100 protein-coding genes and 1 other RNA gene are annotated in these 115,343 nt (G+C 35.3%); 39 read left to right on the forward strand and 62 right to left on the reverse strand.

Translation table 11 applies throughout. The features are described 5' to 3' along the window. The 7 genes from FEDK69T_RS08840 to FEDK69T_RS08870 all read right to left on the reverse strand — a co-directional run. On the reverse strand, nucleotides 1-2,465 hold a 2,465-nt coding region (locus FEDK69T_RS08840; RefSeq protein ID WP_155959278.1), incomplete at its 3' end, for a hypothetical protein. A 316-nt stretch (nucleotides 2,466-2,781) separates the two neighbouring features. Next, nucleotides 2,782-3,825, reverse strand: coding sequence for an o-succinylbenzoate synthase (locus FEDK69T_RS08845; protein WP_035630636.1), 1,044 nt, complete (start codon nucleotides 3,823-3,825; stop codon nucleotides 2,782-2,784). 118 nt (nucleotides 3,826-3,943) lie between these two features. Continuing rightward, entirely contained in the window at nucleotides 3,944-4,621 is a 678-nt protein-coding gene (locus FEDK69T_RS08850) for a metal-dependent hydrolase (protein ID WP_023573810.1), read from the reverse strand. 17 nt (nucleotides 4,622-4,638) lie between these two features. Further along, complete coding sequence (gene menA / locus FEDK69T_RS08855; protein ID WP_023573811.1) at nucleotides 4,639-5,532, reverse strand: 1,4-dihydroxy-2-naphthoate octaprenyltransferase; 894 nt, start codon at nucleotides 5,530-5,532, stop codon at nucleotides 4,639-4,641. A 41-nt stretch (nucleotides 5,533-5,573) separates the two neighbouring features. After that, nucleotides 5,574-7,088 (reverse strand): PH domain-containing protein, encoded by a 1,515-nt coding sequence (locus FEDK69T_RS08860; protein WP_035630588.1) that lies wholly within the window; start codon nucleotides 7,086-7,088, stop codon nucleotides 5,574-5,576. Next, nucleotides 7,081-7,617 (reverse strand): PH domain-containing protein, encoded by a 537-nt coding sequence (locus FEDK69T_RS08865; RefSeq protein ID WP_023573813.1) that lies wholly within the window; start codon nucleotides 7,615-7,617, stop codon nucleotides 7,081-7,083. The genes FEDK69T_RS08860 and FEDK69T_RS08865 overlap by 8 nt, the downstream gene beginning before the upstream one ends. A gap of 174 nt (nucleotides 7,618-7,791) precedes the next feature. Next, complete coding sequence (locus FEDK69T_RS08870; RefSeq protein ID WP_023573815.1) at nucleotides 7,792-8,631, reverse strand: 1,4-dihydroxy-2-naphthoyl-CoA synthase; 840 nt, start codon at nucleotides 8,629-8,631, stop codon at nucleotides 7,792-7,794. Between the two features lie 70 nt (nucleotides 8,632-8,701). Between FEDK69T_RS08870 and FEDK69T_RS08875 the strand changes: the two genes are divergently transcribed. From FEDK69T_RS08875 to FEDK69T_RS08885, 3 genes are all read left to right on the forward strand, one after another. After that, nucleotides 8,702-9,820: a C1 family peptidase gene (locus FEDK69T_RS08875; protein WP_035630586.1), complete on the forward strand. Its 1,119-nt coding sequence runs from the start codon at nucleotides 8,702-8,704 to the stop codon at nucleotides 9,818-9,820. A 112-nt stretch (nucleotides 9,821-9,932) separates the two neighbouring features. Beyond that, nucleotides 9,933-10,130, forward strand: coding sequence for a hypothetical protein (locus FEDK69T_RS08880; protein ID WP_023573816.1), 198 nt, complete (start codon nucleotides 9,933-9,935; stop codon nucleotides 10,128-10,130). A gap of 329 nt (nucleotides 10,131-10,459) precedes the next feature. Further along, complete coding sequence (locus FEDK69T_RS08885) at nucleotides 10,460-11,644, forward strand: serine hydrolase domain-containing protein (RefSeq protein WP_023573817.1); 1,185 nt, start codon at nucleotides 10,460-10,462, stop codon at nucleotides 11,642-11,644. A 68-nt stretch (nucleotides 11,645-11,712) separates the two neighbouring features. Here FEDK69T_RS08885 and ygiD read toward each other — a convergent pair whose 3' ends face one another. Both ygiD and FEDK69T_RS08895 read right to left on the reverse strand, forming a co-directional pair. Beyond that, the gene (ygiD, locus tag FEDK69T_RS08890; RefSeq protein WP_205622833.1) at nucleotides 11,713-12,546 is read right to left on the reverse strand and encodes a 4,5-DOPA-extradiol-dioxygenase; all 834 of its coding nucleotides are present in this window, start codon (nucleotides 12,544-12,546) and stop codon (nucleotides 11,713-11,715) included. Nucleotides 12,547-12,677: 131 nt separating this feature from the next. Beyond that, nucleotides 12,678-13,505 carry a CvfB family protein gene (locus FEDK69T_RS08895; protein WP_023573819.1) on the reverse strand — a complete coding sequence of 276 codons (828 nt, stop codon included), beginning with the start codon at nucleotides 13,503-13,505 and terminating at the stop codon, nucleotides 12,678-12,680. Nucleotides 13,506-13,615: 110 nt separating this feature from the next. Here FEDK69T_RS08895 and FEDK69T_RS08900 point away from each other — a divergent pair, with 110 nt between their 5' ends. Next, entirely contained in the window at nucleotides 13,616-15,148 is a 1,533-nt protein-coding gene (locus FEDK69T_RS08900) for a radical SAM protein (protein WP_023573820.1), read from the forward strand. Nucleotides 15,149-15,175: 27 nt separating this feature from the next. Here FEDK69T_RS08900 and menD read toward each other — a convergent pair whose 3' ends face one another. The 3 genes from menD to FEDK69T_RS08915 all read right to left on the reverse strand — a co-directional run bounded on the left by menD (nucleotide 15,176) and on the right by FEDK69T_RS08915 (nucleotide 18,389). Continuing rightward, nucleotides 15,176-16,846 (reverse strand): 2-succinyl-5-enolpyruvyl-6-hydroxy-3-cyclohexene-1-carboxylic-acid synthase, encoded by a 1,671-nt coding sequence (gene menD, locus FEDK69T_RS08905; protein WP_023573821.1) that lies wholly within the window; start codon nucleotides 16,844-16,846, stop codon nucleotides 15,176-15,178. A 62-nt stretch (nucleotides 16,847-16,908) separates the two neighbouring features. Then, nucleotides 16,909-17,580: a hypothetical protein gene (locus FEDK69T_RS08910; RefSeq protein ID WP_035630584.1), complete on the reverse strand. Its 672-nt coding sequence runs from the start codon at nucleotides 17,578-17,580 to the stop codon at nucleotides 16,909-16,911. Nucleotides 17,581-17,690: 110 nt separating this feature from the next. Continuing rightward, nucleotides 17,691-18,389, reverse strand: a complete 699-nt coding sequence (locus FEDK69T_RS08915; RefSeq protein ID WP_035630582.1) for a hypothetical protein — start codon at nucleotides 18,387-18,389, stop codon at nucleotides 17,691-17,693. 144 nt (nucleotides 18,390-18,533) lie between these two features. Here FEDK69T_RS08915 and FEDK69T_RS08920 point away from each other — a divergent pair, with 144 nt between their 5' ends. Further along, nucleotides 18,534-19,028, forward strand: coding sequence for a GNAT family N-acetyltransferase (locus FEDK69T_RS08920; protein ID WP_035630580.1), 495 nt, complete (start codon nucleotides 18,534-18,536; stop codon nucleotides 19,026-19,028). Between the two features lie 99 nt (nucleotides 19,029-19,127). On the opposite strand, the gene FEDK69T_RS08925 is transcribed toward FEDK69T_RS08920, so the two are convergent. Both FEDK69T_RS08925 and ccsA read right to left on the reverse strand, forming a co-directional pair. Further along, on the reverse strand, nucleotides 19,128-19,712 hold the full coding sequence (locus FEDK69T_RS08925; protein WP_023573825.1) for a glutathione peroxidase: 585 nt from the start codon (nucleotides 19,710-19,712) through the stop codon (nucleotides 19,128-19,130). Nucleotides 19,713-19,821: 109 nt separating this feature from the next. Beyond that, on the reverse strand, nucleotides 19,822-22,968 hold the full coding sequence (gene ccsA, locus FEDK69T_RS08930; protein ID WP_035630579.1) for a cytochrome c biogenesis protein CcsA: 3,147 nt from the start codon (nucleotides 22,966-22,968) through the stop codon (nucleotides 19,822-19,824). 285 nt (nucleotides 22,969-23,253) lie between these two features. Here ccsA and prmA point away from each other — a divergent pair, with 285 nt between their 5' ends. Both prmA and FEDK69T_RS08940 read left to right on the forward strand, forming a co-directional pair. Next, entirely contained in the window at nucleotides 23,254-24,090 is an 837-nt protein-coding gene (gene prmA, locus FEDK69T_RS08935) for a 50S ribosomal protein L11 methyltransferase (protein ID WP_023573828.1), read from the forward strand. Nucleotides 24,091-24,118: 28 nt separating this feature from the next. Then, complete coding sequence (locus FEDK69T_RS08940) at nucleotides 24,119-24,394, forward strand: ATP-dependent Clp protease adaptor ClpS (RefSeq protein WP_023573829.1); 276 nt, start codon at nucleotides 24,119-24,121, stop codon at nucleotides 24,392-24,394. A gap of 55 nt (nucleotides 24,395-24,449) precedes the next feature. Here FEDK69T_RS08940 and FEDK69T_RS08945 read toward each other — a convergent pair whose 3' ends face one another. From FEDK69T_RS08945 to FEDK69T_RS08955, 3 genes are all read right to left on the reverse strand, one after another. Then, complete coding sequence (locus FEDK69T_RS08945; RefSeq protein WP_023573830.1) at nucleotides 24,450-24,884, reverse strand: lipocalin-like domain-containing protein; 435 nt, start codon at nucleotides 24,882-24,884, stop codon at nucleotides 24,450-24,452. A gap of 125 nt (nucleotides 24,885-25,009) precedes the next feature. Beyond that, on the reverse strand, nucleotides 25,010-25,432 hold the full coding sequence (locus tag FEDK69T_RS08950) for a DUF6691 family protein (RefSeq protein ID WP_023573831.1): 423 nt from the start codon (nucleotides 25,430-25,432) through the stop codon (nucleotides 25,010-25,012). An 8-nt stretch (nucleotides 25,433-25,440) separates the two neighbouring features. Continuing rightward, a complete protein-coding gene (locus FEDK69T_RS08955) occupies nucleotides 25,441-25,998 on the reverse strand; it encodes a YeeE/YedE family protein (RefSeq protein WP_023573832.1) in 558 nt (185 codons plus the stop codon). A gap of 117 nt (nucleotides 25,999-26,115) precedes the next feature. Here FEDK69T_RS08955 and FEDK69T_RS08960 point away from each other — a divergent pair, with 117 nt between their 5' ends. From FEDK69T_RS08960 to creD, 6 genes are all read left to right on the forward strand, one after another. Beyond that, nucleotides 26,116-26,592, forward strand: a complete 477-nt coding sequence (locus FEDK69T_RS08960) for a DUF4199 domain-containing protein (RefSeq protein ID WP_023573833.1) — start codon at nucleotides 26,116-26,118, stop codon at nucleotides 26,590-26,592. Between the two features lie 2 nt (nucleotides 26,593-26,594). Then, the gene (locus FEDK69T_RS08965; protein WP_023573834.1) at nucleotides 26,595-27,059 is read left to right on the forward strand and encodes a hypothetical protein; all 465 of its coding nucleotides are present in this window, start codon (nucleotides 26,595-26,597) and stop codon (nucleotides 27,057-27,059) included. Nucleotides 27,060-27,153: 94 nt separating this feature from the next. Further along, entirely contained in the window at nucleotides 27,154-27,972 is an 819-nt protein-coding gene (gene kdsA / locus FEDK69T_RS08970; RefSeq protein ID WP_023573835.1) for a 3-deoxy-8-phosphooctulonate synthase, read from the forward strand. 128 nt (nucleotides 27,973-28,100) lie between these two features. Further along, nucleotides 28,101-28,709 (forward strand): hypothetical protein, encoded by a 609-nt coding sequence (locus FEDK69T_RS08975; RefSeq protein WP_023573836.1) that lies wholly within the window; start codon nucleotides 28,101-28,103, stop codon nucleotides 28,707-28,709. 2 nt (nucleotides 28,710-28,711) lie between these two features. Next, nucleotides 28,712-29,008 (forward strand): winged helix-turn-helix domain-containing protein, encoded by a 297-nt coding sequence (locus FEDK69T_RS08980; protein WP_023573837.1) that lies wholly within the window; start codon nucleotides 28,712-28,714, stop codon nucleotides 29,006-29,008. A 100-nt stretch (nucleotides 29,009-29,108) separates the two neighbouring features. Continuing rightward, a complete protein-coding gene (creD, locus tag FEDK69T_RS08985) occupies nucleotides 29,109-30,470 on the forward strand; it encodes a cell envelope integrity protein CreD (RefSeq protein WP_394330681.1) in 1,362 nt (453 codons plus the stop codon). Nucleotides 30,471-30,532: 62 nt separating this feature from the next. Here creD and FEDK69T_RS08990 read toward each other — a convergent pair whose 3' ends face one another. Further along, the gene (locus FEDK69T_RS08990) at nucleotides 30,533-31,735 is read right to left on the reverse strand and encodes an NAD(P)-dependent oxidoreductase (RefSeq protein ID WP_023573839.1); all 1,203 of its coding nucleotides are present in this window, start codon (nucleotides 31,733-31,735) and stop codon (nucleotides 30,533-30,535) included. A gap of 204 nt (nucleotides 31,736-31,939) precedes the next feature. On the opposite strand from FEDK69T_RS08990, the gene ssrA reads away from it, so the two are divergent. Further along, nucleotides 31,940-32,336, forward strand: a transfer-messenger RNA (tmRNA) gene (gene ssrA / locus FEDK69T_RS15700). Nucleotides 32,337-32,565: 229 nt separating this feature from the next. On the opposite strand, the gene FEDK69T_RS08995 is transcribed toward ssrA, so the two are convergent. Continuing rightward, nucleotides 32,566-33,003 carry a hypothetical protein gene (locus FEDK69T_RS08995; RefSeq protein ID WP_023573840.1) on the reverse strand — a complete coding sequence of 146 codons (438 nt, stop codon included), beginning with the start codon at nucleotides 33,001-33,003 and terminating at the stop codon, nucleotides 32,566-32,568. 430 nt (nucleotides 33,004-33,433) lie between these two features. Here FEDK69T_RS08995 and dndC point away from each other — a divergent pair, with 430 nt between their 5' ends. Genes dndC through FEDK69T_RS09020 form a run of 5 tightly spaced genes read left to right on the forward strand, consistent with a single transcriptional unit; the run spans nucleotide 33,434 to nucleotide 39,417 of the window. Next, complete coding sequence (dndC, locus tag FEDK69T_RS09000) at nucleotides 33,434-34,798, forward strand: DNA phosphorothioation system sulfurtransferase DndC (RefSeq protein WP_023573841.1); 1,365 nt, start codon at nucleotides 33,434-33,436, stop codon at nucleotides 34,796-34,798. Next, a complete protein-coding gene (dndD, locus tag FEDK69T_RS09005) occupies nucleotides 34,795-36,894 on the forward strand; it encodes a DNA sulfur modification protein DndD (RefSeq protein WP_051385109.1) in 2,100 nt (699 codons plus the stop codon). The genes dndC and dndD overlap by 4 nt, the downstream gene beginning before the upstream one ends. Next, nucleotides 36,878-37,273 carry a DndE family protein gene (locus tag FEDK69T_RS09010; RefSeq protein ID WP_035630576.1) on the forward strand — a complete coding sequence of 132 codons (396 nt, stop codon included), beginning with the start codon at nucleotides 36,878-36,880 and terminating at the stop codon, nucleotides 37,271-37,273. Before dndD ends, FEDK69T_RS09010 begins: the two co-directional genes overlap by 17 nt. Before the next feature lies 1 nt (nucleotide 37,274). Next, entirely contained in the window at nucleotides 37,275-38,948 is a 1,674-nt protein-coding gene (locus FEDK69T_RS09015; protein WP_023573843.1) for an ATP-binding protein, read from the forward strand. Next, nucleotides 38,938-39,417 (forward strand): hypothetical protein, encoded by a 480-nt coding sequence (locus tag FEDK69T_RS09020; RefSeq protein WP_035630574.1) that lies wholly within the window; start codon nucleotides 38,938-38,940, stop codon nucleotides 39,415-39,417. The genes FEDK69T_RS09015 and FEDK69T_RS09020 overlap by 11 nt, the downstream gene beginning before the upstream one ends. Before the next feature lie 52 nt (nucleotides 39,418-39,469). On the opposite strand, the gene FEDK69T_RS09025 is transcribed toward FEDK69T_RS09020, so the two are convergent. The 20 genes from FEDK69T_RS09025 to FEDK69T_RS09125 form a co-directional block, all read right to left on the reverse strand. Continuing rightward, nucleotides 39,470-40,156, reverse strand: coding sequence for a hypothetical protein (locus tag FEDK69T_RS09025; RefSeq protein ID WP_023573844.1), 687 nt, complete (start codon nucleotides 40,154-40,156; stop codon nucleotides 39,470-39,472). 26 nt (nucleotides 40,157-40,182) lie between these two features. Continuing rightward, the gene (dptH, locus tag FEDK69T_RS09030) at nucleotides 40,183-45,381 is read right to left on the reverse strand and encodes a DNA phosphorothioation-dependent restriction protein DptH (RefSeq protein ID WP_023573845.1); all 5,199 of its coding nucleotides are present in this window, start codon (nucleotides 45,379-45,381) and stop codon (nucleotides 40,183-40,185) included. After that, complete coding sequence (gene dptG / locus FEDK69T_RS09035; protein WP_035630572.1) at nucleotides 45,353-46,825, reverse strand: DNA phosphorothioation-dependent restriction protein DptG; 1,473 nt, start codon at nucleotides 46,823-46,825, stop codon at nucleotides 45,353-45,355. The genes dptH and dptG overlap by 29 nt, the downstream gene beginning before the upstream one ends. Further along, entirely contained in the window at nucleotides 46,822-48,564 is a 1,743-nt protein-coding gene (dptF, locus tag FEDK69T_RS09040) for a DNA phosphorothioation-dependent restriction protein DptF (RefSeq protein ID WP_023573846.1), read from the reverse strand. The genes dptG and dptF overlap by 4 nt, the downstream gene beginning before the upstream one ends. A 14-nt stretch (nucleotides 48,565-48,578) precedes the next feature. Beyond that, nucleotides 48,579-48,791 (reverse strand): helix-turn-helix domain-containing protein, encoded by a 213-nt coding sequence (locus tag FEDK69T_RS09045; RefSeq protein ID WP_023573847.1) that lies wholly within the window; start codon nucleotides 48,789-48,791, stop codon nucleotides 48,579-48,581. A 712-nt stretch (nucleotides 48,792-49,503) separates the two neighbouring features. Then, on the reverse strand, nucleotides 49,504-49,836 hold the full coding sequence (locus FEDK69T_RS09055) for a hypothetical protein (RefSeq protein ID WP_035630571.1): 333 nt from the start codon (nucleotides 49,834-49,836) through the stop codon (nucleotides 49,504-49,506). Nucleotides 49,837-50,080: 244 nt separating this feature from the next. After that, entirely contained in the window at nucleotides 50,081-50,485 is a 405-nt protein-coding gene (locus FEDK69T_RS09060) for a hypothetical protein (RefSeq protein ID WP_035630570.1), read from the reverse strand. A gap of 47 nt (nucleotides 50,486-50,532) precedes the next feature. After that, nucleotides 50,533-51,189, reverse strand: coding sequence for a hypothetical protein (locus FEDK69T_RS09065; RefSeq protein ID WP_023573850.1), 657 nt, complete (start codon nucleotides 51,187-51,189; stop codon nucleotides 50,533-50,535). Nucleotides 51,190-51,683: 494 nt separating this feature from the next. Then, a complete protein-coding gene (locus tag FEDK69T_RS09070) occupies nucleotides 51,684-52,118 on the reverse strand; it encodes a hypothetical protein (RefSeq protein WP_035630569.1) in 435 nt (144 codons plus the stop codon). A 63-nt stretch (nucleotides 52,119-52,181) separates the two neighbouring features. Then, nucleotides 52,182-52,985 (reverse strand): endonuclease/exonuclease/phosphatase family protein, encoded by an 804-nt coding sequence (locus tag FEDK69T_RS09075; protein WP_023573852.1) that lies wholly within the window; start codon nucleotides 52,983-52,985, stop codon nucleotides 52,182-52,184. Between the two features lie 49 nt (nucleotides 52,986-53,034). After that, the gene (locus FEDK69T_RS09080; RefSeq protein ID WP_023573853.1) at nucleotides 53,035-55,107 is read right to left on the reverse strand and encodes an Lcl domain-containing protein; all 2,073 of its coding nucleotides are present in this window, start codon (nucleotides 55,105-55,107) and stop codon (nucleotides 53,035-53,037) included. Nucleotides 55,108-55,139: 32 nt separating this feature from the next. Further along, the gene (locus tag FEDK69T_RS09085; protein WP_023573854.1) at nucleotides 55,140-56,573 is read right to left on the reverse strand and encodes a BACON domain-containing protein; all 1,434 of its coding nucleotides are present in this window, start codon (nucleotides 56,571-56,573) and stop codon (nucleotides 55,140-55,142) included. A 6-nt stretch (nucleotides 56,574-56,579) separates the two neighbouring features. Next, nucleotides 56,580-57,497: a hypothetical protein gene (locus tag FEDK69T_RS09090; protein ID WP_023573855.1), complete on the reverse strand. Its 918-nt coding sequence runs from the start codon at nucleotides 57,495-57,497 to the stop codon at nucleotides 56,580-56,582. Between the two features lie 22 nt (nucleotides 57,498-57,519). Then, nucleotides 57,520-58,464, reverse strand: coding sequence for a hypothetical protein (locus tag FEDK69T_RS09095; RefSeq protein WP_035630568.1), 945 nt, complete (start codon nucleotides 58,462-58,464; stop codon nucleotides 57,520-57,522). Next, nucleotides 58,461-61,058: a hypothetical protein gene (locus FEDK69T_RS09100; protein WP_035630567.1), complete on the reverse strand. Its 2,598-nt coding sequence runs from the start codon at nucleotides 61,056-61,058 to the stop codon at nucleotides 58,461-58,463. The genes FEDK69T_RS09095 and FEDK69T_RS09100 overlap by 4 nt, the downstream gene beginning before the upstream one ends. A 6-nt stretch (nucleotides 61,059-61,064) precedes the next feature. After that, entirely contained in the window at nucleotides 61,065-62,420 is a 1,356-nt protein-coding gene (locus FEDK69T_RS09105) for a hypothetical protein (protein WP_023573858.1), read from the reverse strand. Between the two features lie 24 nt (nucleotides 62,421-62,444). After that, nucleotides 62,445-63,380: a hypothetical protein gene (locus FEDK69T_RS09110; RefSeq protein ID WP_023573859.1), complete on the reverse strand. Its 936-nt coding sequence runs from the start codon at nucleotides 63,378-63,380 to the stop codon at nucleotides 62,445-62,447. Nucleotides 63,381-63,406: 26 nt separating this feature from the next. Beyond that, the gene (locus FEDK69T_RS09115; protein ID WP_023573860.1) at nucleotides 63,407-66,277 is read right to left on the reverse strand and encodes a S8 family peptidase; all 2,871 of its coding nucleotides are present in this window, start codon (nucleotides 66,275-66,277) and stop codon (nucleotides 63,407-63,409) included. A gap of 13 nt (nucleotides 66,278-66,290) precedes the next feature. Continuing rightward, complete coding sequence (locus tag FEDK69T_RS09120; RefSeq protein ID WP_023573861.1) at nucleotides 66,291-69,128, reverse strand: virulence factor SrfC family protein; 2,838 nt, start codon at nucleotides 69,126-69,128, stop codon at nucleotides 66,291-66,293. A gap of 13 nt (nucleotides 69,129-69,141) precedes the next feature. After that, complete coding sequence (locus tag FEDK69T_RS09125; protein ID WP_023573862.1) at nucleotides 69,142-72,273, reverse strand: virulence factor SrfB; 3,132 nt, start codon at nucleotides 72,271-72,273, stop codon at nucleotides 69,142-69,144. Between the two features lie 1,871 nt (nucleotides 72,274-74,144). Here FEDK69T_RS09125 and FEDK69T_RS09130 point away from each other — a divergent pair. Further along, nucleotides 74,145-74,567: a DUF6943 family protein gene (locus FEDK69T_RS09130; protein ID WP_035630629.1), complete on the forward strand. Its 423-nt coding sequence runs from the start codon at nucleotides 74,145-74,147 to the stop codon at nucleotides 74,565-74,567. Between the two features lie 86 nt (nucleotides 74,568-74,653). Here FEDK69T_RS09130 and FEDK69T_RS16025 read toward each other — a convergent pair whose 3' ends face one another. Genes FEDK69T_RS16025 through FEDK69T_RS09140 form a run of 3 tightly spaced genes read right to left on the reverse strand, consistent with a single transcriptional unit; the run spans nucleotide 74,654 to nucleotide 75,878 of the window. Next, nucleotides 74,654-74,830: a hypothetical protein gene (locus tag FEDK69T_RS16025; protein WP_165571686.1), complete on the reverse strand. Its 177-nt coding sequence runs from the start codon at nucleotides 74,828-74,830 to the stop codon at nucleotides 74,654-74,656. Then, nucleotides 74,817-75,095, reverse strand: a complete 279-nt coding sequence (locus FEDK69T_RS09135) for a TRIC cation channel family protein (RefSeq protein WP_023573867.1) — start codon at nucleotides 75,093-75,095, stop codon at nucleotides 74,817-74,819. The genes FEDK69T_RS16025 and FEDK69T_RS09135 overlap by 14 nt, the downstream gene beginning before the upstream one ends. 27 nt (nucleotides 75,096-75,122) lie before the next feature. After that, complete coding sequence (locus tag FEDK69T_RS09140) at nucleotides 75,123-75,878, reverse strand: hypothetical protein (RefSeq protein WP_035630561.1); 756 nt, start codon at nucleotides 75,876-75,878, stop codon at nucleotides 75,123-75,125. A 383-nt stretch (nucleotides 75,879-76,261) separates the two neighbouring features. Here FEDK69T_RS09140 and FEDK69T_RS09145 point away from each other — a divergent pair, with 383 nt between their 5' ends. The 3 genes from FEDK69T_RS09145 to FEDK69T_RS09155 are packed head-to-tail and all read left to right on the forward strand — an operon-like array spanning nucleotide 76,262 to nucleotide 77,767. Beyond that, a complete protein-coding gene (locus FEDK69T_RS09145; protein WP_023573870.1) occupies nucleotides 76,262-76,480 on the forward strand; it encodes a helix-turn-helix domain-containing protein in 219 nt (72 codons plus the stop codon). 5 nt (nucleotides 76,481-76,485) lie between these two features. Beyond that, entirely contained in the window at nucleotides 76,486-76,818 is a 333-nt protein-coding gene (locus FEDK69T_RS09150) for a HipA N-terminal domain-containing protein (RefSeq protein ID WP_035630559.1), read from the forward strand. Further along, the gene (locus tag FEDK69T_RS09155) at nucleotides 76,811-77,767 is read left to right on the forward strand and encodes a HipA domain-containing protein (RefSeq protein ID WP_035630627.1); all 957 of its coding nucleotides are present in this window, start codon (nucleotides 76,811-76,813) and stop codon (nucleotides 77,765-77,767) included. Before FEDK69T_RS09150 ends, FEDK69T_RS09155 begins: the two co-directional genes overlap by 8 nt. A gap of 1,045 nt (nucleotides 77,768-78,812) precedes the next feature. Here FEDK69T_RS09155 and FEDK69T_RS09160 read toward each other — a convergent pair. The 8 genes from FEDK69T_RS09160 to FEDK69T_RS09195 form a co-directional block, all read right to left on the reverse strand. Further along, nucleotides 78,813-79,523, reverse strand: coding sequence for a methyltransferase domain-containing protein (locus FEDK69T_RS09160; RefSeq protein WP_023573874.1), 711 nt, complete (start codon nucleotides 79,521-79,523; stop codon nucleotides 78,813-78,815). 111 nt (nucleotides 79,524-79,634) lie between these two features. Next, a complete protein-coding gene (locus tag FEDK69T_RS15475; protein WP_051385110.1) occupies nucleotides 79,635-80,273 on the reverse strand; it encodes a methyltransferase family protein in 639 nt (212 codons plus the stop codon). Further along, nucleotides 80,242-81,564 (reverse strand): cytochrome P450, encoded by a 1,323-nt coding sequence (locus FEDK69T_RS09170; protein WP_023573876.1) that lies wholly within the window; start codon nucleotides 81,562-81,564, stop codon nucleotides 80,242-80,244. The genes FEDK69T_RS15475 and FEDK69T_RS09170 overlap by 32 nt, the downstream gene beginning before the upstream one ends. Before the next feature lie 129 nt (nucleotides 81,565-81,693). After that, nucleotides 81,694-82,848, reverse strand: a complete 1,155-nt coding sequence (locus tag FEDK69T_RS09175; RefSeq protein ID WP_023573877.1) for a GNAT family N-acetyltransferase — start codon at nucleotides 82,846-82,848, stop codon at nucleotides 81,694-81,696. A gap of 43 nt (nucleotides 82,849-82,891) precedes the next feature. After that, a complete protein-coding gene (locus tag FEDK69T_RS09180; RefSeq protein ID WP_035630557.1) occupies nucleotides 82,892-85,816 on the reverse strand; it encodes an aminotransferase class III-fold pyridoxal phosphate-dependent enzyme in 2,925 nt (974 codons plus the stop codon). After that, nucleotides 85,803-86,795, reverse strand: coding sequence for a hypothetical protein (locus FEDK69T_RS09185; protein ID WP_023573879.1), 993 nt, complete (start codon nucleotides 86,793-86,795; stop codon nucleotides 85,803-85,805). The genes FEDK69T_RS09180 and FEDK69T_RS09185 overlap by 14 nt, the downstream gene beginning before the upstream one ends. A 31-nt stretch (nucleotides 86,796-86,826) precedes the next feature. Further along, on the reverse strand, nucleotides 86,827-88,362 hold the full coding sequence (locus tag FEDK69T_RS09190; RefSeq protein ID WP_051385111.1) for a B12-binding domain-containing radical SAM protein: 1,536 nt from the start codon (nucleotides 88,360-88,362) through the stop codon (nucleotides 86,827-86,829). A gap of 135 nt (nucleotides 88,363-88,497) precedes the next feature. After that, complete coding sequence (locus FEDK69T_RS09195; protein ID WP_035630555.1) at nucleotides 88,498-89,829, reverse strand: B12-binding domain-containing radical SAM protein; 1,332 nt, start codon at nucleotides 89,827-89,829, stop codon at nucleotides 88,498-88,500. Between the two features lie 752 nt (nucleotides 89,830-90,581). Between FEDK69T_RS09195 and FEDK69T_RS09200 the strand changes: the two genes are divergently transcribed. The 5 genes from FEDK69T_RS09200 (at nucleotide 90,582) to FEDK69T_RS09220 (ending at nucleotide 94,998) form a co-directional block, all read left to right on the forward strand. After that, nucleotides 90,582-91,673, forward strand: coding sequence for a class I SAM-dependent methyltransferase (locus FEDK69T_RS09200; protein ID WP_023573884.1), 1,092 nt, complete (start codon nucleotides 90,582-90,584; stop codon nucleotides 91,671-91,673). Nucleotides 91,674-91,894: 221 nt separating this feature from the next. Then, nucleotides 91,895-92,440 (forward strand): DUF4468 domain-containing protein, encoded by a 546-nt coding sequence (locus tag FEDK69T_RS09205; RefSeq protein ID WP_023573885.1) that lies wholly within the window; start codon nucleotides 91,895-91,897, stop codon nucleotides 92,438-92,440. 117 nt (nucleotides 92,441-92,557) lie between these two features. Continuing rightward, nucleotides 92,558-93,805: a peptidase T gene (gene pepT / locus FEDK69T_RS09210; protein WP_023573886.1), complete on the forward strand. Its 1,248-nt coding sequence runs from the start codon at nucleotides 92,558-92,560 to the stop codon at nucleotides 93,803-93,805. A gap of 136 nt (nucleotides 93,806-93,941) precedes the next feature. Beyond that, a complete protein-coding gene (locus FEDK69T_RS09215) occupies nucleotides 93,942-94,409 on the forward strand; it encodes a GNAT family N-acetyltransferase (RefSeq protein ID WP_023573887.1) in 468 nt (155 codons plus the stop codon). Between the two features lie 7 nt (nucleotides 94,410-94,416). Beyond that, on the forward strand, nucleotides 94,417-94,998 hold the full coding sequence (locus FEDK69T_RS09220) for a YdeI/OmpD-associated family protein (protein ID WP_023573888.1): 582 nt from the start codon (nucleotides 94,417-94,419) through the stop codon (nucleotides 94,996-94,998). 48 nt (nucleotides 94,999-95,046) lie between these two features. Here FEDK69T_RS09220 and yajC read toward each other — a convergent pair whose 3' ends face one another. The 4 genes from yajC to FEDK69T_RS09240 all read right to left on the reverse strand — a co-directional run bounded on the left by yajC (nucleotide 95,047) and on the right by FEDK69T_RS09240 (nucleotide 97,964). Beyond that, complete coding sequence (gene yajC, locus FEDK69T_RS09225) at nucleotides 95,047-95,322, reverse strand: preprotein translocase subunit YajC (protein WP_023573889.1); 276 nt, start codon at nucleotides 95,320-95,322, stop codon at nucleotides 95,047-95,049. A gap of 28 nt (nucleotides 95,323-95,350) precedes the next feature. Further along, nucleotides 95,351-95,812: a DUF1573 domain-containing protein gene (locus FEDK69T_RS09230; protein WP_023573890.1), complete on the reverse strand. Its 462-nt coding sequence runs from the start codon at nucleotides 95,810-95,812 to the stop codon at nucleotides 95,351-95,353. A gap of 17 nt (nucleotides 95,813-95,829) precedes the next feature. Further along, a complete protein-coding gene (gene nusB / locus FEDK69T_RS09235; RefSeq protein WP_023573891.1) occupies nucleotides 95,830-96,774 on the reverse strand; it encodes a transcription antitermination factor NusB in 945 nt (314 codons plus the stop codon). A gap of 83 nt (nucleotides 96,775-96,857) precedes the next feature. Then, a complete protein-coding gene (locus tag FEDK69T_RS09240; protein ID WP_035630552.1) occupies nucleotides 96,858-97,964 on the reverse strand; it encodes a Glu/Leu/Phe/Val dehydrogenase dimerization domain-containing protein in 1,107 nt (368 codons plus the stop codon). 200 nt (nucleotides 97,965-98,164) lie between these two features. On the opposite strand from FEDK69T_RS09240, the gene FEDK69T_RS09245 reads away from it, so the two are divergent. Together FEDK69T_RS09245 and FEDK69T_RS09250 are read left to right on the forward strand one after the other, a co-directional pair. Further along, on the forward strand, nucleotides 98,165-99,913 hold the full coding sequence (locus tag FEDK69T_RS09245) for an ABC transporter ATP-binding protein (RefSeq protein ID WP_023573893.1): 1,749 nt from the start codon (nucleotides 98,165-98,167) through the stop codon (nucleotides 99,911-99,913). A 74-nt stretch (nucleotides 99,914-99,987) separates the two neighbouring features. Further along, nucleotides 99,988-100,374, forward strand: coding sequence for a PUR family DNA/RNA-binding protein (locus tag FEDK69T_RS09250; RefSeq protein ID WP_023573894.1), 387 nt, complete (start codon nucleotides 99,988-99,990; stop codon nucleotides 100,372-100,374). 139 nt (nucleotides 100,375-100,513) lie between these two features. Here FEDK69T_RS09250 and FEDK69T_RS09255 read toward each other — a convergent pair whose 3' ends face one another. Both FEDK69T_RS09255 and FEDK69T_RS09260 read right to left on the reverse strand, forming a co-directional pair. Then, nucleotides 100,514-100,846 carry a tRNA-binding protein gene (locus FEDK69T_RS09255; RefSeq protein WP_205622831.1) on the reverse strand — a complete coding sequence of 111 codons (333 nt, stop codon included), beginning with the start codon at nucleotides 100,844-100,846 and terminating at the stop codon, nucleotides 100,514-100,516. Next, nucleotides 100,846-101,319 (reverse strand): Mpo1 family 2-hydroxy fatty acid dioxygenase, encoded by a 474-nt coding sequence (locus FEDK69T_RS09260; protein ID WP_023573896.1) that lies wholly within the window; start codon nucleotides 101,317-101,319, stop codon nucleotides 100,846-100,848. Before FEDK69T_RS09260 ends, FEDK69T_RS09255 begins: the two co-directional genes overlap by 1 nt. 85 nt (nucleotides 101,320-101,404) lie before the next feature. On the opposite strand from FEDK69T_RS09260, the gene FEDK69T_RS09265 reads away from it, so the two are divergent. The 3 genes from FEDK69T_RS09265 to FEDK69T_RS09275 all read left to right on the forward strand — a co-directional run bounded on the left by FEDK69T_RS09265 (nucleotide 101,405) and on the right by FEDK69T_RS09275 (nucleotide 104,194). Beyond that, nucleotides 101,405-101,959 (forward strand): thioredoxin family protein, encoded by a 555-nt coding sequence (locus FEDK69T_RS09265; RefSeq protein WP_023573897.1) that lies wholly within the window; start codon nucleotides 101,405-101,407, stop codon nucleotides 101,957-101,959. A gap of 276 nt (nucleotides 101,960-102,235) precedes the next feature. Then, nucleotides 102,236-103,798, forward strand: a complete 1,563-nt coding sequence (locus tag FEDK69T_RS09270) for an FMN-binding glutamate synthase family protein (RefSeq protein ID WP_051385112.1) — start codon at nucleotides 102,236-102,238, stop codon at nucleotides 103,796-103,798. A gap of 6 nt (nucleotides 103,799-103,804) precedes the next feature. Then, nucleotides 103,805-104,194, forward strand: a complete 390-nt coding sequence (locus tag FEDK69T_RS09275; protein ID WP_023573900.1) for a GreA/GreB family elongation factor — start codon at nucleotides 103,805-103,807, stop codon at nucleotides 104,192-104,194. 40 nt (nucleotides 104,195-104,234) lie between these two features. Here FEDK69T_RS09275 and FEDK69T_RS09280 read toward each other — a convergent pair whose 3' ends face one another. The 6 genes from FEDK69T_RS09280 to FEDK69T_RS09305 form a co-directional block, all read right to left on the reverse strand. Next, complete coding sequence (locus FEDK69T_RS09280; RefSeq protein ID WP_023573901.1) at nucleotides 104,235-104,756, reverse strand: hypothetical protein; 522 nt, start codon at nucleotides 104,754-104,756, stop codon at nucleotides 104,235-104,237. A gap of 102 nt (nucleotides 104,757-104,858) precedes the next feature. Then, nucleotides 104,859-105,197 carry a hypothetical protein gene (locus tag FEDK69T_RS09285; protein WP_023573902.1) on the reverse strand — a complete coding sequence of 113 codons (339 nt, stop codon included), beginning with the start codon at nucleotides 105,195-105,197 and terminating at the stop codon, nucleotides 104,859-104,861. A gap of 460 nt (nucleotides 105,198-105,657) precedes the next feature. Next, entirely contained in the window at nucleotides 105,658-106,371 is a 714-nt protein-coding gene (locus FEDK69T_RS09290; RefSeq protein WP_023573903.1) for a hypothetical protein, read from the reverse strand. Between the two features lie 469 nt (nucleotides 106,372-106,840). After that, nucleotides 106,841-107,857: a hypothetical protein gene (locus FEDK69T_RS09295; protein WP_035630550.1), complete on the reverse strand. Its 1,017-nt coding sequence runs from the start codon at nucleotides 107,855-107,857 to the stop codon at nucleotides 106,841-106,843. Between the two features lie 129 nt (nucleotides 107,858-107,986). After that, nucleotides 107,987-108,919 carry a peptidylprolyl isomerase gene (locus FEDK69T_RS09300; RefSeq protein WP_023573905.1) on the reverse strand — a complete coding sequence of 311 codons (933 nt, stop codon included), beginning with the start codon at nucleotides 108,917-108,919 and terminating at the stop codon, nucleotides 107,987-107,989. 37 nt (nucleotides 108,920-108,956) lie between these two features. Continuing rightward, nucleotides 108,957-110,150 carry an MFS transporter gene (locus tag FEDK69T_RS09305; protein WP_051385113.1) on the reverse strand — a complete coding sequence of 398 codons (1,194 nt, stop codon included), beginning with the start codon at nucleotides 110,148-110,150 and terminating at the stop codon, nucleotides 108,957-108,959. 116 nt (nucleotides 110,151-110,266) lie between these two features. Here FEDK69T_RS09305 and FEDK69T_RS09310 point away from each other — a divergent pair, with 116 nt between their 5' ends. The 6 genes from FEDK69T_RS09310 to trmD all read left to right on the forward strand — a co-directional run bounded on the left by FEDK69T_RS09310 (nucleotide 110,267) and on the right by trmD (nucleotide 115,131). Continuing rightward, nucleotides 110,267-110,725, forward strand: a complete 459-nt coding sequence (locus FEDK69T_RS09310; protein WP_023573907.1) for a GNAT family N-acetyltransferase — start codon at nucleotides 110,267-110,269, stop codon at nucleotides 110,723-110,725. A gap of 17 nt (nucleotides 110,726-110,742) precedes the next feature. Next, nucleotides 110,743-111,543, forward strand: a complete 801-nt coding sequence (locus FEDK69T_RS09315; protein WP_023573908.1) for a class I SAM-dependent methyltransferase — start codon at nucleotides 110,743-110,745, stop codon at nucleotides 111,541-111,543. A gap of 264 nt (nucleotides 111,544-111,807) precedes the next feature. Next, nucleotides 111,808-113,205, forward strand: coding sequence for an MBL fold metallo-hydrolase RNA specificity domain-containing protein (locus tag FEDK69T_RS09320; RefSeq protein WP_023573909.1), 1,398 nt, complete (start codon nucleotides 111,808-111,810; stop codon nucleotides 113,203-113,205). 4 nt (nucleotides 113,206-113,209) lie between these two features. Next, on the forward strand, nucleotides 113,210-113,881 hold the full coding sequence (locus FEDK69T_RS09325; protein WP_023573910.1) for an LOG family protein: 672 nt from the start codon (nucleotides 113,210-113,212) through the stop codon (nucleotides 113,879-113,881). A 4-nt stretch (nucleotides 113,882-113,885) separates the two neighbouring features. Continuing rightward, nucleotides 113,886-114,332: a DUF1569 domain-containing protein gene (locus tag FEDK69T_RS09330; protein WP_023573911.1), complete on the forward strand. Its 447-nt coding sequence runs from the start codon at nucleotides 113,886-113,888 to the stop codon at nucleotides 114,330-114,332. 121 nt (nucleotides 114,333-114,453) lie between these two features. After that, the gene (gene trmD / locus FEDK69T_RS09335; protein WP_023573912.1) at nucleotides 114,454-115,131 is read left to right on the forward strand and encodes a tRNA (guanosine(37)-N1)-methyltransferase TrmD; all 678 of its coding nucleotides are present in this window, start codon (nucleotides 114,454-114,456) and stop codon (nucleotides 115,129-115,131) included. Nucleotides 115,132-115,343 lie beyond the last annotated feature (212 nt).

Raw genomic sequence — 115,343 nt, forward strand, 5'->3', positions numbered from 1 at the left:
CTGGTACATGATCCAGTATTGGCAGCCGTACTTCCACATAATGCATCATTGCTCCAACGCATCGATACTGTATAGCAGCCCGGCGTTGTTCCTGATGAATTGCTGGTACCCCATGTTGTTCCGCCATCAAAACTATACTCAAGCGTAAAGCCTGTTGCAGATGATGGTGAATTGGTCACCGTTATTGCAGCACCGCAGGTGCTTGCTGATGATAATGTCGGGGTTGGTGGTGTCGACGGATAAACGATTCCTGTTGCTGACCCGCTGGTACATGATCCAATATTGGCAGCCGTACTTCCACATAACGCATCATTGCTCCAACGCATCGATACTGTATAGCAGCCCGGAGTTGTTCCTGATGAATTGCTGGTACCCCATGTTGCTCCTCCATCAAAACTATACTCAAGCGTAAAGCCTGTTGCAGATGATGCTGAGTTGGTCACCGTTATTGCAGCACCGCAGGTACTTGCTGATGATAATATCGGGGTTTGTGGTGTCGACGGATAAATGATTCCTGTTGCTGATCCACTGGTACATGATCCAGTATTTGCAGCCGTACTTCCACATAATGCATCATTGCTCCAACGCATCGATACTGTATAACAGCCTGGCGTTGTTCCTGACGAATTGCTGGTACCCCATGTTGTCCCGCCATCAAAACTATACTCAAGCGTAAAGCCTGTTGCAGATGATGGTGAATTGGTCACCGCTATTGCAGCACCGCAGGTACTTGTTGATGATAATATCGGGGTTTGTGGTGTCGACGGATAGATCAATGCATTACTTGCATCCGATGCTCCACATGGAGCTTCAGCACCTGCTAACGTTCCGCCACAATTTGCCGTCAGTACATATCTTGCCTTCATCGTATAACAGCCAACTGTTGTGATTGATGTATTCAATGTCCCCCAAGTTCCGCCATTATCAAAACTATACTGACGGGTAAAGCCTGCTACATCCGTTAAGGCCGGTATCGTTAAGGCTGCATTGCAAGTATTCGTTACTACGGGAGCGGATGGCTTCGAAGGGAAGACTACAAAACTCTTTGTATCACTACAACCACCGGTGGGTGTTGTATATGTTACGGTAAAACAACCAGCAGTAGATGGAGTAAATAAGCCACTAGTCGCATTAATTGAACCACCTCCGCTAACCGACCATGTGCCACCTGTGTTTCCACCGGTTTGGATGAATGTAACATCACCTCCGCCAATACATGCGTTAACAGTAATTATTGTAGGTGTTGTACAAGATACAGGAATTGGATTCACAGTAAAAAAATCACTTACAGCCGAAGCCAAAGCTGGCGTACCACCACTTACTGAAGCCGTTAACTGCTTAATTCCGGCTGTGCTTATTTGTAAATTACTATATGTTACCACTCCGTCTCCGCCTCCGCCATTATTACCTATGTTCAAGGATGTAGTTCCAGACAAAGTTCCATCACCTGAAGTTTTGGTAATAACAACATCTCTATTGTTCCCTAAACCACTTGTCACCGGATGTCCAAACTGATCCTGAGTTTCTACTACTGGCTGTTGAGCAAAAGGAGAGCCGGCTGTTGCCCCTCCCGGTTGGGTTGTAAAAACCAACTTAGAGGCGGTCCCAAGTGTTTGTGTTAGTGAAATAATATTTACAGGAGATGTTAAAGTCTCAATTGTACCAGTAAACCCTAAGGTAACAATTCCAGAATTTGGAAGAGTTGCTCCATTTGTTGAAATGATTTGAACACCAACAATTGTAATTTCATCACTACTAATAGTACCACCTACTGTAACTGGTATCGTTATAACTGTAGGAGATAAACTTACTGTACCAAACCCAGTTATATCATCTGCTCCACCACTTGTTTCACTAACAGTAACAGTACCCGCAGTAGTTCTGAATTGCCAGCCACTTGGTGCAGTTAAAGTAATTTGATTAAAAGAGGTTTGAAAATCATTATTACCACTTGAATTATTATTCTCACGTAATACAATATTACCAACATTTGTAAATGTTGGTGTAGCTGCATTTTGTGCATTATCAGCTGAAATACTTTGTAAAACTGGCAAAACCCCAGCTCCACCTACTGTAATAGATGCATCATCCGTAAAAAACACTTCATAACTAAAACCGGATTCCATACCATTGGCGATCAGCAAAAGTGATGCTCCTAATTCGTACTGAGTAACAAACCATGAAGCATTGAAATTGCCAGAGTTGTCCGCTGTAATAGTCCAAGGAAGATGGGGGTTGGGAGTTCCGTGATCGGGTATGGGTTCCGTCAGGTGATCCACTCTTAAGTTAATTACTTCATTTGGTTGCCAACCAGTTCCAGTAATATAAACTGTTTCCCCTGGCGCATAATCCAAATCGGCTTGATCAAGCGTTACGGTCTGCCCAAAAGTGAGCGTCGAAAACAACAGACTCGTGAGTAATATCAAACTACTCCAATACCCTTTTGTACGTAATAATGTTTCCATAGTTGTGGTATTTATTAAACAATAAACTCTATTTAAGACCATAACGAAATTGTTACGGTTTAGTCGTAAGTAAGACTTGCAAGGAATAGCGACAAAAATATCCGTCCGATCCCTAAAATCGATAAATGGGGTAAACTTGTAGAGGTTTAAGTGCCCGTTGTGGTATTTGAGCACTTTTAAACCAATTGCAGTAAAAATTCGATAATTTGAACTCTAATTTAGAATTATGTTTTGTAAGAATCTTAACAAGACGTTAAGTTTTCGATAAAAGGAATAAAAAAAACTGCATAACGCAGTTTTATAAGTTCAGGTTCTATTAAAAATTTAATTTTGATGTATCCCAATTTTTATGCTTTTCATACCAGAGTTGTCCGCTTTTGACTTCCAGCGGGCAATCAAAATTATTGGTATAAAGTGCGCCGGTTCCTAAGCCCTGTGGCATTGGATTTTGGAGGGTGTAGGTCCATTGCGCGATGGCATTTAATCCTATGTTGCTTTCCAGAGCCGAAGTTATCCACCAACCGATTTTATATTTTTCGGTTAAGGCAATCCACTCTTGTGTACCACGGAATCCTCCCACTAGACTCGGCTTTAGAATGATGTATTGTGGTTTGATTTTTTTGAGTAATGCTTCTTTTTCTTCTAGGGAAAACACGCCTATTAACTCTTCATCCAAGGCGATAGGAAAAGGCGTCGATTTGCATAGCTCTGCCATCGTGTCAGTATTATTTTTAGCAATAGGCTGCTCTATGCTATGTAATTCAAACCCAGCCAACTGATTCAATTTATCTAAAGCGTCATCTGAAGAAAAAGCACCATTCGCATCGACTCTGACTTCAATGGTTTGGGCATCATAATTACTTCGGATGAAACGTAATAAATCCAGTTCTTTCTGAAAATCTATGGCTCCGATTTTGAGTTTTATGCACTTGAATCCGCCGGCTAATTTTTCGTCGATTTGATGTTTCATGAACACCTCATCGCCCATCCAAACCAAGCCGTTTATAGCAATACTTTCTTTGCTTTCTGTAAAGGCAGACGGAAACAACAAAAACGGATTTTCAGCCTCCAGCGACAAAAAAGCCTGTTCGATTCCGAATTGAATGGAAGGGAATTCCATCATGGCTTCCCAAAGTTTGTCTTTTCCCAAATGGATGTTCTGGCAAACCCATTTTAGTTTTTCTTCATAATCCGGTCGATCGTCACAACTTAATGTTCGCAGAATTCCGCACTCGCCTATTCCCTTTTTTCCATCCTTTTCCAGAATGATAAACCAGGTTTCTTTTTCGGTTAAAACACCACGGGAGGTTCCCGAGGGACGTTTGAAATTGAGTAGGTATTTTTGGTAGGTTGCTTTAATCATTAACTTTACAAATATGAAAATGGTTTCTCCTTTAGCCCCGATTGCAGTGGCACGAAGTAAAACGGAAAGCGGGAATATGGTCTGCAAACTAGCACAGACCATCCGCTCCTAAAAATTATAATTCTATTGAAGCTCCTATTTCCAAAAGCATCAGGTCTTTGCCTTTGTCGAAGAACTTTTTGATAGCTTCCTCGTGGTTGATTACGATAAATCCGAATGTGTCATAATGATATCCTAAAACCTTATCACATTCAAGAAAATCGGAAGCGATGATGGCATCATCAACATTCATAGTGAAATTATCTCCGATTGGCAGAATGGCCAAATCAAGTTTGGTGCGCATCGGGATAAGTTTCATGTCCATCGTTAAAGCCGTATCGCCAGCGATGTAAATATTTTTGTGTTCGCCTTCGATTACGAATCCGCCCGGCTGACCACCGTAACTTCCGTCGGCAAAAGAACTAGTGTGGATAGCGTTTACATATTTTACGGTTCCGAAATCGAATTTCCAGCTTCCGCCGTGGTTCATCGGGTGGTAATTCAAACCTTTGTGACCGAAATGCGTAGCGATTTCATAATTGGAAACGATCGTAGCCTTGGTTCTTTTTGCAATGGCTTCCACATCGAGAACGTGATCCTGATGCGCGTGCGTTACCAGGATATAATCCGCTTTTAAAGTATTGATATCGATATGAGACGCTTTTGGATTTCCTGTGATGAACGGATCGACTAAGATGTGTCTGCCGCTTACTTCAATTCCAATACAGGCGTGACCGTAAAATGTAATTTTCATGATCTTATTTTTTTTGATTAGTAGAAGAATACCAAAGTTAATGAAAGGAGAATTGCCAAAGCAAATGTTCCCAAGGCGACTTTTTTCAGTTCAGGATCGAAATCGGTGTACGTTTTTGCCTTCTGAACCGTTTTCAGATGTCGGAACATAAGAACTGCGATAAATAAAGCGGCGAAATAGTTTATTCCCACCAAAAAAGAAAAAACAACAGTTGCTAAAACTGCTATAACTACTATTGTGTAATGATAGTATTTCGCAGTCTGCAAGCCCATTTTTACCACTATTGTGTTCTTGCCCGAATTTCTGTCGTTTTCGATGTCACGCATGTTGTTCAGGTTTAAAACGGCAACACTCAGTAAACCTACAGCAACAGCCGGTAAAACAAGAATCCAATCAAACTGTTTTGTAAAGAGGAAATTAGAACCCAAAACACTTACCAGTCCGAAGAAAATAAAAACAAAAACATCGCCGAACCCACTGTAACCGTAAGCACCTTTTCCAACTGTATATTTAATGGCTGCGATTATTGAAGCGATCCCCAAGAAGAAAAAAAGCAACGAATAACCGAAGTTTTCTTTTCCGAAGGAAATGTAAATCAGCGTCACAGCTGAAATCAGCGATAAAACTGCTGTAATAATGATTGCCTTTTTCATTTGATCCACGGAAATGGCTCCGCTTTGAATTGCACGTTGTGGCCCTACCCTATTTTCATTATCTGTTCCTTTTACACCATCTCCGTAATCATTGGCAAAATTGGAAAGCACCTGAAATCCTAAAGTTGTTAATAAGGCAAAAACGATAATCAGTGAATTTTCAAACCCCTGAAAATAAGCATAAGCACTTCCTACAATTATTCCCGAAACCGATAACGGTAACGTTCTCAGCCTTGCGGCTTGTATCCATTTTTTCATTTATAATAATTCAAATTCTTTATTGTGTATTTAAAACAACATCACATCCAGTTTTTCTTTGTGGTTTCCACCTGATACAACCACATATTAACCAGTTCTTTTATCTTGGTATAATTCCCCAGATGAAAGGATAAATCCCCTCCTGCCGTAGTTATCGTGACACTTCCGACATTGGCTCGTTTATGCCAGAAAAACTGACTGACTTTTATCGCCTGGATCTTGTGAGGTTCGATGATTTCGTTGTCGATATCCCAAGCGCCGCTTTGTCTGATAATGTACTGTTGATTCACAAACAAACGGTAGTTCCTGAATCCGAAGTAAAGCAGCAATCCAACAAAAACCAGATAAAAAGGCAGGATTAAGATATAATCAAACACTTTATCGTCTGTTGTAAATCCGTATCCAAAAACTATGGAAACCGGCAGGATAATCAAAAAGAAGGACGGAAATAATAATTTTCTGAAATTAGGTTTGAGCTTCACTCCTTTTTCCGGAATCTGTCCGAACAAAAGTTTAAGGATAGCTTCTTTTTCAACCTCATCACAGCCCGGAATTTCTATAGCTGATTTTTTATTTTCTTTCTCTGATTCACTTCCCGATGCCTGTTTGATTTTGAAGTTCAGCACATCCATTTTCTTTTGCAGCCAGTTCTGACTCAAAGCAACAATCTGCACCTTATTAGGTTTGATGATTGTACTTTTGGTAGTCAGTAACCCGTATGAAAGCAACAACGAATTGTTTTGCTTTGTCATTTTGAAATCAAAATATCTAATAACTGTACGAAACAGGTTTATCGTCAAAATCAGAAAAAATACAACGGCAATTAAAATCATAGCCGAATATAGCGCCATATTCTGATTGATATAGTTTTCGATTTCAGCATCTACTTTATCCATGGTATGAGAATTTTGAGCCAGATTCTGGATATTCTCAAATACCGTGAAGAAAAATGCGAGCAATAAACCGAAACTGCGAACATAATTGGAAGTGATTCCGATTTTTACCAGACTTAAAAAACTAATAGCTATAAAAGGTTTTTCAGTTTCTGTCTGTGTAACATCTAAAGGTTGTTCGTGTTGTGAAGCCTTTCTTGATTCTGCCAGTAACTTATCTTTCAAAGCAATAGCCAAATCATGGGAAATGGCGCGAATGGAAACTTCCTTTTTTGAACTCCCTGCCGTATCAATGTCCAATGCGTGAACACCGATAACTTTTTGAATCAGCGACTGATTGATGTTTACCTGCTGGATTTTATGCAGTTGGATCGCAATTTTCGATTTATTCAAAACCCCTTCATGAATAATGAATTCGTCGTTTTCTTCATCGATGTGGAAAGTAAAATTGAGGTACTGAAGATAAGCAATAATTCCGACTACCAAAACGACTCCGATAACCCCCAAGCCCAGATACAGCTTGTTCATTTCGTTGAACTTAAACAACCAAACTACCAAAAGAGGCCACAAACCGCGAACAATCTTTCGGAGTGTATCGGCAAACATTACCAAAACACCAATCAGGGATTGCCGTTGGGGAAGTGTAAAATCGGAACTACTCATTCTCAACATCAGTATTAGTCATATCAGAGGTTAACTTTGACATCAGTAATTGCTTGATGTTTTGCGCTTTGTCTTTTTCAATTCCGGGAATTTCGATATCGCTGTCACCTCCTCCGGCTGTAAAAATCTGTATTGAAGTCAGTCCGAACTGTCTTGCTATGAAACCTTCATGCAAAGCAACGTGCTGTACGCGGCTGTAAGGAATAATCGTTGTCGTTTCGGCAATTACTCCGCTTTTATACAATACATCATGCTGACGAAAAGCGAAGCCTCGTTTTTTAAAACTAAGTTTTCCGAATCCGACAGAAAGTAAAAACAAAAGAAAGGCAGCTGCATAAAACAAATACCAGTATCCCCGGGCTTCTTCATTAAAAAACAAAAAGATTCCCAGCCCCAGGCTCATCATCGAAAGGAAAATAAAATTACCAATAAGGATGATTTTCCAATAATCTTTATGCAACGGTAAAAACGAAACTTCCTCAAACTTGGGAAGTTCCGTGATATTTATGGTTTCGTTGGTAAAATTCAATTTTGATCTTTTTTTAAATCACAGGGGATGAGTTGTGAGGGATAAGCTTTAAGGGATAAGCAGGATAGTATATAAGTTTTTCCTTTTCCTTTTCCTTTTCCTTTTCCTTTTCCTTTTTCTTTTCCTTTTTCTCTTTTCTCTTTTCCTTTTTCTCTTTTCTCCCTTATCTATCTATTAAGGAATGTATTTCTTCTCAAAATTAGGTTTGCGTTTTTCAAGGAATGCATTACGACCTTCGATTGCTTCATCCGACATATACGCTAAACGAGTAGCTTCACCGGCGAAAACCTGCTGACCTACCATACCGTCGTCGGTAAGGTTCATGGCAAATTTCAGCATTTTGATAGAAATAGGCGATTTTTCAAGGATTTCCTGCGCCCATTGATACGCTGTATCTTCTAATTCGGCGTGAGGAATAACTGCATTTACCATTCCCATTTCGTAAGCGTCCTGAGCAGAATAATTTCTGCCTAAAAAGAAAATTTCACGGGCTTTTTTCTGTCCGACCATTTTTGCAAGATAAGCCGAACCGTATCCTCCGTCGAAACTCGTTACATCAGCATCTGTTTGTTTGAAAATTGCGTGTTCCTTGCTTGCCAACGTTAAATCGCAAACCACATGTAAACTGTGTCCGCCTCCAACAGCCCATCCCGGAACAACAGCAATAACCACTTTCGGCATAAAACGGATCAGTCGCTGTACTTCCAGAATGTTTAACCTGTGATAACCATCATCTCCAACATACCCTTGGTAACCGCGTGCTTTTTGATCACCACCGCTACAGAATGACCATATTCCGTCTTTAGAAGAAGGCCCTTCAGCCGAAAGCAAAACCACTCCAATTGAAGTATCTTCGTGCGCATCGTGGAATGCCTCTAAAAGTTCTTTCGTCGTTTTTGGTCGGAACGCATTGCGGATATCCGGGCGATTAAAAGCAATTCTTGCCACCCCGTCGCATTTCTTATAAGTTATATCTTCAAATTCTTTTACTGTTTTCCAGTTAATTGCACTCATGTTTTCAAATTTAAAACGTAAAAATAAACCATTTTTTGCATTATATTGCGCTTTCAAAAAATTAAAAACAATGAAAAAAATATTTGTTTCAGCCGCTTTGCTAGGTTTGATTTTCACTGCAAATGCTCAAAAATATGAATTCCAAACGGTTAGCGATTTAGAATCGTTACCGGTTATCAGTCAGGGACAAACAGGAACCTGCTGGAGTTTTTCGACCACTTCATTTTTAGAATCGGAAATCATCCGTCTTACGGGTAAAAAAATCGATCTTTCGGAAATGTATCAGGTACGAAACACCTATCCGAAAAAGGCGGAAAATTATGTAATGCGTCAGGGGAAATCGCAATTTGGCGAAGGCGGATTGGCGCATGATGTCATTAATTCGGCAGCGGATTATGGTTTGGTACCCAATTCGGTTTACAGCGGTTTGAATGGCATGTCCGAGAACCACAACCACACTGAAATGGTTGCCGTTATTGAAAGTATGCTGAAAACTTACGTAGATAATCCGGCAAAAAAACTTTCAACTACCTGGAAAAAAGCAATCGATGCGATGTTGGATGTGTACATCGGAAAAAACCCGTCGGAATTTACTTTTGAAGGAAAGAAATACACGCCGCAAAGTTTCATGGCGATGGCAAAAATCAATCCGAAGGATTATGTAACGGTTACTTCGTTTACCCATGTTCCTAATTACAAATCATTCATTTTAAATATTCCGGACAATTTTTCAAATGGAAGTTTTTACAATCTTCCGTTAAATGAATTTATGGCGACTATTGATAACGCTTTGGCAAACGGTTATTCGGTTGAATTGGATTGCGACGTTAGCGAGCCTACTTTTTCCGGAAAAAGCGGTGTAGCTGTTATCCCTGCCAGTGATGAGGATGCTAAAACTATTTTAACCGAAATCAAGCCTGAAAAGAACATCACGCCTGAATTCCGTCAGCAGGAATTTGAAAATTTAACTACTACCGATGATCATTTGATGCATATCGTAGGAAAAATGAAAGACCAAAAAGGGAACATATACTATAAAGTAAAAAACTCCTGGGGAACGGATGAAAAACGAGTGGCAAACGGCGGTTACGTATATATGAGCGTCGCTTACATGAAATTGAAAGCAATTTCTGTCTTGGTACACAAGGATGCTTTACAGAAAAACACTGCAAAAAATTTAGGTGTTTAAGTGCAAAAAAAAGAAGCTGATTTTTAAAGAAGATAATTATAAATTTCGTAATTTTAAGTACTTCTTTCACAAGAAGTTAGTTCACTGATTTATTAATTAAAAAAGTTATTCTTTGAAAAAATCTGTAATTTTTGTCGCTCTTTTATCTGTAGTATTATTTACAAGTTGTAAAAAAGATTCTGAAGTTAAACCTGAGGAAACAACTGAAGCAGTCATGGAAGAGCAGGTAGATTCGGTTGCAACTGACAGCATTAAAACTGACGAAGTAGCACCTGTGGAAGTGGCGGGAGATACATTGACTAAAAAATAAGTCAAAGACTTTAGAAGACATTTTCATAAAACCACAGGTAATGACGTGAATGTTGGATTAATGTGATGATGAAGTTTCAACACTCTGCTTAAAGACAAAGAAATTTTAAAACAATTGAGGTTCAGCGCTATTTTTCAGCTGATGCAATTGTTAGAATTTATTTTTAATAAAACAATGAGGCTAACCCAAAAGGTTAGCCTTTTTGTTATATCGGAATCAGTGTCCCTTCTGCGACTTTTAACAAATTGTGACTTTTAACAAATTTAATTCGTTTTGGGATTTTGTAAATAGCTTGGGTTATTTATATTTGCCCTTTACCAATAATTACAATGAAGATTTCAAGATATATCCCTATACTTTCACTTTTTATATTTTTCAGCTGCAATGGAAAAGACGGAAAAAACGGCAACAATCAAAACGACACTGTCCTTTTAGCCGAAAAATACGAAGTCAGCTTTCCAAAACTGGATTCAAGATACACTGAAAAAGAAAGAGCCTTTGTAGAAAACTTCTACAACAAACACTACAATCCCAAGGATTTCAGTGGTGGATTTTTAGTTGCCAAAAACGGACAGATCATCTACGAAAACTACAGCGGTTATGCTTATAAAGAAAAAAGCGACAAAATTAACGCTGATAAACCTATTCACATTGCTTCGGTAAGTAAAACGCTGACGGCCGTTTGTGTATTAAAACTGGTTGACGAAGGCAAAATCAAGCTGGACAACAGTGTAAAAAACTATCTTCCGAGTTTCCCTCACAAGGAAACAACTGTCCGTATGTTATTAAACCACCGAAGCGGATTACGTAACTATGCTTACTTTACAGATGACAAAGGCGTTTGGAACAAAAAACAAACATTGACCAATCAGGATGTTTTGAACCTTTTGGCTACAAAACCAATCGGATTGGAATCAAGACCCGGAACCCGTTTTGGCTACTGTAACACTAATTACGCTTTATTGGCATTAATCATTGAAAAGGCAACAGGTAAAAAATACTCAGCTGCAATGAACGAAATGATTTTCAAACCACTGGGAATGAAAAACACTTTTGTTTTTGATGATTTAAAAAAGAAAGACGAGGTTAGCCAATCGTATAAAAACAATTATTTACGACTAGCCTTTGAGTTTTTGGATCAGGTATACGGAGATAAAAATATTTACTCTACGCCGAGAGACTTGCTGAAATTTGAAACAGCTACGTATTCCGATGCTTTCTTAAGCAAGAAAATGAAAGCCGAAATGTTCAAAGGATACAGTTATGAAACCAAAGGACAACGCAATTACGGACTTGGAATCCGTATGCTGGAATTTGAAACTGGACAGAAATATTTCTTTCACAATGGTTGGTGGCACGGTAACACTTCTTCTTTAGTGACTTTAAGAAAAGAAAATGTGACTATCATTTCGCTTTCAAACAAATACACGCACAAAACATATCAGACCAAAAAACTGGCTGCTCATTTTGGTGATTATCCTTTTAAATTTAAAGAGGATATCGGTGCAGAATAATCATCAGAGTAGGAAACAAATACTATTAAAAAACAGGGATCAAAAATGTTCCCTGTTTTTTTTTATAATTAACCTATTTTTACTGAAGTCATCGTCAACGAACCACCAACGGCTTTATCGTTGAAGAAACTGATTTCATCTTTTTTATCCTGTAACGCTAAAGAATACAGCATCGGATAATAATGATCTGGAGTTGGAATCGCCAATTTTGCCGCTTTGTCCAGAGTCTCATAATCGATTAAGGCTTTGTGATTTCCGTCGGCAATTTTACTTTTGAAAATCGAATTAATTTCAGTTGCCCAGTCAAAACCATATTCGGGTTCGTTCAACTTATCCCAAGCCACCATTCTCAGATTATGTACCATATTTCCGCTGCCTATGATCAAAACCCCTTTTTTGCGAAGCGATGCCAGTTGTTTTGCCAATTCATAATGATATTCCGCCGGTTTACTATAATCAATACTTAACTGCAATACCGGAATATCCGCTTCGGGATACATATGACGAACTACGGTCCATGTCCCGTGGTCTAACCCCCAGTCGTGATCTAAGCCAACATCAGTCTTTGTAATTAATTGTTTTGTTGCCAGGGCCAGTTCCGGATTTCCCGGCGCCGGATATTGTACTTCGAAAAGTTCCTGCGGAAAGCCTCCGAAATCATGAATCGTCTTCGGCTGGTTCATAGCAGTAATATGAGTCCCTCTGGTTAACCAATGGGCGGAAATCACCAGAACTGCTTTCGGTTTCTCAATTTTCTGTCCCATTGCTCTCCAGGTTTGCGAAAACTGATTGTCTTCGATTCCGTTCATCGGAGAACCGTGACCAATAAACAAAACCGGAAGTTTTGTATCTTCTTCGCTTAACTCTTTTGTCCAGTTATAAAATGGTTGTAACGTTGCCATAACCGCTCCTCCTATTATCGTTTTAATAAATTCTTCTCTTTTCATTACTATACAATAATTGTATATACAAATGTAATAATAAAAACAAACTGAAACTAGTTTTTAAGCAATTTTAACAATAAGCAATTGATTTACAACAGGTAGATCCCGTCGTCTTTAATATCAATGAGTTTTTGTTTGTAAAGCGTTCCGATGGCTTTTTTAAACGTTTTCTTACTCATTTGAAGTACGGTTTTAATATCTTCAGGATGTGAATCATCATTTAAACGAAGAAAACCGCGGCTGGCTTTCAATTCATCCAGAATGGCCTGAGCAGAAGCATCAATACGCTCCATACCGAAAGGCTGGCGGGATACGTCGATTTTACCGTCAGGGCGGATAGTTTTAATGAATCCGACAATTCGGTCTCCGGTACGCAAATCTTCGAAAACTTCGTTCTTATACAAAAGTCCTTTATGTTTTTCGTTGATGATTACATTGATTCCGACTTCCGTGATATGAGAGACAATCAAATCAACCTCATCCCCTACGTTAACGGTAATATTTTTATTGTCCAGGAATTGATTGGTTTTACTGGAACCTACTAAACGCTTGGTCTTTTCGTCCAGATACATGTAGACCAAATAGCGTTTCCCCTGCTCCATCGGACGTGCCTGCTCTTTGAACGGTACGAACAAATCCTTTTCCATTCCCCAATTCATGAAGGCTCCGAATTTGTTGGTGTAATTCACCCTAAGCAAAGCGAATTCATTAAGAAAAATATACGGTTCCAATGTAGTGGCAACAGGACGTTCCTCATGATCGAGGTATACAAAAACGGCAATTTCATCACCAATTTTAAAATCTTCGGAAACGTATTTGTTTGGCAATAAAACATCATCGGTCCCGTCAGTTAGATATAAACCAACTTTAGTATCTCGGGCAATTTTAAGCGTATTGTATTTTCCTATTTCGATCATTTCTCTAATATATCTGGTTTGCAAAGATACAAACTAGTTTTAACATCTGATTTCAGGAAACAATAAACGTCAATATATTTAGTTTAGAAGAAAAATAGTACTTTTATACGATGAAAAAAATAAGTTTGTTTATAGTTATAATTTTGCTCAACAGCTGCTCCAGTTCGATCAGCCCTTATTTTGAATCGAACAAATACATCAACGAAGATAACTGGGTAATAAATGACAACCTCCAATTTTCGCATGAATCCTATGGGGATGTAAATTTCCTCAAAGACAAATCTTCCTTAAAAAGACATTTAAAAACAGCTAAATTTCACTATGACAATATCTTGGTTTATGGCAAAACCTGGATAGACCCAATTTATGAATACTATATTCTGGTTGATTCCAAAAAAACTCTGAATAAGAGCGCTGATTATTTCCAGAAAGACACTTTAATCAATAATCACAAATTTACTTTCATAGGAATTCCTTTAGATAAACATAATCCGGCTGATGACTTCAACAAGTTATCCAAAAAAATTACCTCCGGAACCGATTACACAAAAAAACTCCCATCCCTTTTTGACATTATCCGTTCCAATAAATCATCCAATCAGTTTTTGAAAGGCTTAACCGAATTCAACAATTATCCTTCTCATACAAAAGCGGAAAACTGGAACAAATTACAGATGCAGCTTACTTTTGCTTCTTTTTTAGGGCAAAACAACACTTATAATAAACTCATAAAACAATGGAGTCCAAACAAAACCAATGACACAATTGCTGCGCTTATAAAACAAAAATCCATCAACGGATTACAAGATGTCGAAAGAGAAATTCTGGAAATTGCAAAGGATGAAAAAATAATCATGTTTAATGAAAATCATTTTTATCCGAACCACAGAATTCTTGTAACCCAACTGCTGCCGGATCTAAAAAAAGCAGGTTTCAACTATATTGCACTGGAAACCTTGGCTGAAAAACAGGACAGCATTTTAAACAATGGTGGCAAGCTAGATATGGAAAGTGGTTTTTATACTCGTGAACAACATTTTGCTGAACTCATCCGAACGGCTCAAGAATTGGGTTTTCACTTTGTAACTTATGAGAATTTTGAGAAGGTAAAAGACAGGGAAACCAGCCAAGCTGACAACCTTTACAACGCCACTTTTGCAAAAGACAGTAATGCCAGAGTATTAGTATTGGCAGGGATTTCACATATCATGGAAGAACCTGATTCTAATGAAAAAAAATGGATGGCAGCCCTTTTTAAAGAGAAATATGGAATAAACACTATTACTTTCTCGCAAACCGATTTAAATTCTTATTCAAATTTAACGGAATCTGTAACTCTATTAAAAAGCGTTGACTTGGACAAAAAATACCAAACCACGGATTATAAAATCATCAACAACCTTCCATTTAAAGAAAACAAAGGCAATTTCAGCTATAAGAACAACCATTCCAAAAATGTTCAGGCAACATTGTATTTCGATGAAGAATTGCTAAAATCAACAGATTATTCCAAAAAAGTACCATACAGATGTTATTTATTGGAAAAAAACGAAACGTTTTCCATGACATTGTCCAATTCAAAAATGAGACTGATGGTCTTTGACGAAGACGGAAAAATGCTTGAAAACAAAATTGTAAACTAACACTAATACATCTTTAATTTTCCGGCATTACTTATAAATTTCTTCCGTCACTAAATTTTTAAAATAATTCAACAACACTTGGTTGTTAATTTCAGTTGGAGTGAAAATTTCAATTATCGACGGTTTTTCGGCTGCCGAAAACATTTTCATTTCAACGTTCAATTCTGATTCATTACCGCATTTGAAATAGTCGAAACCGTACATTTTTGCCAGATGTTCTGCGGTTAATGCATGTGATGTTTCAAAGAAAGTATTGAAAACAGCTGTTTCCTGGTGTCCGGGCAAAATCCTGAAAATTCCCCCTCCATGATTGTTAATAAGGATGATTTTGAAATTTTGCGTAATATAACTGTTCCAAAGCGCATTGCTGTCGTAAAAGAAACTCACATCACCGGTAATCATGACCGTAGGTTTTCCGGACGCCAAAGCCGCTCCAATCGCTGTAGTTGTACTTCCGTCAATACCACTCGTTCCTCGGTTACAAAAAACTTCTATGCTTGGATGAATATCAAACAGCTGGGCATAACGAATTGGCGAACTGTTGCTTATTTGCAGCTGACTGTTCTCTGGCAGCATCGGAAGAATTTTTTCAAATACCTTCATATCCGAAAACGGAATCGTTTTAAGATACTTATTGTGCATTTGTTTTCGCATCGCTTTTAAATCCATTGCCATCTGTCGGTAATCACTTTCCGTTGGATTCACCTTGGAAAGAAATTCATTGAAAAACACATTCGGACTCACTTCAAAATGCTGTGTCAGACAACCGAAAGTATCATAAGCCCTGTGCGTATCAACATGCCAATGTTCATTGGGCTTGTACTTCCGAATAAATGCTTTGATTCGTTTTGAAACTATCATTCCGCCAATTGAAACCAGAATTTCAGGCTGAAAAGCTTTGAAATCTTCATCGGTAAAAGGCGTGATAATGGTATCTATGTTGGGGATAAAATCCGGATGATGCACATTCGAAGTCACTTCGGTCATAACTACAACTGAAGGATCATTTGCCAACTGATTTAAAACCGCTACATCGATTTCATTTGGATTATTTACACCGATAAGAATCAGTTTCTTTTTAGCAGTATTCCATTGATTTACGAAAACGTCCAGATTTGACAATTGCTTTTCGTCTTTTTGACAATCAACAACAACCGGTTGTACCGAAAGCTCTCTGACCGTTTCGTATAAAGGCTCTTCAAAAGGTGCATTAATATGAACCGGACCTTTTTGAATTATTGCTTCATTAATGGCTTGATTGATTTTCAGATCGTTTTCTTCTGAAGCTTCTTCACTTAAATTGGCACTGAAAAGAATATGGTTTTGAAATACATTTTCCTGACGAATGGTTTGTCCGTCACCAATGTCGATTTTACTTTTAGGACGGTCGGCGGAAATCACAACCAATGGAATCTGACTGTAAAACGCTTCCGCTACGGCCGGGTAATAATTAAGCAATGCAGATCCAGACGTACAGACTAGAGCCACCGGTTTTTGCTTTTGCTGTGCCATTCCCATTGCGAAAAAAGCGGCACAACGTTCGTCGGCAATACTATAACAATTAAATTCGGGATTACTGGCAAACCCAATGGTTAACGGGGCGTTTCTGGATCCTGGTGAAATTACAACATCGTGAAGATCTTTAGCTTTGCAGATTTCGATTAAACTTTGAGCTAAAGGTATTTTTGGGTAAATCATTTTTAAGACTGCTAAGTCACAAAGATACAAATATTAAGATGCTGGAAAAACACAAAGTCTTCTTATCTGGAAAGCAGTTTTTCTTCTTCATGCATCATCATGAATTTATAGAAAGTATAATGTGAAATACCGTAAGACAAAATCACCATTTGATAAATCCCTTCGTTTTTAATATAAAATTTATTGATGAAAAATGCAGCTATCTGAATGATAAACAAAATGGAACTAATGAGCAGCCAGAAGTTTTTTCGCCCCGAATTATTTACATAGTTGATAATGGCAACTCCTCCGATAAACGAAGTCAAAAAAGCATTTAAAATCCATATATAATAAGTATCGCCCAGAAATGATACAACAATTTCGATTATATAGAGATAGATAACAAAGAAAGGAATAAAAGCTATACTTACGGCTTTATAGTTTTCTCGGGTAACCAGGCCTAAAATCAGCAAAACCATAGACAATTTAAAAAGCATGGATGAAAAAGTCGCATAAATAAAAGCCTGAGGCGTATCAAAATAAAAAAAAACGGACGCGGATTGATACAAAGCCAATCCAATGATATAAAGAGGGTTTCTTTTTACAGAAGTTACCAAGTACAGAATTAATAAAATCGGAATCCTGATAAACCAAAAAACTTCTGTCATTTCCTCAATGCTCATCAAAGAAAACAAGCTGAACAGGAAAAGATTCAGAAAATAAATAAACAGTAATATTTTAGTAATGTTTTTCAAATTCCGCTTCCTTTAGCATTTTTACATTAAAAATAGCGATTAAATGTTAAATATTCTTACATCTATACTATTTTTGTCACAAAACATCCTTACCCAAGTATTTAATATTTTTATTTTGATTGGTTGTTGGTTGAATTTTCTTTTTCTTCATGCATAATCATGAATTTGTAAAATGTGTAGTGTGAAATACCATAAAAAAGAATGATCAGTTGCAGAAACACCTGCTGCTTCAAATAAAACTTATTGATAAAAAAAAGACCCGTCTGTACTACAAACAATAATGCGCTTATCAACAGCCAAAAACTCTTTTTACTCGCTGTAGTAATAAAATCAGACACAGCTAAACCTCCCAAGAATGCTGTTAGAAATCCATTCATCACCCAAGGATAATGCCCATCCCCAAGTGAATCTTTTACTAAGTCAATCAGATACAGGTACACAAACAAAATAGGCAATGCTGTGATGATAATTATTGTCCATTTTTTTTCATCGACAGCCTTATAAACCAAAACAAAAAGCAAAAATTTAAAGACAACGGAAGCCAAAACCCCATACAACAAACTTGCTTCAGAATTAATTCTGAAAGAAACCACCGAGACCTGAAAAAAAAGCAAAGCAAAAAAATATATATAATTCCATTCTTTAGAAGAATAAAAATAAAGAACTATAAGAATCGGAATTCTAAAAAATCCAATGATCTCCTTAAATGTCTGAAAATCTAAATAAACACAAACGCTGTAAATTGCAATCACAGCAAAATACAGAATACTTAACCAATTGATTACATTATTTTTAGTTTGAAAAGTCATACATAAAGTTACGTTTTTTTTAAAAACATTTCCATTTCTATTCTTTCGAAAACAACTCCACTTCCTACCAGTACCCACATATAATCTTCTTTCTTTTGAGTTGTACATTATTATCGTTAAATTTGATAAGTAAAACCAATCAAAATGAGCATTAGCATCCGTCCCGCAACTGTTGAAGACATGGCTTCCGTTTTGGAGATTGTCAATCATGAGATTTTGAATTCAACTTCAATTTATGACTACGAACCCAGAACTCTGGGACAACAGGTAGCTGTTTTCAAAGACAAAAACGACCATAATTTTCCTTTTATTGTTGCCGAAAAAAATGACAAGATTGTTGGTTTCGGAACCTATGGCCCATTCCGGTTTAAGGAAGCTTATAAATTTACTGTTGAACATTCTGTATATGTCCATAAGGATTATACCGGAAATGGCATTGGCTCAACCCTTCTGAAAGAATTAATCGAAATGGCGAGATTGCAGAAAATGCATGCGATGATTGGCGTTATTGATTCCGAAAACACCGGGAGTATTTCTTTTCATGAACGACAAGGTTTTAAAAGAGCAGGACAGCTTAAAGAAACCGGTTTTAAATTTGACCGTTGGCTGGATTCCGTATTTGTGGAACTTATTTTATGATATATTACTTGGCCGAAATTTAAATCGGCACTACAATAAAAAAGCCAAAACTGACTATTCAATTTTGGCTTTTTTCATTCTTATCGTCTTATTAAGACATTATCCTTTTATCCAATCGACTATTTCCTGATTATCCGGTAACACTCTTGGACTGATTACATTTACAAGTTCGCCTTTTTCGTCAATCAGGTATTTTTGGAAGTTCCATTCCACCTGACTGTCTTCCAAACCGTTTTTAGCTTTCTCGGTCAAAAAATGGTACAACGGATGCATATCGTCTCCCTTAACCGAAATTTTTGCCATCATTGGGAAAGTGACTCCATAATTCTTGGTACAGAATGATTTAATCTCTTTGTTGTTTCCCGGTTCCTGGGCACCAAAATTATTGGCCGGAAAACCAACAATTTCAAAACCAAGGGCTTTATATGTTGAATATATTTTCTGCAATTGCTCATACTGTGGTGTCAGTCCACATTCGGAAGCGGTATTGACCACCATGATTTTCTTTCCTTTTAAGGTAGCGAAATCAAAGGTATTTCCTTCGATATCCTCTACTTTAAACTGATAAATATTCTGTTTCATGATTTTGTTTTTTTCTGCTTTTTCTGTTGTTTTATTAGTTTGTTTTTGTCCATAACAAACCGGAATAAACAACAAGCCGATAGCTATAATTAAGTTTTTCATTTGTTCTATTTTTTATAAAATTAATCAAATTGACGGTTTTCAAATACTTTACAGCTGTAAATTTTTGTTAACAAAAAACCCACAATCTTTTGATCATGGGTTTTCCATTTTATTTCTTGTAGTATTTCCTGAACTGAAAATACGAAGCAATTCCGAGCAATGAAACAAGTACAATTGAAACATAAACAAAATTCGGTGTCACCACTTTATCTCCTTTTGCATAAGAATGCAGTCCTGTTAAATAGAAATTCACTCCGAAATACGTCATCATAATCGAATAAAAAGCAAAAACACTAATTAGGTTGAAAATCCACTTCCCTCTTAATGCCGGAACGAATCGCATGTGAATTACAAAAGCATATACCATGATACTGATCAGGGCCCATGTTTCTTTCGGATCCCAACCCCAGTAACGCCCCCAACTTTCGTTAGCCCACTGACCGCCTAAGAAGTTACCGATTGTCAGCATCACCAAACCTACCGTCAATGCCATTTCGTTGATAATGGTAATCTCCCTGATATTAAGATCCATTTTTTCTTTGTTCTTTTTATTGGTCAGCAAGATCAGTAGCAATGAAACGATTCCTAAAATCATTCCCAGGGTAAACGGCCCATAACTCGCTACAATAACAGCCACGTGAATCATTAACCAGTATGAATTCAGTACCGGCTGCAGGTTTGCAATGGCCGGATCCATCCAGTTCCAGTGAGCGATCATTAAAATCATCGCTGCTACGAATGCTGTTGAAGCTACTGTCAGTTCCGATTTTCTTCCGAAGACCAAACCGAAAAGCATGGTTGCCCATCCTACATAAATCATCGATTCGTATGCATCACTCCATGGTGCGTGACCGGAAATATACCAACGTGCAATTAACCCGATGGTGTGCAATAAGAAAAATATTGCGATAAGGACGTGGCTCACTTTTACCAAAGTATTGATGACTCTTCCCGAATTAAAAATCTTGATAATCACAAACAGGAACATCAAAACGCCGGCGATCATATACCACGAATACAATTTCTTAAAAATATCGTACTTATTGTACATGATTTCCGAATCGATTTTCTCCTCACTCGGATAAACCTCTTTTCCGTATTTCTGCTGAAACTTGATTAATCCATCCAGGAAAATCTCGGCAGCTTTGTAATCTTTTTTAACCGGAACTTCATCCAATGAATTCAAATACAACGGAATTACATTTTTGGTAAACAAAGAATCAATTCCTGTTAATTTCGCTTCGTTGAGTTCCAAGTGTGAGACCCATTTGTTGTTTTTGTCGAATGGAATAGGAAATACTTTTAAAATCTGTCCGCTTAAAGCCGAATACAGTAAATTTACCTTTCTATCCGTTTCCATGAAATCCTTCTGAAATTGATTAGGAACTGGTGCCTTATAAGCTTCATCCAAATATGGGGATAATTTATAATTTCCTCTGTCATCAAAGAATTTCATCAAGGAAACATATTTTGCCCCTTTTTCAGCACCAATCAAATTATGAATACTGTCGTTTCCTTTTTTTATAAATATGATCGGTACATTATACCAAACCTGTGGAAACTGCGTCATAGAAAGGAAAACCTGATCGGAATTCATTCCCTTATAGGTATCGCTTTTGCTCACTTTACGCAACAATTCCGATGAAAACGTATTGAGAGGTTTCATACGTCCTCCCTGATCCTGAACAATCAACCTGCCGAATTTAGCCGCATGTTCATCCGAAACTTTGTATCTTAAAATCAGTGAATCGATTTGTTTTTCGTTCGGCATCTTCTGCTCGTTCTGATGTTGTGCCATCATTCCCGTGCTGAAAACCAACGCGATAATCGTTGTTAAAGCCGCTTTTTTATCTTTAACCTTTTTAAGTTTATCCTTTAAATCACCGAAGCGGGAATCTTTGGTAAACAGGATTCCGAGTAATCCGGCAAACAACAGGAAATAACCAACATAAGTTATCCAGGTTCCCCAGAAATCGTGGTTTACAGAAAGAACGGTTCCTTTTTCATCCGGGTCAAAAGACGCCTGGAAGAAACGATATCCTCTATAATCCAAAATATTGTTCATAAAAATACGAGCATCAAATTTATTTTTTTGTTCCGCATCGTCTACCGTTACCTTACTTTCGAAAGCTGAATAACTTTTCTCTGTTCCCGGATATTTGGACGCAACGAAATCATTCAGTTTAATCTTAAAAGGGGTTTCATAGACTTTACTTCCATAGATCAGGGTATATTCCAGGTTACCTAATTTAAACGACTGCGGCTCTCCCATTTTTCCTTTGGATCCCAAAAGCGTAACCTCTTTCTCTTTTCCTTCGTTTTTAATGGTCACTACCAAAGCGTCATCGGTCTTCTGGTCTTTATAATCGCCGTTTGATTCCATCACCATTTTCCCTTTTATGGCCGGTTGCGGAATAACAAACTGTGTTCCGCCCATGTTGTATAGCGAGCGTAACATTAAAGCCTCCACTTTGTTTGCCACCACTTTCCCCTGAAACTTGTCAGCCATTCGCATAAAGTTTCCTTCGAAAGGAGCCTGAATCGTGTAGGCCTCACTTATTTTTGTAATATTTATGGCGCCTTCCGTGAATTTATTGAATGCAAAAAGTACGTTATGGATATTTTGCACTTCGCCTTCTTTGATAAAATGTTCGTGACGTGTTCCATCCCCCGATTCCACAATCTTTAAGTACAAAACGCCTTGCGGATCTTCCTTAATCTCTTCTTTCGCCCCCATTATGAAATCCTTGTACTCAATTTCAAAAGGAATTTCGTCAAAATTTTCAGCGATTGAAAAATGGTTATCGGTGATTGGCGACATCAATAATTGTTTCTCGAATGTCCGGCGCTTCAACTCTCCTTGATAATTTCCGTCCACAAAAACATTCAGATATACTCTGTCGGAAAAAATCTGGTTGGACGCTTCCCCTTCCCGAATTGGCATCATGCCTTCAAAACTTATATAACGGGTGATAAAGGCCCCTACTATAATCAGGATAAAAGACAAATGCAGCAATAATGAAGCCCATTTTTTCCATTGAAGCAACTGATATCTCTTAATATTCCCAATAAAATTAATCACAAAAAACACCATGATTACTTCAAACCATTTGGAATTGTACACTAATATACGGGCAGTATCGGTATTGTATTCACTTTCGATGAAGGTTCCGGCTGCCATTGCTGTAGCAAAAGCGATGAACAAAACAGCCATTAAACGGGTTGAAAAAAGGAAGGAAAATATTTTTTTATCCATGACGGAAATCGGTTTTTACAAATTGTCGCGAAGATACTTAAAAACAAAGTTTTGAAACCCCATTTTAACGAATTTTAAGAAATATAATATTGAGCTAAAAACTTACTTTATTAGTAAGAATCATAACACGAGGTATACTAATACAAACTTAAGCAGATTTCCAGGAACATCAACTGACAATTATCATCCCCCCTTTTCCCTTCCAAACATAAAAAAACGACAGGAAACAAACACCGCTATATATTGCCGACTGCTCGGAATTACTAACTTTGCAAAAAAAATATCATGGAAAACGCATATATCGGGTACCATTTTACAGTGGAGCCTAAAGAACTGGGTTCGGAAATTTTAGTGGCCGAATTGGGTGAAACAGCATTTGAGAGCTTCATAGAAACCGAAAACGGAATTTCGGCTTACGTACAAAAAGCGCTTTGGAACGAGCATATTTTGGATGATATTCAGATTTTACATTCGGATGAATTTAAGATTGAATACACATTTGAAGAAATAGAGCAGGTGAACTGGAATGAAGAATGGGAAAAGAATTTTGATCCGATCGATGTTGACGGAGTTTGTCATGTTCGCGCTCCATTCCATGAAAAAACCGATGCTAAATATGATATCGTCATTGAGCCAAAAATGAGTTTTGGTACCGGGCATCATGAAACTACACACATGATGATCCAGCATCTTCTGGAAATGGATGTGACGGATATGAAAACGTTGGACATGGGCTGCGGAACTGCGATTTTAGCGATTTTAGCCGAAATGAAAGGTGCCAAACCGATTGACGCGATTGACATTGACAACTGGTGTTATCTGAATTCGATTGAAAATGCGGAAAGAAACAACTGCCAGCATATTTCGGTTTATGAAGGCGACGCTTCACTGTTGAATCAGGGACAAAAATATGATTTGATCATTGCCAATATCAACAGAAATATTTTGCTGAACGATATGCAAACGTATGTAAACTGTCTTAACAAAGGCGGATTTTTATTGCTGAGCGGATTTTACAACGAAGACATTCCGGTTATCGATGCCTCTTGCACTGAGAAAGGTTTGACTTATGTTAAAAAGTTCCAAAAGAATAATTGGGTTGCTTTAAAATATGTAATTTAGTAGTTAATTTCAATCTAACAATTAGATTATGAGTGTAAAAGAAAAAGTACTGGAAAAGGTTTCGATTGAAGAATTGCTTTCTTCTAATTACGAAATTATTCTGTTTAATGATGATGTTAATACATTCGATCATGTGATTGATACACTGATAGATGTATGTGATCATGAACCTTTACAAGCAGAACAATGTGCGATTTTGGTTCATTATACCGGTAAATGCGGTGTAAAATCAGGCTCTTATAAAGAATTGGAACCGCAGTGCAGCAAACTGCTTGACGCCGGCCTTAGTGCTGAGATACAATAAAAAAGTCCCGAATTTTATTCGGGACTTTTCATTTATATATGTGCGTAAATTCAAATTATCCTCTGTTAAAAACAGCAACCAATGTCATTTGAGTTTCGGCATCTATAAATTTAACTTTCAAATTTGTCTCATTTAAAGTTACGATCTGAGCTGTAAAAGGATCTTCTCCCTCAAAAGAGATTGTTACATTATTTCCGTTTTTTGACCATGATCCATTTGTAATATCTGCTGTACAGTCTTCAGGGTAATATACATCTTTTATGATTCCCCCGCTTTTTAACTCCATGAAGTCCTTTTTAGTAGAACATTCATTTTGATGATTAGTTAGAGATTCCTGTCCATCCATGACCATTCCTTGTTTGGCAATAATCCATTTTCCTTCAAGTGAAGGAGTTGAAGAAGAAGAACCACCATTATCATCATTATTACAAGATGCGAATGACAAGCCTAAAGTTAAGGCAGAAACGAATAAAATGTTAATTTTTTTCATATTTTATTTTTTAAGGTTAAGCAACAAATATAACAAAACACCCTTAAAAAACAATTTTTTCCTACAATTTGGATAAATTAAGGATTATCGCAACATATTTCTCCTAAAAAAAGTAAATCTCAATATTAATGAGGGAGCTTATCCTTGAAAACGCCATACAGATAAGTTCCTAATAGAGCTCCTGCCAAAACGATTATGATACCGTAAAAACCTGCACCAAGGAGAATGAAAATTGGCCCAGGACATGACCCAACCAGTGCCCATCCCAAACCAAACAAAATTCCGCCCACAACATAACGAACGAATCCTCTTTCCTTATCGGTTATTACAATAGGAAGTCCTTTAATATCCTTAAGATTATTTCTTTTTATAGCCTGAACACCCACTACACCAGTAACTACGGCTACACCAATAATCCCGAACATGTGAAACGACTGGAAGTGGAACATTTCATAGATTCTGTACCATGAAACGGCCTCTGCTTTAGTCAATACGATTCCGAAAACGAAACCTACTAAAACAAACTTGATTAAATTGAAAAATTTCATATGATTTCTTAGAAAATTAATGGTAAAATGAAATGTGCCATAACCAACCCTCCAATAAAGAATCCGATAACAGCAATTAAAGACGGTTTCTGAAGGTTACTTAACCCGGTAATAGCGTGACCGGAAGTACAACCACCGGCATAGCGGGTACCAAAACCTATCAACAAGCCACCAAAGAAGAGAATAGCAAGCATTTTAGGATTTTGCAACGCTTCCCAGCTAAATAAAGTATCAGGACCAAGTTTTCCGTTAGGCGCCTCGATATGCATAGCAGCCAATTGCTCAATGGTTTTTGGATTTAGTTGCACGCCGCTTCCGTCGCTTAAAAAGTGAACTGCAAAAAAGCCTCCCAGAATTGCTCCGAAAACCACGGCTAAATTCCATTTTTGCTCGCGCCAGTCAAATTTGAAAAAATCCACATTTTTACCGGCTCCCGCCATAGTACAAAGTGTTCTTAAATTGGAAGACATTCCAAAAGACTTTCCGAAGAATATTAAGGTGAGCATTACTGCCCCTATCAAAAACCCTGAAATATACCAAGGCCACGTTCCGTAAAATGAATACATAGTTAATTTATTTTTGGCAAAAGTAATTATTGCTTAAAAATTTTGTGTAACAAACATTACATATTTTTCGTTACAATGAAATAAACCTTTAATTTTGGACTATTAAAAAACTAGCGAATGAAGAATTACCGTATTGAAATTAAATGGGCAATCGTTTATGTAATAGTATCCTTTATATGGATATTCATTCAGAAAGCGTTAGGCTTTTTTGATAGCAATATTTCAAGACATGTCTTTTTTTCAGTTCTGATTGTTTTGGTTTTGATACCGCTCTTTTATTTCGAACAAACGGATAAAAAAAAGAATTTCCTCAATAATAAAATGATGTGGAAACAAGGATTCATCTCTGGATGTCTCGTAATTGTCCTGGCTACTTTATTTGTTCCTGTATTGAGTTATGTGACTTATGAACTTATAGCGCCTGACTTTTTCAAAAAAGCGATTGCTTTATACACAGAAAGCGGAAAATTAAATCCAATTGATGCTGCAGCACGATTCAATTTAAGAAGCTCTATGCTTCAAGGAGTTTCAGACAATTTATCATTCGGAATTAGTTTTTCGGCAATTATGGCATTTTTTACAAAATCACAATAATTATGTTCAAAAAAGTCTTTTTACTAAACCTGCTTTTTATTGGTCTGACGGCATGTATCAGCACGAAATCGACCATACAAAACATTGACAATAATGCTATTAAACCAGCTGTTAAAGATGGTGCCTTTCAGTTAAAAGAATATGCCGATTCAAAAAAATACGCTTATAACCAAGACTATCCGATTAATATAGGCGTTATCCAGGAAAAAAGTGAAGAGCAGTATCTTGGTTATTTTTTCAATGGAATCACCGGTCCGAAAGGAGAAAAAGTAACCTACGAAAAAGTAGAAACCTGTTGCCCTTTTCCAACAAAATACAACAAAATAGGCGGAGGACTGTTATCGATTTATGAAGTTAAATGGGAAGGTCAGAACAAACCGGTTCGTTTGTATTTTAATATTTACGAAAGAGGCAAAATAATGTGCCCGGTTGGTTTCAAGATTAAAGATTTTCAGAATAAACAATAAAAACTTTAAGATTTTTATAAGATTTCACACCTTCTAACGACTTCATTAGAAGGTTTTTTTATTATATCTTTGTACAACTTTTTTAGATACAATCATGAATTTACAGAACATACCACAGATCAAACATACAGACAGCGGAAATTTTTTCTTGTTGGCGGGTCCCTGCGCCATTGAAGGAGAAGAAATGGCAATGCGAATTGCAGAAAGAGCGGTTTCCGTAACCGACAGACTTAAAATCCCTTATGTTTTTAAAGGGTCGTTTAAAAAAGCTAACCGCTCCAGAATAGACAGCTTCACTGGTATTGGTGACGAAAAGGCGCTAAAAATCCTTCAGAAAGTATCCAAAGAATTCGGTGTACCGACCGTAACCGATATCCATACCAATGAAGATGCAGCTATGGCTGCCGAATATGTGGATGTACTTCAGATTCCGGCTTTTTTGGTACGCCAGACCGATTTGGTTGTAGCTGCCGCAAATACCGGAAAAACCGTAAATCTTAAGAAAGGACAATTCATGAGTCCAGAAAGCATGAAACACGCAGTACAGAAAGTAATCGACTGCAACAATCAGAACGTTATGGTAACCGACAGAGGAACCATGTTCGGATATCAGGATATGATTGTGGATTACCGCGGGATTCCGACAATGCAGCAATTTGCTACTACCGTTCTGGATGTTACCCATTCATTACAACAGCCTAACCAAATGGTTGGTGTAACCGGAGGACGCCCTGAAATGATTGAAACGGTTGCCAAAGCTGGTATCGCTGTGGGTGTGGACGGAATTTTCATTGAAACCCATTTTGATCCGGCAAATGCAAAAAGTGACGGAGCCAACATGCTTCACCTGGATTTATTTGAAGGCCTGATGGACAAACTGGTTGCAATCAGACAAACAATCAACAAATTTTAATAAAATTTAAACCGGCTCTAGCCGGTTTTTTTTATAATACCATCTAAAAATTTCACTCATCAAAAACATTAAAAAAAACTTGTCCAATTCAATTATTATAACTTACTTTGTTTTTCAAAGTACTTTATATGAACACTCAAGATTATTTGCAGGATATTAAGGAAATAAAAGATTTGATGAACAAATCAACACAGTTTATTTCTTTAAGTGGTTTGTCTGGCGTTTTGGCCGGAATCTACGCTTTGGTCGGAGCTGGCTATGTTTATTATCTGATTGAAAACCATACGGAAAACTATATTACCCTTGAAAGCAGCACTTTCAAACTGATTCTGCTGACAGCCATGATAGTACTTCTCGCCTCTTTATTCACTTCCTATGTACTCACAGTAAAAAAAGCCAAAAAGATGGGCGAAGAAGTATGGAATGCCTCTTCAAAAAGATTATTAATCAATTTTTTCATTCCACTGATTACCGGAGGTATTTTTGCCATACTGTTGCTGCGAAATGGTTATTACGGACTGGTGGCTCCTATTACACTTATTTTTTATGGTTTGGCTTGCGTTAATGCCAGCAAATACACATTAAGAGACGTTCGCTATTTAGGTATAACCGAAGTGATTTTAGGGCTTATGGCCGTTGAATTTTCAGGATATGGCCTATATTTCTGGGTTATCGGATTTGGGATTTGTCATATTATTTACGGATCAGTCATGTACTTTAAATACGACAGAAAATAACCGTGAAAAATATTATTCAAAATATCAACAAAGCTTTTGATCACCGTATCCGACTGGGAATCATGTCGGTATTGATGGTCAATGAATCGGCAGATTTCTCTACTCTCAAAGAATTATTGGGAGTAACTGACGGGAATTTAGCGAGCCATACCAAAGCACTTGAGTCTGAAAATTACATCGTTGTAGAAAAACAATTCATTGGAAAAAAGCCCAATACAAGTTACAAGGCAACTCCTGAAGGCCGAAAGGCGTTTCGCGATCACATTGAAGCTCTTGAAAAATTGATACAGAAGAGCTAAGATATTTTTTTAATCTTAAACTTTGAAATTCAAAGTACTTTAAAATAAAGAAAATCATCAATATAAAACCAAAAATCTAAACACAATGGAAAATCAAAGCATCAATCAGAACAAAGGATCATTCCTTGGATCATTCCTACAGTCAACAACCATCAAAATGATAATGGTTGGTATGCTGACATTGGTATTACTGATTCCGCTCGCATTTGTAAATGACTTGATCCACGAACGATCCGAACGAAAAAAGGAAGTCGTAAATGAAGTCTCCCAATTATGGGGAAAAGACGTGTTTTTTTATGGACCAATACTAAAAGTTCCTTACAAAAGTTACACTGAAACTGCCGTAGTTGACTCTAAAACGAATCAAACCAGCATTGAAAGAAAAACCAGTGTTGAATATGCTTATTTCTTTCCGGATAAAATCAGCAATATTTCGGATATCAAAAAAAACACCTCATTAAAGAGAGGTATTTACAGCAATGTGGTCTATACGGCCGACATGAAATTTGACGGGCACTTCGGAAAGCTGAATTTTGAAAAACTAGATTTAACAGACGAAGATTTAGAATGGGACAAGGCATCATTGGTAGTCAAAACAACTAATCTGAAAAGCATTAAAAGTGATTTGGCCGTTAAACTCAATCAACAGAATTTCAACTTTGAATCAAAAGAATCCGACGATAATTTTTATGGTATGCTTGAAACAGGAACTTTCGACTATAGAACATTGGCACCAAACGGAAAACTGGATTTCAGTTTTGCGATGAAATACAACGGAAGCAATAGCATAAAATTCATCCCGATTGGAAAAACGACGCAGATCAACCTAAATTCAGACTGGGATTCACCAAGTTTTGAAGGCATGTTTGCAGCAAACGATGCAACCAAATCAATCAGCAAAAAAGGATTCCATGCCGACTGGAAAATAATGGATGTAAATCGTTCATTTTCGCAACAATACACAAAAAAACTTCCGAATCTCAATGAATATTCCTTTGGCGTAAAACTGATTGAAACAGTAGACGAATATCAGCAGAATGACCGTGCTTCGAAATATGGATTCCTAGTAATCGGACTCACCTTCTTAGTTTACTTTTTAATTCAGCTGATCAATAAAATAAACATTCACATTTTTCAGTACACCATGTTAGGCCTGGCACTTATTATGTTTTATACACTACTGATAGCCATAACCGAACATTCGAGTTTCTCTCTAGCCTATCTGATTGCATCGGTCGCTGTAATCGGGATGATTGTTTTATACTCCATTACCTTTTTAAAAACCAAGAAGTTCCCTTTATTTATCGGAACGGCCCTGAGTGGCATTTACGCGTTCATCTATGTGATAATACAATTAGAGAATTATGCGCTTCTTGTTGGAAGCATCGGTCTGTTTATCATCTTAGGCCTGGTAATGTACTTCTCGAGAAAAATTGATTGGAACAACTCCAATAATCAATAATTTAAAAACTTTCATTTTTTCAAAAAACAATAAAAAAAGTCCCGATTTGATCGGGACTTTTTTTATTTACCATCTACATAATCCTGTAGATATTTAAATCTTTCGGTTAGCTTACCATTCTCGGTAATTTTTGCACGCTCCAAAATACCGTCTTTATCATTGTTGTAAAACGCGGGGATAACATGCTCCAGGAACATTTGTCCAAAACCTTCGCTGGCGTCTTTTGGCAATTCGCACGGCAAATTATCTACAGCCATCACAACAATTGCTCCGGGATGGTTAACATCTACTTCCCTGCCCTCGCTTGGATAATATCCGTAAAAAGGTTCTGCAATTGTGGAAGAACGCAAAGTACATTCAATAGGCCCCTCAATATCACAAGAAATATCAGCGACCACTTTAATTTTATTGTGCGGAGAGTTTAACATGTCTCTGGTTAAAATAACTGGTGCACCATTACCATAGAAATGTCCGGCAATGTAAATATCGGAAACTTTAGTAAAACGCTCGAAATCGGATACATACTCCTGCGGATTTTGATAAAAATCTTCTTTTGACACAACAGTTCCGTCTTTGCGTTTGTTGTAATCCAAAACATCAATTTGGGTGTATACTGGCTTGTCGTAGGTTTTAGTTAAATAATCTTCAACAGAAACCTGTTTTATTTTCATGGCGTCCAAAATTTCCTTGGCTCCCATCCCTACTTTTCCGTATCCGGTCAAAACAATTTTTATTGGCGGCAACATTGGACGACGTAAACGTTCAATCAATGCAACTTTATCTGCCAGAGTTTCTGCTTTAGGAAGATTGAACAATTCGTATTTTATCCCGAATGCTCTGAATCCGTTATAAGCGCCAACTATTCCGGCATAACGCCCAAATCCGATCAAACGGTGGTTGGATTCGTTCACTATGGTTTCGTGATCAAGCAAACGGATGTTTTTTTCCAGGCAGGCAACAAGTAAATTTTTGTTATGGGGCTGTTTTTTAATTGTATGGGAAAAGAAAAAATATTTTTTATTGGGCAGTAATGCATCAATGGGAACCTCTTTTACCCCAAGTAATACGTCACAATCCGAAAGGTCATCGGTTACATCAAATCCTAATTTTCTATATTCTTCATCAGAAAAAATACGTATATCGGAAGATTCCACTTTAATTTCTGCCTGCGGAAACTGTTCTTTTAATTTAACCAATTCTGAAGGTGTAAAAACCACACGTCTGTCGGGCGGATTTTTTCTTTCTCTAATAATTCCAAATTTCATCATTCTGCAATCTTTCAACAATTATCAATAAAATATCACAAAAAGTGACAATTATTTAATTTTTATAGGTTAGTTTTGTCTGTTTTTATTTATTTTCGACCAAATGTAGCATTTAAAGAATAGTGGCGCAATAATTTTCAATTGAATTTTAAATACTTTAACTTTGCATTATGATTTATTGCTATAATCATAACAATTACCATTGGGGTCGACTGGTTTTGACAGCGGGTGGAATTGGAAAGTAAGCACGCCGAGAACTGGGACAATTCTCGTTAATAAAAGGTTTCAAAATTTTACACGGCGAAAATAATTACGCTTTAGCTGCTTAATCTGAATCATAGTAAGATTTGCCTCGTTCCTACCAGGTAGGAAAGCTGGATTCTCCTCGAAAGCCTTGGTTTATGGCGTTCGGCTTAGGGGAACCGTAAAAGTAAACCTAGGAAGGGTAACGCTTTAAATCCCTTCTGACATTTAAAAAGCTAAGCAAAAAGTGGCGGTTTCCGGCCTTGCTTTTTGTCGAAAACCCAATCGGAAACTAAGCGTGTAGAAAGCTCTTCGATTGCTCGTTTGGACGAGAGTTCGATTCTCTCCGACTCCACATTAAAAAACCGTAAATAGACTATTTTTAGATATTTACGGTTTTATTATTTTTATAATTGTACGATTATTGTACGGTAAATTTATTTTTCAGATTAAAACCTTATTTTTTGAGAGAATAAAATTGTTTTTTTTATGCTTCATTTCGCGCATTTATCGCACTTCCAATCAGCGCAATTTCATAATAAGCCTTTATTTATTAGAATGTCCTGTCCGAAATTAGAGTAAATTCACTAAGTCTCAAAAATATTATCGATAAGTGGGTTTTGGGGAAATATCGGGGATATCCCAGCCATAATAACATCGGATTTAATCGAAGCTTTCCAGTCTTCTATTTCAACAATTGCTCTGATTGCGTTGATTTTGTCACTGTCCCTCTTGCCGTTTATCACAATTTCTTGTAATTTTATGAGCGCTTCTTCTTTCGTCATTAAAGCCATTTTGAGGTGTTTTTTTGCCTGTAACTTACTATCTTCTTTCAGTTCCATTTGGATGGCTTGACGCTCTTCTCTATATCGTAGGTTGGCCTCGTTCCAATACTTATCAAATGTTCTTCTACCCATCGGCATTTTTGCGCTGATTTGCGCAAAACTTTCTAAATAGGTTGTGTTTGCGTACAACAAATACAATATATCGGATACTATATTTTCTTTATTTGCTTTAATAGTCATAACTATGGTACTTATTTCTGCATTTTACTGCAATTCATAAAATAATTCTATTCTTTCATTGAAGTTAATCATTTATTTCTATAAAAACAAAAACCAAACCATATTTATCTGTATTTCAGTTGTTTATATTCAAAAACTTATAATTTCACACAACTGACACATCTACAAACCTATCTACATTTGAAATAAAAGCCTGTCAAGAAAATCATCTTTCTTCCAGGATGCGACTTATGTTTAATCTTAATAAGGTTTGATCCTTAGCTAAAACACAAACGTAATCCTTTTAAAACAGAAAGATTTATCAAAAAAAAACAAGTTTTTAATAATCAAAAACGGTTCAAAACATATTAATAAGTTTTGTATAAATATGATTTAATTTTACACAAAATAAATAATAAAAATATATTTTTATATCAAATAAAAAACTGGAATGACCTCCATAAAAAACAAAAAAATAGAAGGCATAATTACCGAAATAATAGATCAGTATGCATATGCAGATCAATCAGATAGACCCTGGATTATTGGTTTTAGTGGCGGTAAAGATTCAACAGTTTTGTTGATGCTTGTTTGGATTGCCCTTGAAAGAATCAGACAAGATTTGCCATTTCCTTTCCAATTAAAAAGAAAGGTTTATGTAGTTTGTAATGATACTATGGTTGAAAACCCTATCATCGCAAACTATGTAGAAGATGTGTTAGCTAAAATTAGCGAAGCAGCAAGAGACCAAGATTTACCAATTTTTGTTCAAAAAACAACTCCTAAATTAGAAGAAACCTTTTGGATTAATGTTATTGGAAAAGGATATCCGGTTCCAAACAGTGCTTTCAGATGGTGTACCGATAAACTCAAAATTCGGCCTACTTCCAACTTCTTGGTAGAACAAGTCGACCAAATGGGTGAAGCTATCGTTTTGTTAGGGACCCGATATGATGAAAGTGCTACTCGTGAAAGATCCATCCGCCGTCATGAAGTAACAGGTAAACGTTTATCCAAACACCAAACTTCGGTGAATACCTATACCTATGCTCCCATAAAAGAAATGTTTTTGGAGGAAGTTTGGTATTTAATCAATACAGTGAAATCGCCGTGGGGCTTTGACAATTCCATTTTATTTCAAATTTATGCTGATGCCAGTGCAGACGATTACGAGTGTCCTACTGTTGTCGTAAACAAAGAACACAATTCTTGTGGACAAAGCCGTTTTGGTTGTTGGACGTGTACTGTCGTGAAAAACGATAAATCTATGACTTCTTTGGTCAATAATGGTCAAAACTGGATGCAGCCTCTATTAGACTTTAGAAACCGATTGGTGGAAGGAAGAAATATTTCTGAAAACCGCTCGGATACTCGTAGAAATGGTCAAGAAGCAGTACGTGAAGATGGGACCAATAATGGAAATTATACAGCTGAATACCGATACCAAATTTTAAAAGACTTATTACAAGTTCAAAAGGAAATTCAGAAAGAAAGACCGCATATTACCTTAATCAATAATCAGGAGTTAATTGCTATTCAAGTAACGTGGAATCGCGATGGCTATTTCGATCATACTGTGGGGGATTTATATAAAGAAATTTACAACAAAGACATCAGCACCAACAACATTAAGTCATTAGACGATACCGAACGTAGAATTTTACGAGACGTTTGTGTTGAAGATCCAGAGTACTACCACTTGATTGATAATTTAATCGCTTTGCAAGAAACCAAAACATTAATGATTACCAAATACGGTTTGCATAACGATGTAGAAAAGAGAATTGAAAATTTTGTAAATGATAATGGGCTATGAAAATTAACAAAATAAAATTCCAAAACTTCAGAATTTATAAGGGCGAAAACGAGATTTTATTATCTCCAAATAATACCAAAAACATCAATATCATTGCCGGTAAAAACGGTTTTGGAAAAACTACTTTTTTGACATCATTGATCTGGGTATTCTACGGTAAGATGATGAGTGAGGTTGAGGACAAGTATAAAAAAGACATCAAAAATGCAGGTGGTTACGAAAAGTTCATCAAATCTCTAATCAATCGTGATATAAAGTCCGATTTTGAAAATGGGGTAACAAGTAACGCCATATTCTCTATTGAAATCGAATTAAAAGATATTCTGATTCCTTCGATACCATGTAAGTCTGTGGTTATTAAACGTGCTTATGATTTAAAATCCGATACGGAAGATTTAACGATAAAGATTGATGGAATTGAAAACGAATTAACTAAAGAAGTAGGTTTAGAGGTATTCATCAATGATTTCATCCTACCACGTGAAATAGCAAAATTTTTCTTCTTTGATGCCGAGAAAATTGTTTCATTGGCTGAGGCAAAATCGAAATCAGAATTAAAAAACTTGAGCAAAGCCTATTCAGAAGTTTTAGGAATTAAAAAGTACGAAGATTTAAAAAAGAATCTCGAAACTTTATTGACCAAACTTCGTAGAAACGGTGCTACCCAAGTAGAGCAAACCAAATTGTTTGAACTTACTGATACCGAAACCGAGCTTACTGAATTCATCGAACTAAACCTTGAAAAACAAGCCAATATTGATCGCGATATTGCCAATCAAAAAATCATTAGCGACAACCTTCAGGAAAAATTGATTCGTGAAGGAAATGGGATTACGTTGGAAGAACTTCAAAAAATGAAGTTGGATCGCGAGCGTTTAAAAGCCGAATCAGCTGAAATTAAAAACAAGTTGAAAAAGCTAATGGACATTGCGCCATTAGTAATGGCCGGTAAAAAACTAACGCAATTACGAGAACAATTACTTTTTGAGCAAAAGACTTCTTCAAAATCTATTGATCAATCAGTATTAAGCAAAGAATTAAACGCCTTTTCAGTAGCATTACTAAAGAATATCGAAGCCTTAAGTTTAGATAATGGATCAAAATCAAAAGTGGTTGAAGCTTTAAATAAAACGATAGCTGAAAAAGAGGTTAAGAAAAGTGATTCAAATTCGGGGAATATCCTTTTAGATTATTCTGATGAGCAATTCCGTAATTTCGAAGCCATATTCAACAATATAAAAGGAGCCTTTTCAAGTCAGTTTTCTGCAGTGGTACAGGAAGAAAAGAACAACAGAATGTACCTTTCAAAAGTGTACAACCAAATCAAACAAGCCGAAGCTAGAAAGGACAATCCATTAGCACAAAAACTGCGTCAAGATAAAAAGGAAGCAGATGACAAAATCACGTTGCTGGCACAAAACAAAGGAACGTTAATCAATGAATTGGACAATTACTATACACGGTTAGCATCCGTTAAAAAAGTCCTTTCAGAATACGAAAAGAATTTCAAATTGGTCGAAACCGACCGTAAGAAGTACGAAGTAACCGAGAAGTTATTGGCTAAAATCAGTACCATTATTCAAAAGATTAAAGAAGATAAAAAGTACTCTTTACAAAAATCGATTATGCTTGGGTTGAAAAAAATCATGCATAAAAACGATTTCATTCACAACATTCGCGTCAATGTGGTTGATGACGTAATGGATATCGATTTGTTAGATAAAAACGATAATGTGATTGATAAAGATTCTTTATCTAAAGGAGAGCAACAATTGTATGCTACAGCCTTATTAAAAGCTTTGGTAGACGAATCCGGAATCAAATTCCCGGTTTTTATCGATAGCCCATTGCAAAAGTTTGACAAATACCATTCTAAAAATATCATTAAAGAGTTTTACCCAGCGATTTCAGAGCAAGTGGTATTGTTCCCATTGTTAGAAAAAGAGCTATCAGAGTTGGAATACGATTACTTAAAACCTAACGTGAATAAAGTATTCGTTATCGAAAATAACAACAACAGTTCCAGCTTCAAACCTTTTGCAGTAGACCAATTATTCACCCACTTAAAACAAGAGCAAGATGTTTACGCAAATTAAAACCAGTAAAGAAAATAAAGAGGTCGTTGCGGTATTGACTCGTAAACTGGGTTTAGGTACCGAAAATATTATTGCTCGAATGGCTTTTTCGTATTCGTTATCTCAGGATAGAAAATTGGATTTAAATGATATTTTGGATGCCGGTGGTAAAGAATATTCCAAGTCAGTCCTGTTTGGTGATAATTACGATATATACTTAGGGATACTTTGTGTACACTACGGCCTATACAAAACCGATAAAGACATTGGACGTTATATCAAAATGCATGTAGATGATGGTTTACAATTGTTAAACGAAGAAGTTAACAATCTGGCCAATATGGATGGGTTTGATTTTTTGAGTGAGAAGATTGATTTAGGTCTTAAAAATATATTTTAAAATGAGTAATTTCAAATCGTTACCTATTAATGCAGATAGAATCTGTGAAGCAATTTCTAAAATAGGTTATAATCCAAGCTCAGCAATAATGGATATCATTGATAATTCTTTTATGGCTAGTGCAAAAAACATCTTAATTAAGATTTATCTTAAAGAAGGTATGAATATCAATAACATAAAAAATATAGAAAAAATTTATGTTATTGATGATGGAAATGGAATGGATGAAAGCGGTATAAAAAAAGCTTTAGAATTAGGTTCTGATGTTAAATACGGTAATAATAGTCTTTCAAAATATGGTCTTGGCCTCAAGTCGGCAGGTTTTTCTTTAGGAAAAAGAATTGAGGTTACAAGTAAAATAGTTGATAATGCTATTTCTGAAAAATATTTTCTAGATAGAGATTTAATCAAATCTTCTGGTGAATTTGGCTATGGTGTTGAATCAACAGATGAATTAGTAACATCTTTTCTTCAAGAGTATGCTTCGGGTACTGTTATTTCTTTTCACAATCTAATTTATACTAGTAGAATTAGCGCACAAAAATTAAGTGAAGATTTATCAAATAAAGCTGGTGTTTTCTATTCGGAATTTCTTGAAAAAGATGGTGTTAGTTTTAAATTGCAAATATTTGATTCTGGAAATAAGGAAATAAGAAATAAAGAAATTTCTCCAAAAGACTTACTCTTTTGGTCAGACGCTCTTGATAGCTTTGAGAAGGAAGATTACGATTGTAAAAAGCCATGTAAAGTATTAGATAAAGATTTTGAAAACCCAATAGATCCATCTGGAGAGAAAATAAAAATTCAAGCTACAATTTTCCCAAAAGATGGAATGAAAAACTTTGTTGGATTCACAGATGAAGAAAGAGCAAAGATTAAAGAGTATGATGTATCATTAAAAAATAGTGGTTTTTACTTTTATAGAAATGGAAGATTAATTAAATGGGGTGAAAAATTATTCCTAAATAGAGAATTTGGAATACGCATAAAAGTATCTTTTCAAACAGAACATGATGAATTGTTTGATGTAGATGTTTCTAAACAACATTTAACCATTTCAGAAGAGGTTGAAACTACATTAAATCGATTAATCACTGTACCTAGAAATCAATCAAAAGAATTATTTGAACTTTGTGATTTAAAAATAAAAGATTCTAAAAAACATGAGAATGAAGGTGCAGAGTTCAATAATACAAATTCTGCACTTGAGGAAGATGAAGATGAGTCAAATCCTGTAAATCCCGAAGAAAGTAAAAAGCGAAAAGAATTATTAGAAAATAGTTCTAAAGATTTTGAAGAAGAATCCCAGCCTAAATATGAAGATGATGAAAGCCAGGATACTTTTAGACGAGTTCGATATTGGAATGGTAATAGAGATAGGGCATTATGGGAAGCGGGTTATGATACTACTGAAGGTACTTATGTTTTAATTGATAAAAATCATCCTTATTACGATTTAGTTATAAGTAAAAAAGAACCTGAATCTCCATACAGACAAGCATTAGAGGCTATTTTTCATTCTTTGGCTGTGGGACAAAACCAGACAATTGAAAAATTTTACGAGGCTGAAAGTGAATTAGTATTAAAAATATTTAAAAAATTTCTGAGATCAACCTCACATCAATTGGATAATTGGGTAAACAATAACTGGGATTTATTTGATAATGAAAATTAAGAGTTCAATTAAAGAAGATTTAGAAGGCTCTTTTGTTTATTTAATTTTTTCAAGAGAATTACTTTACATTGGAGAAACCCAAAAAATTACTTTTTCAAGGTGGATTCAGCATTTTTACTACAAGGGGACTTTTTATAAAAAAATTGAAAATAAAGGTCTGAAAATTAGTGAATATCTAAATGATTTAAACTTAATTTCCGTTGAGTTAACTGAAGTTAGAAATGATTATAGTGAAAATAGGTGGAAAGTTATTACTCAAGCTGTCGAACATGCAATACATGAAGAATTGTCTTGTTATCGAACTAATTTAATGAAAAATTATTATGAAAAGTATTATCCTTATACCGATTCTTTTGAAATCATTTCAGATACTTCAAGAACTTGCCCCAAATCAATACCAAATAAAGATTGGGATTATGCCCGAAATTATGCTAGTAAAATTCTGATTGAAATTTATAACTACTTATAAAAAGAGGGGTTTGCAAACTCCTCTTTTTATACTTACACAAATAGTTAAGTTACTAACTTAATAAATTTTCATTTACGATTTTTGATAATTCACTTTGTTCTGTTTCAATTATAAAATACTCAATAAAAAGCATTAAAACTCTTTTTAATTCATCAAGATTTATTTGATAACACTCTTCAGTTGATTTATCGTCACATTCAAAAATTGTATCAAAATCAGCAATTTTATAATCCAATATATTTTGATTTGATATCCCTAAAAAGTAACAATCATACTCCAATATAACTTTTAATCGACTAATTTCTGCTAATTTTATTTTGATATCTTGAATGAATTCTAATAGGTTGTTTATTGTACTTATCTTATTGTCGTAAAGCTTTTGTTCTGCTTTTGACTCAATTCTTTTTTTACCCGTAATTTGATCCATCTTTTTATTCTGGATTGTTATTACACTATTTGGCGTAACATAAATTACATCGGAAATATTATTTAAGTTTTCAGCTACAATAGCAAGCTCCTTATCAATTTTCGCTTTTCTGAAGAATTTCAACGTTGGTAGACCTAATGATTTTATTAATTCATAATTTTTGATATTTCCATTAATTTTGTATTCACTTATCTTATCATTAGTTTTTATAATTACTGGATCATCTGTTTCATTCAATAAATTTCCTTCATAAACTTTCCAATTGCCACCACTGCCAATTAATTCTCGATCAGTTATTTTTATTACTTCCACTATATCTTTTTATAACTATTAAAAAATTATGTTAACTCCCAAAAAGCCTTATCCTTAATCAAAATCGGCTCAGAGCCGGCTAGGTTCACGATGCTTTGGTGTTTTTCCAAACCTTTAATGGTTCGGATTAGGTTTTCATTTTGTTGCTTTGTTTCTAACGAAAATAATGAATCGACCTCTTTGGTTTTAATTTCATTCACTCTGTGAATAACCCAAGTCAAAATATAATTGGAGTATTCATTTTCACTGGTGGCAAAATGGTTCAAAAACTGTGTCGAAAGTATGGTCCCAACACCAAATTCACGTCCTTCTTTTAAAATCTTACGAATAGAAGTAAAGTTTTTACTTAAAAAGTTATCGGCTTCATCTACCAATATCATTTTCTTAATTTCACGCATTTGCCCATTAATCGTACTATGACCATGGCGTTGCATTTGGGTATAAAAGGCATCCAAGGTAATTGCTACAATCAAGTTTTGTATCGATTCATCATAACCCGATAAATTAATAACCACAACACCTTCAATCAAAAAATACAATGATTGGGTTTTAGAGGAATCGGGTTCGAATATTTCAAATTCGGAAAGGTTGGAAATCGCAGCATACAAACTGTCTTGAGAGTTTTTCTCGCTAGCCAAATATATGTCACAAACATCTCCTAAAGTAGGGGAAGTAAGTAACCAAGAATCTCGATTGGCTTTTTGAATGCCTTTATCTTCATACGCCTCAACTATAACATCGCGCAAACGCTGTTTTTGTACATTCCCTAAATTAAAAGCATTCGAAATCGTTTCTTTCAAATCATTAGCCGTATGCAAGGGTAACATCGGTTTTGATTGCTCGGTAGCATCCAACGATAACGGATTGTACGGCAAATGATACGGCTCTAAAACTCTAGCATTTGTTTTGCTTACAAAATCTTCTTTGATATAATCGCCTTTATAATCAAAGATTAAAATGCCCAGTTTTTCATCGCCAATGTTTTTATCCGAATTGGAAACCAACTGACTAATCAGCGACTTCGTAAACTGTGTTTTTCCAGTTCCCATGGTGCCAATAATCCCCGTATTGGTATGCATCACCTTATTAGTATTATTTGGCTCCCAGATTACCGGTTTTGAACTGTTCAAATCAGTTCCAAAAAGGATTTCAATTCCTCCCCCTGTATTATGCTGAGTAGTAGTTTTTTGCACTTGGTCAGCAGGTACAGGAGTACTAGTTTCTGCTGAGATAGTTTGAGTAGCTGTTGGATTTTTATCTAATATTGAAGTTTCTTCCAATGAAAATAAATCAACTGCAGCCATTTCAGAAATCGAATGAATCAACAATTTACTTTTTTCAATAGTGGTTTGCGTTTTATGAAAAAGATGGATTAAATCATCAACTGATTGGACCAAGAAATTATAACCGTCCTCTTCACGCAAATCAACACGCATAAAGTTATCGGTGATATTGATTTTTCGCTGATAGATATCATTCCCAAAATAAACCAATCCAAATACACCAATAGCAGGTTTTAAACGATTGCTAATTGTAAAATCAGAGTTTAATAAATCTTGGCGGTAATTATTTAAAATAACATCCCAATTTTGGCTGTCCCAAACATGAAAAAGTTTCATCTTTTCAGCATTGGTTAAAGCTAGTTTAGCAAAAAAGTTTTTATAGAAACTACTTAAAAATCCTTCCTTGTTGAGGTGTTCTTGCAATAAAGTTGCAGTTCGTTTACCTTGTTCAATGCCTTTTTTCACAATACCTGAACCACCAATTTTCAACTCCACCGGATAGAAGTGCATTAGCAATTCTCCCTCATAGTGTTCCAATCCAATAAACAATAGATCATCACTAAAGGAACCAATGGCACCTAAGTTTTTGGTAGAGAACAAACCTTCTCCCATATCCAATCCGGCATTACCTGAAACCCGTAATATTTCTTCAAGAGATATCGGAATCCAAATGATATTAGGATGGTATAAAAATGTCAAGGCGGTTTTAACTCCAGACAACAAGCTTAATTTCTCTTTCGGGAAATGACTATGCTGTCGAATAAGTTTTAACAACCATTCACCATTAATCGCATTAAAGAAATTGATAATGGCAAGGGTATCCGTGGCCGAATCAAACTGAACGTTATGACTTTCTAAAAATTCTTTAACCACAAACTCATATTGACTGGTTTTTCGGCTAACTGTTATAGCATCATAACCATTAGAATTATGATACTGATCACTGTAATGAATAATAACTAAATCTTTGTTTTCTTTAAAAAAGTCCAAATCTACCTTTGGATCAATATAAGTCACCCATTGCGAATCACGATACAGTTGTTCCAACTGTTTTTTTACATCATAATCAATTGTCGTACAAATAGCTTTATTACGCTCAAAGGGGTCATTGTTTAGTGACACTCGAACAAACGCATTGTACAGACTAGAAAGTTGGATTAAAGCGTTAGGCTGCTCTACTAAATCTTTTACGCCAAATCCCGTTCGGTAATTTTCGGTTCCTGGTGTGGATGAAACATCTGCCATTAATCCGTTGAACGAAATTCCAGTTTTAACCAAACTCATATCATCATAAGAAATACCTGTTTTGGTAACATCAAACTGATAGAAAGTAACATGGGCATACTCATACGGTTCCGCTTTGGTAGGCAGCTTTTTGCTATAAAATTTTACGTTTTCTAAAAAAGCATACAACAAATCATCTTCTCCAAAATTCTTAGTTTTTAATTCAATCCCTAAATGCTTTTTAATGTCTTCAACATTTTCGTAAAAAGTGAGTTCCTCAAATTTGGTAACAATCTTATCCGAACCATAAATATGAATTTCAATCGGTAATAAATCGCTCAGTCTTTTAGTAAGATGCAAATTCAAATATTTACGATAGTAGTTAAAAATACCTTCAACTACTTCTTTACAATCGCCAAGATTGATCACATTGATTTTCAGCGGTGATTGCTTTAAATCGTCAAAAAGAAATTCAAAATTGGTCGTGAAGTCCTTTATTTTATCGCTTACCAAGTCAGAGACAAAACTTTTGGGTACGGCCTGTTTAGAATTCAGATAAACAGTATAATACAACCATTCTGGTGAATGACTGGATTCTATAGGAATGTAAATTTCATCAGGTTTACCTTCAATATAAGGCGCCAAATTATACGGACTTAGTCTTTTTAAAATGGCATTATAAACCGCTTCGTCTTTTAAATTGTTCTGCAGTTGCAATTGGTAAGCTACATTAAGCGGATGCAATGGACTGAATTTAATCTTTTCTTCTCCACCTTGTTCTTTTACCACACCAAGCCAAAAAAGATTTTTTTGTTCCTGAGATAAAGGTTTATTTTCTTCCAATTTGTCCAACTGTTGGATAAAGCAGCTTACATAGGCAGTAGCCAACTCCTTTACCTCATCATTTAAATAGGTTAAACTAGGCAACAAGTTTCTCTTTTGATAGTATAAACGCAACTTATCAAAGGCTTCTTTAATTGTTGGTGGTAGGACTAAATCGTTTGCAGCGATTTTGTTTTCATTACCCAATGTCCAAGAATAAGCTTTGGATTGAATTAGCTGTTCTTCTTGTAATAAGTTGGTCCTGAATTCACCACTAACGGTCTTTTCATTGTTTTTAAACAACAATTTAATAACAGCATCTTCTTTTATGAATTTGAAATCAAGTCGATTTTCTCTTTTTTCTTTCCAAACATCAATACCCGTTATCGGTTTAAGTGCCTCAAAATCTGATTTGATGGCGATAGGAATGGCAATTCCAAGTAAATCAACCTTAAAATGAATTAAGTCTTCTTGGGCTAATGAATTTTCGTAATCCAATAACAAATGTTGGTCTTCTTGAACACTAAAAGTAGTATCCAATTTTATAGTATCATGAGTAGCGATACTCCCATTCGGATTGAAAACGTAGGTAGATTGCTCTTTTAATAATAAATAAGAATTGTTTTTCTGCACATTTAACTGAAAGGTCCCTTCAAAAGCACTAAGAGCAGTCGATTCAAAAGGAAGGTGTAATATTCTTATAACATAACGCTTATCAGTATCAGGATCTCGATATTCAACTAAACTAAATAAGTCATCCGCTTCAAAATTGGTAAACTCGAGTACAATTGAATACCCACTATTAGAAACACTAATATTTTTAGAACCTACCTTTACAGCAAGTCCTTCTTTTTTGATAAATTGATCAAATCGAACACTAACATTAAATGGTGTTTCGATGGAAGGATTAAATACAATTAAATTGATATTTCTCTTTTTCGCCACACTTTCACCATCTTCTCGTTTCCAAATAGTCTGAAAGAGGTTATTGTATTCTAGAGCTTGGAAAACAGGAGGGTTTTTCTCTTTTTCTTTATCCATCCAGGTTACAATCTGCCCATAGTCAAATTCATGCCAATCTTCTTTTATAAATTTTGTGACGGCAGTATCAGGTAAATCTTGCTCTAAATCAGAAGCGGGGTTTCCATGTAGAAAAATGTTCTCAAATTTTTCGTAAAGCTTAAAATTATCCGCTAAATCTTTTTCCAAAGAACCATTTTTACTCGCTAATTCCGCTTGTGGAAAAAGTCCTAAGTAGCGATAATCTTTAGTTTTAATCTCACCCTTTTCAAGTGAATTGATAACCTGTTCGTAATCAAAAATGGTATTATTGTCCTCAACAACACTTTTAGTTTTTCGCTCTAAAACCGCTTTTAAAATAGTTTTCTCGTGCTTTTGTAAAGAAGTATTTTGGTCGATATCCTGTTCAATTTGACTTTTAAAACGCGAAAAATGCAAAGGCATACCTTCCTTGCTCAAACTACCACTACCACCCAATAAACTATCCAGTTTACCACTAAATAAAATAAGTATGGCTGTACCTTCAAACACATCCTTTTGGTCAGCTACTTTGTTTCGTAACATAGTAAAGTAGTCTTCCGAGGCATAAGCACTCGAAGCGATAATCACTTTAGCGTTATCAATCAGTAAGCAAAAAGTAGTATAGGCTTCACCACCATCAGGGTGCGTATAAGAAAAAGGTACTGTAGCTACATTGTCTTGCTCCTGTAAGGCTGAATAAAGTTGCTCAATGGTTTTTGGGTCCTCTAAAAAAAGATTAAAACGATCACCATACTGAATTTTTTGCGTCTGAAAATAATTCAGAATTAAATTCGTAACATAGTTATATAATTGACTTGGTGTACTCTTATATAGTTGACTTGACGTACTGTGCATCTCCGCTATCACTTTTTTTCTCGATTAAATTAATTTTTTCAAACAGCTTGGTAATTTCTAATTTGGTGGTTTCATCAAAGGCAATACCACGTTCCTTAAATTTATCCCATAATACTTTGAGTCGTATTTTATCCTCCTTACCAATACACAATCTAGTCAAGAAAAGTAAAAGCTCTTGTGACAAAACCATGGTATTACCTAAACGACCTCTGTTTTTGGTGTAATTCGTTTTTCCAAATTGTACATACCATTTCGCATAATCACTGTAGGGTTTAGATCGAGAAGAATTTTCAAACTGGTATTTAATTTTAAACCAAAGGGAATAAATATTCTTTTCAATAGCATTTGAAAAAGATTTATTTACCATATCTAATGCTAAAAGGCGTTCACAATCTTCCCAATTTTTCCCGGTGTCAAAAACAGTGATACTATCAGTATAAAAAGCGGTGAGTTCTTTTAATTTCTCTTGAAGCAATTCAAGTTCATTAGAAGCTAGATCATTACATATTGAGATAATAGAATGATAGTCACCTATATTCTTTTCATCAATGGTGATATAGTTTAATAATTCTATGGCATTTACATGGGCAAAGGCTGCTTCTGAAACACGATTTAATTGTTTCCATCCTGTCAGATGATTAGACAACCTATTTTCTGATAGGGTTTCCCAATCCATAGTATAGTAAACAGCTTTTACTGTTCCAGCTCCAGAGCCAAAATCATTCAAATGAAGTAGGAATTGATTTAAGTAATGAAAATAATAGTATTTAAAAAAATCTTCAGAATACTTGAGTAAAAAAGCCGGGTTGTTAAGTAGAAATGAAAAGTCCTCTTGAAAAGTTGTTTTTAATTCTGGAACCACATTATAGTAACCACTGACTTTAGTTTTTGTTTTGTTTTCAGGTAATTCAGGCAAGCTTTCAAGTAGTAATTGATGAAGTATATTTTCATCCGTTTCAAACTCTGTATTCAAATTTTCGGTATAATCCTCCAATTCAAATAGGTCAATGATAAATTTTGGTAGTTCTTTAATCGCATTATGGTTATTGATAAAATTCATATACAATAAGGTTTTACTGTTAAATTTTATCAGCCCTTGATCCTCATTGAAAAAAAGAGTGCTAATCAAATTCTTTAATTCTTCCGGTTTTTCGGTTGAAACTCTTGATAAAGCGTTGTTTAAAATGGTCGCTTTAAACTCCGTTTTAAAAGAATTATCACTGTTTGGAAATTCTACTTGTCCTTTTGAATGCAATAGGCGATAAAGCTCGCCCACGATACCTTGAAACGATTTAAAATCATCGCCAAACGAATCACCACTGGGATTAGTTTTAAATGGCAACAACTTTATTTGATTTCCAGTAACATGGCTAAAAGTCTTATTTTTAAAATAGCGTTTCTCTAGGCTATTATCTCCAGTTTTATGTAATATTATAGTTCTCATAGTACTTGAAAAGTATAGCCTCCAAAAGGATTTTTTGAAAATTGATAATCTACCGCTTTACCTATATTAATTTCATCTATATATAGTGAAGCTTTGTGGTTATTTTGATTGGTAAGTGTCGTGATAGTATTGACAAAATATATAAAATTGTTATTGTCTTTTTTATTAGGACGATAGCCTTTGGAAACCATTTTTAAGGTTTTAAACAAACTATAATCCACATGTATTTTAAGACTTTCTTTTTCCTGGTTTATCTTGTATGCCAAGCTAAACTCTTGCGTGAATTTGTGTAAAATATCATCACTGTTTTTAGAATTTAATTTTAAGTCTGGTATAGGGTCAAAGTCTTTAAATACTCTGTATTTCGTCTGTTTTTTACCAACGTTGATTATCACTTTTCCATTAGATTTTGCATCTCCATTCCAATTTCTAGCAGCCACCTCAACAAGACCATATATCTTTTGAATATAGGCAGGGTTGTTGTTATTGTAATGATACAGCCACACTAAGTATTCTTCATAATCTACTTCCTTTAAGCTATCTTGTTCATAATAATTGCTGAAGTAATTCAATCGAATAAAAAAACGGGCAAGTGTACTTTTTACAATTGGTGTACTAGCTAATCGCGATTGAATAGTATTGATATAGTCACTATTAATATGTGACTCAAAAAGAGGAACCGGATTTGAAGCATTAATTAAAGAAAGTAAAACTTCATCAGTAGCAGCATCTCTAGTTAAGCAAGGATCTAAACGCTCTATCTTTTCAAACAAACTGGAAAGCTCAGGGTGTTCAAAGATATAATTAGGCAATAGGTTAGCTAAAAACTCTGTACTGCTAAAATTAGTGATACGATGAGCATAGTCAGTTACATTCAAATCTGCTAAATCAACCGGTACAATTAAATCATAGACAAAGTTCAATAAGGTTCGTAACGATACAATTTCTTTGCTCTTTACAATCGCCTTTATAATAAGTTGTGCAATTAGTTGCCTATTGTTTTCACTAAAAAGGAATTCATAATTGTATAGTATAGGACAATTTAGTCCTTCGGCTAAACTTTCTTTATAGGAAACATACGCTTTGTAAAGAGAATTAATATCATTATTCGCAACAATCCTTTCAAATAGTGTAGTAATTAGTTCCGAAACAGCACCTCCCGCAGTTAAGGAATACAAATGGTAATCTGTAAAATTTACATGATGAAAAGAACTACCATCATCAAAAGCATCATCATGTACAATATCGGCATCCAATATTTTATTAACAGAAATATATGCTTTTAGTTGTGTAAACTCAGATCCAAATTCTTCAATAAACTTACTGAGTGTTCCAAGATTGATAGCCAGTATTATTTTGTCTGTTGCAGTACTTATTGCATCATCTTTAAAACCTTGCAATAATTTGTATAAGGTTTGGTTAGAAGATTCATGTGGATTATGAGATTCGGTAGCATCATTATGTATTGTAAATTGACTGATTTCATATTTAAGTTCATCATGCAAATGAGATAAAATATGTGATTTTCCGTCTCCAACATTTCCACAAACAAGCAACAATTGAGCTGTAGTCTTTTGGCTCGCCTTAGAAATGATATTTTTTAACTTTTTCTCAACCTCTCTATCAATATGCAGGTATTTTTTAAATCCATTTAAGTTAGAATAGGTTCCTTGAGCTACAGCATGCTTTGAAGATTCTCGTAATTTTTTTAATTCCTCAATAAATGGGTCTATTGTCATTAGATATTTTATGATTAAAGTTGATTTAATAATTCGGAGATAGTAATATTGAATGCTTTTGCAATTTTTTCAACAACAACCAAGGATACATTTCTCTTTCCTGCTTCAATGCCAGGTATATATGTTCTATCCAAATCAGAAAGCTCAGCTAATTTTTCTTGCGAATACCCCTTCGATATTCTTAATTCTCTAACACGTTGACCAAACTTAATTTTTATATCCTCCATCTAGCCAAATACGCACAAAGTCGACAATTGTACAATAGACAATTGTCGACTTTACTTACTAAAAGAAACCATTTTAAATCAATTTGATAGTTTAATTTATTCAACCTAAATTATCAAACGACCTCATTTAAACATTATTTGGTCATCTCCCAAACTATATCAAATTTTCTCATTACTCATCAATAAAAACATTAGAATAACAAAACAATTAACCATATTTTTCATAACAAACCAATTAGGTTTATTATGAAATTTCAAATTTATCTAACTAAAATAACTAATATATAAAAAAACAAAACCTCCCTTAAATCACTTTAAGAGAGGCTGTATTTTAAACACTATCACTTATAACTAAAAAGGAACCTTGTCATCCAAATCTTCACTTTTATTAAAATAATCCACGTATTCACGGGAAGCAGAATACTTAACCTTAGACAAATCTAAACCCATCACGATTCTAAACCAATTAGAAGAATACCATTCATCATCTAAAATATTGTTATCTATTAATAATTTCAGAAAGGATACTTCACCCCTATTAAAATTATTCACACTTTCAAAATTATATTTTTCAATATAACTAAAGTATATTGGATAATATAGACCATAAAACTCTAATTGCAAACCGAAATCAGACAACTCTATTTTTACATCATGTTCTTTACTAATTATAATTTTACCATCTTGTATATATCCTTCTTCAGTATAATAGTCAATTAATAAAAAAAAACAATTCGTCTTTAATTAAGTCCTCCCCCTCAGTCAGCCATACTAACAATTCCCTTTCGTCTTCAAGATTCAACCTTCGATACATATCTAGAAGATTCACATATCGCTGTTCACTCTCAAAATACAGAACAAAACTTTTCAATTGCTTTAGAATATCGAGTAATTCTCTTGAATTTTCAATACCGGTAATATTTGGAAAGACATGTAAGTGTATATAATTTAATACCCATCGAATATATTCTTTTTTACTTGGGATATATCCCGGATTGGGAACAAGTTCAGTGATAATGAAATCTGGAAAAGGAAATTTTGACATTGGATTGTTTTTTTTGCAATATACAACAAGGACTATTTTATTTAAGATAACCGTAATAATCTAAGGATTTTTTAGCGCAAATATCTTACAATAATGCCTCCTCAGCTATTTTACCAAGTTGACTTCATGTTTCCTTCGAAATATTTTAAAAGTTCTAATGTATGTATCGATTTATTTATTAGATAAGTATCGCCATCTGTTTTAAGAATTACTCGTCTGTATAAATCACAGGTATTATCATAAATTAAAATAGTAAAAGAATGAATCCCCATATCACAGCCTCTGAGAGTTTCTTCAAATCCTGCATCAGTAAGATCTTAAGAATTTCAACTAAGTCAATATTAATAATAGTAGAACTTTTACTCTTCCTTATTATACAATTTAAATTTTGAAACAATGCATTTGGTGTGATTTGTCCATCAATTTCATAACCCCAAAAGACATCAGAATTATCATTATTGACAGTGGTGAAATCATTCCAATTTTTGGGCCTATTATAATGAAGTACATTCCCTAATGAATCTATAAAATAGCCATAGTGTTCTAAACCCCGCGCAAGACTATAATATTCATAATTTAAAAGGAAAGGTAAATTTTGGACCGAATAATCATTTTCACGAATAAATATTTTTAAAAATCCCTTTAACATTTTCTCAATTTAATATTGGCACCTAACAGTTCGCTTAGCCTCCCATTTTAATGGCAGCTAATTGCTATAAGTGGTGTTTGGATTATTATTACATCACAATTTCTTTTCTCAATCTCACTTAATAATAATTGTTTTGAAATACTGTCAGGTATTTTACCCAAAATAGTTCTTGCTTTTTCAAAGTCTCCAATGTTTCTATATAACTCCGCAATCAATAAGTGGTTGTTTGGCTCTATTTCATTCAATAGCTTTAGAAGCAGTTTTATATTATTTATAAAAATTTCCTTTTTTTCATTTGGAATTGATGCTTTTGAATTTTCTCCATTTGCTAATGGATGCTTTCTAATCTGGTCATTATATTTTCTCAAAATATTTAGACGGATATAGAGCAATCTATTTCTGTTTATTGACCTATAAATTATGTTACTTATTGTAATTAGTGAATATTTCTTTTCAAAATAATCTGCAGCTTCAACATAATCTTCAAATGACAATCCACCCAACATTTTTTTAAACCAATAAAATTGATTACAGTTGTCACACTTCTGCAAATCTGTTTTTTTTAAATTTGGCAATTCTTCAAATGTTTCACCATCAGACCATTCAGTTAATCCATAATATTTTACATGAAATGGCCCTGGATAGAATTTATTTTTATGTTTGCAATGAGGACATATTTTATATGAAGGATTTCCGATTTGCATACTTTAATGGGTATTAAGTTTTGGGTATTAAGTAAGACATGGGATTTTCAACACTACCCCACAATAGAATTGCAAATGTAGAATTATTTTCATCTGTTCAATAGTATTGCGTCTGACTCACGTCCGCTTTTAGAAATACTTTGTTATCATCTTTAGTATTTGGCGAGACATTTCTTTGTTTTACCTTCTAAATTAGTATATCCAAAATACAGCTTCTTTTTTTGTCCGTACTGCAACTTACAAATAGAAATACCAAAATAATAGAATATAGCATGTCGTTTTATTTTTCATCGTAAAAATTGTTTGTTTACGCATCACGTTTCCTTGCTTTGCATTGGTGGACTTTTGAAACCGCAAACTGTTTCCAAACGTCACCGTTTATTTATTGCTCAAAGGTTCTATTCTAAATGTCTACCGTAGTTAGCAGAATATTATTATTCTTCATTTAATGTTTTAAATCACTTTTATTATTTTTTCGCTGGACTAAAATTATTTTAAGGTATATTTTCCATTTTTTTTAGAGTTTTTAATTTCCAAAAATTAATAATTGTACTTGCTAACATTGCAAGAAATAAACCAGTATCAGCTGGACCAATAATAATATCGCACGTTCCATTATTAATGTACTTTTTTAAAATTAATACCCAAAAAATAAGCATTAAAACAGAACCACTTAAACATTGTAGTTCGGAATTATTAACTTCTTTTTTCCTATTTTTTTTTATCAAAAGTATAAGGCCATCAATGCTGAATATTATAAATTCAATAAAAAGAAATAAACCGGTTAAAAGTAATAGAACCTCAATATTATTATCGCTGTCCTCCCACCCCCAGCTTTCTTCTTCACATTGTTGAATTTTTGCAAAAAGTAGTAAAAGAAAAACTATTGATATAGATAGTAGACCGTAGTACATTATTCTTTTTATCATAGGACTACATTGTTAATTTACTGTTAACTCATTTATATGTCTGATAAACCGTGATCACTCAAATTAATTAATTGAAAACTCCAACCAAATGGGGATATGATCAGAAATTACGCGAGCATCTTCTAATGTTTTAAAATTTTTGTAAAAAAGAATAACGCCATAATTATTTTTTTTTACTTTTTGGCTGTAAAATATATTGTCAAATTCTGAAGAAAGATACTGGCCATTCTCACATCTTTTCTTTAAAGAAGTCTTCTGATTTACTAATATTGGATTATATCCCATTTTCTTTAAAGGGTTAAAAACGGTATGTGATTGGGGGCAGTTGAAATCACCCGCAAATATTAAATTTAAACCAGGGTATTCAGCGGGTAAAAATTTGAAATATTTGATTTCAGTTTCGGGCTGCTTGCTTTTGGTAATCGCATGGAAATTTACAACAGTAAATTGTTTGCTATTGTAATCAAAAGTGCAAAAGAAAGGCTCTCTGTCTATTTCTAAATGATATTTCTTTTCCAACCAAGCTTTGCCTATTTTCTTTACACATGCAGTTTTCCAGATAAAGGCATACCGCTCTGTTTTATAGGAGCTACTGCTCGTTGGATCACTAATAACATAATCCCATCTACTTCCTTTTCGATTAAGCTCATCAGCAAGTTTAGCAACAGTTTGCACACCACCATCACCTGCAACAACTTCTTGAATAGCAATAATATCATAACTTTTTAAGGTGTTAGCTATAAAATTAATTTCAACATCAGATTTTGATTTCCCAAAGTTTTCAATATTCCAGGAAACAAGTTTCAGTTGAGAAAAAATGGTTGCAGAAAACAAAAAACAAATTATTACCAGCCATTTTTTTATCATGATTTCCTCTTACACAATTGTGAAATACTACTTTATAATCTTATAAATTTTAAAATTTTCTTATAGCCCGGACATATAATGCTGAATTTTTTGAAGAATTACTTGCAGCACCTGTACTGAAATTTATTCCGTATGCTGTAGTCGTGGACTGCTGAGAGGAAGACCAGTAGGATCCTGAAGAGAATCCTCCAATAGATGTTCTATTACTGTACAACTTTCCAAGTTCATTATAGCTTGGTAAATACCAATCACTGTACCCTCCAGTAACTAAATCATTACATATTCTTGCGGCTATACCTGAAGTAGAGCATCCATTTACTATCGCAGTTGTGTTGTTCTGGCCAGTACCTAATGATATTGAGGTAGAAATAGATGTGCCTGAACACCCCCATGAAGCACCTGAACTTTGGTTTGAAGAAGTTGCTATAAGTCCATGAGTCTCTCCGGCAACATAACCAGAGTCACCAGATTGAAAAATATAAGCTATTATTCCCCCCTGGTAACTTTGTCCGATAGTTAAATTAGCAGTAGTAAATGTTCTAGCCGTCCCATACGTTGTACCAACACTATTGGTAGCGTAAGCCCTTACATAGTAGGTTGTTCCAGGCGACAAACCGGATAACGAACTCGAAAATGTACCAATGCCTGAACCGTCGGTGGTTCTTGAATTTGAAATTGTAGGACTCGATGTTGTACTGCTCCAACAAACGCCTCTTGAGGTAATTGCTGAACCACCATCTCCTGAAACCGAACCTCCTCCGGAAGCTGTTGTCTGAGTTACCGATGAAATGGAAGAAGTAACGACCCCTGTCGGCGGTGTAGCGTTTGATGTGGTAAATGTCCTAGCTGAACCATATGTTGTACCTACACTATTAGTAGCATAAGCCCTAACGTAGTATGTTGTTCCAGGTAACAAACCGGATAATGAACTCGAAAATGTACCAGTACCTGAACCGTCAATGGTTCTTGAATTTGAAATTGTAGGGCTTGATGTCGTGCTCCAGCAAACGCCTCTTGAGGTAATGGCGGACCCACCATCTCCGGAAATTGAACCACCTCCAGAAGCTGTTGTTGTACTTATTGATGAAATCGTAGTAGTAGTAACCCCTATTGGTACAGTGGCAGATACAGTAGTAAATGATTTAGCTAAACCATATGCTGTGCCGACACTATTGGTAGCATAAGCCCTAACATAGTAAGTTGTTCCGGGTGACAAAGAAGATAATGTACTCAAAAATGTACCAATACCAGAGCCGTCAATAGTCCTTGAATTTGAAATTGTAGGGGTTGATGTTGTACTGCTCCAGCAAACTCCCCTTGCGGTAATTGCAGCACCGCCGTCTTCGGAAATTGAACCTCCTCCGGAAGCCGATGTTTGGGTAATTGAAGTAATCGAATTTGTGATCACTCCTACTGGAATTGTCAGAGCGGCTGTAGTGAAATTTATTTCATTTCCATAGGCAGTACCTACACTATTTGTAGCATACGCCCTTACATAGTATCTGGTACTAGGAGTCAATCCTGTCATTGGACTACTAAATGTACCTATTCCTGTTCCATTTACCGTTTTTGGATTTCCAATAGTCGGATTTCCTGTTGTATTCCAACATACCCCTCGAGCTGTAATCATAGCAGCCCCATCACTTGATATTGTACCACCAGATGTAGCGGTGGTTTGCTTAATGTTTGAAACAACTGCCGTTGAGGCCACTATAGGAAGAGTTGCCGGTTTCGTTCTAAAAGTCACATCCTTACCGTAAGCAGTTCCAGCACTATTGGTAGCATAAGCTCTTGCATAATACGTAGTATTAGCATTTAAGTTTGGTAATTTACAACTGTAACTGCCCAATGAGGTAGATGAATTTGCAATTTTAAAATTGGAAATTGTAGGATTTCCGTCCGTATTCCAACAAATTCCTCTAGACTCCAGCGTCCTTCCTCCATCAGATACTATATTACCGGAAACAGTTGCAGTAATTTGTTGTATATCGCTAACTTCTAATGTCTCAACCGAGTTAGGCTTAGTTCCAAAGGGATGTTCCTCTTCACAGCTATTTAATAAAACTGCACATAGAACGAATGTTAAATATATAACAGCCTTGCTTTTCAAATAAAACTTCATACTCTCTCCTTTTTTACAATGCTTCTGTAAAATTAATATTTATATCTGTTTCTTAAATTAAATGACAAACCAAAAGTAATTTCTGGAGTATAAAATTCTTTATCAATGTCCATAAAAGACACTCCTCCGTTAATGTTTATCAGTCTGCTTATTCTAATCATTAGTCCTCCTGTTGCCGCCAAATAACCTTCTTTATCGTAGGTAGCTGTATGGGCATAATCGTCAATGTTCATAAAATTATAATACCCATATCCAACACCAAGGTTTAAATATAGCCTCTGAAATATTTTAAAATTGGGCCCTATATCAAATTCGGTTTTATTTTCTTTTACAACCCTATTGACAATGTCTTCCTCTGGAGTAAAACTACTCCTTAAAGACATGTGAAGACCCATAAATTTTCTACCACCTCTTTCGTAAAGCAAACCATAGTGTGCTATTTCACCACTTTGAATGCCTATGCTACTGAAAGAATTAAGTTTATTACTTTTTTCTGCCGATGCTGGATTTTTTTTTGTCGATGCTGACTCTACATCTGCAATAGATTCCTTCTTATTTGTTCCCGATTGATTTACATATACTTTAACTCCTTTATCCCCTGCAGTTATAGTAAACCAATCACTACGTGATAGATCACTTTCATTTCTTAAACACGAAACAATGATGTGATCATTATATTTTTGAACCTTACACCATGAAGGAACTAATGTTACAGAAAAGTTATCAGCATTTGTTGTAACTGTAATATCTCCAACACCGCCTGGAGAAGAAAAGTTTAAACTTGTTGTTGATACGTTTAAAACAATTTCCTTTCCTTGGGAAGAAGATCCTTGCTGAGTAACGTTGACCCTAATAATATTATTCCCGGATTTAACATTGAAATAGTCACTTCTTATAGAACTTTTATTATTTGCTTTACAAAGCACTACAAAATAACCACTATACTTCTCAACAGTACACCAGTCTGGCAATAATTCTATTGTATATAAATTTGAATTAATATCAATATAATCACCTCCTCCCGGTGATTTAAAAGAAAGATTAGTTTTTGAAAGTTTTAATGGTGTAGTAGTTGACGTATTTGTTATAGTAGTTGACTTATTTGCTTCAGTACTTGAAGCATTTAATTTAGTATTACATTTTTCTATTTGGCTTTTTGCATAATTGTCTTTAGGATTTGATTCCAATACTGATTGATAATTTTTCTTAGATTTTAAATAATTATGAGAAGTAAATGCCTGATCGGCAATTTTTAAATGATCGGAGCACCATTTAGCCCTTTGAATTTTCATTTCAGCAATCTGCTTATCGGTTTCACTAGCTACCTTGAATGCTTCTTTGTATTTAGTTTCAGCACAAATGTAGTCGCCATCATCAAAACATTTATCACCTGCCTGGAAAACGTTTTGACAATAAGCTATATGTGAGCATATTAAAAAGAAAATTAATGTTATATATTGCCTCATTACATTCTAGCTTTTTAGCAAATTAGAAATATCACGGTCTGGATTTGGAACCTTTACTTTTATTACTTGAGATAAAACATTTGATAAGTAAGGATATTCAGCAAAATCAAAATCATAATCAAAAATATATTGGGAAATTTCAGTTAGAATTTTGTTTAGTTTTAGCTGTTTAAATTCTTTATCCATACCTGATACCGTTTCCTTTTTATCTATAGAAACTATATCATTTAGACAAACTTTAAGTCCCTCACAGAGCGATTCATAGTTCTTTAACTTTTCCTTCAATTTACCAAGTAATTCCGATTGCTGTTTGATCTTGTTTAATTCTAATTGGATATTTGTAATTTGTTTAGAATCAAATGCTTTATCAAGCAACTCTTTACCCTCAAAATATGAGTTTAAATCGCTTAATATTGACTTCAATTCATTATTTTCTCCAATTAGACGCAAATCACGTTGTACTGATAATTTATTTGAAGACAATATCAATTCATCAAATTTTTTGTTTTTGTATGTATTAGATATTGTAGTTAATATTTCACTTTTAATTTTTCCCTTTTCATCAAGGCTTTTTTGTTCACATATTTTTCTTTCATCTAATAGCTGCTGATTTGTTTTAGAAATTTCTTTTTTCAAAATACTAATCGAGTCGCCTTTTTGTTTGATTTGAATTTCAAAGTTTTTCTTTTGTTCTTTAAACTTATCCAATTTTGACAGATTAGATTTCAAATTCTTTATTTGGCCGTCCTTTTTTATTAAAGTATCGTTTTGTATTCTATTTTTTTCTTTTTCAGTTTTTATAACTTTTTTTAAACTGTCGATTGTAATAACCTGTTTACTATACTCCTTTAAGATTTGCTGTTCCTGTGAGAAAACAGTAAAAAAGTTAAATAAAAACAATATTATAGTGATCTTTTTTTTCATGGTTTTTAGCAAAATTTAATTGTCAGTCCCGTATATGTTTATAAGCGCCCTGTCTATCATATTTTAGTTTTAACTGCAAAGCATTATATCGATTACTGTCGTAAGAATAGTGATAATAATTACAATTGTTTGCAAAATCATCTAATTCCGTTTTTAGCGGATCATAAATCATATTATTGTATTCATTAAATGTAGAAAATTTAAATTGATAGTAAAAACCCATCCATTTGCTGATTTTCACTTCCAAATACTTTAAATAAGTATCGACTAAATTTCTTTTGGTACTATCTAGTTTATTGTGTAAACGTGCACATTTATTTACATAAATATTATCGAGTTTATTTCTTTTATAGGTGTCTATCCGAGAAATTTTAATTTTTAGATCAGCAAAAGGGAACTTTGAACTTAGATTGGCATCAAGAGAAGAAAAATTATTTGATGTTTCTATAAAATTATTAATTTCATCATACTTGAGTAAAATTTGTTGAATTTTTGAAAACGATTTATCTACAGGACTTCCTTTTTCAAGAAAATTAGATTTTCTTAATTCAAGACATTCACTTCTTATAAAAGCAATATTTTCAATTTTCCATTCAGAGCTTCCAAATACATAAAATGCCTGTTTTATAAACTTATCAGCATAGACGGAATAAAGGTTTTTGGAAAAATTTTCTTTCAATTGGTCATTTTCTAGCTGTGTCTTTCCCAAACGCCCATATGGATGCTGAGGAGGGTGAGGCTTGTAGTAATCATCAATAATGAATTTAACTCCATCATATGTATCTTTACAAAATTTATTGTCGGGCAATTTGCTCAACTCCGTAATTTCCTTTTCAATTCGTTCTGTAAATTGATTTTTTGGAGCAGCTAATAAACCTCTTTTTTCAGTACTTACAGATGATTTGTAGACAAAAAGAGCTATTAAACCTACTACTACTACAGCCAAAATAATTTTTATGGACTTCATTTTTTTATCTTATTGTTTAATTCATCTAATGTTTCACATTTTGCTTTACCAGGGGCATCGCTGAAATTTTGAAATGAATTATCGTCTTCACAGATTTTACTTAAGATTTTTTCTAATTCGCTATTTTTTAAAGTATCGTCTTTTCTGACTTTTTTCAATAATGCCACAAAATCACTTTTCGAATTTTTATTTTTCACTTTTTCCCAAAAATCTAAATACAGGTGAAAACTTGATTTAAATTCTGGATAGATTTTGCCGTATTCTTCTAATTTATTTTTTGTTATACTACCACCTTTCAATTCTTTTTTGATTTCTTTAGTTTTAACTGATTCTTGATTTTGAGGAAGCGTCTTAGCTGGTTTTTCTATTAGCTTACTATTAATATTATTAGATTCTTTTGACAACTTCGGTCCCTCTAGTTTTTTTGTCTCTTTCATTTCCTTTGATGTTTTTCTATTTTGTTCCTCCATCTTTTTTTCCGGTGATTCTTTCGGTGATTCTTTTTGGAGTTTAGCGCTAATTTCAGTTAATGTTAAATTAGATATATCACCTAATTGAATTTTAACTTCGCCATATTTATTGCTGTCAATCTTTTCGATAGCGGATTTGAATTCTTCCTGGCGAGAAAAATAAGGTAGCTTTTTCAATTTTGCGAAATCCTTATCATTAATCAATTTCCTTTTGGTTATTGTATTGTCAAGATTTTGCATAGCGTTATTCCATTCTTTGTAGTCAGCAGAATCAATTTGTTTTTCCCCAATACCCAAAAGACCAAGAATACCACCGCCTTTTTCTTCTATTTTAGGTACTTGATTTTCTAAACTTGTCTTATAAACTTGTAGTTTATTAAGTAAGAGAGAATCCCCTGTGGTATAATTTTGAATCTCCTGTAAATTTATTGAAACTTCCTTTTTACTTGGTTTCAAGTATGAAATTAACAACCAAATACCTAGGCCTAAAACTATTGTCCCAACTGATAGTCCCGCAATAAGTTTTGGATTACGGAAAATAGATTCTTTCTTTTTGTATTGAGCAATCAGTATTTCATTTTGAAGTATAAAATGAGAAAATGCATACCCTTCATTTGGAATAATACAGTCCTTAACATCAGAGCCATCGTCACTATTAGATGAATAGTTATAATTATTTTTTAACGTCCCATATTTACCTGCGCTGACATTGTAAGGTGATAACAGTTTTCCGTCGAGGATTGTTTTCTTTTTAAGAGTTGTTTCAATACGCTTTTGTTTGTATGGCAGAAAATCTTTAATATCTTTATCTTCATAACCATTTCTGCGAATTGTAATAGTATAACTATCAATTATTTGGTCATCAACAAATTCTAATTGATTGGTCTTATGGAAACCATTCTTAAGTTTTGTCGAAATCTCAAAATCGTCAAGATTAACCCCTGTATTTTCATCTGTAACAATTATAGTCACGATAAGACGCTCCTCCAAAATTAAATCAACGTTCCCTATTTGGTTTATAGGTATAATCTCAATTTTAGCTAAAGAATCATCTTTTTTTACAGAAATATTCCATTGTTTTATTAGTTCTTCGCCTTTAAAAGTATATTCATATTGGTACCCGCTTATTTTTTCCCAAGGTTGCATCCCAATTTGAATTTCTGCATCAGTTTTAAAGTTTCCTTTTCGGTCTTTAATTACGAAAGAATTTTTTTTGGTTTTTGGTGTACGTATATTAAAAGCATCATATTCTACATTAATTTGATTTCCTTTTATTATTTTTAAATACTGAGAAATTTCAGGATCAAACAATGTTCCTTTTGATTCTATTGGTTCAAAACATTGTTCATCTTTTGAATATCTGATTTCTATCGGCCATTTTGCTCTAATACAGTTGTTATTCTTTCCATCTGAACGTGGTTTACCATTGGCAATGATTGTCACTCCTTTGCTCCTGTTATAATTATTCAGGAAGTAGTATCCATTTTCCAAATCAATTTTTCCTGTCAAATTTTCACCAGAATTTCTCAAAGCATTGAGCGGATTTTCTGATTTACCATTTAAATCACTGCTTATGAAAAGAATTTGTCGATAAGGTGCATATTCTTCCTGAAAAGGATTGTCGAAATATTTCTGGAGCTCCGAATCAGAAGTATAATAAATAAAAGCTTCATCCACGTTACCAGACTGCAAATTTTCAAAATCATTACTAGAAACATCACGAAGTTTAGAATCATAGCTATTCGCTAATGAGGTAAATAACAACCAGTCTTCCTGCTTGTTGTTAAGGTAATAATCAGGACAATAATTTTGACAATATGTTTTTACAAGTTCATCTAACAATAGTTTCATATCAACACCCGAAACTTGTTTTCCGTTTGGGATATAGATAGAAAAACCAACATTTCCTAAACCGCCACGTTGTTCATCGTGAACAATAATATGTTTTGTAAAAATACACCCACCACTTGCAAATGCGATTGAATAGATATATTTTCCGAGGACATTCCTATCCAGATTACTAATGCGTATAATGTCTCCTGCAAACTGAAAAAACTCGGTTGGTGTAGGTTTTGGGTACAAGACATTGTATCCATCTTTTCTTGCTTGAACAAATAACTTCATATCTGTTTACTTATTAAATATATCTAAAAGACTTTTCTTACTTGGAGCTATTCTTTCCATTAGGATTTCGACAATTGTCCCTGCTGAACTACCATCGAAATCACATATTTGTTGAAAATAAACTTTACCCAATGAAAATGGTTCAACGGTTAATTTACCTCCATTAATACTATATTTTTTACAATTATCTTTCAGGGTATTAATGAAAGCACTATAGTTTTTCTCATTCAAATGCTTTTTGGCGTACTCCACTCTTTTAGCGACAGGAATATTATTGCCTTGCTCATCGGTTAATAAATCACTTTTTGTAAGAACAACAAAAATTGCATCGGTTGTTTTCCCAAAAACTTGATTATTTTTAAAATAAGTAGAGGCTGCAGCTAAATAATCACTTTGTTTAAGTCCACTGCCATCAGGTTTATTTTCTCTATCATAATCGATAAAGAAAAAGTGGATTTTTCGATTAGTACTACTTAAAAAACTATTCAATGAATTAAATGTGTTTTCATGATCACGAGTAGGTAAGCCATGTCCCGAATTTTTAAGGAAAAAACATTTGAATATTTCACCACTAAGTTCAATTAGCGAAACTGAACGACTGTTTTTCTCGTTTGGTTTTTTTACCGTGAAGGGCAAATATTGCGTAGTATCAAGAGGACTTGGCGCAGGAAGGAAATCATTAGCAACACCATCATCACTAAAAATATTTTTAAGTTGATTGGCGTACAGATAACCAGGTCCTGTTGCAATATTCAAATAACCTTTCTGTTCAGCTACCTGTAGAATAGCTCCAAGAGCGCACGTCTTCCCCGAACCGGTTCCACCCCAAAAATATACTTCAGTGTAATCGGGAGGAATCGATGAAGGAGTTAATCCAATCGTAAGTTCTGGGGTTTGAATGTTGCCCAAACTATCAATAGCAGATTGAGGAATTCCACTGTTTATCAGGTCAGATTCTGTGAAAGTTCCACTTTGTAAATACTCGAGAATTTTAGATGGAGCATAGAAATTTGGGTTTCCTTGGATATTATTTAAAATTTTTTGTTTTTCCGCTTGAGCATTTGCCCTTTGTTGCACTAAAGTATCAATCTTTTGTTTTGCTTCCAAAACATGTTTACCTGCGGGAAAATTTGTGATATAGTCAGAAAGCTTACTTTCATTGCCATAGCGTGCTATTTCCCACGCAGCATCATCATCCTCGTCTATTGAGGTTTGCAGAGCTACTATTGCTTTACGCTTGCTCGAGTCTAAATTGCCTGTCTGTTTTAATTCATCAAGTGTAGTTATTCCCTGTTTTATAAATCCAAAAAGTTGGTCTGCTGTAAAATCCTCTATATGTTGTAAAATATTATTTTTATCCATGGTATCTACTTTTTAAAGTCTAACTTAAAGTTCGTTATCTGCTGCACTTTTCCCAAGTCCAAAAAGACCTAGAATGTCCCCAGATTTACCCCCTTTACGCTTTGTGACTATCCAAGGCAACAGCATCAGGAAGTATGCTATGATTGCCAATCCAATAGAAAGAGGTGTGGGTTTATCAGGAGTTGTAAAGTGTGTTTTCACATCGTTGAACGAAAGAATGTAATCAAAATCATTGGCATTCTCTCCTTTTTCTCTTATCCTGGAAAGCCTGACAAGTTCAGTTTTCCAATCTTTTGAGTTTTGTTCTACATTTTTTATTACATCCGCTATACCTATGGCCTTCCACTCATTAACAATTCTCCTCGAATCTGCTAACCAGGTTGAATCCGCTGTTTTCTTTTTACCGTAGTTAGACGGGAACAAATCGGCGTGTAGAGTAAACATTTTGCTATCAATTTGTTTATTATCAGAACCTCCACTGCTTTTGAAATCATAATCGGAATATACTCCGGGACTTACATGTTTAGCCATCACGACACTCCGTAGTTTGCCTATATATATAGTTTCCCTTTTTTGTGCATAAAGTTCATATTCGGGATACATATCTGCTGCTTGCTGAATACTTGCGGTAAGCTTACTCTGGATTACTTGCTTCTGGTCCGAAACCACAAAATAGTGAGAAAAAGGCGAATAGGTAAAGTAAGCTGTTAAGATAGAAAACAAAACCAGTAAAATCATTTCCCAAATGAAACAGGTTTTGAAATTACTACTCGTACGTTTTAATAACTTCGCACCAAGCGCAGTTCCACTTAAAAGCAAGAAAATAATTGTCGATAAAAGAATGCTTTGTTCTGTATTGCCCAGTGTATAAAAGTTGGTACCGAGAAAACACACGAAACTAAATGCAAGAGCTGTCAACAATGCAATCACGTCGGCCAATGAAAATTTTGATTGTGTCATATATATATTTATTTCTGTTTTCGTTATTATCTATGATTTCCAATATCTTTTAATTCCCTGTCAATTCTGTCTAATTCCTGTTGTAAACGATCACGTTTTTGCAAAAGGGTATTTCTTCTGTCACTGCCAGGACTATTTGGACTATTACGAGTAGCATTGGGAGGATTTCGAGTATTGCTTTCACCCCCTATTGTAAAAGTGCATATATGTAAAGCATTGTCTTCTTTCCTTATCAGTCCTTTATAATTTTCTGATTTTCCACCATATTTTACATCAATAGTGTATGGTGTTTCGTTTATGTTCGGTTCTTGCTTTTTATAATACTGAAGATAAACATTATAAGTGCCGTTTGGAGCTCCACCAGTAGGCCAATATATATTTTCAATAGGTTTTTTACTGTCGGGGTACTCTACATTCATATCTATTTCAAGTTGTCCACCACTTGGAATGCTTTTATTTTTGAACCAGACCGTTTCTCCTTTCGGGTCAGTACAATACAGATCCAAATCATTGTAATTATTCCAATTTAATTGTATTTGCACATCGCCGGTTGAAGGTGTTGGTGTACAGTCAAATTCTTCGCCGGACTTAACTTTTTGCAAAGCCTTATCCAACTGGATAAACTTGCCTATATTTCCTTGAGTAGATAATCCTGTACTTTGTAAAATACAAATAATCTGCTTGGTTGTAAGCGAGTTTTTAAGACTTTTCATCAGAGCAACAGCACCGGAAACAATGGGAGCGGACATACTTGTGCCATCCATTGTCTCATAATTATCAGCTCCAACTGTACTATATATGCCAACACCGGGAGCGGAAATCTTAGAATAAGAGCCATAATTACTGAAATTGGCTTTAGCTAAGTTTTGGCTGTTCTTATCTATTGCAGAAACGGTAATGAATAGTTCAGGACGTTGCAGGGCTTCTATACCTGCCAATACATTATCATTTCCCGCGGCTAGCACAATTGTGGAATTATGACCTGCTGCTATCCTCATTATTTCTCGCCATAATCGTTCTTCTTCTTTGAAATGATTTTGTATTAAATCCCTCTGCTCACTTTCTGAAATTTGCGAAAGACCGCTAAATTGACCTCCTAATGAAACATTTATTACATCGGCTCCTTGATATAAGGCGTACAATACACCATCCAATACTGAAGTTGTTGTCATCATGCCTTTTTCATCAGCAACCTGAATAGGCATAAATTTACAGTTGGGTGCAATTCCACAAATACCTTGTTCGTTATTGCCAATAGCCAAAGCAGTTCCCGCAACATGCGTTCCATGATCAATCTGCTGTGGGAAAATCTCATCTGAATGTGTCCACACATTATAAGGTTGCACAACTTTACTTCTTAATTCCGGGTGTTGCAGATTAAAACCATTATCTACTATAGCAATAGTGATTTTATCTGAACCACGAGTAATATCCCATGCTTGGGGTGCTTTGATTTTATGGAGATACCAATTTTTATTGTTGTCTTTTACAGCAGGATCGTTTGGAGTATATTTTCCTTCGAACAAAGTTTCGTCAAAGACAAAAAGTTTGTAATCAGGTTTAAATTTATCTGGAATTTCCTGTTTTAACTGCTCCCGCTTATCAGATGGGATTTCGATTTGCAATCGTTTTACTACATTGTCGTAATAAACCACCTTATAGCGCTCATCAGGATATTTTACTTTAAAATCTTTGGCAAAATCCATAATAGATTTGTCCTCATTTTCCATCAGGATATTAAGACGGTTTCCAATAATCGTTGGATTTCCCGGGATTATCTCTGGATCATCTTCTATTGGAGGTAATACCCCCTGTTGTGGTGGCAATATATCTTCATAACCTGGAGGAGTCGGCACAGGTTTGTATGGATCGTGTGGGTCATAGATTCCGCCGTCATTACCAACACGAGAATCATCTTTTAACCAAGTAGAATCATTATTATTAAGTGCAGCACCTCCCCGCAAGTTGTGTCCGTTACAACTACGAAATAACCAAAAAAACAACAATAGCAAAAGAAGAATTAATAGCAACCATAGCAACCATTTTAAACATCCGCTACCGGTAAACAACATTTTAAGCCAATTCCAAAAACGTAGATACCAAGGTAATATTGGTGCTGGTAATGGAGAAACAACTTCCTTTGGTCTGTATTGTGCGTTAAATTCTTTGTTTCCGGTAACTTGATAACTCTTCGGATCTTCGTTCCAGCCAACAAATTCGTAGCCCTCTTTTGGTTCAACCACCGGAATATCATCATCCGAAAGCTGAGAATTTATTTCTTTATGAATAGACGAATCGCCGTTCAAAAATCCGTTTTCGCCTGCATTGTAACTTACAATAAAAGATGTGATCGGCGTTTCTTCACGACCTGATGGTGTTTCTTCCGGAGGAGTTTCCGACTTTGTTTTTTTTATAGGTGGCAGCGTTTTACGGATTTCACTAATATCTTCTCGCACATTATCACGCAATGACATTCCCCAAACTCCCAAAATAACTTTGTCATCATAACAATACACAAAACGGTCATCAACATATTTTACCGAAACAGTCAAAAAATCTGCTTCAGTGGTTTTTCCAGAATTATTGAGTTCGTCGATTTTACCTCTATAATGCGACAGCGTTTCGGCTTTTATATTTTGATATTTTTCCGCCTCTTCGCCATGTAAATCGGATAAAATCCGAACACTTTCCATTGGTGGGCCAAAAAAAGTAATTACATCGTCTTCTTTTACCGGATAAGCTATAAAATCCTGATATTTAGTGTCTATTTTATTAATTATAATTGTTTGCAATGCACTGTAACGATCGAAAATGGTTTTTTCGCTGATAATTTGTATCGCCTTAAAATACTTCAATTCTGTAGTACATAATGGCTTCTTTCCTTTTACTATTGGCATAGTTATCAGTTTTTTACAGTTTTACAGTTTTGCATTCATCAATTATTCTCCCTAATTGTTCATTTGCTGCCACATCATAATTCGGAATATCGCAAACTGAGACAAAACCAACTTTTAATCGGTTGTACCATGATAAATAATTGCGATAATTAGGCAACGATTTCATTTCTCCGGGTTGGGATTGAATAATGACAGTATGATTTTCGATACTTGTAAATAAATCAGCTACAGATTTTTCTGTCGAATTGATATGTTGGTCTAATATTAATCCTAAACTATTTTTCTCATTTGCTTGACGCAAATCACTAATTTCCGACTCGTCAAAATATTCAAAGCCAATTGTATTTATACATTTATTCAAGATTTCAGCGCTAATATCGGCAACGATTTCGTAAGGCAAGTCCGTTTTGTTATGTCCATCAACATAACGGCGAATTTTTTCAGCAATTCGTTTTGCTATACCCAACTTTTTAAACAATTTTTGAAACATATCGTTAATTTCCTGCAAAGCAGTTGAGCCGTCTTGTGCCAAAATTTGCTGAATAGTATGTTTGTCTGTCAGAGTAATGTATACATACCAATATTCAAGTAACGCATCTGCCAGCTGTTGTGCATTGTTTTTTATTAACCCAGAATTGCCGTTTATGAGTTCATCCAAATCAATTTTCTTTGACTCAAGTTCGACACGGAATTGCTGTTTTTGTTCCTCTGTTGTTTTTTCATAGTGTATGCATAAACGATCAAAATAAAGCTCAACTGTATCTCCATCAATGACTGGTACTTGCATTCTATAAGTACTATAAATATCCATATTGATTACATCACGATGTTCAATGTCGTCAATTTTTTTTCGATAAAGCTCAAGTACATCGCTTTCATTGAGCATAAGCTCTTTCATTAGTTGACCGTATAGTTTAATACCATCGGCACTAAAAGCAACATCAAGCTTATGTTGAATATCACCAGCGGTAGCTTTTGCTTTTTGAAGTTCCTTGTCCTTATCGTTGCTCTGAAAATGCTTGACTAATTCTGCAAGAATAATTTGTGAAATTTCGTTGAGTTCGCTAAGTATTTTCTCGCGTCTGGCGTTGTTTATATTGTTCCCGGCAATGGTCAGTTTGTTAATTATCAACTTTGTGCCGTCTTTGTTTATACTTGCCGCTTCATCCCACGATTCGACAGGATTAGCAAAATGGCATTTGACAAAATCGTAGTCTATAAAGGATTGGCGAAGTTTTAAACGAAAATCAGGAAAATTTTCCGGAAAAATTTCTTCCTCTTCACGCTTCTTTGCATTAAATCCCTTAAAAAGATTGCTTGGAGTTTCAGATTTTTCAAAATCGCGTAATAGGAAAATATTTTGAAAATATGGTTGCGAATTAGTCCAATTGTCAAACCACGAATATGTTTGTTTCTCAAAATATTCTTTTTCCATTGTAGTCGTAAAACGTTGCAACCATCTGTAATTTAGGGAAGAATTATCCCGTCCGTCTCGTAGAGGGTCGTATTGTAAATTGACATTGAAGAAAGTGCCGATAACAAACAATGGCGAAATTTTTGATTTATCAATAAATTGTTCTCTTTTAGCTGGTGATTCACCCACTACTTTATTGATCCAGTTATTCAATAGCCTAGGCATTATTCGTTGGGCTGTTTGTTCGTGCTTTGCACAGAAAATCAAAATGTTTATTTTCTCAGCATCAGAATATTTATTGAATAAATAAGCCACTTTTCCGCGTAATAACAAATCTGGGATTGTATTGTTTTCTATTGCATCTAACGGTTTTTCCATGCGCGACCTTGCGCCTGGGAAATCCAGCAAATCGGTTTCTTTCAAAAAAGGTTTACTTTGGAGCAATGTTTCCGATTGTCCAAAAACCAATTCAGCAGACAAAGCGCACAAATACGATTTAGCAAATTCAATTTCTTGATTTTTCCCAGGCAAAAATGCTTTCGTATTGGCTGTATAATTTGGCTCAATTCTGTCAGGCTCTGTATAGATTTCTCTCAAACGCTTAACATCGAGCAAAGTTCCGAATTTGTATAACACTGCTGCCAAAGGCAGGTAAACAACGTTTGCGAAATTCAATTTTTCGTACTCCGAAATTAACGTAGCAAACAATGTTGTGAAAATCTCGTTTTTGTTCCACAAAAGAGAAAAAATATCTTTCCATTGGTCAGGTCTTGCTTTTGTAATCAGCAAAGAAATTTCATCAAAAAACTTTGAATCAATTACCTTGTCAGCTTTTTGAAAATATTCTTCAAAATAATCCTGTATATCAAGCACATCGTCTTCGCCAAATACATTTTGTTGAGTTTGGCAATCTTTCAATCTGTCTTTTAACTGATAAACTTCGGCATTGATTTCATCGCTCGACAAAAAATGAATATTTTGGGAAGCTTTCAGATTTATGTCATTATAAAAACTGTCGCACAAAACAAGCACAATGTCAGCAGGTGACAACAAAACGGCTTTTATCGGATATCTCTCATTTATTGCTTTGTAATTGACTGAGAACCGAGATACCAAACTTGTGGATTCAGACCCTCCTCCCGGAGGATTTATTGCTTCGATAAAATTATGTACAATATTGTTTTCGTCGGTAATACTGAACGGCTTACCTTCTTCCGACAATAAACTGCTGATAAGATATGATTTGCCGACCTGACTTTCGCCATACATAGCCGCTGCAGGGTTGCCTCCCAAAGCGAACTTCTTTTTGTTCAATTTACGACGGCAATCAACCATATTGCGGTAAGCATCTTTTGCTTTATTTCCGTCCAACGATGTTTTTATCCAGATGTTGGCTTTTTCTATTATTTCAAGTTGATTCTGTATATTATTTTCCATTATTAAGCTTTTCTTAATTTTGTGAATTATTGATATTCAGATTGAAAATACCCGAATCAAGCCAAAAATTTTCCACTTCGCTCATACTTTGCACTTGTAGACTGATAAAGTTTTTGTTCAATGAATTTCCTTCTTTATCAGTAATTTCTTCGAGTCGAAGGGTTTCAGCATCTTCGTTAAAATTGCGTTCAATAGTGATAGTTAGCGGCATCTTCTGACGGATCTTCTGTTTCTCATCGGCTATTTCTTGTTGTACTTCTGCTTCAGTTACATCATCGTCAAGTCGCCCACGCACACGGTCTTCTATTTTGTAATCATTGAAATTAAGCGTGTAAAATGGTCGAGAAGGATATGCAGGAATATTCAACTGCCGAACACCAATACGGAGTGGCAAAGAAGTCACTTGTAACGTTGCGTGATTATTATCAGGCGTAATTATTGTATCGAGATACTCTAATGAGTCTTCATTTAATTTACCGAAATAGAAAGTAGTTGGCAAAAGTTTCTTTTTAAGTTCCGAAAGATTTAATGAGAAACCGTTTAGTCCTCCGTTTTCGGCAATTTGGCCAATCATGGCGCCTGTTGTAATGATTGATTTTGGGTTGATAAATTTGCCATTTCCATCAATAAATTTGTAACGTTTATCTTCGGGATACCAACGCCCGACACGATAGTCATTCATCGTTTTCAAACGATTTGGTGAAATAGCATAATACTTCAAAAATAAATCAGTAAGCGATTTAAGTGAAGTTGGGCGTCCTGAAAGCAGTACAATATCGCAAGCATAGTACGACAACAGTGAAGATATTTTGCCAATCAGTGTGTCAAAGGTTTGTTCAATAATATATGAAACAACTTTTTTGTCATATTGCCACTGCAAGGACTGTAATTCAAAACCAAAATGAGAATTGAAATAATTGAGAACAGTTGGAGTTGGTGGATTATTGCTAAAAATATCGCTATACGACAAAATCTGACTTTCGACATTGTCTTGTTTCAACAATTCGAGAAAATATGAAGCTACAGGAACTGAAACCTGCAAATTAAAATCGCTACGTAACTGACGATTCCGGAACGAAACGCCGTTGTCCGTACCCAAAAATGGCTGCAATATTTCAACAGGATTTTTGCCCAATGCTTTCAGTTTCTTTTCAATCGGCGAATGTTTTCCTTCTATAACAACTTGCTGTACAAGTCGTTTGAGTAAATCATCGCCCGCCAAATAAAAACTTTCCCAAAACAGTGGTACGGGAGTTAATGTGCATTGAGCCTCATCATGGTATTTGTAGGCCGCAATCATTACATCAGTTGTTCCTGCTCCAATGTCCACCGAACCGATTGTGAGCGATTTTTTGTTGTAGTCTTCCAAATCGCTACGCAGTTTCCCGTAAAAATCAAAATATTCCTTCACATTTTTCTGATAGCGCTCTTTTATTTCAGCATAAAGGAAAACAAATTGTGCAGAAGTAGCTTCATCATAAATCCATTCGGTACGGTCTTCTCTAGCAGAGAGTTTTTTAGCCGACGGAATTACCTGAATTTGTTTACGCGCCTCATTTTCATCAACTTGTTCGTAATAAATATCTTCAAAAAAACGGTCGAGCATAATGGCAGCATCTTCAGCACATCTGCGTAAGGCAATCTGTTCAATATGTGACATCGCCGTAGGACAAGTAACAATAATCCGTTTAATTTTTCGTGGCATCGATTCGTTGCCCCAATGGTTACGTTGTTCGTAACTGTTGATTTGCATTTTTGCCTGTGCCAGAATTTCTAGGAATGCAAATGTCATCAATGCTTTACGTGAATAATGTGTCAAAATTCCACCGCTACCTTCAGTATTCAAAGAACCATCACTATTTAACTGTTCTGAAATTCCTTCAATATAAATCGATTTGGCAGTTTCACCTTCCAATTGTACAAATTCCCATTCTTGCTTTTGTGGCTTAACATCCCACAAAAAACGTTTCGGACTTGAAAACGTGCTTGTCTTTTCGACTCCGGTATTCTGATTTGTTGCCTTATGTATCAATCGATTTGCCTCATTTCCCAAACGAACCATAGATGGATAAACAAATTGACGGCTGTTATCAATACCGAATTTTCCACCAAAGTCGGCTTCGCGGAAAGCCAAACGCATATCGAAAGAATCACGGTATTTATTGAGTTCGCCATTTGCTACAAGCATAGTAAAATCCTGCAATTCTAGCGGGCTTGATTTTGTAAAATCGCTATTATCAAACAACACGGCACAAGTACGGGAGTTGCCAATATCTACTACCAAATCTACATTTCCATAAACTGCATTTTGATTGGAATGCAATGTGATTTTTGGCACAAGAGCTTCGTTGTTTTCTTTTTTCAACTGCTGAATGTACCTGATAATGAAAATGTATTGAGCCAAATAATCCATTTTGGGTTTTTGCAACCCCCTCAAATCACCGATACTATTAAACTCACTGCCGTGAAATTTTTTAAGCACATATCTATCAACCCAATCACAGTTAAATGCTTCCGAACAATAACCCACCAACTTGGATTCGTTATTACAAAGTGCATAATCCTTTTGTCTGTCAGCTGCATTTGTAAAAATCGGCGTTTCTTGCAAATCCTCATCTTCAAAACCTTCTTCCTTAAATACAGTTCTTGTATCGAAAGCTAAAAAAAGATTGTATTTCCTTGTTCTACCGTTTGTTTCAACCGGAATAAGTTTGAAACGGCACCAATTTGTGGGCCCAAATTCAGACTGCCTGCCCTTTAAAAGGAAAAATGGCATTGGAAACCAAGTATTTTCAAATTTGTCCCAACTTATGCGACTAATTGATTCTTGAAAACAGCCCGAATCTACTGGCTCATCTGTATCAATCGGAATGATATGACTTGCATCAAATTCATCATCTGCTTGAATTGTTTCCCAAGATTCAGTTACTTTATATTCGTTTCGCAAAGTAGCATAACCGAGTTCGATTAATTTATGTTTTTTCACCCACACTTCTTCTTCCGAAAAGAGATGAGCTATTTCTAATTTTAATTGATTATCTTCAATATCGAACCATTCATGAAAGTACATCTTGAAATTATCATTTAGGTTAATTTCTAATGGGAATGTAAAATATTGAATTCCTGTATTTGCGATCAGATTCATAATTTTTATTTTAAGGCAAAGTAAATATGTAATCCACTAATTAAAATATACGCTTTTGAGCGGCTTTTCAAATCTCATTATAATGTACGCAAAAAAAATTAACAAATGCATTTTTTTTGCATAGCAGCTTTTTAGGTATTACATTTTATTTTTGTTGTTTTTCAAAAAAAAGGCATTTAATTAATGACTTCCGTGCACTCTCTGCCTTTTCGATAGTTCATAATATCCTTCGAAATTTTGGCAAGAGTAAGATTGACTGAAAATCCAATTTGGTAAACGATGAATTAAGAAGATGGGGGCTATTCTTCGTACAAAAAATATCATTTACCATATTTTGTGGTAATTTAGTAAAAAAAACAAACGTGAAAATATCTAAAGGACTTAAAAAAATGCGCGTTTTTTTTAAAAACGATTTAACATTTTGTTAAACTATTGAATTGATGCTATTTACAATTTAATTACTTACTAAATATTTCGCTAAAATTATTTTTAGTTTTTTGAAATTTCACCATCGTTAATCTATAAGGATTTGGAAATATGAGATCCCTAAGCTGAACCTCAATACTTCTTTAATTCTTAACTAAATATATTTCATCGTTATACTCTGTACTCAACAAAATCACACTGATATATTCCTGACAGAAAAAATTTCAGTTAATCCAAAAAATTCCTTTTCCCCCCTCCAAAAAAATTATTGGCACAGTTTTAATCCAAAAACACGTATGCAGGCAACTTGCGCCAATAATTTTTTCTCCCAAGCTGTGTTACATAATGCAGTCTTATAGTTCATGTCAGACCTGGTTATTGTTTTTTTGGAAAGCCAAGAACTATAAGATGTCATTATGTAAAACAGCCCCTCGGCCATTGCGCGCGAGCCCTCACTCAACGCCAACATTTTGGCAGCTTTCCATCACACCACCCAGCCGCCAAAATACCGGCATTTCGCGAGGCCCTTTACACGCCCTTCATTTCAGCTTGAATTTACTGTTATTCTCTTTTAAAAAACCTTTTAGTTCCATTGTCTTTTAAGTAGTTTGTGTTTAAATCGGTAGTAGTTGCATTGCCTTTGTAAGTGCTGCAGTATTTACATAACGCTATCCGCTGTAAACTGTGACTGCGCCAATTCACTCAAGTATTCAGCACCCACAAAGCCAAGATGGCCCGCAAGAGTATTGTTGTTTTCATTTGTCAGGAGCATCTTCTTAATTGCTTCCCCGCCGTCTTAATGCCACAGCATTTCATAACGCAAACCACTTATCCACTTCTCACTCGCCAAGGTATTAAGCCGGCACAAAAGCAATCACAAGTATTGCAATCACAAATAAAAAAACAATACCCTTGCTCCCGCTACTGCCACCGCACTACGTAGTATTTGCATTGTTTTTTGAAGATGCCATCCATTTTCAGAACACAAACTCTACTGAATACTGCTAACTCTTCACTGCACACTGTCTTGGCATCCCCAAAAATCAAACCTAAGAAAGCGTTTTAAATTTCCGTACTGTTTGAAACAACCTCTACTTTAAGCTGAAAGTATTTCCACTTCAAACATTCCGAAAATTCAAAACCCTTTCAACACGACCACTACATCAATCACCTTTTTTGATTTCGGATTTCAAAATCATGATCAATTTTCTAAAAACAAAAAACAGAAAAAAAGAAGGCAAATTTATTTTTCCGGGTTATCAGAAAAACCGATTCAAGCCCTACGGGTTTTTCAAAAAATCTCCACCCGTTCGGGTAGTATTTTTAGAAAAAAACCGGTTTTACTGAAACCCTACAAAGGGCGGGTGGCTTTCTTTTTTTCCGTTTTTTCTTTTGAAAATTGGCGCGCAGCGTCAGCGGAGCTTAACCTTTAACACATGAAAGCCATGACAAATTACATCGTGAAAACACACAAACCCGGAACGGTTTACGCAAAACCGCATTTTTTCGTACTAAACAAAGGCCTAAACAGCGGAAAACCGCAAAAAACACCTTATGTGAATTGTTTTGTCATCCAATTTTCCACTTCAGAAGATTGCGAGAACTTTTATTGGATCTCACAAAGCCTCTGGCTGTCCAAATTCTGGCACCAGTTCTTAAAAGGCTCGGTTATTCCTTTTGTTACTTTGGATGAATTCAAAAAAGAGTTTAATAGCAAATCTCGCGAACTGATGGAGGATTTCGAAGCACATCAAAAGGCGGTAAAGGCCTTACGTCTATTGCATAAACAGGAACAACAGTTTCATGCAAATATTAATCTCATAAATGACCTAAAAAGAACCATATTGCAACGCTATTGCAGAAAATAAAAAAAGCCTGGTCCTACGACTAGGCTTTCTTAAATCCGGAAAAGGTTACCAATCAAAACCGGATGTTTACTGAGTACATCGAAGTACTATTTATTTTTGGACTTTGTGAACTTCTTCAAAACCATCGAAACCGAAAAACTGACAAACGCTCCGACTACCGCTAAGATAATGGTTTTTATAACATCTTCGGAGGTGATGCTCGGCATGATGCTTAAAAAAGTTCCGGCAGCAGTTCCAACCGGAATGGAATTATTTGATTCCATCACGGGGCAGGTTTTTATTTTCCTTCTGCAGACGTTTTACCAATTCTTTTTCTAGTTTGACATCTTCATCTACTGTAACCTGGCTAACGGCAGATAAAACACCTCCGGCGACTGCTGCATAACCGGCCACCGTTACCACCACAGCCGGCAAAGTTGCCGGAGCAGCCACAATACTGCCGCTAACGGCCAACAAGGCCAGTCCAATGGTTCTCAAAACTCTGAAAAACTTCGGTGTGGGCGCTTTTGCCCTTTCTACTACATTCATAATACACCATTTTAAGATTAGACTATACTACAATCCACTCACGGAAACCAATGCCAATGGGTTATATGCTCCATTTTTCAACGGATACATTTGTCCGTTCACTTGCTGGTAAAACTCAATACCTAGAGTCAAAAACAACGGATGAACACTGTTTGGTGTTACCATATTGGTTTGGCTAATTGCAGCCGTTGGAGTGACATCCCACGGCAAGATTGCCGTTTCCGAATGCGCTTCCATAAAGCTTTCCGCTTCAAAATCAATTTCAGCACCGGCCGAAATGATTTTGTAATGCGTGGTTCCGGTTGGAGCGGCAATCATATTCGATGGAATGAACGAAGCCAAATCGATTTTAATTTCACCAGTCACTCTGTCGATAGTGGCCACAAACGGAGCAAACAAACTCGTACCAAGCTTCCCTCTGATGTTAAACTCAAAACCGGTAAGCAATTCCGCCTCACCATCAATCACGTTTCGTAAACCACGTACACTGGTAGTGTCAGCCTGGATAACTTTTACCATTTGTTGCGTTAATCGGCTTACCATTCTGCCATCTGCAGAATTCAAAAGTAAGCCTCTCAATGCCGTTCTCAATACTTTACCGGCCTTCCCTGCCCTACCAAATTCCGAACCGTTTTCACGCGTTCTCTGAAATGCAGGATCACTCGCAATTCTGCTCGCATCGATACCGCCTTTTTCACGAGCCAAATGCCCGTCCTGTGTTTTATAAAAAGTAATATCTCCGATAGTACCTTTCAACTTGATTATGCCTCTTTGCCTTGCCATAACTTAAAAAATTAAATTGAAATTCGTTTTCAAACACTTACAATCATCATTCTGTTGCAACACTTTTCGATTGTTCGAATACAAATTTTAGTATTAAAGTAATCAGTTAGATAAGACTGCAGTTCAATATGTCTTATAATGATATAAATGACCGATATAGTCATAAATGACCTACTCTTTTTTAAGTTTTAACGACATGCATTTTATATGTATTCGCATATAAATATATCTTATTCAATAAAACTATATGCTTTTACATATAATTTACTATATTTGTTTAAAATCAATGCAAAAGCATATAATCATGGCATCGCCAACAATAAAGTTGAAATCCTTAAAATGGCGATTACATAGGTTCAATAAAAAACAATAATTTACCGCCTATGAAAACACTGGCAGATTTTGTAAAAGAGAAAAGAAACGAAGTAAAACTCACGCAGGAAGCCTTCGCAGAACGTGCCGGAGTGGCACTTACCGTAATCCGTAAAATAGAGCAAGGCAAAGAAAACCTGAATCTTGAAAAAGTAAATCAGGTGCTTAAAATGTTCGGACATACATTGGCTCCGGTAAATGCTAGAGAATTAGCAAAAAATGACGAATAAGACGTATGAGAAAAGCAGCTATCTATTATAAAGAATTCCTAGCCGGTATCCTCACCGAAACCGATGAAGGGGAGTATGTTTTCCAATACGAGGAAAAGTACGTAAAGGAGCATCCTAAAGAAAGCATAACCTTAACCATGCCGGTCAGCACTAAAGCCTATACCGACAAGCGTTTGTTTTCTTTTTTTGAAGGTTTAATCCCGGAAGGCTGGTTATTGGACATCGCTTCTAAAAACTGGAAGATCAATCAAAACGACCGTATGGGATTATTGTTGGCCTGTTGTCAAAATTGTATCGGAGCCGTAAGTGTACAACCAATCTCGAATGAAAATGAGTAAGAAGTGTTTATATTGTTACAAGTCATTAGACGATACCATCGTGGGTGATTTCCACGAGCAATGCAGCGTAGAATTTTTCGGCACCAAACAGCAACCGGTATTCGAACATTCGTTGCAACAAATGGCAGAACTGGCTAAAAATGTAGTGGAAAGAAGTGTCGCTGTGCCCGGGGTACAACCCAAATTGTCATTATCTATCGTAAGCGATACCATACAGGATGGAAACAAAGGACGTTTAACGGTAGTGGGTGCTTTGGGAGGAAATTACATTTTCAAACCGCCATCCGACCATTTTCCGGAAATGCCCGAAAACGAACACGTAACCATGCGCATCGCGGAAGCTTTCGGAATCAATGTGGTAAAGTCAAGCCTGATTCGATTGCAATCGGGAGAACTGTCTTACATCACAAAGCGTATCGACCGTACCGAAACAGGAGAGAAAATCCACATGCTCGATATGTTCCAAATCACCGAAGCTTTTGACAAATACAAAAGCTCGATGGAAAAAGTAGGCAAGGCACTTAATGAGTATTCAGATAACACCTTGCTGGACAAATTGTATTTTGTAGAATTGGGTATTTTCTGTTTCCTGACCGGAAACAACGACATGCACCTTAAAAACTTCTCCATGATCCATTCCGGTGAAACCTGGACACTGGCCCCAGCCTACGATTTATTAAACGTAGCCATAGTCAACCCGGACGACACTGAAGAGTTAGCGTTAACCTTAGAAGGAAAAAAGAAAAAACTCAAATGGGAACACTTCGAAAGATTAGGTCTTAGCCTTGGTCTAAACGAAAAACAATTAAAAGGAATCGCAAAACGCTTCCAAAAAAACAAACCCATCGCCATCGAATGGGTTGACAATTCCTTTCTTTCAGCTGAGTATAAAGAAAAGTACAAAACACTCTTAGAAGAAAGATATCACATCCTGTTTGAGGGAAAATAAGCAATCCGTTTTTTTCATAAATTTATACAACGTCAAAAGGTTACCAATAAACTTTATAGCATACTAAAGCTATAGTAAAGCCGTAGATAAAGTATGAAGAATGAACCTAAAAGAATATGCATCTACCCAAAGGACATACAGCTCATTACAGGCAAGAGTTACCGGCAAAGTACCAGAATGCTGCAAAAGATAAAAGAAGACCTAAATAAGTCTGCAGAAAACTTTGTCAGTATTCGAGAGTTTTGCAGTTATACGGGACTTAATTATGAAGAAGTATCCCCTACAATAAAATAGACAACACCAGACTAAATACTGAACTTAACCATTGCAACTAACCGCAAATTTTTATAAATTTACATCATACGATTTGACAATAAAAAGAGCCATTTTTAAGGTTACAGATTCGGTTACCTTTTAAATTTCGATTTTAAAACGCCTTCAAAATATAGGGATACGGAGTGAGTTCGATTCTCTCCGACTCCACTTAAACAAATTCATTTTGAAGCAAAAGCCTGTAAATCGTTTATTTACAGGTTTTTTTGTTTTTCAATCCTTCAGATTATTCGAAAAATCGTTAATGGAAAGATACAAAATCGGTTACCTTAAAAAAAATCAAAACAGAGTAACCGAATTTCTCACGAACACCAGTAAACACAGGCAGTTCAGAGAATAAACATCTTGAAAAAAACAATGCAATTAACTAATTTGTTTAATCAAAAAAAAGGTTACCAACTATGAATGCAAAAATATCTATTCTCTTTTATGCAAAGAGAGCCAAAACTATTGCTAAAGGGTAAGTCCAAATTTATTTAAGAGTCACAGTTGAGGGGAAACGTAACTAAATCAGTCCACTTTTTGCTGACGATTTACATTCATTCCAAAGGGCAAAGTCGCTTTGATGATGCCCAAAAACTACTATGGTTGTTCAGACAAGAAGCTGATCGAACTTCTCAACGGAAACATCTTCATACAGTTTTTTGTGATATTATGATCTGGATTTATTGATCGAATAAGCAACCTTTCAGTAAATCCTCAAATGCCTTATTTATTTTGCCAGTATGCAGACAAAATTGCACCATTGAAAGAATATATTGATTTCCGTAAAACCTGCATCTTTCAATAAATTAATATTTTCATTTAAGGTCAGGGGCGTCATGACATTTTTCAAGCTTTCTTTTTTCGCTTTTATTTCCTCTTTTGAAAAGTATTCAGATTTCCAATCCTCGTGAATCCGAGTGTATAAATTATTTATTTTTGAATCTTGGAAATTTATTTTTTCGCAAAAAATAAAATAACAGTCCTCCTTAAGTGAATTTTTTATTCTTTGTAAAATATTCTTCCTGTTTTTAACTTCAGTAAATTGTATTGTAAAAGCTGCAACAATAAGATCTGAAAATTCATAATTAAAATCTTCAATGTCTTCATTAACAAACTTTACATTTTTAATTTTTGAACACTTATTCCTAGCTATTTCCAACATTTGAACTGAATGGTCAATCCCTACAAAAGTTGTGTTTTTAGATTGATTTGCTTTAAAAATGTTCTTTATAATTTCTCCCGTAGCAGTTCCTAAATCATATACAAGAGCATTATCAGGTAGTAATTTACTGGAAATAATGGCGATTAATTCTTGAACTTCTTCATAGCAAGGAATTGATTTTCGCACGTGAACATCAAAAACCAATGACACATTATGATCAAAAATCCAATCTCCTTTACGAGAAAGTATAAGTTTTTCGGTTTCTGTCGATTTCATACACATCTGTATTAATTACGTTTATACCTTGGTTACAAATCGCTTGTATTGTTTTTTCAATTTTGACCTTCAGACGTAAAAGAAAATAAATTATCAAATATTGTCCGCGAATCAAAACCACCTCCTGGTCTTTTTTTGGTACGAAAGGTATGCTTCACCATGTAGCTTATAAAGATGTTCTTCTTCTAATATTATCCTTGCTGTACAATTGACATATGCAAGTACTAATATTACAAACGTGATCAAATTGGGAGTCACTAAAAAAAGTCCCAATGAACTCAATATCATTCCTAAAACGATAGGATTTCTCGACCTGCTGTAAATCCCATCAGTTACCAAATCAGTCTTTGTCTCTGACTTATCGATGCCAATTCTATAAGATCCTTTCAGTTGGATTTGAGATACTCTTGTCAATACCCCAGAACCTAAAAGAATAAAAATACCAGCTAATTTTAAAATTTCAACATCTAAATATTTTATAGGAACAAACAAATAATAGAGTTCGTGAAGAAAAGAATAGAAAAAGATATTTGCCAGAATGAACAGGAAAGTTAAATCCCGACAACGCTGATAGAAATACATGAGTTTATCATTTTTTGTAATTACTCGTGGATCAAAATCATACTTTTTTTTAAAGGATCTCACATTGACTACATATAGAATTACCATATAAGCAACTATATATATCGGTAAGAAAAATCTACAAAACACATCTATATTAACCATGATTATTGAAATTAATTTTTGCATAAACTTTTTTTGGTGAAAGTAAAGGCGATTCCTTTACCTCTAATTTTTGTCCCGGCAACACATGAACATCAAACTTCTGAATGATTTTGATGATTGCCAAATAAACCATCATGAACCCTAGGTTGTCACCTATGCAACTTCGGCTGCCCCATCCAAATGGCATAAAATGATGTTTAGGTTTAGTCCGTAGAGTTTCCTCATCAAATCGCTCAGGATAAAATTTATCCGGATCGTCCCATATGTTTGGATTTCTATGGATATTAAAAATAGAGATGCAAATAGTTTTACCTTTTGAAAGATTCAACCCCCCTATATTTTGTTCAATTTTAGATTTTCTCCAAATAGAAAAAGCGATAGGATACAGCCTCAAAGTTTCAAAAACAACCTGCATAGAAAGCGGAAAATCCTTATAGAAATGTTCGGTGAAATTGTAGTCCGCAGGTTTACTTCTAATTTCGTGAGTGATTTTTGAAAGATAATCCGGATGTTTTCCCATTAAATGCCAAAATATTGATAATGTACATGCTACTGGAAAATAACCCGCTGCCAACATTGTTTTCATTTCGTCTAACATTAATCTCCTGTCCTCGGTCGATGCATCAGAACCTGCCAGCGCATTTATCATTATATCAGCAAAATCATTTCTTTCTACTTTTGATTCAAGCCGGTTTTGCACAATTTGCTTAAAAAGTTTATCTAATTTACGATTTATCCATCTTAACTTAAGATGCTGAATTGTTGGTATCCAAGAAGGAATATAAATCGGAGGCCCTGATACAATATATTTTGTACCTATTTCCAACATTTGCTTTACTTCCGATTGTTTATCCTTTAAATCGATATCGAAGAAAATTTTCCCGGAAACCATGATTGTCATGATGTTCATTTCGTTTACCAGATCAAATGTTTGATTGCTTGTGACATAGGCTTCCCAATGGTCTAAAGTCTTATCAATTTCATGGATAACTTCATTCATATTAGAATGAATAGCTTGAGGTTTAAAGAGCGGATTCAAAAGTTTTCGTTCACTTGCCCACATCTCACCTGAGCTTATCACTAATCCATTTCCGAAAACCGCTTTAATCCGTCGCCCGATAAAATCTTCCTGATTAAAGTCTTTTTGATCCCGATTAAGAATCTGCTTAGCAATATCGGGTTCACTTATTAAAAAAAATAGAGAACCGCAGTTCACAATATCTCCGTATTCCCTCATCAGTTTATGAAAAAGAAAAGCGGGATATTCATTTGTTCTCGAAAGAAGGTTAATCAGTGATAGACTCTTTATATTCATAAACTGAGTTTTTAATACAGAACCTTTTTTTGCCCCTTAAAATGTGATTTAACTTTAACATCCAAAATCAATCACAGTTTCATTAAATAATCGACCTTTCATCAAGTTAGGTTATTTATGCTTCTCTCATTATTGCTTAATTTCTGAAGAAATAGCCTCAAAGGAGATCTTTTTACCGTAAATTCTATATTCTTTAATTCTCTTGCCTTCTATTTTCTGTAGAATAGAATTCATTGTCGTATTGTTTTCAAGAACAAAACTTGCTTCAGCCCTATAAATATTGTGGCTATGTAGTACTTCAGTTATTTTATGATACAAAGCCAAATCTATACCCTGCCCCGAATATTCTTTTAAAACGCCCAGAATCATAATACGTGCTTCATTTATTTTTTGCTTGTACCATAATAATTTTAAAAAACCAAAAGGGAGTAATTTTCCGTTTGCAACATGCTGAAACGCTTGATTTATATCGGGTACTGCTACAACAAAACCAATAAATTCATCATCTTTTTCAACCACCAGAGCGCAATCAGTTGGAGCTATTCTCTTCAAGTCGTTTGCCATCGAAAAAAACTCCTTTTCATTCAACGGTATGAACCCCCAATTGTTTATGTTACATTTATTATATACATTCCTTAGCTTAGTAATATCCTCATTAAAATGTTTCATCGATAGAGAGCGTATTTTTAAACCGCTGTCATTCATTTTCTGGAAACATCTTTTTAAAACATTTTCATATTTTTCTAATACCGGTTTCTCTTTTATTTCATATGAATATAAATCCATTCTTTTTTCAAAACCGCACTGTTCACATAATTCATTATAATACTTGAAGTTATAAGGCATCATCACCATAGGTCGATATTCAAATCCGTCAAACAAAAATCCGCAGGAATCGTTTGTCGTCAGGTTAGTCGGACCAACTATTTGAGTCATACCTTTTTCCTTTAACCAATCTGACGCAGACCGAAAAAGAACTTGGGCTACCTCAACACTATCAATAGCTTCAAAAAGGCCAAAAAAGCCAGTATTGTCGTTATAAACTTCTAAATGGATTGTGTTATGTATAGCAGCAATCCTTCCCACAATTTCTTTATTTATGGTTGCTAAAAACAATGCAATCTGAGAATGTTGCAAAAAAGGATTTTTCCTTGTAAGCATAAATTCCATTGACAATTGCAGTTCTGAAACATAATTTGGATCTTCTTTATACAATTTTTGTGGAAACTGGATAAACTTTTTTAATTCCTGTCTTGTTTTTACTTCCTTTACTTCAACTTCCATTTCGACACAACTTTCTTATTATTTCAGTTCGATTATATATTTTCTAAATTGAATGATCCATTTTTATGGAATCAGATTGACATTCGCTAAAAAAACCATGTTTTTCTCCAATTTTTCCAATTTCATTAACCTGAGACGTGAGCAATTCTCCAAATGAATAAGATTTTTTACTTTGTTCAAATCCCATTAGCAATGTTTCAGACATACAGGCGAAAGCTTGTCCCTTTTGCAATGGAAGTCCTCTCAAATGAAGTTTTTCTTCGTTAGGTAAGGCAACAATGCCTCCATGAATAACTTTTATATTTTTATCCTCTAATAATTCTTTTGTACAATTTGAGGGAACTGAAATATCGCAAATAAGAGTTCCTGACTTAAAATGCTTTGATTCAAGAAACGGAGTTCCCTGATTAGTAGCTACTACAACCACATTGTATTCTGCTAAATGACTTAGGTCCCATGTGATTTTTATTGGCAGATTAGCGCTAAATTCGCCCAGATACATGTCCCATAAAAAATCTGAATCTAAAAGTTCTTGGTTATTTTTGACAGCTGTAAATAAATTACTGGTAAAAAAAGTCTTTTCCAATGTGCTTTTCGGGGCATTATTAAATAGCATTTTTTTCAAGATTTGTTTTAATAAACACCCTGCATGTTCTTTAATTTTATTTTCTGAATTTTCAGAGCTTCCCAACAAAATAATTGAATCCGAACAATCCATTAGACCAGACGAAATTACTGTCGCAATATTTCCGCCAGCGCCTATGATTGCTGTTTTTATCTGATCGTATTTTCTTTTTTGGATTTCAGATTTGATAGCCATCAAAGAAGTATGAACCGTAAAACTATTACCGCTGGTTATAACTACTTTTGAGTCATTTACAGCTTTACCATTTTGCATTATTATTGAAGTGAACTGACCGAGCCCAATTGTTCTTATATTATTAGACTTTAAATATTTAATCGCTTTGTTACATAAATTCCGATATTGACTGATAGAATATCTGGAAAAAGATAAATCATCTCTAACCATTTTTGATGTAAATGGAAGGCCGATAAAACTTATTAAAACTTTTTCCCTTTTTGCATTCATCACACAATTACGCCCCAGTAAAACCGGTTGAGCAATCGGCATAATCATTCTCATTATTTTCTCAAGAGATTCGTCATCCAAAATTTCCAGAGAAGGCATAGACTCCCGTATTGAATTTGAATTAATAAAATGCACTAAAAAGCCAACTTGAGATTTTATATTATCAGCATTTTCTACGATGATATCATTTTGACCATAATTCTGAACAGGTCTCAAATTTTGTTTGTCCTCATCAAGCATAAAATCGATTAAAGAATACAAATCAGAACAATGTAATATGTAACACAATTCGTCTATGGCATCTAAAAAGTCATTTATGGATTTTTTTGAAATAAAAAGGCTTGGATGAATTCGAACGGTTGCAGGATCAGAAAGCGTTACTGAGACCCTAATATTTTTTTTATTCAACAGAAAACCCGCAATAACGTATCCCAAATAATTGGTTCTGTAGAGTAACTGAAGACCGCTACACAGACTCAAACTAAAATCTTTGAATGAAATTCCGATCATAAGCCCGCTACCCCTTATATCAGAAATTATATCTCGATATTTATTTTTGATATCAAGTAATCTGCCTAATATATACGAACCTTTTTCTGCAATTTCTTTTTTGTGTAATTCAGCTATTTCAATAGCTTTGATCGAAACTAATGTCGAAATATCGTCCTCTGCAAAAGTTGACGTATGAGTAATTCCAAATTCTGAAAAGTATTTTTCACTATCGACAATAAACGCACTAATTTTAGATATTCCGCCACCCAAAGATTTTCCAATAACGTAATAATCGGCAAAGACATTGGCTTTAAAAGAAGCTAAAAAATCACCTGTTCTGTAAAAGCCACATTGAATTTCATCAAAAATTAAAGGAATGTCGCTTATTGTTGCTTGTTTTCTGAGAAATCTGAGAAATTCAAACGGTACTATATGGATACCTCCCTCACCCAATATAGGTTCAATTATGATTCCGGTAATGCAATTCAGTTTGATTTTTTTGATAATAATCCTTCCTTTGGAATTGATGTCGGGTAAAATGAAAAAATATTCATTTTGATGGATATAATTTTCAATTTCTTGTTCATTCCAATTAAAGAAGATTGTTTGATATTGATCTTCAGATAAAAAAGGTTCCCGAAAAATAGGATTGGATGTTATCGAAAGAGCTGTGACTGTTTTTCCGTGAAATGACTTTTGCGAAGCTAAAATCTTAATTTTATTTAAAGAAACAACATTGTTATTAATTTCAAAAATGTCTCTCTTAAATTTTTGAAAGTTCGTATAGATTTTATCGTTAAATGTGAAATTGAAATCTTTTTCATATTTAACGATGTAATTCTCAATATTTAAAAAAGCATTTTCAAGTGAATTATAGCAACCTTTTACTTTGGTTCTATATGATAAATATGAGTGTTTAATTGCTGCTTCTACTGCCTCTGCGCCTGAATTTGCAAATGTAGTAACGTATGTTTTTCCACTTTTTTCATAAATGATGTCACTCAATTTTTTACTCAAAATTGCAGATCCCGAACGAATCGATGCCTGGGCATGAACAGGAATTTTATTTTTATGTAATTGGATTAAATAATCGATCAATTCCTCATTGTTATGCCCTAAAAGCAAAGAGCCATAACCGCCCACCAAATCAAGTATTTTTGATTCTTTGCCATTATTTTTATAATGCATAAAGTCACCCTCTGCTTTATAGTAAACTTTATCCAATTTCAAAAGCTCAAGCAATTCCGACAATAGCGGTTTTGAGTATTTTTTATAATATTCTGAAACAAAATTATCCATACCCCATTTCTTTTTTTGGTTAAGTAAATTAGAATCATCCATAACGTTCCATAAACACGAGATTTGTAAAACTTTATTTAAAGACATTAGCCTCGCAAAGATTCATTTTGTATGTCAACATTTTTTTAGATAAACGAAATAGTGTCCTAATCAGAATATTTCTGTGAAAGACAAACATTTTCTTTTCTATTAGCTGAGCTCCCAGTCTTTTTTTTGATAATTCAGCTGTCTGTCCCAGGTTTATCGAAGTACTGTTTAATTTAATACCTCCTTTTAAAATTTGAATCAAATTATTATAATAGGAGTCATATTTATTTCGAAGATCATATTTAAGTCCCCCGAATAAAAAATAATATATTTCTCTATCTAAAGTAGTGATATGCCATGTTATCAATTGATTCGTCTTATAAAAAGAATGAAGGTGAAATTCCTCAGACAATTTTGAAAAGAAATCAAAAGACAATGTCTCCAGTTTTGTTTGTGTTCTATTAATGATATTCAAATAAAGTTGATAATGCTCCTGTGTGAATTGAGAACATAAACTTTCCACATGTTTTATTCCTGAAAATTTTTTCTCTGCATTCAAAATTCTCCGTCGGTAATTGTGCCTTAAACTTTGCAGATAATTCTCCCATGAATGATTGTATTTATCATAAATCAAAGTAGGAAGCGTCTCCATTTCAACAATATTTTTAATATTTAGCGACGTATTGTAATTCAGGCAAAGAATTATTCCTCTTTCCTTTTTTAAGATATCAGATATTAATTCTTCAAAAAAAACAATATTGCCAACCATGCCGTGAGCGTCGACCGATATCGGAATTCCTATGACTGTCATTGGAAGATTAATACAATATTTAGCAAAAGTCAAGACATTTACTTTTAATGAATACACGACAGCTCCAGCGACAAAAACATCATCCTCATATCCGAGATAATATCTTTGCTTGCAGGGATTGTGTTTTTCTGAGTGAATCAAAAAATCCCTATTTTGATACACACTATTACTTAAACTATCCCATTCGTGGTCAATTTTACTAGCAGAATTTTTAATTACTGTTTTCACATCTTCTAACAAATTTAAGATTCATCACTAATCAGGAAACTATGTTAATCTTATCCTGAACTGAGATTTTTTTGGTTTTTTGATTTATAAAATCTTTAAATGAGGGATGCTCAAACTTATTGCTGAAATCATAATTCTCTAAAGCAACTCCTTTATATCTTGATATTGCTAATTCCTTATCTGAATGGTGTTTGTGCCCATTTAATAATTGAGCACCAATCTTTAAGGCTCCCGCCATTATTTTCCAATAATTAATACTCCAAACTGAAGGGAGCGTTCTAAAGGTATTTTTACTGGCACTGTTAAGATTTAAAAGTGTTTTCGCGTATAATTTGAGTAATTCCCTGTAATATTGTTTTAAGGGCATTTTAGTAGTTGTAAGCTGATGAGATAAATCAAAAAGACTATGAGCATCCTCAGGAACAGTAAGGTGAGATTTTAGACTCTGAAAATTTTCAGCTCCCGGTAAAGGGGTAGCAGGAGAAATATTCACATAGTATATTTTGGTTTCTTTAATAAATTGCCACAGTCTGTCCCAATCTTTCTTTTCAAAATCGGCTCCCGGGATCAGAGAACCATAGGTGTCAATTTTATATTTCCTTAATATTTCAATTGCGGTTTTATTATAATCTGCCAGCGATTGTTTATTCATATTCTGGAGTTCTTCATCTGTTATGGCATCCAAGCCGATAAAAACTGCTTTGAGCCCAAGAGTAGCCCATTCTTTAATAACCTCCTCATTCTCAGCAATGAAATCGGCTCTTGCATAACACAAATAGTTCTTATTTATGTTATGCTCTTTAATCAAAGTTGCAAGCTTGGCAAGACGACTTTTATTTATTAAAAAAATATCATCGACAATGTAAATTTCTGTAGCCGCTATTGTCAATAATTCTTGCACTATGGACTCAGGTGAACGGCTATAGGGTGTACCATCCGTTATTTTCCAGGTAAAACAAAAATTACATTTATACCAGCAACCCCATGTAGTTTTAATTGTTGCTACAGGTTTATGCATTAAATAATAATATTTGTTTTTCAGATGAGAAACAAGATCTCTTCGTGGAAAAGGAAGTGTATCTGCTTTTGGCATATAAGGACGTTGAGATGACCTTATTAACTGACCAGCCGCAATCGGAATGGCAATTCCCGGAACGTCTACTAAAGTTCCTTTATTATTAATTTTCTCTATTATTTCTGACAGCAAAAATGTTCCGTCTCCAATACCAACTATATCTACTGCAATATCTGCAAAATCTTCCGGTACCAAGGTCGCGTGAACTCCGCCTGCAATAGTTATACATTCAGGATAAATTGATTTTACCCATCTGAAAATTTTGATGACCTCATTAGTTCCTGATTTATAACAGCTGCTAACTATCACATCCGGATTAAAATCCATAAATCTTTTTTCAAACCTTTTTTCGACTAAATGATCAAATATTATTACTTCATGTCCTTCAAGATTACCTGCGATATATTCAAGTTCCAGAGGTTCACAAATCATGATATGTTTTAGCCCAATAGTGTGTTTAGGGACAGGCGGACGTACTAATAAGATTTTCATCGTCTTTACTTTTTAAGGTTTTCAACTGAATACTGCAAAATTTAAGTCGCAATTATTTTACGAGAAAATGATTTTTGATTTAAGTAAAAATCAACATTTTTGATCTGATATAAAAAATCATCAAAACGTCTGCTATTATACAATTCCAGGGGTTATACCTCTGTTAATGTGATTTCTGTAAGTCATATTTGTTCCAAAAACAAAAAGTCTCATGAATAATTCTAAGTTTGCATCATTACCATTTAACCTTTTTAAAATATTTTTTGTAGAATACAGCTTTTTGTACAGCTGCCAATATCCTTCTTCTAATCTTTGTGCTGTCATATTCTTGGGATAAAAAACCGCAGACCCTCCAACATATTTTTGTATATCGTGATCAAAAATCCTACCCTCATCCATAAACTGTTTATGCAACGGAGTTCCCGGAACCGGAGTTAAAATATACATTCTCGGAACAGCGATTTTATTCCTCATCAAAAAATCGAAAGTCTTTTCGAAAACTGTTTCATCGTCCCCGTCAAGTCCCAAGATCATTTCTGTGGAAATCTCTATCCCGTGTGATTTTATTTTAGCAAAAGCCTCCTCATATTTAGTAGGTTCATTCCACTCTTTTTCTATCTGCGCCAAACTTACCTCATTAACTGTTTCAATTCCAAAGGACAAGATCCTGCATCCGCTTTGATATGCTAACTTTAGCATTTCATCATCTTTTGCGATGTGAAGACTGCACTGACTTATCCAGATTATTTTTTCAGGAATAAGTGCTGTCCATAATTCTCGACAATAATTAAAATCGACACCAATATTATCATCGATGAAAGCAATATATTTAGTACCACTGGCTTTCGCAGCACGGACATCACGAATAACCTGGTCTACAGGACGTTTACGATAGCTTCTTTTGAAGAATTCAGAAATTGAGCAAAATGTGCAAGGAAACGGACAACCTCTTGTAGCCTGAACAGGTCTCCAAAACCCATAATACTTTAAATTGAATTTATGATATGAAGGAACAGGAAAAGTTTTTACATCGGGCACAGCTTCCATTTTATAAAGGGGCTTCACCTCTTTATTCAAATAATCATTTAAAAACCTTACCCATGTGTCCTCAGCTTCCCCTTTTATAATAACATCAGTGTGCGGTCTGGTTCGTTCTTCGTCAAACAATGTAATTGCTATTCCGCCCATTACAACCAACGAACCTTTCTTTTTAAATTCATCGCCTAATTGATAGGCACGAATTAATCCAGCCCCTCCCATAGCACTCATGCCAACAATATCCCAATCTTCATCCCAAGGGATAGGTTCTGAAGTTTCAGATACACAAGTAACTTCAAAATTTTCCGGAGTAATTGCTGCTAATTGAAGCATTGTTAAGCCAGGCAGATACGTTTTGCGTTGTATAATAGGCTTTCCGTTTTTATCCAAACCTGTTGGACTAATTAAGAGAATTCGGGGCTTTGTCATATTGAAAAAGTATTTAAAATCAATAAAAAACACAGCAATAACTCATTTGTACTTTAAAATCCTTATCCTAATTTTTTTTATGAAAAAATGCCGACGAACTTCTTAAGGTTTTAAATATCATGAAATTCAAAAGAGTATGTTAAATTTATGAAAAAATAATACAAAAAACACTAATTAAAAATATTATTCCAAACTTATAAGCAAAACACACAAATATTTATCAAAGCAAAATGAGAAGATGAAACATTTGGGTGAGAGTCTTTTGCTTCTTCGAAAAGAGAATAAGAAAAATCGTCCGAAAGAATAGGCTTATCCGATGCCGGAATAATTAATACCCCCGCCATTATTGAGTTAACTAATTAAAGCCCAGCAGTTGTCATTGTTTCATTATTATTGGTGTTATATTTAAATTATTGGTGTTATATTTAATTATACGAAATGAAAAGGATAAAAAAGAACTGGAATATTTCTTAAACAATGATTACAAAAAACCCGAAGACTCTGAAGCAAATGACGGCGGAAAGAAATATTAATTGCTGTACGGTATTATATAGGGTTGATGGGAGGTTTTCATAAAATGTAGACTCGGATTTACTTTGATGTTCTGCCGAAAAACATTCTCTGCTTTTTGTTTGCTCATGCTGCATTTATTTGCATATCTGCATTACCCACAAAATCAGCTTCTATAAAAAATAGTATTCCTAACTTTATATACTATTTACAAAACAGAACGATACTAAATCCGCTTAACGATGATGCACCTGTCTGATATCATAATAGCTAAAATTCAAAATGAAGGACCGATTTCCTTTCGGGATTTCATGGACATGTCCCTATATTACCCGGAATTGGGCTATTACACTTCTGCAGGAGAAAAAACCGGATTTGAAGGTGATTATTACACCAGTCCTAATCTCACTCCCCTTTTTGGAATAATGATTGCCCGTCAACTCGAGGAAATGTGGAAAATAGTCGGAAAAGGCCCATTTACAGTTTTTGAATACGGAGCCGGTTCGGGAAAACTCTGTCATGACATCCTGAATTACCTCAAAAACAAACCTGATTTCTATGAAAATCTAAACTATTGCATCATTGAGAAAAGTTCGGTGCTACAGGAAATAGAGAAAGCTTCTCTTCATGAAAAAGTAATCTGGTATGATACTATTAAAGATATACCGGATATTACAGGGTGCATACTTTCTAACGAATTGGTTGATAATTTTGCCGTTCACCGTGTTGTAATGCAAGACCAACTCATGGAAATTTTTGTGGATTACCGAAATGATTTTGTTGAAGTGCTACAACCGGCTTCAAAAGAACTCAAGGAGTATTTATCTGAATTGAATATTGAATTACCCAAAGGATTTCAAACCGAAATAAATCTTCAGGCCATTCAATGGATAGAGGAAATCGCCAAATCATTGAAAAAAGGATATGTTATAACGATTGATTACGGTTACCCTTCTTCCGAACTATACAAAAAAGAAAGAAGTAATGGCACCCTTATGTGTTATGCCAATCATACCACAAATACGAATCCGTACCAAAACATAGGGAATCAAGATATAACATCCCATGTAAATTTCTCCGCATTGTGCCACTGGGGAGTAAAAAACGGATTGACCTGTTGCGGATTGACCTCACAAGCCAATTTTTTACTGTCGCTTGGTTTTAAGGAATACCTTCATAAAATGACAATACATGAAAACAATCTCATTGAAACCATTCAAAAAGAAATACTACTCACACAATCTCTTATATTGGATATGGGAATGAAATTTAAGGTCTTAATTCAAGAGAAAGGAAATCTCAAAAAAGAACTTCTCGGACTGCAAGGCATTTAAAATTATCTGTGAAAGTGTAAATTAAAAGGTCTCAGTATTATTCTTGAAAACATTCCGAAACATACTGAAGTATCCACTACCCTACTGCTTTTAGACCAAAATAATTACTCTCTGAGCTTTCTTTTTTTATTAAAGATTTAAAAAAAACACTAATATTGTAACGCTATAAAAAACTAACCCAATCATTAAATTAAAATTTATTAACTAAAACGAAAAAGGACATGAAGAAAATATTCTTATTATTGGTATTATTCGCCTTAAACATTAGTGCGCAAGAAAAATTCGAATTCCCGTTGAACGAAAACGGACAGATTATTTTCACTGAAATTGTACCGGCTGAAGGCAAAACAAAACAGGATTTATATACTAACTCCAAAATGTTTTTTGTGAACACTTATAAAGTCACACAGGACAAAATAAAACAAAATGCTGAAGCTTCATCAGTAAGCGGAACACAGTATTCCATCATGACGGTAAAAATAAACGCAAGCGATGTTAAAGTGAAATTATTTTATACTATTGACATTTATTCAAAAGACAACAAATACAAGTATGATATAAAAAACATCTTTACTAAAACAGAGGTATCAGAAACGCCAATAGAGAAAATGTTTGACAAAACTGCTTCTGAAAAAGCGGCTCAAAAACCTAAGGCAGCTGAAACGCTTAAAGCCTACTACGCAGCCATCAATGCTGAAATCGAAAACATCAAAGCAAACATCAAAAAAGAAATGGCAAAATCAAGTGCTGCCAAAAGCGATTGGTAAACAATCTACACTAAAATATAAAGCTCCTTCTTGGAGCTTTTTTTATTCTCGGAACTTTTTTTACAACTAGATTTTGATGCATAAACGCTATATTTGTGTTCTTAAAATTAAAATGCTATGCAACATATAATCGATCGTTTTATCAGTTACGTAACTATTGATACAGAAGCCGATCCAAATTCAAATACAACACCCAGCTCTGCTAAACAGTGGGATTTAGCCAACAAATTAGTCGAAGAATTAAAAGCAATCGGCTTGCAGGATGTAACAATTGACGACAAGTCATACATTCAGGCGACCTTGCCGAGTAATTTAGATTACGAAGTTCCAACCATTGGTTTCGTTTCACACTTTGACACTACCCCTGATTTTACCGGAGCCAATGTAAATCCGCAAATCGTTCGAAATTATGATGGTGGCGATATCATCCTGAACAAAGAAAAAAACATAGTTTTATCTCCGAGTTATTTCGAAGATCTGTTGTTATACAAAGGCCAAACTTTAATCACAACAGACGGAACAACGCTTTTAGGCGCCGATGACAAAGCAGGTGTTACTGAAATCGTAACGGCGATGGAATACCTTATAAAAAATCCGCACATCAAACACGGAACATTAAAAGTTGGATTCACTCCTGACGAGGAAATCGGACGTGGTGCCGACTTCTTCGACGTAGAGAAATTCGGATGTGATTGGGCTTATACTATGGACGGAAGCCAGATTGGCGAATTGGAATATGAAAACTTCAATGCAGCCGGCGTAAAACTGAAATTCAAAGGAAAAAGCGTGCACCCTGGGTATGCCAAAGGAAAAATGATCAACTCGATGCTTTTGGCTACCAAATACATCTCCAAATTACCTAAGGACGAAGTGCCCGAAAGAACCAAAGGTTACGAAGGATTTTTCCATGTAGTGCATTTAGACGGAAGCATTGAAGAAACCAACGTGCAGTTAATCATCCGTGATCACGACCGCAAGAAATTCAAAAAACGCAAAAAACTGGTTGAGAAAATCGCCGATAAGTTCAACAAAAAATACATGAAGCAATTTGGCACCGACATCGTTGAAATTGAAGTAAAAGACCAATACTACAACATGCGCGAAAAGGTTGAACCGGTTATGCATATTGTGGATTTAGCCGAACAGGCAATGAAAGAGCTAGACATCAAGCCATTAATCAAACCTATTCGTGGTGGTACAGATGGTTCGCGTTTATCTTTCATGGGATTACCTTGCCCTAACATCTTTGCAGGCGGACATAATTTCCACGGTAAATACGAATATGTTCCGGTAGAAAGCATGCAAAAGGCAATAGATGTAATTATCAAAATCGCTGAATTGACTGCTGAGAAATATAAAAAATAAACAATGATCAGTATTCAATGATCAGTTAGCAGAAACGTCTAAATATCTAGAACCATAAATTTTAACCGCAACCTGCAGATTTAAAAACTAAAAATCTGTAAGTTGCGGTTTTTTAAATTCCCTACTGAAAATCACAATGTATACCATAGCAGAAATAAAAGACCTGTCAAATGAACAAAAACTCAGGCTGTTTGAACTCTGGAACAACGAGTATCCGGAAAAACTGTGTTATCCATCGTTGTCCGATTTTGAAGACTATCTCGGTAAACTTGATAATAAAACCCATTTTTTACTGAAGGATGAAAATAAAAAAATCGCGGGTTGGGCACTTCTTTTTGAAAGGGCAAAGGAAACCTGGTTTGCCATCATTGTTGATACTTCCTTTCAGGGAAAAGGATTGGGATCAAAATTATTGGAGCGATTGAAATCCAAAACCAACACACTCAACGGTTGGGTAATTGATCATAACAATGATAAAAAAAGTGATGGTTCCATTTATAAATCGCCAATAATTTTTTACATTAGAAATCAATTTAAGATAAACAACGTCATTCGCTTGGAACTGGATATCATTTCGGCAGTCAAAATCGAATGGACAAAATAGTTGCAGTATGGAAGAAAAAAATCCATGGATCAATAACGACCAATGGGCAGAAGAACTCGATTTAGTAAAATCCATTATCTCCAAAACCGAATTGGAAGAAATGATTAAATGGGGCGGACCGGTTTATACTGTCAATAAAAAAAACGTAGTGGGTATTGGCGGATTCAAATCCTATGTTGGCATTTGGTTTTTCAACGGTGTTTTCCTGAAAGACGAAAGAAAGGTTCTTATGAATGCCAATGAAGGTGTGACCAAAGCGCTCCGTCAATGGAGATTCTCATCGAAGCAGGAAATTATCAACAACGAAAAATACATCCTTCAGTATATAAATGAAGCGATTGCAAATGAAAAAGCCGGAATTTCCCAAAAACCGGAAAAGAAAGAAGCCATCGTTTCAGAACTGTTGGAAGCAGAATTTAAGCAGGATCCTGAATTGGTAAAAGCATTTGAAGCATTTTCACCCTATAAGCAACGTGAATTTCTTGAATACATTGAAACAGCCAAACAGGAGAAAACCAAACTTACCCGAATCGAAAAAATAAAACCGATGATTTTGGAAGGTATTGGTTTAAATGATAAATACAGATAAAAAAAAGTCCCAACACTAATTGGGACTTTTTTTATACTTCTTAAAAAATTATTTTGAAGCATTAGCTTTCATGCTCAATTCCATAGAAATAGCAGAACGCTCCATTTTAATTTTCCCGGCCATCGTTTCGACTACCACTGTATCCTCATACAACTCGGCAATTTTACCGTGGATTCCAGATTTAGTAATGATTTTGTCACCCACCTTTACGGAAGCTTCAAATTCTTTTTCTTTTTTGGCTTTTTGTTGTTGTGGTCTGATCATTAAAAAATAAACAACCACAAACATTAAAAGTATTGGTAAAAACTGACTTATTTGTCCCATTTTCTTATTATTTTATTGGCCTCGTTACCTATTGACCTGATTTTGGTGAAACATTTGCTTTGATAGTTACTTTTTCAGCACCTTCTTTTGTGTTCGTTGTCAAAGTAACTGATTTTTGTTGTTGTCCCGGTTTTCCTTTAGAGTCAAAAGTAACTTTCATATCGGCAGAAGTTCCCGGTTTGATTGGTTCTTTCGGCCATTCAGGAACGGTACATCCGCAACTCCCCTGAGCATTAATTACAATTAAATCGGCTTCGCCTTCATTTGTAATTTTAAAAACAGTCTCCACTTTATCACCTTCTTTGATATCTCCGAAATCGTGCTCCGTCTTATCAAATTTCACAACAGGTAATTTTCCGTTAACTGCATTTTCAGCCGTTACTTTTTCAACGTTTGTTTCATCGGTTTTCTCCGATGCATTTCCTTGTTTACAAGAAGTTGACAGTACTAAAGCAGCGATTGCCAACATCCCGAAAGTCCTTTTGATCATAATTTAAAAAAAGTTAGTTACATTAAACCTCTTCCGGTTTTGATTAATTTATTTTCTTTTTGGTATTCTTTGACTAAATTATCTAAAATTCCGTTGATAAAAATACTACTTTTTGGTGTAGAATATTCTTTCGCCAATTCTAAATATTCGTTAATGGTTACTTTAACCGGGATTGAAGGGAATTTCAAAAATTCACAAATTGCCATTTTTAGAATGATAGTATCAATTTCGGCAATACGGTCAGCATCCCAATTTGGAGTTTTATCCATGAATTCTTTGGCCAATTCATTATTGTTAAGAACAGTTTTACGGAAAAGATTTTTCACAAACTCCTTATCATCCGAATCCTTATACAAGCGAGGCACAAAAAATGAAGTATCATCAGCCGATTTTATTTGCTTCAGCTGTTTTTGGATCATTGTATTCACTAACGGGATATCGTCAACCCAGGTTAATTTGTTATCCTCTAAATAATCATACAGCTTTTCGTTCGGCGCAATAATTTCCGAAAAGATATCCACAACAAACTGCTTGTCTTCTTCAAAATCATTGACAGTCGTTTGCATGTACTTCTTATACAGTTCACTGTTTTTTATTTCCTCCAGAAGCAACAGTATATAATCATCGTTGTTTTTCCAATTCGTGATTTTTCTGTCTTCCAAAGCAATGCTCAATGAATTATTCTCTTCCAATAATTCAAGCACCTGGTTCTTTATAAATTTTGTATTGGGATTGCGTTCTTCTTTTGTAGCAAGGTGTTTTTTACTGGATTTATCGATAAAATCTTCCTCCGACTTCCTGATTTCCACCAAAGCGGAAAGCATGATAAGATATAAATCCTGAATGTTTTCGATACTCTGAAACAGGAATTTCTCTTCCTTATCAAGATTATCGGAATTGTTTTGATGCATGGCGTAAATGGACTGCATCACTTTTACACGGATATGTCTTCTGTTTAACATCTGCTGTAAGAACTTTAAAAATTAACGGAGCGGAAGAATATCTTCCGCTCCGCAAAATTATGAAATATTATTGACAGTGAAAATTACTTTCCTGCGTTTTCTTTTTTTCTTGCATCGATACGCTCCTGAGCCATTCTCATAGCCGCCTGGTGCGTAGTGATGTTGTTTTCTTTAGCATAGTTGAAAATTTCTAACGTAGTGTTGTAGATATTCTCAGTTCTGCGCATCGCTTCTTCTTTACCGTAACCAGCAATTTCACCGTAAACGTTGATGATTCCACCCGCGTTGATTAAGAAGTCTGGCGCGTATAAAATACCTCTTTCTTGTAATCTTGCGCCGTGAACCTGCTCAACAGCCAACTGGTTATTAGCAGCACCAGCGATAACTTTTGCTTTGATTTTTTCGATAGTATCGTCGTTAATGGTAGCTCCTAAAGCACATGGTGCATAGATATCCACATCAGCACTGTACAAATCGCCGCCATTGAAAACTTTAGCACCATATTTAGCACCAACTTCCTGTAGACGAGCTTCGTTGATATCAGCAATCTGAACAATCGCACCTTCTTTAGTGATTAAATCAACCAAAGTTTCACCTACGTGACCGATACCCTGAACCAATACTTTTTTACCTTCTAAGTTATCAGAACCGAATTGGTATTTAGCAGAAGCTTTCATTCCCATGTAAACTCCGTAAGCAGTTACAGGAGAAGGGTTACCAGAACCACCTCTTGATTCAGAAATTCCTGTTACATAAGGAGTATAATCTCTGATTAAATCCATATCCGCTGTAGTAGAACCTACATCTTCAGCAGTAATATATTTTCCGCTTAGTGAATTAACAAACTGACCGAATTTAATGATCAATTCCGGAGTTTTATCCACTTTGGAATCTCCAATAATAACTGCTTTTCCTCCACCCAGGTTTAAACCTGAAATCGCTGACTTATAAGTCATTCCTCGAGACAAACGCAATACATCATTTAATGCTTCCCATTCGTTGGTATATTTCCAGATTCTCGTACCTCCCAAAGCAGGCCCTAAAACTGTATTATGAACACCAATAATTGCTTTTAAACCAGTATCTTTGTCGTGACAAAATACGATTTGCTCATGATTATCAAATGAAACCTGACCAAAAACAGGGTCGATTTTATGAAGCTCATTAGCGTTTGTTACTTCTGTTATCATGTTGTAAATCTTTTTTAAAGTTGAATTATATTCAAAAACAGAAAGCAAAATTACACCTTTATTCAGAATATTTCAATACAGTTCGCCTATTTTAATTTTTAATTAATATTTATTTTCAAGACTTAAACGTTATTTTTTAAAATTTTTATTTAATTTTTTAAGATAAAAATTGAGATTTTTTTAATAAAGCAAAACCAAAAATGAAAGAACTACAATATTTAAATAAATACTTTATCAAATACAAATACAGCTTCCTACTGGGTGTTTTCATTACGGTTGCTGCTCAATTTTTCACTTTATACACCCCAAAGTTAGTCGGCGACTCGATTAAAACTCTAGAACATAGCAAATTATCTTACAACGCCACGCAAGAAATCTTATTAAAAAACATCTTATTAATTCTTGCCACAACTCTTATTGCCGGTTTTTTGACGTTTCTGATGCGTCAGACATTAATCGTAATGTCACGCCACATTGAGTTCGATTTAAAAAATGAGGTTTTCCAGCAGTACGAAAGGCTTACGCAACATTTCTACAAACAAAACCGAACGGGAGATTTAATGAACCGCATCAGTGAAGATGTTGGAAAAGTGCGCCAATATGTGGGGCCGGCGGTAATGTATTCCATAAATACCATCATCCGTTTTGCTGTGGTTACGGTTCAGATGTATGTTGTTTCACCGAAGTTAACCTTATACTCACTCTTGCCTCTACCGATTTTAGGCTATAGCATCTTCAAAATCAGTTCCGAAATAAATAAACGAAGTACAGCTTACCAACAAAATTTATCGAAACTCTCCACTTTCACACAGGAAATATTTTCAGGTATCAGGGTTATTAAAGCCTATGCCATCGAAAACAACAAACAGAACGATTTTGCAAACCTCTCCCAAGAAAGCAAAACCAAAAACCTCGATTTGGCAAGGGTGCAATCCTTATTTGGCCCACTTATGATTTTACTGATAGGAATAAGCAACCTTGTCGTTATTTATGTAGGCGGAATGATGTACATTAACGGTTCGATTCCGGACATTGGTGTGATTGCCGAATTCATCCTGTACATCAACATGTTGACATGGCCGGTGGCCTCCTTAGGATGGGTTTCTTCAATGGTTCAGGAAGCCGAAGCTTCACAAAAACGCATTAACGAATTCCTGAAAGTCGTTCCAGAAATTCAGAATACCGTAAATGAAAAATCCGATATCAAAGGAAAAATCACTTTCAACAACGTTTCATTTACCTACGATGACACCAATATAGAAGCACTGAAAAATATTTCATTCACCATCAACAAAGGTGAAACGCTTGCTATTTTAGGAAAAACAGGTTCTGGAAAATCGACAATTCTTTCCCTTATCAGCCGATTGTATGATGTAAAAGACGGCGCTGTAAAAATCGATAACACCAACATCAAAAACCTCAACTTATATGACGTTCGTGATCATATTGGTTTTGTTCCCCAAGATGCGTTCCTGTTTTCGGATTCCATAAAAAACAACATCAAATTCGGAAAAGAAGAAGCTACCGATGAAGAAGTTATCGCAGCAGCCAAAAAAGCAGTTGTCCATAAAAATATAGTGAAATTCAAAAACCAATACGATACGGTTTTAGGCGAACGCGGGATTACACTTTCGGGCGGACAAAAACAAAGGGTTTCCATAGCCCGTGCAATGATTAAAGATGCTCCCATCCTACTCTTAGACGACTGTCTTTCAGCGGTTGACACCGAAACAGAAGAAGCAATCCTGAACAATCTGATGGAATTCTGTAAAGACAAAACCACAATCATTGTGAGCCACCGTGTTTCCTCAGCCAAAAACGCCGATCAGATAATTATTCTGGAAGACGGAAAAATAATTCAGGAAGGATCACACTATCAGCTTGTAAATCAGGAAGGTTATTACAAAGAATTGTTTTATAAGCAACTTTCCGAAAAAGAAATGCAATAAAATGTTTGTTATCTTGGTTTTTTTTCAGATTTTTGGTTTCTACTTAACACAATTAATATTTTGACAGAAGGATTATGAGAGAAAATGATTTGTTAGAAAAAGAAGAAATTTTTTCTAAAGTTTTAAGAGCCGGAAGAAGAACGTATTTTTTTGACGTAAGAGCAACTAAAGCTGACGATTATTACATTACAGTTACCGAAAGCAAAAAGTTCACTGAAGAAGACGGTTCTTTCCATTTCAAAAAACACAAAATCTACTTATACAAAGAAGATTTCGCAGCCTTTAAAGATATTCTGGACGAAATGACTTCTTATGTATTAAACCACAAAGGAGAAGAAGTGATTTCCGAAAGACATCAAAAAGATTTCAAAAAAGAATATTTCAGTGAAAGAAGAGAAGATGTAGAAGCAGAAGTAAAAGTTGCCGGAAGCTACACTGATATCGATTTTGATGACATTTAATAATCCGTCATAAACATATATTGAAAAAGTCCAAAGCCTTTCAACTTTGGACTTTTTTATTACATAATCAAACCTTCTTGATTTGACTAAATCCATTTTTCAAAATAAATGCGATCTGGGAAAGAACCTCAACATCAACTTAAGCTATCCTCAATCCGTTCTCGACCTTAAAATCCGGTGACAGTAAAACAATATCATTATCATCACCGACAGCACCCAAAAGCAGACATTCACTCATGAATTTTCCGATTTGTTTTCTAGGAAAATTGACAACAGCTACAATTTGCCTATTGACCAATTCTTCTTTAGTGTAACGTTTTGTTATTTGTGCCGATGATTTCAGGCTACCTATTTCGGCACCAAAATCAATGGTGAGTTGATAGGCCGGCTTTCGGGCTTCGGGAAAATCGTTTACCTCGATAACGGTTCCCACTCGCATTTCCACTTTTTCAAATTCTTCCCAACTAAGCATTATTCTTTATTTTTAGATGTAAACAAATTTTCAATAAACCAAGCCGGACCAATCAGCAAAAACTGAATATCCTTCAAAAATGAAGGCTTTTTCCCTTCTATCTTATGTCCGTAAAATTGACCTATCCAAGCCAAAACAAAAATGAGCAGAGAAACTTCCCTTAGCGGTAACCACCAACTTATTATGTAATTGATTGCGATACAAATCGCTGAAAAAATCGAAATCTTAATCGCCATCATTAATGACAGCCTGGAATAAAAAAACAACACAAAAAGCAAAACTATTACCGCCCAGTTATCAATCATGGGTTCTTTAAAAGGTGAAATCCTCATCAGGATACCACTCGGTATGCTCATCAGTAAACCGACAATAGAGAAGTAAATGGCCGGCACACAAATAAAGTGAACCTTTTTGTTTATGGGGTTCTGATGACTAACTCCGTACTCATCAAACCATTGCTGCAATGTTTTCATGTCATTTGGGGTTTTATCTTACTAATGTAAAAAATAATTTCGGGAAATTTATTTTTATCGTAATTTGGCGTAAACGAAAATCATCATGGCACGTACACCTTCTAACATGTTACCACTGGGCACGATTGCACCCGAATTTTATCTGAAAGACACTTATTCGAGTCATTCTTTTTCTTTCGCTGATTTAAAAGGTAAAAAAGGCACCCTAGTAATGTTTATTTGCAACCACTGTCCTTTTGTACACCATGTAATTGATGAAGTAGTGATGATTGCCAACGATTATCACGTACAAGGGCTTGGCATTATTGCGATTTCAAGTAACGACATCGTGAATTATCCACAGGATGCTCCTGAACTGATGCAGGATTTTGCAATGAAACACCGATTCGAGTTTCCCTATCTCTTTGATGCCACACAAGAAGTTGCCAAAGCCTATGACGCAGCCTGTACACCGGATTTCTACTTATTTGACAATCAGAACAAATTGGTTTATCGCGGGCAATTGGACGACAGCCGACCTGGAAACGGTATCCCTTTAAGTGGCTCTGATTTACGTAGCGCTATTGATGGGGTAATTTACAACCGAAGCATCAACCCGAACCAAAAACCGAGTTTAGGCTGTAACATAAAATGGAGTTAAAATTCACAGGAAATCATTTACTTTGACTAAATTGGCACTGTAAAACAAAAACTACAAACTTTGCAAGTTACAACTACATCTTTAGTTCTTATGGGACACTCTTGCTTCAAGAGTGGTGTAACACTATTGTTTTCAAACGACAAAGCCTTCATCAATTAGGCCTCCGTCTGCTTTCTGATTTCTCTTTAGACGGAGGGTTTACTTTTTAACATTCACTATTTTTTTTGCAAAAGAGTAATCTTCTGCGATATTTCTTTTTACATCATATTTTTTATCATGGCTCAAAAAAAACTTTTTAGCAAACTGACTGCACGCCAAATTATCTGGATGATTTCCATTGGGTTTCTATTGGGAACTATTTTTTTGTTATATCAGTACAAAGCATATTTCACATTCCTTATCGCACCTATGGTTATTTTATTAATTGTTTTGACAGATAGCTTTCAGACAAAGCATTCCGTCCGAAAAAATTATCCGCTGATTGGACGGTTACGCTATATTTTCGAATCCTTCCGACCTGAATTTCGTCAGTATTTCTTTGAAGGGGAATTGGACGGAAAACCTTTTAACCGAAGACAACGATCCATTGTTTACCAAAGAGCCAAAAACGAAAAGCAAACCATTTCCTTCGGCATGCAGGACGACCCAAATCGTGTCGGGTATGAATGGGCAGCTCATTCCGTGTACCCTAAAAAAGCAAATATTGAGCAATTCCGAACCCTTATCGGTAATTCACAATGCCTGCAATCTTACAGCGCAAGTATTTATAATATCAGTGCGATGAGTTACGGCGCTTTGAGTAAAACCGCCATAACCTCCTTGAACAAAGGAGCACAATTGGGTAATTTTGCACACAACACCGGCGAAGGCGGCATTAGCGATTATCACTTGCAGGGCGGTGACTTGATTTGGCAGATCGGAACCGGATATTTTGGATGTCGGGATGAAAAAGGTGGTTTTTCGGAAACCCTTTTTGCCGATAAAGCCAACTACCCTCAGGTAAAAATGATTGAGCTGAAGCTTTCCCAAGGAGCAAAACCCGGACATGGAGGTTTGCTTCCCGCTGAAAAAAACACGCCGGAGATTGCTTCTATCCGAAGCATTAAACCACATACAACAGTTCATTCCCCTTCTGGTCATACTGCCTTTTCTAATGCTAACGAACTGATACTCTTCATTGACAAACTGCGCACTTTGTCCAAAGGGAAACCGGTTGGTTTTAAAATTTGTATAGGCCGTAAGGATGAATTCATAGACATTGTCGAAGCCATGATAAAAACCGGAGTTTACCCTGACTTTATAACTGTGGATGGCGCCGAAGGAGGTACCGGAGCAGCACCTCTGGAATTCATTGACTATATGGGAATGGCACTTTCTGATGCGGTAGTATTCGTAAACAGAACATTAAGCCAATTCGGGCTTCGGGAACATATTAAAATCTTAGCTTCAGGAAAAATCATATCCGCTTTTGATATTGCCAAAACGATAGCTTTAGGCGCCGATGCCTGTTACAGTGCGCGGGGAATGATGTTTGCTTTAGGATGCATTCAGGCCTTGCAATGCGACAGTGGAAAATGTCCCGTAGGCATTGCAACCCAGAACAGATCATTATACAAAGGACTTGATGTAACGGATAAAAGTGTACGTGTAGCAAATTTCCATAAAAACACTTTAAAAGCACTCGGTGAATTTATTGGTGCCTGCGGTTTTGATACTCTGACGAAGATTACTCCCGATGTATTTTACAAAAGGACAAATCTTAACTCCAATCAGAATTTTACGGAAATCTACTTTAGTGACCGCATAAAATCAAAAAAAGAAACTATTAATTTAAATTAACATCCTATGAAACCTATTCCAACATTTACGGTAGCCGAGTATCAATTGCTTCGAAATCTGGCTAAACAAAGTATTACCTCCAGCAATGCCAAAGACATGGATCTTTTAAACGGCGAATTGGACAGAGCTGTTATAATTAAAGACGGAGTGATTGAAAAAAACATAATCCGCATAAATTCTTTTGTAACGGTAGAAGATGTGTCTGCCAAAAGGCAAATGAAATTTCAAATTGTTTTACCGTCATTGGCCAATGTAAAAGAAAATAAAGTCTCTATTCTGGCACCGTTAAGCATTGCCATAATTGGATTTAAGGAAAAAGACCAGGTAGAATGGGAATTACCAGCAGGAACAAAAATGTTAAAAATAATTGCTGTTGAAAACCTTTCCGACAATTAGACCTCTTTAAGAACACCTCATTTTTTTGAAGGTGTTTTTTTTATTTTCTCTCCAAAACAATATCAATCGGCCGGTTTGCCTTGCGTCCGAATTGAACCGTCTTTTCTGCCTGACTCGAACAGAGCATATACATATTAAAAGCAAACAACTGTATGGTTTGTGTTTTGTACTTTTTATTAGGATCTTCTATTTTAACACTGAATTTATCCGCCGGAAAAGTAGCTGCAATTGATAATAAGTAATTGTCTTTAGCGTAAGGAAAAAACCAACGGGCCTTTGGATTTTCAGCAGTTATTTTATTTCCGTTTTCGTCAATCTGATAGTTCATGGAAAACTGAAGTGGTTCATTACTATTCCTAAAACTGTAAATATTATTCACATTCACCACCTCTTTCCCTAAACTGTCAACTACAGTGATTTTCAGATTTTTGATATTTTCCTTTTTCCCGTCTTCATGCACATCCAAAACCAAATAGGATGTAAAGTCATAACCACAATGCATGGCAGGAAGCTGCGCTTTGGCAGAAACAGATATCAAAAAAAGGAATAAAAGATAACGCATTGTATATAATTTGGCATCAAAAATACAAAAGCAAAAACATTTCAAAAAGAAATCCCGAAAACAAAAGTCTTCGGGATTTAAATATCTTCAAAACGATTCCTATTAGATTTGAGCAGTCAGGTAATTGTAAACACTTGCAGCGTCTTCATCTGAAATTTTGGCTTTAATCTGCATTTTGCCTAAAATTGGCTTCCACTGTTCCGCTGTACGACTGGAAGGTTCGAACAATTTATGCCATTTTGCACAGTTATTTTCATAAACCTGTTTGCCATGAGCCTGGTTTTCGGTCAAAGCTTTATTAGGTACTGTAATAGTTTTTTTTACTACAAATCGAGTTATTTTTACGTCTTCTCCTTTTTGGGAAGTTTGCACCACTTGTCTGGAGGCACAGGAATAAATGAACAGTGAAGTAATTGCCACTGCAAATACGTTAAATTTCATAGTTTGACTGATTTTAGACGGTAAATCTAATAAAAAAATTATATGTTAAGAAAAACCTTACTTTTATAAATATTTTAAATTATTTGACTTTCATCAACCTGAAAATGCGGATTTACTTCGTCAGTTCTCTTAACTCGCGTGCAATCAGTTCAGTTCGTTTTTAATATGATACATTTGGCCTTCAGAAACTCAACCACAGTATGCTGAATTTACTTTGTAATATAAAAATTGAATTTAAAAATTGCTATAAATAAAACCCGATAGCATGGATTTGCAATCCGTGCCATCGAGTTCAGGCATCTGAAGGATTATCCAGATAATGGATAATAAAAAAATCCCGATTAATTAGAGGGTACTGGATATACTAATATAACTTACAGTGCTTCCAATAAATCGCAAATAAAGAAACCCATCAATATCCAGTATAATGATGGGTTTATCCAAAATCTTAATGTTAATTTTATTGAGAGACAGTAGTTGGTATTGGATAAAATCTTAACTGTAAAAGTTTTAATCCTGTATCATTATACTCCCAAAAATAACCTTCCATTGCAGGATCAAAAATAGGGTATAATCTAGGATTGTCCCTATCGTCGTCTGTGATGTCAACATTAATGTAAAGAAGTTTTCTGGTCACATCGGTAAATGTGCTTTTCCCTTTTGGTCTTGTCATTTCCAAAATATTCTCGGTATCTGTTTCACAGATCACTTCACCTTCGAAAGTAGCACAGTTTCTGATTACTACAGATCCTTCTGTTTTACCTAGCGCACGTGCGAATACGGTGTAGCTCACTTGAGAAACACCATCCACGAAAAGACCGGGCGCTGGAAGTTGAAAGTTAGCACCGTTAGCGTCGGTGCCATTAGCGTCCAAAACGGAAAAGCTTCCATCAGTAGATGGAGTAAGATAGATGTTTGATTGTCCGTTCAATTTGACAAAAATACGACCACCGTTGTTTCCGGTCATATCGGCTGTTTTGTTTTGGGGTACCCCAATAATGTTCAGATTGTAGTGGGTTCCACTTGGAGCACCATTACCAGTTCCTCGTTCCATTGAAGTTTTTGAAGCTTTTGAATTTTGATCAGATTCTGAAGAAACCGCATCTTCTTTTGAACAGCTTACAAACAGCAATGCTGAGATTGCTAAAACGGATAAAAATTTAACTTGTTTCATAATTGAAATAATTTTGGTTAATAATTTTGATTAATAATTTTGATTAATAATTCATATTAAAATTTCTGATGCGCAATATGAACCGTATAGGCAAAATTATTTTGGGAAATTTTTTGTTGTATTTAAATTTGGTATTGTGTGGTATTGTGAAAACGAATATATAAGCTAATTCTAAAGAGCAAAAAAATAATTGTTATAGTACATCATAAAAACGTTAAAATGTAAAAATTTGTTTAAAACTTGATTTATAACAAAATAAGATTAGTTTTGATTTAGTTTATAGTTTTATAAAATACAAATCTGATTAAAAATTAATATTGCACGCTCTCTGCGAGGCACACGAATCCCGCTTCGCAAAGCCTCCCAACTTTGTGGCTCAATTCCAAAAACAGATAAAAAAGCTGCGACATTATTGTTTCAACTTTGATTTTAATTTTTGCTCAAAGTCGGGAGACTTTTTGCAGCGAATTTATCTGTAAGCGTTTTTCATTTCAATCATTATTTCTTTGTATATGGTTTTGATGCTCATCTCTTTATCATCAACGTATTTCCCCATCATATCAAAGACAATTTTTGTATTTGGAGATAATCTTTCATATTCTTTCTCTCCAACTTCTTTTGGATAATAAACACTTATAAGTTTAGCGGCAATTCCACTGTTTATTTCTGCTTCCAAATCAACGTCGAGGTATTTCGGACGAAGCAAAGCCGTTTTCAACTCCTTATCATAATATTTTCGAAACAATTTGGCTGTAAAAGAACTTGTTATCCCCTGAAAAACGGCTCTTCTGTAATTTTCATCCCATTGCACATCAAAATGTTTCGGAGTATCATTGATGTCTTTTGAATAGTAACCAATAAGAAAATTAGTAATTTTTGGCCCGTCATCAACAAACGTAATCGCTTTATTTACATAGCTATTCAACGGATCGAAATAAATATTGACTTTGGCTTTTACTGTTGTCCTGAAAAAGTCATTGAATTTCTCGTCTACCTTATTTAAAAGCAACTCATTATTGAATTTCTCAAAATTGATTTCTTCTAATTTTACAACAGTATTTTTACTCTTTTGGTGAAAATCAGCCAATAAAACTGAAAGAGTATCCATTCGGGCAGCATACCATTTGAAGTTATCATTCAAATCTTCAAAATCAACATTTTTCCTGATTTCGTAAGTCTCATTTTCAAAACATAAAGCTATGGAAGGCAGATCAACTCCCCAATACTTTCCTCCTCTTATAAAATCAATCAACGGATGATTCCTTAAATTGCTGTATTTTTTTCGGGATTCAAAATAGTAATCATTAACCATATTGCGATAAATGGAATCGGCTTCTTTATCTTCCACCGCCATATTATAGGCATTCCTAAAAAGTGATATTCGCTCATCAATTTGGATTTGCGCCGTCGCTTTCGTTATTTTCTCTTTCTTGCTGGCACAAGAAACCAAAACAACTGACAATGCTAACAAAATTCTACTTTTCATATTTTAAGAAAAAAATTACATTTTTAAGTTTCAAAAATAAAAAAAAACGCTCAATCAAAAAAATTGAAGGAGCGCTTTTATGGAAATTATTTTGCGATTACATTACTGTAATTTATTTTTCAATAGTGTCTATTTCACATCCATCAATTCCACATCGAAAACCAATGTTGCATCCGGCGGAATTACACCACCAGCACCACGTGAACCGTAAGCCAAATAAGAAGGGATTACAAAACGAGCTTTGTCACCAACTTGTAATAAAGCGATACCTTCATCCCATCCTTCGATTACCTGACCTCTGCCTAAAGCGAATTCGATAGGTTGCTTTCTTTTATAAGAAGAATCGAAAACCATTCCGTTATCCAAAGCTCCTTGGTAGTGAACCGAAACCATTTTACCTTTTTCAGCTTTTTTACCATTTCCTTTTTGGATGATTTGGTAACGTAAACCACTGTCTGTTTTCTGGAAACCGGCAGCCAGTTTTTCCAATGCTTCTTCCGCTAATTGTTTTTGCTCAGCCAAACGTTTTTCTCTTGATCCTTCGAAAGTTCTGAAAGCTTCAACAGCATTCCATTTCTGAGCTTCTTCCCCAACACGAACAATTTCCAATGTTTCAATTTCATCGCCCTGAGCAATAGCATCCACTATATCCTGGCCTTCCACTACATGTCCGAAAACAGTGTGTTTGTTATCTAACCAAGCCGTTTCAATGTGCGTGATAAAAAACTGAGAACCATTTGTGCCAGGACCTGCATTGGCCATAGACAAAACTCCGGGACCATCATGTTTTAATTCCGGGTGGAATTCATCATCAAACTGATAACCCGGACCGCCAACTCCAGTTCCAAGAGGACAACCTCCCTGAATCATGAAATCAGGAATCACACGGTGGAATTTCAATCCGTCGTAATATGGTTTCCCTTGCGGTTTTACATCGTTTTCTAATTTACCTTCGGCTAAACCAACAAAGTTTCCAACCGTACCAGGTGTTTTATCGTGAGTTAATTTCACCAAAATAACTCCTTTAGAAGTATTAAATTTTGCGTAAATTCCGTCTTGCATCTTATTTTGATTTTAATTTTGAATTGCAAATATAAGGCTATTTTATAAATATATTTCTTTTTGGTACTGCTCCTACCTTCCTTTCGTAAGTAACAAAATACACTATAAAAGAAGTAATGGAAAGCAAAGCACATCCGATAGAAAAAGTCTCCCAACCTCCTACTTTCCAAAGCCATAATCCGAAGGCCGATCCTAAAGCCGTTCCTAAAAAACTGAAAGACATATAAACAGTATTCATTCGGTTTCTCGCTTCAGGCAAAAGCGCATACACTCTTGTTTGGTTGGAAATGTGAACCGACTGTAATCCGACGTCAATCAAAACAATACCGATAAGAATTCCGATAACACTTTCCGAAGAAAAATAAAAAACCACAAAGCTCAATAGTAAAAACAGTAGTCCGTAACCGATTACCTTTCTCGGTTGCCCTTTATCACCCAATTTACCGACCAACGGAGCTGCCAAAGCTCCCGATGCCCCAACAATCCCGAACAATCCGATGGTTGCACTGTTGAAATTAAAAGGCTCACCCGAAAGGAGCAACACCATGGTCGTCCAGAAGGCTCCGAATTGCGCAAAGCTCAACGCATTGATCAGCGTTGCTTCTCTGAGCATCGGTTGTTCTTTTATTAAAGTGAATAACGATTTTAGCAACTGACCGTAAGTTCCTTTAAAATCAGGTTTATTGACTGGAAATTGTTTCTGTATCACGAGAATTATCAGGAAACACAACCCGGACGCGATCCAAAACATCCCGCGCCAGCCTAACCATTCACCAACAAATCCGCTAATAGTTCTTGAAAGAAGAATACCTAACAGCAGTCCGCTCATAACAGTTCCGATTACTTTACCTCTTTGCTCTGGAGAAGCCATGGTAGCCGATAATGGTAAAATCAACTGCGGAACGATCGATGAAGCGCCTATTAAAAAACTGGCAATCTGAAGCATCACAAAATTAGTAGCCGATGCCGCCAAAAATAAGGCCAATACAGCGGCTAATGTGGTAAATAGTATCTGTTTTTTCCGTTCTAGTTTATCCCCTAGCGGAACCATGAAAAACATTCCAACCGCATATCCCGCCTGAGTAAGATAAGTAACTGTTCCGGCAACATTCTCTGGAACTGAAAATTCTTTTGCAATTAAAACGATTAAAGGCTGACAGTAATATAGATTGGCAACAATCAGACCAGTGCAAACAGCCATGAAGCCAACGTCTGTTTTAGATAAATTCATACCACAAAAGTAAAGGAGACCTTTCTTAATTAAATCCTAAATATTTCCGAAAATTATCTCGAGAGCTATCGCAGTTCATCCGATAAAAGTATATTTGCTTACAAGCATAAATCAACATGAAACCTAAAATAATTACGTATCAACCACATTACAAACAGAGTTTTATCGATTTAAATACTGCCTGGCTTGAAGAATACTTTTATGTAGAGCCGCACGATTTGGATGTCTTTGAAAATATTGAAGATGTCGTACTTAAGCCCGGTGGTGAGATTTTTTTCTGTTTGGTTGATGATGAAGTCGCCGGTACTGTTGCGATGCAAAAAGTATCCGATACGGTATATGAAATGGCGAAACTGGCCGTCGACAAGAAATTCCAGGGTCAGAAACTTAGCAATTTACTGATTGATGCCTGCATTGACTTTGCTAAGTCGAAAAAAGCCGAAAAAATCATGCTGCTTTCAAGTACCAAATTAATCCCGGCGCTCAGTCTGTACCGAAAATATAATTTCAAGGAAACACCGATGGATGAAACCGACTACGATCGTGCCGATATCCAAATGGAATTGTACCTTTAATCAAATTAAAAACAACCATGGAAATCCCGAAAGATTATTTAGACATCAATAAAAGAACCTGGAACAGCAAAACCGACGTGCATGTTACCTCCGATTTCTATGATGTAGAAGGTTTCCTCAACGGGAAAAACACCTTAAACGAGATTGAACTTTCTATTTTGGGAGACGTATCCGGAAAGAAAATCCTGCATCTGCAATGTCATTTCGGTCAGGATACCCTTTCGTTAGCAAGACTTGGCGCGAAAGCGACCGGTGTGGATTTATCCGATAAAGCCATTGAAAAAGCAAAAGAACTCAACACAAAAATGAATCTTGATGCCCAATTCATCACTTGTGATGTTTACGATTTGCCGAATCATCTCAACGAAAAATTCGACATCGTTTTCACCAGTTACGGCACCATTGGCTGGCTTCCTGATTTGGACAAATGGGCCAAAGTGATTAACCATTTCCTGAAACCGGGCGGCAAATTAGTTTTCGCGGAATTCCACCCGATGGTCTGGATGTTTGACAATGATTTTAAAGAGGTGTTCTACAGTTATTTTAATGTCGAAACGATAATCGAAGACGAATCCGGAACGTATGCCGACCGAAATGCGGAAATTTCGGCGCAGACAGTAACATGGAACCATCCACTTTCGGAAGTTTTAAACGCTTTAATCAGCAACGGCCTGACAATCGACAGTTTTAACGAGTATGATTATTCTCCTTACAACTGTTTCAATGAAACGGAAGAATTTGAGAAAGGAAAATTCAGAATTAAACATTTAGGAAATAAAATCCCAATGGTCTATTCTCTGACAGCAGTCAAAAAATAATAAAACCACAATAGCATATTACTTTGTCAGTTCGTTTCTCTTGCGCACAATCCCAGGCAATAAATCAAGAAATCCTAAAAAAGCATTCCTTTAAAAAATTAACACACTACAAACCAATAGTTTAAGAAAAATTTTACTAACTTACTGTTCGAAAACTGAGCGTTATCAGTCAGGGTTTTATCATAAAACGATTTCACAACACAAAGAGTTTTAAAAACCTCTTATCATCGCTGCCCAAACTAACCTGAAACAAGCAGTATCAAAATGGACGTAAGTATTTTATTTTTAGGAGCAGCCAGCGAAGTAACGGGATCGAAATACCTGTTAAGAATAGACCATTTTAACCTATTGGTTGATTGTGGAATGTTTCAGGGAAAACGAAAACTAAAAGAACTGAATTGGGCGGACTTCCCAATAAAACCAGAAGAAATAAATGCTGTAGTATTAACTCACGCCCACACCGATCACACAGGATACTTGCCCCGTTTAGTCCGTTTAGGTTATAAAAACCCTGTTTATTGTACGAGTGCTACCGCAGATTTAATGCACCTTATGCTAATGGACACTGCCAAATTTCAGGTTGAAGACGCTGAATTTGCTAAGAAAAAAGGCTATTCCAAACACGAAAACCCGAAACCTTTATTCACACAGGAAGACGTAGAGTGCATTCAGCCGATGATCAGGACCGCTTCCTTTGAGGAAAGAATCCAAATCACGGAACAAATAGCTGTCACCTTCTACAACGCTGGGCATGTTTTGGGAGCTGCTATTATAGAAATAACTCTCATTGGCGATACTGAAACAAAAAAAATTGTTTTTTCCGGAGATTTAGGACGATACAATGATCCCTTGCTCTACCCGCCAAAAACCATAGATTTCGCTGATATACTCTTTGTGGAATCTACTTACGGCGATAAAATAATTAAACAAACCGACAGAAATGATATTATTGAGATAATGAACGAGACGTTTGAGAAAGACGGCAATCTTATGGTACCTGCTTTTGCCGTAGGACGCACTCAAACATTATTGATGTACCTTAAAAACATCATGATGACCAAGGAAATACCATTGGTCAAAATCGCAGTTGACAGCCCTATGGCTATTTCGGCAACGGAATTGTACCGGAAACACAGTGACTATCATAAATTAAAGGACATCGATTTGGAAGAGGACGAGGCTTTTTTGATACTAAAAAAATGCCTTATCATTTCTAAAACTTCAGATGATTCCAAAAAAATTAATGACATAACCCAAGACTTGGTTATCATCGCCGGAAACGGCATGATGTCAGGCGGACGAATCATGCACCATCTTTTTCATCGTCTTTCAGACCCAAAAAACGTTGTACTGATACCTGGCTATCAAGCAGAAGGCTCCAAAGGAAGGCTTTTACAGGAAGGAGCCAAAACCATCAGGATTTTCGGCCAGGAAATCGACGTTAACGCCAAAATATTTACCATACACGGATTATCAGCACATGCGGACCGGAACGAACTATTACAATGGTTAAGCGGATTTAAACGAGCGCCGATGAAAACTTTCGTGATTCACGGCGAAAAGGAAAGTGCCGGTGCTTTATGTGAAGCTTTAAAAGAACAGGGATGGAATGCCCAAGTCCCATCTTACATGGATGAGATTGAACTCTTTAAAAATATCTGACATCATGAAACAAGAAAGCCAAAAAATTTTTTTTGAAGCAAAAAGGGATCTTTCCGATGAAATAAGGGATTCCTTTAAAATCATGGCCGATTTATGGGAAGGAATAGCTGCCTTTCAGGAAATAAACAATTGTGTAACCGTGTATGGTTCGGCCCGGTTCCAAGAAGGACACAAGTATTATGAATTGGCCCGAGCTATGGGAAAAAAATTAGCTGAAAACGGTTTTACTGTAATGACCGGCGGCGGTCCGGGCGTAATGGAAGCCGCTAACCGGGGAGCAAAAGAAGGCGGCGGCACTTCTTTAGGATGCAATATTGTTTTGCCATTCGAGCAAAAACCCAATCCATACGTAGACAAAATGGTTGAATTTGATTTTTTCTTCACCCGTAAAACAATTTTGCGAAAAAACTCCCTTGCTTACGTCCTGATGCCGGGAGGCTTGGGAACCATGGATGAAATCTTCGAAGTCCTGACACTTGTTCAAACCAAAAAACTTCCCCACCGTCCCATCGTTTGTTTAGGAAAAAATTATTGGGAAAAATTGAGTAATTTTATACGCGACACTATGATTCAGGAAGGAACTATTTCCGAAGAAGACCTGAGTTTAATGTTATTGACAGACAATACAGACGAAGCCGTCGAATACATAAAATCACACATCATCAAAAAAACGTAACACTATGGAAAGTTTATTTGACCCTAAGGGTACTCAAGACATTATTGAAAGAATCAACAAACTTCAGCCTACAGCATTATCACAGTGGGGAAAAATGACGGTTGGCCAAATGCTGGAACATTGCCAGGGCCCATTAAAAGTAGCATTCGGCGAAATACAAATAAAAAGAGGGCTTATGGGGTTACTTTTTGGAAAAATGGCTAAAAAGACATTGGTTTCACGAAGACCTTTTGACCATAATTTACCTACTACCAAAGAATTCATCGTGAAACACGAACCTGAATTTGAAAAAGCAAAAGCCGAACTCATCAATAGCATCGCTCGTTTCAGCAAAGGTCCCTCAACGATTAAAAATCTTAAACATCCTTTCTTCGGACATATGACTGAAAAAGAATGGGACACCGCTCAGTGGAAACATTTGGATCATCATTTGAGACAGTTCGGAGTTTAAAATTTTTAAACATAAGTAAAAAAAGGGAAAAGGGATAAGTAATGGCAAGTCCCTTTTCCCTTTTCCTTTTTCCCTCAAAACCACTACCTTTGCAACTTTATAACTCAGCAACTCAAAAAAAATGCGCATCGATATTATTACCGTTTTACCGGATTTAATCCGAAGTCCGTTTGAAGCTTCCATCCTTAAAAGAGCTATTGCCAAAGGATTGGTGGAAGTTCACATGCACAATCTTCGCGATTACAGTACCAACAAACACAAAAACGTAGACGATTACCAGTTTGGTGGCGGTGCGGGCATGGTAATGAGTATCGAACCGATTGACGCCTGCATTTCAAAACTGAAAAGCGAGCGCAATTACGATGAAGTAATTTACATGACGCCCGATGGTGAAACGCTTAACCAGCAAATGGCCAATTCGTTATCGCTTTTAGGAAACATCATTATCCTTTGCGGCCATTACAAAGGCGTAGACCAACGAGTTAGGGATCAGTTCATAACGAAGGAAATTTCCATTGGTGATTATGTTTTATCCGGAGGTGAATTGGGCGCGGCCGTTTTATGCGATGCCATTATCCGATTGATACCTGGCGTTTTGAGCAACGAAACTTCTGCCTTAACGGACAGCTTTCAGGACAATCTGCTTTCCCCTCCTATTTATACACGACCTGCGGAATACAAAGGCTGGAAAGTCCCAGATGTATTGCTAAGTGGTAATTTTGCTGAAATTGAAAAATGGCGTGAGGATATGGCGTATGAACATACTAAAACACGCCGACCTGATTTGTTGGAGGAGTAATTTACAGTGGACAGATAGCAGAAGACAGATTACAGAAAGCAAATCAAAAGTGCAGTCACTAAATTAGGTTTGAAAGAACTTTTAATTTCAGACATCTTCTTGTCTCTCGCTTCTATTTTCTATTCTCTATTTTCCCAAACTCTGTAAAAAATTTGTAGTTCAAAATAAAATTTGTAATTTTGCACCCACATTCAGCCCAACCTCTGACGATA

Source organism: Flavobacterium enshiense DK69 (assembly GCF_000498495.1).
In the GTDB taxonomy this organism is placed as follows: domain Bacteria; phylum Bacteroidota; class Bacteroidia; order Flavobacteriales; family Flavobacteriaceae; genus Flavobacterium; species Flavobacterium enshiense.

What these genes read in the sequence shown, in the direction of transcription:
- FEDK69T_RS08850 (WP_023573810.1), bottom strand. Translation starts at nt 4,621, where the DNA reads ATGAAAATTACATTTTACGGTCACGCCTGTATTGGAATTGAAGTAAGC.
- menA (WP_023573811.1), bottom strand. Translation starts at nt 5,532, where the DNA reads ATGAAAAAATGGATACAAGCCGCAAGGCTGAGAACGTTACCGTTATCG.
- FEDK69T_RS08860 (WP_035630588.1), bottom strand. Translation starts at nt 7,088, where the DNA reads ATGAGTAGTTCCGATTTTACACTTCCCCAACGGCAATCCCTGATTGGT.
- FEDK69T_RS08870 (WP_023573815.1), bottom strand. Translation starts at nt 8,631, where the DNA reads ATGAGTGCAATTAACTGGAAAACAGTAAAAGAATTTGAAGATATAACT.
- FEDK69T_RS08875 (WP_035630586.1), top strand. Translation starts at nt 8,702, where the DNA reads ATGAAAAAAATATTTGTTTCAGCCGCTTTGCTAGGTTTGATTTTCACT.
- FEDK69T_RS08885 (WP_023573817.1), top strand. Translation starts at nt 10,460, where the DNA reads ATGAAGATTTCAAGATATATCCCTATACTTTCACTTTTTATATTTTTC.
- ygiD (WP_205622833.1), bottom strand. Translation starts at nt 12,546, where the DNA reads ATGGCAACGTTACAACCATTTTATAACTGGACAAAAGAGTTAAGCGAA.
- FEDK69T_RS08895 (WP_023573819.1), bottom strand. Translation starts at nt 13,505, where the DNA reads ATGATCGAAATAGGAAAATACAATACGCTTAAAATTGCCCGAGATACT.
- FEDK69T_RS08900 (WP_023573820.1), top strand. Translation starts at nt 13,616, where the DNA reads ATGAAAAAAATAAGTTTGTTTATAGTTATAATTTTGCTCAACAGCTGC.
- menD (WP_023573821.1), bottom strand. Translation starts at nt 16,846, where the DNA reads ATGATTTACCCAAAAATACCTTTAGCTCAAAGTTTAATCGAAATCTGC.
- FEDK69T_RS08915 (WP_035630582.1), bottom strand. Translation starts at nt 18,389, where the DNA reads ATGACTTTTCAAACTAAAAATAATGTAATCAATTGGTTAAGTATTCTG.
- FEDK69T_RS08920 (WP_035630580.1), top strand. Translation starts at nt 18,534, where the DNA reads ATGAGCATTAGCATCCGTCCCGCAACTGTTGAAGACATGGCTTCCGTT.
- FEDK69T_RS08925 (WP_023573825.1), bottom strand. Translation starts at nt 19,712, where the DNA reads ATGAAAAACTTAATTATAGCTATCGGCTTGTTGTTTATTCCGGTTTGT.
- ccsA (WP_035630579.1), bottom strand. Translation starts at nt 22,968, where the DNA reads ATGGATAAAAAAATATTTTCCTTCCTTTTTTCAACCCGTTTAATGGCT.
- prmA (WP_023573828.1), top strand. Translation starts at nt 23,254, where the DNA reads ATGGAAAACGCATATATCGGGTACCATTTTACAGTGGAGCCTAAAGAA.
- FEDK69T_RS08940 (WP_023573829.1), top strand. Translation starts at nt 24,119, where the DNA reads ATGAGTGTAAAAGAAAAAGTACTGGAAAAGGTTTCGATTGAAGAATTG.
- FEDK69T_RS08945 (WP_023573830.1), bottom strand. Translation starts at nt 24,884, where the DNA reads ATGAAAAAAATTAACATTTTATTCGTTTCTGCCTTAACTTTAGGCTTG.
- FEDK69T_RS08950 (WP_023573831.1), bottom strand. Translation starts at nt 25,432, where the DNA reads ATGAAATTTTTCAATTTAATCAAGTTTGTTTTAGTAGGTTTCGTTTTC.
- FEDK69T_RS08955 (WP_023573832.1), bottom strand. Translation starts at nt 25,998, where the DNA reads ATGTATTCATTTTACGGAACGTGGCCTTGGTATATTTCAGGGTTTTTG.
- FEDK69T_RS08960 (WP_023573833.1), top strand. Translation starts at nt 26,116, where the DNA reads ATGAAGAATTACCGTATTGAAATTAAATGGGCAATCGTTTATGTAATA.
- FEDK69T_RS08965 (WP_023573834.1), top strand. Translation starts at nt 26,595, where the DNA reads ATGTTCAAAAAAGTCTTTTTACTAAACCTGCTTTTTATTGGTCTGACG.
- kdsA (WP_023573835.1), top strand. Translation starts at nt 27,154, where the DNA reads ATGAATTTACAGAACATACCACAGATCAAACATACAGACAGCGGAAAT.
- FEDK69T_RS08975 (WP_023573836.1), top strand. Translation starts at nt 28,101, where the DNA reads ATGAACACTCAAGATTATTTGCAGGATATTAAGGAAATAAAAGATTTG.
- FEDK69T_RS08990 (WP_023573839.1), bottom strand. Translation starts at nt 31,735, where the DNA reads ATGAAATTTGGAATTATTAGAGAAAGAAAAAATCCGCCCGACAGACGT.
- FEDK69T_RS08995 (WP_023573840.1), bottom strand. Translation starts at nt 33,003, where the DNA reads ATGACTATTAAAGCAAATAAAGAAAATATAGTATCCGATATATTGTAT.
- dndC (WP_023573841.1), top strand. Translation starts at nt 33,434, where the DNA reads ATGACCTCCATAAAAAACAAAAAAATAGAAGGCATAATTACCGAAATA.
- dndD (WP_051385109.1), top strand. Translation starts at nt 34,795, where the DNA reads ATGAAAATTAACAAAATAAAATTCCAAAACTTCAGAATTTATAAGGGC.
- FEDK69T_RS09010 (WP_035630576.1), top strand. Translation starts at nt 36,878, where the DNA reads ATGTTTACGCAAATTAAAACCAGTAAAGAAAATAAAGAGGTCGTTGCG.
- FEDK69T_RS09015 (WP_023573843.1), top strand. Translation starts at nt 37,275, where the DNA reads ATGAGTAATTTCAAATCGTTACCTATTAATGCAGATAGAATCTGTGAA.
- FEDK69T_RS09020 (WP_035630574.1), top strand. Translation starts at nt 38,938, where the DNA reads ATGAAAATTAAGAGTTCAATTAAAGAAGATTTAGAAGGCTCTTTTGTT.
- dptH (WP_023573845.1), bottom strand. Translation starts at nt 45,381, where the DNA reads ATGCACAGTACGTCAAGTCAACTATATAAGAGTACACCAAGTCAATTA.
- dptG (WP_035630572.1), bottom strand. Translation starts at nt 46,825, where the DNA reads ATGAGAACTATAATATTACATAAAACTGGAGATAATAGCCTAGAGAAA.
- dptF (WP_023573846.1), bottom strand. Translation starts at nt 48,564, where the DNA reads ATGACAATAGACCCATTTATTGAGGAATTAAAAAAATTACGAGAATCT.
- FEDK69T_RS09045 (WP_023573847.1), bottom strand. Translation starts at nt 48,791, where the DNA reads ATGGAGGATATAAAAATTAAGTTTGGTCAACGTGTTAGAGAATTAAGA.
- FEDK69T_RS09055 (WP_035630571.1), bottom strand. Translation starts at nt 49,836, where the DNA reads ATGTCAAAATTTCCTTTTCCAGATTTCATTATCACTGAACTTGTTCCC.
- FEDK69T_RS09060 (WP_035630570.1), bottom strand. Translation starts at nt 50,485, where the DNA reads ATGTTAAAGGGATTTTTAAAAATATTTATTCGTGAAAATGATTATTCG.
- FEDK69T_RS09065 (WP_023573850.1), bottom strand. Translation starts at nt 51,189, where the DNA reads ATGCAAATCGGAAATCCTTCATATAAAATATGTCCTCATTGCAAACAT.
- FEDK69T_RS09070 (WP_035630569.1), bottom strand. Translation starts at nt 52,118, where the DNA reads ATGATAAAAAGAATAATGTACTACGGTCTACTATCTATATCAATAGTT.
- FEDK69T_RS09075 (WP_023573852.1), bottom strand. Translation starts at nt 52,985, where the DNA reads ATGATAAAAAAATGGCTGGTAATAATTTGTTTTTTGTTTTCTGCAACC.
- FEDK69T_RS09080 (WP_023573853.1), bottom strand. Translation starts at nt 55,107, where the DNA reads ATGAAGTTTTATTTGAAAAGCAAGGCTGTTATATATTTAACATTCGTT.
- FEDK69T_RS09085 (WP_023573854.1), bottom strand. Translation starts at nt 56,573, where the DNA reads ATGAGGCAATATATAACATTAATTTTCTTTTTAATATGCTCACATATA.
- FEDK69T_RS09090 (WP_023573855.1), bottom strand. Translation starts at nt 57,497, where the DNA reads ATGAAAAAAAAGATCACTATAATATTGTTTTTATTTAACTTTTTTACT.
- FEDK69T_RS09095 (WP_035630568.1), bottom strand. Translation starts at nt 58,464, where the DNA reads ATGAAGTCCATAAAAATTATTTTGGCTGTAGTAGTAGTAGGTTTAATA.
- FEDK69T_RS09100 (WP_035630567.1), bottom strand. Translation starts at nt 61,058, where the DNA reads ATGAAGTTATTTGTTCAAGCAAGAAAAGATGGATACAATGTCTTGTAC.
- FEDK69T_RS09105 (WP_023573858.1), bottom strand. Translation starts at nt 62,420, where the DNA reads ATGGATAAAAATAATATTTTACAACATATAGAGGATTTTACAGCAGAC.
- FEDK69T_RS09110 (WP_023573859.1), bottom strand. Translation starts at nt 63,380, where the DNA reads ATGACACAATCAAAATTTTCATTGGCCGACGTGATTGCATTGTTGACA.
- FEDK69T_RS09115 (WP_023573860.1), bottom strand. Translation starts at nt 66,277, where the DNA reads ATGCCAATAGTAAAAGGAAAGAAGCCATTATGTACTACAGAATTGAAG.
- FEDK69T_RS09120 (WP_023573861.1), bottom strand. Translation starts at nt 69,128, where the DNA reads ATGGAAAATAATATACAGAATCAACTTGAAATAATAGAAAAAGCCAAC.
- FEDK69T_RS09125 (WP_023573862.1), bottom strand. Translation starts at nt 72,273, where the DNA reads ATGAATCTGATCGCAAATACAGGAATTCAATATTTTACATTCCCATTA.
- FEDK69T_RS09130 (WP_035630629.1), top strand. Translation starts at nt 74,145, where the DNA reads ATGACAAATTACATCGTGAAAACACACAAACCCGGAACGGTTTACGCA.
- FEDK69T_RS16025 (WP_165571686.1), bottom strand. Translation starts at nt 74,830, where the DNA reads ATGGAATCAAATAATTCCATTCCGGTTGGAACTGCTGCCGGAACTTTT.
- FEDK69T_RS09135 (WP_023573867.1), bottom strand. Translation starts at nt 75,095, where the DNA reads ATGAATGTAGTAGAAAGGGCAAAAGCGCCCACACCGAAGTTTTTCAGA.
- FEDK69T_RS09140 (WP_035630561.1), bottom strand. Translation starts at nt 75,878, where the DNA reads ATGGCAAGGCAAAGAGGCATAATCAAGTTGAAAGGTACTATCGGAGAT.
- FEDK69T_RS09145 (WP_023573870.1), top strand. Translation starts at nt 76,262, where the DNA reads ATGAAAACACTGGCAGATTTTGTAAAAGAGAAAAGAAACGAAGTAAAA.
- FEDK69T_RS09150 (WP_035630559.1), top strand. Translation starts at nt 76,486, where the DNA reads ATGAGAAAAGCAGCTATCTATTATAAAGAATTCCTAGCCGGTATCCTC.
- FEDK69T_RS09155 (WP_035630627.1), top strand. Translation starts at nt 76,811, where the DNA reads ATGAGTAAGAAGTGTTTATATTGTTACAAGTCATTAGACGATACCATC.
- FEDK69T_RS09160 (WP_023573874.1), bottom strand. Translation starts at nt 79,523, where the DNA reads ATGAAATCGACAGAAACCGAAAAACTTATACTTTCTCGTAAAGGAGAT.
- FEDK69T_RS15475 (WP_051385110.1), bottom strand. Translation starts at nt 80,273, where the DNA reads ATGCAAAAATTAATTTCAATAATCATGGTTAATATAGATGTGTTTTGT.
- FEDK69T_RS09170 (WP_023573876.1), bottom strand. Translation starts at nt 81,564, where the DNA reads ATGAATATAAAGAGTCTATCACTGATTAACCTTCTTTCGAGAACAAAT.
- FEDK69T_RS09175 (WP_023573877.1), bottom strand. Translation starts at nt 82,848, where the DNA reads ATGGAAGTTGAAGTAAAGGAAGTAAAAACAAGACAGGAATTAAAAAAG.
- FEDK69T_RS09180 (WP_035630557.1), bottom strand. Translation starts at nt 85,816, where the DNA reads ATGTCTTTAAATAAAGTTTTACAAATCTCGTGTTTATGGAACGTTATG.
- FEDK69T_RS09190 (WP_051385111.1), bottom strand. Translation starts at nt 88,362, where the DNA reads ATGAAAATCTTATTAGTACGTCCGCCTGTCCCTAAACACACTATTGGG.
- FEDK69T_RS09195 (WP_035630555.1), bottom strand. Translation starts at nt 89,829, where the DNA reads ATGACAAAGCCCCGAATTCTCTTAATTAGTCCAACAGGTTTGGATAAA.
- FEDK69T_RS09200 (WP_023573884.1), top strand. Translation starts at nt 90,582, where the DNA reads ATGATGCACCTGTCTGATATCATAATAGCTAAAATTCAAAATGAAGGA.
- FEDK69T_RS09205 (WP_023573885.1), top strand. Translation starts at nt 91,895, where the DNA reads ATGAAGAAAATATTCTTATTATTGGTATTATTCGCCTTAAACATTAGT.
- pepT (WP_023573886.1), top strand. Translation starts at nt 92,558, where the DNA reads ATGCAACATATAATCGATCGTTTTATCAGTTACGTAACTATTGATACA.
- FEDK69T_RS09215 (WP_023573887.1), top strand. Translation starts at nt 93,942, where the DNA reads ATGTATACCATAGCAGAAATAAAAGACCTGTCAAATGAACAAAAACTC.
- FEDK69T_RS09220 (WP_023573888.1), top strand. Translation starts at nt 94,417, where the DNA reads ATGGAAGAAAAAAATCCATGGATCAATAACGACCAATGGGCAGAAGAA.
- yajC (WP_023573889.1), bottom strand. Translation starts at nt 95,322, where the DNA reads ATGGGACAAATAAGTCAGTTTTTACCAATACTTTTAATGTTTGTGGTT.
- FEDK69T_RS09230 (WP_023573890.1), bottom strand. Translation starts at nt 95,812, where the DNA reads ATGATCAAAAGGACTTTCGGGATGTTGGCAATCGCTGCTTTAGTACTG.
- nusB (WP_023573891.1), bottom strand. Translation starts at nt 96,774, where the DNA reads ATGTTAAACAGAAGACATATCCGTGTAAAAGTGATGCAGTCCATTTAC.
- FEDK69T_RS09240 (WP_035630552.1), bottom strand. Translation starts at nt 97,964, where the DNA reads ATGATAACAGAAGTAACAAACGCTAATGAGCTTCATAAAATCGACCCT.
- FEDK69T_RS09245 (WP_023573893.1), top strand. Translation starts at nt 98,165, where the DNA reads ATGAAAGAACTACAATATTTAAATAAATACTTTATCAAATACAAATAC.
- FEDK69T_RS09250 (WP_023573894.1), top strand. Translation starts at nt 99,988, where the DNA reads ATGAGAGAAAATGATTTGTTAGAAAAAGAAGAAATTTTTTCTAAAGTT.
- FEDK69T_RS09255 (WP_205622831.1), bottom strand. Translation starts at nt 100,846, where the DNA reads ATGCTTAGTTGGGAAGAATTTGAAAAAGTGGAAATGCGAGTGGGAACC.
- FEDK69T_RS09260 (WP_023573896.1), bottom strand. Translation starts at nt 101,319, where the DNA reads ATGAAAACATTGCAGCAATGGTTTGATGAGTACGGAGTTAGTCATCAG.
- FEDK69T_RS09265 (WP_023573897.1), top strand. Translation starts at nt 101,405, where the DNA reads ATGGCACGTACACCTTCTAACATGTTACCACTGGGCACGATTGCACCC.
- FEDK69T_RS09270 (WP_051385112.1), top strand. Translation starts at nt 102,236, where the DNA reads ATGGCTCAAAAAAAACTTTTTAGCAAACTGACTGCACGCCAAATTATC.
- FEDK69T_RS09275 (WP_023573900.1), top strand. Translation starts at nt 103,805, where the DNA reads ATGAAACCTATTCCAACATTTACGGTAGCCGAGTATCAATTGCTTCGA.
- FEDK69T_RS09280 (WP_023573901.1), bottom strand. Translation starts at nt 104,756, where the DNA reads ATGCGTTATCTTTTATTCCTTTTTTTGATATCTGTTTCTGCCAAAGCG.
- FEDK69T_RS09285 (WP_023573902.1), bottom strand. Translation starts at nt 105,197, where the DNA reads ATGAAATTTAACGTATTTGCAGTGGCAATTACTTCACTGTTCATTTAT.
- FEDK69T_RS09290 (WP_023573903.1), bottom strand. Translation starts at nt 106,371, where the DNA reads ATGAAACAAGTTAAATTTTTATCCGTTTTAGCAATCTCAGCATTGCTG.
- FEDK69T_RS09295 (WP_035630550.1), bottom strand. Translation starts at nt 107,857, where the DNA reads ATGAAAAGTAGAATTTTGTTAGCATTGTCAGTTGTTTTGGTTTCTTGT.
- FEDK69T_RS09300 (WP_023573905.1), bottom strand. Translation starts at nt 108,919, where the DNA reads ATGCAAGACGGAATTTACGCAAAATTTAATACTTCTAAAGGAGTTATT.
- FEDK69T_RS09305 (WP_051385113.1), bottom strand. Translation starts at nt 110,150, where the DNA reads ATGAATTTATCTAAAACAGACGTTGGCTTCATGGCTGTTTGCACTGGT.
- FEDK69T_RS09310 (WP_023573907.1), top strand. Translation starts at nt 110,267, where the DNA reads ATGAAACCTAAAATAATTACGTATCAACCACATTACAAACAGAGTTTT.
- FEDK69T_RS09315 (WP_023573908.1), top strand. Translation starts at nt 110,743, where the DNA reads ATGGAAATCCCGAAAGATTATTTAGACATCAATAAAAGAACCTGGAAC.
- FEDK69T_RS09320 (WP_023573909.1), top strand. Translation starts at nt 111,808, where the DNA reads ATGGACGTAAGTATTTTATTTTTAGGAGCAGCCAGCGAAGTAACGGGA.
- FEDK69T_RS09325 (WP_023573910.1), top strand. Translation starts at nt 113,210, where the DNA reads ATGAAACAAGAAAGCCAAAAAATTTTTTTTGAAGCAAAAAGGGATCTT.
- FEDK69T_RS09330 (WP_023573911.1), top strand. Translation starts at nt 113,886, where the DNA reads ATGGAAAGTTTATTTGACCCTAAGGGTACTCAAGACATTATTGAAAGA.
- trmD (WP_023573912.1), top strand. Translation starts at nt 114,454, where the DNA reads ATGCGCATCGATATTATTACCGTTTTACCGGATTTAATCCGAAGTCCG.